Annotated in this window: 100 protein-coding genes, 2 pseudogenes and 1 riboswitch (1 of these 103 running past the window's edge); of the genes and pseudogenes, 65 read left to right on the top strand and 37 right to left on the bottom strand. The window is 72.0% G+C overall.

The window, feature by feature from the left end; translation table 11 throughout:
• The first annotated feature begins 163 nt into the window (after nt 1-163).
• The 3 genes from Saso_RS24080 to Saso_RS24070 are packed head-to-tail and all read left to right on the top strand — an operon-like array spanning nt 164 to nt 2,589.
• Nucleotides 164-385, top strand: a complete 222-nt coding sequence (locus Saso_RS24080) for an ABC transporter permease (RefSeq protein WP_229901262.1) — start codon at nt 164-166, stop codon at nt 383-385.
• Nucleotides 386-417: 32 nt separating this feature from the next.
• Nucleotides 418-1,185: a hypothetical protein gene (locus Saso_RS24075; protein ID WP_189921787.1), complete on the top strand. Its 768-nt coding sequence runs from the start codon at nt 418-420 to the stop codon at nt 1,183-1,185.
• A gap of 6 nt (nt 1,186-1,191) precedes the next feature.
• Nucleotides 1,192-2,589 (top strand): hypothetical protein, encoded by a 1,398-nt coding sequence (locus Saso_RS24070; protein ID WP_189921789.1) that lies wholly within the window; start codon nt 1,192-1,194, stop codon nt 2,587-2,589.
• Between the two features lie 67 nt (nt 2,590-2,656).
• Here the strand turns inward: Saso_RS24070 and Saso_RS24065 are convergent, their stop codons facing one another.
• The 4 genes from Saso_RS24065 to Saso_RS38390 all read right to left on the bottom strand — a co-directional run bounded on the left by Saso_RS24065 (nt 2,657) and on the right by Saso_RS38390 (nt 4,968).
• Nucleotides 2,657-3,727 (bottom strand): M14 family metallopeptidase, encoded by a 1,071-nt coding sequence (locus Saso_RS24065; protein ID WP_189921791.1) that lies wholly within the window; start codon nt 3,725-3,727, stop codon nt 2,657-2,659.
• Between the two features lie 10 nt (nt 3,728-3,737).
• Entirely contained in the window at nt 3,738-4,052 is a 315-nt protein-coding gene (locus tag Saso_RS24060; RefSeq protein ID WP_189921793.1) for a hypothetical protein, read from the bottom strand.
• Between the two features lie 118 nt (nt 4,053-4,170).
• Nucleotides 4,171-4,656: a TetR/AcrR family transcriptional regulator C-terminal domain-containing protein gene (locus Saso_RS24055; RefSeq protein WP_189921795.1), complete on the bottom strand. Its 486-nt coding sequence runs from the start codon at nt 4,654-4,656 to the stop codon at nt 4,171-4,173.
• A 108-nt stretch (nt 4,657-4,764) separates the two neighbouring features.
• A complete protein-coding gene (locus Saso_RS38390) occupies nt 4,765-4,968 on the bottom strand; it encodes a hypothetical protein (protein ID WP_229901263.1) in 204 nt (67 codons plus the stop codon).
• Nucleotides 4,969-5,484: 516 nt separating this feature from the next.
• Here Saso_RS38390 and Saso_RS24045 point away from each other — a divergent pair.
• From Saso_RS24045 to Saso_RS24035, 3 genes are all read left to right on the top strand, one after another.
• A complete protein-coding gene (locus tag Saso_RS24045) occupies nt 5,485-5,805 on the top strand; it encodes a hypothetical protein (protein ID WP_189921799.1) in 321 nt (106 codons plus the stop codon).
• A 156-nt stretch (nt 5,806-5,961) separates the two neighbouring features.
• Nucleotides 5,962-6,690, top strand: coding sequence for a hypothetical protein (locus Saso_RS24040; protein ID WP_189921801.1), 729 nt, complete (start codon nt 5,962-5,964; stop codon nt 6,688-6,690).
• A gap of 10 nt (nt 6,691-6,700) precedes the next feature.
• Entirely contained in the window at nt 6,701-7,030 is a 330-nt protein-coding gene (locus tag Saso_RS24035; RefSeq protein ID WP_229901264.1) for an MmyB family transcriptional regulator, read from the top strand.
• Between the two features lie 6 nt (nt 7,031-7,036).
• On the opposite strand, the gene Saso_RS24030 is transcribed toward Saso_RS24035, so the two are convergent.
• Both Saso_RS24030 and Saso_RS24025 read right to left on the bottom strand, forming a co-directional pair.
• Nucleotides 7,037-8,080 carry an SMP-30/gluconolactonase/LRE family protein gene (locus Saso_RS24030; RefSeq protein WP_189921803.1) on the bottom strand — a complete coding sequence of 348 codons (1,044 nt, stop codon included), beginning with the start codon at nt 8,078-8,080 and terminating at the stop codon, nt 7,037-7,039.
• A 145-nt stretch (nt 8,081-8,225) separates the two neighbouring features.
• A complete protein-coding gene (locus tag Saso_RS24025; protein ID WP_189921805.1) occupies nt 8,226-9,182 on the bottom strand; it encodes a helix-turn-helix domain-containing protein in 957 nt (318 codons plus the stop codon).
• 139 nt (nt 9,183-9,321) lie between these two features.
• Here Saso_RS24025 and Saso_RS24020 point away from each other — a divergent pair, with 139 nt between their 5' ends.
• Together Saso_RS24020 and Saso_RS24015 are read left to right on the top strand one after the other, a co-directional pair.
• Nucleotides 9,322-9,858 (top strand): SRPBCC family protein, encoded by a 537-nt coding sequence (locus tag Saso_RS24020; RefSeq protein ID WP_189921807.1) that lies wholly within the window; start codon nt 9,322-9,324, stop codon nt 9,856-9,858.
• An 87-nt stretch (nt 9,859-9,945) separates the two neighbouring features.
• Nucleotides 9,946-10,713 (top strand): class I SAM-dependent methyltransferase, encoded by a 768-nt coding sequence (locus Saso_RS24015; protein ID WP_189922191.1) that lies wholly within the window; start codon nt 9,946-9,948, stop codon nt 10,711-10,713.
• Nucleotides 10,714-10,786: 73 nt separating this feature from the next.
• Here the strand turns inward: Saso_RS24015 and Saso_RS24010 are convergent, their stop codons facing one another.
• Complete coding sequence (locus Saso_RS24010) at nt 10,787-11,389, bottom strand: DUF4328 domain-containing protein (RefSeq protein ID WP_189921809.1); 603 nt, start codon at nt 11,387-11,389, stop codon at nt 10,787-10,789.
• 152 nt (nt 11,390-11,541) lie between these two features.
• Entirely contained in the window at nt 11,542-12,735 is a 1,194-nt protein-coding gene (locus tag Saso_RS24005; RefSeq protein ID WP_189921811.1) for a serpin family protein, read from the bottom strand.
• Between the two features lie 211 nt (nt 12,736-12,946).
• On the opposite strand from Saso_RS24005, the gene Saso_RS24000 reads away from it, so the two are divergent.
• Nucleotides 12,947-13,594, top strand: coding sequence for a tetratricopeptide repeat protein (locus Saso_RS24000; protein WP_189921813.1), 648 nt, complete (start codon nt 12,947-12,949; stop codon nt 13,592-13,594).
• A gap of 119 nt (nt 13,595-13,713) precedes the next feature.
• On the opposite strand, the gene Saso_RS23995 is transcribed toward Saso_RS24000, so the two are convergent.
• Nucleotides 13,714-14,304, bottom strand: a complete 591-nt coding sequence (locus tag Saso_RS23995) for a TetR/AcrR family transcriptional regulator (RefSeq protein WP_189921815.1) — start codon at nt 14,302-14,304, stop codon at nt 13,714-13,716.
• 119 nt (nt 14,305-14,423) lie between these two features.
• Here Saso_RS23995 and Saso_RS23990 point away from each other — a divergent pair, with 119 nt between their 5' ends.
• The 3 genes from Saso_RS23990 (at nt 14,424) to Saso_RS23980 (ending at nt 19,039) form a co-directional block, all read left to right on the top strand.
• Nucleotides 14,424-15,332 (top strand): SDR family oxidoreductase, encoded by a 909-nt coding sequence (locus tag Saso_RS23990; RefSeq protein WP_189921816.1) that lies wholly within the window; start codon nt 14,424-14,426, stop codon nt 15,330-15,332.
• A 351-nt stretch (nt 15,333-15,683) separates the two neighbouring features.
• The gene (locus tag Saso_RS23985; RefSeq protein WP_229901265.1) at nt 15,684-18,326 is read left to right on the top strand and encodes a LuxR C-terminal-related transcriptional regulator; all 2,643 of its coding nucleotides are present in this window, start codon (nt 15,684-15,686) and stop codon (nt 18,324-18,326) included.
• A 98-nt stretch (nt 18,327-18,424) separates the two neighbouring features.
• Nucleotides 18,425-19,039 (top strand): RICIN domain-containing protein, encoded by a 615-nt coding sequence (locus Saso_RS23980; RefSeq protein ID WP_189921820.1) that lies wholly within the window; start codon nt 18,425-18,427, stop codon nt 19,037-19,039.
• Nucleotides 19,040-19,164: 125 nt separating this feature from the next.
• On the opposite strand, the gene Saso_RS23975 is transcribed toward Saso_RS23980, so the two are convergent.
• Nucleotides 19,165-20,073, bottom strand: coding sequence for a LysR family transcriptional regulator (locus Saso_RS23975; protein ID WP_189921822.1), 909 nt, complete (start codon nt 20,071-20,073; stop codon nt 19,165-19,167).
• 70 nt (nt 20,074-20,143) lie between these two features.
• Between Saso_RS23975 and Saso_RS23970 the strand changes: the two genes are divergently transcribed.
• Nucleotides 20,144-21,085: an NAD-dependent epimerase/dehydratase family protein gene (locus Saso_RS23970; RefSeq protein WP_189921824.1), complete on the top strand. Its 942-nt coding sequence runs from the start codon at nt 20,144-20,146 to the stop codon at nt 21,083-21,085.
• Nucleotides 21,086-21,151: 66 nt separating this feature from the next.
• Nucleotides 21,152-21,307, top strand: a pseudogene (locus tag Saso_RS23965) (aldo/keto reductase); the annotation flags it as partial.
• A gap of 278 nt (nt 21,308-21,585) precedes the next feature.
• Here Saso_RS23965 and Saso_RS23960 read toward each other — a convergent pair.
• The gene (locus Saso_RS23960) at nt 21,586-22,431 is read right to left on the bottom strand and encodes a GntR family transcriptional regulator (RefSeq protein ID WP_189922193.1); all 846 of its coding nucleotides are present in this window, start codon (nt 22,429-22,431) and stop codon (nt 21,586-21,588) included.
• Nucleotides 22,432-22,704: 273 nt separating this feature from the next.
• Between Saso_RS23960 and Saso_RS23955 the strand changes: the two genes are divergently transcribed.
• The 5 genes from Saso_RS23955 (at nt 22,705) to Saso_RS23935 (ending at nt 29,200) form a co-directional block, all read left to right on the top strand.
• Nucleotides 22,705-23,973, top strand: coding sequence for an extracellular solute-binding protein (locus Saso_RS23955; RefSeq protein ID WP_189921826.1), 1,269 nt, complete (start codon nt 22,705-22,707; stop codon nt 23,971-23,973).
• Between the two features lie 201 nt (nt 23,974-24,174).
• Entirely contained in the window at nt 24,175-25,167 is a 993-nt protein-coding gene (locus Saso_RS23950; RefSeq protein WP_189921828.1) for a carbohydrate ABC transporter permease, read from the top strand.
• 65 nt (nt 25,168-25,232) lie between these two features.
• Entirely contained in the window at nt 25,233-26,051 is an 819-nt protein-coding gene (locus Saso_RS23945; protein WP_229901288.1) for a carbohydrate ABC transporter permease, read from the top strand.
• Between the two features lie 52 nt (nt 26,052-26,103).
• Nucleotides 26,104-27,690, top strand: coding sequence for a beta-N-acetylhexosaminidase (locus tag Saso_RS23940; protein WP_189921831.1), 1,587 nt, complete (start codon nt 26,104-26,106; stop codon nt 27,688-27,690).
• 79 nt (nt 27,691-27,769) lie between these two features.
• Nucleotides 27,770-29,200, top strand: coding sequence for a cellulose binding domain-containing protein (locus tag Saso_RS23935; protein WP_189921833.1), 1,431 nt, complete (start codon nt 27,770-27,772; stop codon nt 29,198-29,200).
• Nucleotides 29,201-29,282: 82 nt separating this feature from the next.
• Here Saso_RS23935 and Saso_RS23930 read toward each other — a convergent pair whose 3' ends face one another.
• Both Saso_RS23930 and Saso_RS23925 read right to left on the bottom strand, forming a co-directional pair.
• Entirely contained in the window at nt 29,283-29,957 is a 675-nt protein-coding gene (locus Saso_RS23930) for a hypothetical protein (protein WP_189921835.1), read from the bottom strand.
• Nucleotides 29,958-30,132: 175 nt separating this feature from the next.
• Complete coding sequence (locus Saso_RS23925; RefSeq protein ID WP_189921837.1) at nt 30,133-30,762, bottom strand: hypothetical protein; 630 nt, start codon at nt 30,760-30,762, stop codon at nt 30,133-30,135.
• 393 nt (nt 30,763-31,155) lie between these two features.
• Here Saso_RS23925 and Saso_RS23920 point away from each other — a divergent pair, with 393 nt between their 5' ends.
• From Saso_RS23920 to Saso_RS23865, 12 genes are all read left to right on the top strand, one after another.
• Nucleotides 31,156-32,310 (top strand): DNA topoisomerase subunit B, encoded by a 1,155-nt coding sequence (locus Saso_RS23920; protein WP_189921839.1) that lies wholly within the window; start codon nt 31,156-31,158, stop codon nt 32,308-32,310.
• Between the two features lie 127 nt (nt 32,311-32,437).
• Nucleotides 32,438-32,613, top strand: a riboswitch (cobalamin riboswitch).
• A gap of 54 nt (nt 32,614-32,667) precedes the next feature.
• Nucleotides 32,668-33,750 carry an ABC transporter substrate-binding protein gene (locus Saso_RS23915; protein ID WP_189921841.1) on the top strand — a complete coding sequence of 361 codons (1,083 nt, stop codon included), beginning with the start codon at nt 32,668-32,670 and terminating at the stop codon, nt 33,748-33,750.
• Nucleotides 33,747-34,760 (top strand): FecCD family ABC transporter permease, encoded by a 1,014-nt coding sequence (locus Saso_RS23910; RefSeq protein WP_189921843.1) that lies wholly within the window; start codon nt 33,747-33,749, stop codon nt 34,758-34,760. Before Saso_RS23915 ends, Saso_RS23910 begins: the two co-directional genes overlap by 4 nt.
• Nucleotides 34,757-35,578, top strand: a complete 822-nt coding sequence (locus Saso_RS23905; RefSeq protein WP_189921846.1) for an ABC transporter ATP-binding protein — start codon at nt 34,757-34,759, stop codon at nt 35,576-35,578. Before Saso_RS23910 ends, Saso_RS23905 begins: the two co-directional genes overlap by 4 nt.
• Nucleotides 35,559-35,948, top strand: a complete 390-nt coding sequence (locus tag Saso_RS23900; protein WP_189921847.1) for a (2Fe-2S) ferredoxin domain-containing protein — start codon at nt 35,559-35,561, stop codon at nt 35,946-35,948. Before Saso_RS23905 ends, Saso_RS23900 begins: the two co-directional genes overlap by 20 nt.
• A gap of 87 nt (nt 35,949-36,035) precedes the next feature.
• Nucleotides 36,036-36,503: a respiratory nitrate reductase subunit gamma gene (locus Saso_RS39090; protein ID WP_372442481.1), complete on the top strand. Its 468-nt coding sequence runs from the start codon at nt 36,036-36,038 to the stop codon at nt 36,501-36,503.
• A gap of 135 nt (nt 36,504-36,638) precedes the next feature.
• Nucleotides 36,639-37,268: a DoxX family membrane protein gene (locus Saso_RS23890; protein WP_189921848.1), complete on the top strand. Its 630-nt coding sequence runs from the start codon at nt 36,639-36,641 to the stop codon at nt 37,266-37,268.
• A gap of 103 nt (nt 37,269-37,371) precedes the next feature.
• On the top strand, nt 37,372-39,756 hold the full coding sequence (locus Saso_RS23885) for a phosphoketolase family protein (RefSeq protein ID WP_189921849.1): 2,385 nt from the start codon (nt 37,372-37,374) through the stop codon (nt 39,754-39,756).
• A gap of 141 nt (nt 39,757-39,897) precedes the next feature.
• Nucleotides 39,898-40,395, top strand: coding sequence for a flavodoxin domain-containing protein (locus tag Saso_RS23880; RefSeq protein WP_189921850.1), 498 nt, complete (start codon nt 39,898-39,900; stop codon nt 40,393-40,395).
• A 208-nt stretch (nt 40,396-40,603) separates the two neighbouring features.
• The gene (locus tag Saso_RS23875; protein WP_189921851.1) at nt 40,604-41,674 is read left to right on the top strand and encodes a zinc-dependent alcohol dehydrogenase family protein; all 1,071 of its coding nucleotides are present in this window, start codon (nt 40,604-40,606) and stop codon (nt 41,672-41,674) included.
• An 18-nt stretch (nt 41,675-41,692) separates the two neighbouring features.
• Nucleotides 41,693-42,367 (top strand): helix-turn-helix domain-containing protein, encoded by a 675-nt coding sequence (locus tag Saso_RS23870; RefSeq protein WP_189921853.1) that lies wholly within the window; start codon nt 41,693-41,695, stop codon nt 42,365-42,367.
• Between the two features lie 241 nt (nt 42,368-42,608).
• The gene (locus Saso_RS23865; RefSeq protein ID WP_189921855.1) at nt 42,609-43,442 is read left to right on the top strand and encodes a universal stress protein; all 834 of its coding nucleotides are present in this window, start codon (nt 42,609-42,611) and stop codon (nt 43,440-43,442) included.
• Between the two features lie 23 nt (nt 43,443-43,465).
• On the opposite strand, the gene Saso_RS23860 is transcribed toward Saso_RS23865, so the two are convergent.
• Together Saso_RS23860 and Saso_RS23855 are read right to left on the bottom strand one after the other, a co-directional pair.
• Nucleotides 43,466-45,112 carry an oleate hydratase gene (locus tag Saso_RS23860; protein WP_189922195.1) on the bottom strand — a complete coding sequence of 549 codons (1,647 nt, stop codon included), beginning with the start codon at nt 45,110-45,112 and terminating at the stop codon, nt 43,466-43,468.
• Between the two features lie 126 nt (nt 45,113-45,238).
• On the bottom strand, nt 45,239-46,450 hold the full coding sequence (locus Saso_RS23855) for a globin domain-containing protein (protein WP_189921857.1): 1,212 nt from the start codon (nt 46,448-46,450) through the stop codon (nt 45,239-45,241).
• A 490-nt stretch (nt 46,451-46,940) separates the two neighbouring features.
• On the opposite strand from Saso_RS23855, the gene Saso_RS23850 reads away from it, so the two are divergent.
• The 3 genes from Saso_RS23850 to Saso_RS23840 all read left to right on the top strand — a co-directional run bounded on the left by Saso_RS23850 (nt 46,941) and on the right by Saso_RS23840 (nt 50,564).
• The gene (locus Saso_RS23850) at nt 46,941-47,744 is read left to right on the top strand and encodes a universal stress protein (protein WP_189921858.1); all 804 of its coding nucleotides are present in this window, start codon (nt 46,941-46,943) and stop codon (nt 47,742-47,744) included.
• Nucleotides 47,745-48,353: 609 nt separating this feature from the next.
• Complete coding sequence (locus Saso_RS39085) at nt 48,354-48,920, top strand: SCO6745 family protein (RefSeq protein ID WP_372442480.1); 567 nt, start codon at nt 48,354-48,356, stop codon at nt 48,918-48,920.
• A gap of 246 nt (nt 48,921-49,166) precedes the next feature.
• Nucleotides 49,167-50,564, top strand: coding sequence for a M1 family metallopeptidase (locus Saso_RS23840; RefSeq protein WP_189921860.1), 1,398 nt, complete (start codon nt 49,167-49,169; stop codon nt 50,562-50,564).
• Between the two features lie 18 nt (nt 50,565-50,582).
• Here the strand turns inward: Saso_RS23840 and Saso_RS23835 are convergent, their stop codons facing one another.
• Complete coding sequence (locus Saso_RS23835; protein WP_189921862.1) at nt 50,583-51,068, bottom strand: hypothetical protein; 486 nt, start codon at nt 51,066-51,068, stop codon at nt 50,583-50,585.
• Between Saso_RS23835 and Saso_RS23830 the strand changes: the two genes are divergently transcribed.
• Entirely contained in the window at nt 51,055-52,212 is a 1,158-nt protein-coding gene (locus Saso_RS23830; protein ID WP_189921864.1) for a hypothetical protein, read from the top strand. The two genes, Saso_RS23835 and Saso_RS23830, sit on opposite strands and share 14 nt — an antisense overlap.
• 49 nt (nt 52,213-52,261) lie before the next feature.
• On the opposite strand, the gene xynC is transcribed toward Saso_RS23830, so the two are convergent.
• On the bottom strand, nt 52,262-53,617 hold the full coding sequence (xynC, locus tag Saso_RS23825) for a glucuronoarabinoxylan endo-1,4-beta-xylanase XynC (RefSeq protein WP_229901268.1): 1,356 nt from the start codon (nt 53,615-53,617) through the stop codon (nt 52,262-52,264).
• Between the two features lie 598 nt (nt 53,618-54,215).
• On the opposite strand from xynC, the pseudogene Saso_RS23820 reads away from it, so the two are divergent.
• Nucleotides 54,216-55,280, top strand: a pseudogene (locus Saso_RS23820) (arabinofuranosidase catalytic domain-containing protein); the annotation flags it as partial.
• A gap of 167 nt (nt 55,281-55,447) precedes the next feature.
• On the opposite strand, the gene Saso_RS23815 reads toward Saso_RS23820, so the two are convergent.
• Together Saso_RS23815 and Saso_RS23810 are read right to left on the bottom strand one after the other, a co-directional pair.
• A complete protein-coding gene (locus tag Saso_RS23815; protein ID WP_189921866.1) occupies nt 55,448-55,618 on the bottom strand; it encodes a hypothetical protein in 171 nt (56 codons plus the stop codon).
• Between the two features lie 117 nt (nt 55,619-55,735).
• Nucleotides 55,736-56,083: a DUF1330 domain-containing protein gene (locus tag Saso_RS23810; protein ID WP_189921868.1), complete on the bottom strand. Its 348-nt coding sequence runs from the start codon at nt 56,081-56,083 to the stop codon at nt 55,736-55,738.
• 442 nt (nt 56,084-56,525) lie between these two features.
• On the opposite strand from Saso_RS23810, the gene Saso_RS23805 reads away from it, so the two are divergent.
• From Saso_RS23805 to Saso_RS23760, 10 genes are all read left to right on the top strand, one after another.
• The gene (locus Saso_RS23805) at nt 56,526-60,227 is read left to right on the top strand and encodes a laminin G domain-containing protein (protein WP_189921870.1); all 3,702 of its coding nucleotides are present in this window, start codon (nt 56,526-56,528) and stop codon (nt 60,225-60,227) included.
• 102 nt (nt 60,228-60,329) lie between these two features.
• Complete coding sequence (locus tag Saso_RS23800; protein WP_229901269.1) at nt 60,330-66,818, top strand: RHS repeat-associated core domain-containing protein; 6,489 nt, start codon at nt 60,330-60,332, stop codon at nt 66,816-66,818.
• 98 nt (nt 66,819-66,916) lie between these two features.
• A complete protein-coding gene (locus Saso_RS23795) occupies nt 66,917-67,357 on the top strand; it encodes a hypothetical protein (protein WP_189921874.1) in 441 nt (146 codons plus the stop codon).
• 250 nt (nt 67,358-67,607) lie between these two features.
• Nucleotides 67,608-68,822 carry an MFS transporter gene (locus Saso_RS23790; RefSeq protein ID WP_189921876.1) on the top strand — a complete coding sequence of 405 codons (1,215 nt, stop codon included), beginning with the start codon at nt 67,608-67,610 and terminating at the stop codon, nt 68,820-68,822.
• 182 nt (nt 68,823-69,004) lie between these two features.
• On the top strand, nt 69,005-69,811 hold the full coding sequence (locus Saso_RS23785) for an MEDS domain-containing protein (protein ID WP_189921878.1): 807 nt from the start codon (nt 69,005-69,007) through the stop codon (nt 69,809-69,811).
• Nucleotides 69,808-70,782, top strand: coding sequence for a sensor histidine kinase (locus Saso_RS23780; RefSeq protein WP_189921880.1), 975 nt, complete (start codon nt 69,808-69,810; stop codon nt 70,780-70,782). Before Saso_RS23785 ends, Saso_RS23780 begins: the two co-directional genes overlap by 4 nt.
• A gap of 481 nt (nt 70,783-71,263) precedes the next feature.
• The gene (locus tag Saso_RS23775; protein ID WP_189921882.1) at nt 71,264-72,349 is read left to right on the top strand and encodes a hypothetical protein; all 1,086 of its coding nucleotides are present in this window, start codon (nt 71,264-71,266) and stop codon (nt 72,347-72,349) included.
• A gap of 202 nt (nt 72,350-72,551) precedes the next feature.
• The gene (locus tag Saso_RS23770) at nt 72,552-73,100 is read left to right on the top strand and encodes a putative immunity protein (protein WP_189921883.1); all 549 of its coding nucleotides are present in this window, start codon (nt 72,552-72,554) and stop codon (nt 73,098-73,100) included.
• Between the two features lie 78 nt (nt 73,101-73,178).
• Nucleotides 73,179-73,418, top strand: coding sequence for a hypothetical protein (locus Saso_RS23765; protein WP_189921884.1), 240 nt, complete (start codon nt 73,179-73,181; stop codon nt 73,416-73,418).
• Nucleotides 73,418-73,795, top strand: a complete 378-nt coding sequence (locus Saso_RS23760; protein ID WP_189921885.1) for a fic family toxin-antitoxin system, toxin component — start codon at nt 73,418-73,420, stop codon at nt 73,793-73,795. Before Saso_RS23765 ends, Saso_RS23760 begins: the two co-directional genes overlap by 1 nt.
• A gap of 17 nt (nt 73,796-73,812) precedes the next feature.
• Here the strand turns inward: Saso_RS23760 and Saso_RS23755 are convergent, their stop codons facing one another.
• On the bottom strand, nt 73,813-76,149 hold the full coding sequence (locus Saso_RS23755; RefSeq protein ID WP_189921886.1) for an ATP-binding protein: 2,337 nt from the start codon (nt 76,147-76,149) through the stop codon (nt 73,813-73,815).
• A gap of 285 nt (nt 76,150-76,434) precedes the next feature.
• Between Saso_RS23755 and Saso_RS23750 the strand changes: the two genes are divergently transcribed.
• Together Saso_RS23750 and Saso_RS23745 are read left to right on the top strand one after the other, a co-directional pair.
• Entirely contained in the window at nt 76,435-77,334 is a 900-nt protein-coding gene (locus tag Saso_RS23750) for a PIG-L deacetylase family protein (RefSeq protein ID WP_189921887.1), read from the top strand.
• 128 nt (nt 77,335-77,462) lie between these two features.
• The gene (locus Saso_RS23745) at nt 77,463-78,185 is read left to right on the top strand and encodes a DUF4232 domain-containing protein (RefSeq protein WP_189921888.1); all 723 of its coding nucleotides are present in this window, start codon (nt 77,463-77,465) and stop codon (nt 78,183-78,185) included.
• A gap of 124 nt (nt 78,186-78,309) precedes the next feature.
• Here the strand turns inward: Saso_RS23745 and Saso_RS23740 are convergent, their stop codons facing one another.
• Nucleotides 78,310-79,872: a hypothetical protein gene (locus Saso_RS23740; RefSeq protein ID WP_189921890.1), complete on the bottom strand. Its 1,563-nt coding sequence runs from the start codon at nt 79,870-79,872 to the stop codon at nt 78,310-78,312.
• Between the two features lie 687 nt (nt 79,873-80,559).
• Between Saso_RS23740 and tkt the strand changes: the two genes are divergently transcribed.
• The 4 genes from tkt (at nt 80,560) to Saso_RS23720 (ending at nt 85,613) form a co-directional block, all read left to right on the top strand.
• A complete protein-coding gene (gene tkt, locus Saso_RS23735) occupies nt 80,560-82,797 on the top strand; it encodes a transketolase (RefSeq protein WP_189921892.1) in 2,238 nt (745 codons plus the stop codon).
• 331 nt (nt 82,798-83,128) lie between these two features.
• On the top strand, nt 83,129-83,365 hold the full coding sequence (locus tag Saso_RS23730) for a hypothetical protein (RefSeq protein WP_189921894.1): 237 nt from the start codon (nt 83,129-83,131) through the stop codon (nt 83,363-83,365).
• Nucleotides 83,362-84,108, top strand: coding sequence for an RNA polymerase sigma factor (locus tag Saso_RS23725; protein ID WP_189921896.1), 747 nt, complete (start codon nt 83,362-83,364; stop codon nt 84,106-84,108). Before Saso_RS23730 ends, Saso_RS23725 begins: the two co-directional genes overlap by 4 nt.
• A 44-nt stretch (nt 84,109-84,152) precedes the next feature.
• Entirely contained in the window at nt 84,153-85,613 is a 1,461-nt protein-coding gene (locus tag Saso_RS23720) for a M48 family metallopeptidase (RefSeq protein ID WP_189921898.1), read from the top strand.
• 71 nt (nt 85,614-85,684) lie between these two features.
• Here the strand turns inward: Saso_RS23720 and Saso_RS23715 are convergent, their stop codons facing one another.
• Together Saso_RS23715 and Saso_RS23710 are read right to left on the bottom strand one after the other, a co-directional pair.
• The gene (locus tag Saso_RS23715; RefSeq protein ID WP_189921900.1) at nt 85,685-86,365 is read right to left on the bottom strand and encodes a class I SAM-dependent methyltransferase; all 681 of its coding nucleotides are present in this window, start codon (nt 86,363-86,365) and stop codon (nt 85,685-85,687) included.
• Between the two features lie 78 nt (nt 86,366-86,443).
• Nucleotides 86,444-87,211 carry a TetR/AcrR family transcriptional regulator gene (locus Saso_RS23710; RefSeq protein WP_189921902.1) on the bottom strand — a complete coding sequence of 256 codons (768 nt, stop codon included), beginning with the start codon at nt 87,209-87,211 and terminating at the stop codon, nt 86,444-86,446.
• Nucleotides 87,212-87,270: 59 nt separating this feature from the next.
• Between Saso_RS23710 and Saso_RS23705 the strand changes: the two genes are divergently transcribed.
• The gene (locus tag Saso_RS23705) at nt 87,271-88,131 is read left to right on the top strand and encodes an SDR family oxidoreductase (protein WP_189921904.1); all 861 of its coding nucleotides are present in this window, start codon (nt 87,271-87,273) and stop codon (nt 88,129-88,131) included.
• Between the two features lie 20 nt (nt 88,132-88,151).
• Here Saso_RS23705 and Saso_RS23700 read toward each other — a convergent pair whose 3' ends face one another.
• Together Saso_RS23700 and Saso_RS23695 are read right to left on the bottom strand one after the other, a co-directional pair.
• The gene (locus tag Saso_RS23700) at nt 88,152-89,372 is read right to left on the bottom strand and encodes a metallophosphoesterase (protein WP_189921906.1); all 1,221 of its coding nucleotides are present in this window, start codon (nt 89,370-89,372) and stop codon (nt 88,152-88,154) included.
• 262 nt (nt 89,373-89,634) lie between these two features.
• Complete coding sequence (locus Saso_RS23695; protein WP_189921908.1) at nt 89,635-89,844, bottom strand: tautomerase family protein; 210 nt, start codon at nt 89,842-89,844, stop codon at nt 89,635-89,637.
• A 210-nt stretch (nt 89,845-90,054) separates the two neighbouring features.
• Between Saso_RS23695 and Saso_RS23690 the strand changes: the two genes are divergently transcribed.
• On the top strand, nt 90,055-90,915 hold the full coding sequence (locus Saso_RS23690) for a helix-turn-helix transcriptional regulator (protein ID WP_203833550.1): 861 nt from the start codon (nt 90,055-90,057) through the stop codon (nt 90,913-90,915).
• Nucleotides 90,916-90,922: 7 nt separating this feature from the next.
• Here Saso_RS23690 and Saso_RS23685 read toward each other — a convergent pair whose 3' ends face one another.
• Nucleotides 90,923-91,324 carry a cupin domain-containing protein gene (locus Saso_RS23685; protein ID WP_189921912.1) on the bottom strand — a complete coding sequence of 134 codons (402 nt, stop codon included), beginning with the start codon at nt 91,322-91,324 and terminating at the stop codon, nt 90,923-90,925.
• A gap of 52 nt (nt 91,325-91,376) precedes the next feature.
• On the opposite strand from Saso_RS23685, the gene Saso_RS23680 reads away from it, so the two are divergent.
• A complete protein-coding gene (locus tag Saso_RS23680; protein WP_189921914.1) occupies nt 91,377-92,369 on the top strand; it encodes a GlxA family transcriptional regulator in 993 nt (330 codons plus the stop codon).
• Nucleotides 92,370-92,384: 15 nt separating this feature from the next.
• On the opposite strand, the gene Saso_RS23675 is transcribed toward Saso_RS23680, so the two are convergent.
• Complete coding sequence (locus tag Saso_RS23675; protein ID WP_189921916.1) at nt 92,385-93,743, bottom strand: peptidase inhibitor family I36 protein; 1,359 nt, start codon at nt 93,741-93,743, stop codon at nt 92,385-92,387.
• A gap of 96 nt (nt 93,744-93,839) precedes the next feature.
• Nucleotides 93,840-94,208 (bottom strand): VOC family protein, encoded by a 369-nt coding sequence (locus Saso_RS23670; RefSeq protein ID WP_189921917.1) that lies wholly within the window; start codon nt 94,206-94,208, stop codon nt 93,840-93,842.
• 63 nt (nt 94,209-94,271) lie between these two features.
• Between Saso_RS23670 and Saso_RS23665 the strand changes: the two genes are divergently transcribed.
• Nucleotides 94,272-94,730, top strand: a complete 459-nt coding sequence (locus tag Saso_RS23665) for a MarR family winged helix-turn-helix transcriptional regulator (RefSeq protein ID WP_189921918.1) — start codon at nt 94,272-94,274, stop codon at nt 94,728-94,730.
• 9 nt (nt 94,731-94,739) lie between these two features.
• On the opposite strand, the gene Saso_RS23660 is transcribed toward Saso_RS23665, so the two are convergent.
• The 5 genes from Saso_RS23660 to Saso_RS23640 form a co-directional block, all read right to left on the bottom strand.
• The gene (locus Saso_RS23660; protein WP_189921919.1) at nt 94,740-95,852 is read right to left on the bottom strand and encodes a PP2C family protein-serine/threonine phosphatase; all 1,113 of its coding nucleotides are present in this window, start codon (nt 95,850-95,852) and stop codon (nt 94,740-94,742) included.
• Nucleotides 95,853-96,070: 218 nt separating this feature from the next.
• Complete coding sequence (locus tag Saso_RS23655) at nt 96,071-96,490, bottom strand: FKBP-type peptidyl-prolyl cis-trans isomerase (protein ID WP_189921920.1); 420 nt, start codon at nt 96,488-96,490, stop codon at nt 96,071-96,073.
• A gap of 80 nt (nt 96,491-96,570) precedes the next feature.
• Complete coding sequence (locus Saso_RS23650; RefSeq protein ID WP_189921921.1) at nt 96,571-99,930, bottom strand: alpha-L-rhamnosidase-related protein; 3,360 nt, start codon at nt 99,928-99,930, stop codon at nt 96,571-96,573.
• A gap of 314 nt (nt 99,931-100,244) precedes the next feature.
• Entirely contained in the window at nt 100,245-100,769 is a 525-nt protein-coding gene (locus Saso_RS23645; protein ID WP_189921922.1) for a hypothetical protein, read from the bottom strand.
• A 141-nt stretch (nt 100,770-100,910) separates the two neighbouring features.
• Nucleotides 100,911-101,165, bottom strand: a complete 255-nt coding sequence (locus Saso_RS23640; RefSeq protein ID WP_189921924.1) for an acyl carrier protein — start codon at nt 101,163-101,165, stop codon at nt 100,911-100,913.
• A gap of 158 nt (nt 101,166-101,323) precedes the next feature.
• On the opposite strand from Saso_RS23640, the gene Saso_RS23635 reads away from it, so the two are divergent.
• Entirely contained in the window at nt 101,324-101,599 is a 276-nt protein-coding gene (locus Saso_RS23635; RefSeq protein WP_189921926.1) for an acyl carrier protein, read from the top strand.
• On the top strand, nt 101,596-102,765 hold the full coding sequence (locus Saso_RS23630; RefSeq protein ID WP_189921928.1) for a bis-aminopropyl spermidine synthase family protein: 1,170 nt from the start codon (nt 101,596-101,598) through the stop codon (nt 102,763-102,765). The genes Saso_RS23635 and Saso_RS23630 overlap by 4 nt, the downstream gene beginning before the upstream one ends.
• A 37-nt stretch (nt 102,766-102,802) precedes the next feature.
• Here the strand turns inward: Saso_RS23630 and Saso_RS23625 are convergent, their stop codons facing one another.
• Complete coding sequence (locus tag Saso_RS23625; protein ID WP_189921930.1) at nt 102,803-103,888, bottom strand: cysteine peptidase family C39 domain-containing protein; 1,086 nt, start codon at nt 103,886-103,888, stop codon at nt 102,803-102,805.
• Between the two features lie 213 nt (nt 103,889-104,101).
• Between Saso_RS23625 and Saso_RS23620 the strand changes: the two genes are divergently transcribed.
• Nucleotides 104,102-104,482 (top strand): S-adenosylmethionine decarboxylase family protein, encoded by a 381-nt coding sequence (locus Saso_RS23620; RefSeq protein WP_189921932.1) that lies wholly within the window; start codon nt 104,102-104,104, stop codon nt 104,480-104,482.
• A gap of 10 nt (nt 104,483-104,492) precedes the next feature.
• Here the strand turns inward: Saso_RS23620 and Saso_RS23615 are convergent, their stop codons facing one another.
• Together Saso_RS23615 and Saso_RS23610 are read right to left on the bottom strand one after the other, a co-directional pair.
• Nucleotides 104,493-105,188 carry an alpha/beta fold hydrolase gene (locus Saso_RS23615; RefSeq protein ID WP_189921934.1) on the bottom strand — a complete coding sequence of 232 codons (696 nt, stop codon included), beginning with the start codon at nt 105,186-105,188 and terminating at the stop codon, nt 104,493-104,495.
• A 13-nt stretch (nt 105,189-105,201) separates the two neighbouring features.
• On the bottom strand, nt 105,202-106,275 hold the full coding sequence (locus Saso_RS23610) for a PIG-L family deacetylase (protein ID WP_189921936.1): 1,074 nt from the start codon (nt 106,273-106,275) through the stop codon (nt 105,202-105,204).
• Nucleotides 106,276-106,394: 119 nt separating this feature from the next.
• Here Saso_RS23610 and Saso_RS23605 point away from each other — a divergent pair, with 119 nt between their 5' ends.
• The 4 genes from Saso_RS23605 to Saso_RS23590 are packed head-to-tail and all read left to right on the top strand — an operon-like array spanning nt 106,395 to nt 110,525.
• On the top strand, nt 106,395-107,039 hold the full coding sequence (locus tag Saso_RS23605) for a hypothetical protein (protein ID WP_189921938.1): 645 nt from the start codon (nt 106,395-106,397) through the stop codon (nt 107,037-107,039).
• Between the two features lie 26 nt (nt 107,040-107,065).
• Nucleotides 107,066-107,782 carry a 4'-phosphopantetheinyl transferase family protein gene (locus tag Saso_RS23600; RefSeq protein ID WP_229901271.1) on the top strand — a complete coding sequence of 239 codons (717 nt, stop codon included), beginning with the start codon at nt 107,066-107,068 and terminating at the stop codon, nt 107,780-107,782.
• 56 nt (nt 107,783-107,838) lie between these two features.
• Entirely contained in the window at nt 107,839-109,581 is a 1,743-nt protein-coding gene (locus Saso_RS23595; protein ID WP_189921942.1) for a B12-binding domain-containing radical SAM protein, read from the top strand.
• Nucleotides 109,578-110,525: a Gfo/Idh/MocA family protein gene (locus tag Saso_RS23590; protein ID WP_189921944.1), complete on the top strand. Its 948-nt coding sequence runs from the start codon at nt 109,578-109,580 to the stop codon at nt 110,523-110,525. The genes Saso_RS23595 and Saso_RS23590 overlap by 4 nt, the downstream gene beginning before the upstream one ends.
• Here Saso_RS23590 and Saso_RS23585 read toward each other — a convergent pair.
• The gene (locus Saso_RS23585) at nt 110,507-111,604 is read right to left on the bottom strand and encodes a radical SAM protein (protein ID WP_230426624.1); all 1,098 of its coding nucleotides are present in this window, start codon (nt 111,602-111,604) and stop codon (nt 110,507-110,509) included. The two genes, Saso_RS23590 and Saso_RS23585, sit on opposite strands and share 19 nt — an antisense overlap.
• A 301-nt stretch (nt 111,605-111,905) precedes the next feature.
• On the opposite strand from Saso_RS23585, the gene Saso_RS23580 reads away from it, so the two are divergent.
• The gene (locus tag Saso_RS23580; protein WP_189921946.1) at nt 111,906-112,952 is read left to right on the top strand and encodes a 3-dehydroquinate synthase family protein; all 1,047 of its coding nucleotides are present in this window, start codon (nt 111,906-111,908) and stop codon (nt 112,950-112,952) included.
• An 8-nt stretch (nt 112,953-112,960) separates the two neighbouring features.
• A protein-coding gene (locus Saso_RS23575; protein ID WP_189921948.1) for a shikimate dehydrogenase family protein crosses the window boundary here: on the top strand, nt 112,961-113,650 show its 5' portion. Its footprint extends 162 nt past the window's final position; 690 of the gene's 852 nt are visible here — the first part of the coding sequence; the start codon lies at nt 112,961-112,963; the stop codon falls past the right edge of the window.

Here is a 113,650-nt window from a genome sequence, read left to right as displayed (position 1 = left end):
TCCTCGGCGGCAGCCGCGCCCCCGGCGGGCGGACGGCTGTCCCGAGAAGTCGTCGATCCGCCCGGCGGCGGTCCGACGGGACTGCCGGGCGGGAAAGAAGGGAGGCTCCGAGATGGGCTTCCACGCCTTGCAGAAGACAAGGCCGGTCCGGTCACGTTTCTGGGTGGAGACCGCCCTGGGCACGGTTTCCGGGCTGCTGTTCGTCGTCACGCTCGTCCGGCGCGACTGGATCGAACTGGTCTTCGGCGTCGAGCCCGACGCCGGAAGCGGAGCCGTCGAGTGGCTCATCGTGGCCGTCACGGCCCTGGTCACCGTCCTGTGCGCCCTCGCCGCCCGGACGGAGTGGCGCCGGACGCACCCCGCCACGGCGCACGCCTCGCGGTAGGGCGACCGGACTGAGGTGAGAGGAGGACCGTCATGCCCGAAGGTCCCGAGAACGTGCTGGACCTCGTCCGGCGCACCCCGCTGAGCTTCCTCGGTACGGTCACCCGGCTCGGTGCGACGCGGCTCGCGACCGTGCCGGCCGACGAGCGGACGGCGGTGGTCCAGGTGGACACGGTGCTGCATGCACCCGACGCGTTCAGGAAACTCGCCGGCAGCGAGGTCACCGTACAGCTGTCCGCCGAACTCGACCCGCCGGCCGTCGGGGACGCGGCCGCGTTCTTCACCGAGGGAGCGGCCTACGGCGAGACCCTCGCCGTCACGGAGGTCGGCAGGCTGCCCGCCGACGCCGTGGCCCCGAACGTCTCCGCGGTGGCCAGGTCGGCCGATCCGATGCCGTTCACCGCGCTCCAGCGCGACATCGCCGACGAGGGGATGGTCGCGCACGCCGACGAGGTGGACGCCGTCGTCGTCGCGGTGGTCGTCGGCCTGGAACAGGTGGACGCCGGGGCGGTGCCCGAGGGCATGTTCTCCGAGCACGCCCCCGACTGGTGGCGCGCACGGCTCGACGTCTCCCACGTGGAACAGGGCCGTCCGGCTCCCGGGCCGCTCATGGTGCTCTACCCCAACAGCCGGGACTTCCAGTGGCACGACGTGCCGAAGCCGCGGGCCTCGCAGGAGGGGATGTGGCTGCTGCACAGCACCGAGGGCACCCTGGCCGAGTCGGCCCCGTTCCAGATCCTTCATCCCGATGACTACCAGCCGGTGCAGAAGCTCGAGACGCTTCAGGCGGCACGGAGGTGAGCGGGCATGCCCACGCTCAAAGTCGTCGACATCACCCCCGCCGCGCTGAGCGGCAATGCCAGTCAGGACGCCGAGCCCAACCTCGCGGTGAACCCCGAACACCCCGAGGAGGTGGTCGCCACCGCGTTCACCCCCGACCCCATGGGAGGCCCCTTCGCCCCGATCTACGTCTCCACGGACGGCGGGAGCACCTGGTCCCTGCGGAGCATCGTCCCCGGCGCGGACATCGACACCGGTACCGGGGACATCACGGTCGGTTTCGCCCCCCGGGGCGGCACCCTCTACACCGGCATCCTGAGCGGCCGGCACCCGCACGGCGTGACCCGTATGCAGATCCTGCGCTCGCCCGGGATCTCCTCCACGGAACCCATGGAGGTCCTGGTCACCCGGGACCGGCCCGACCAGCCGTGGGTCGTGGTGGGAGGCGTCCGGCTGCACGACACCACCCGTGACCGCGTCTACGTCGCCAACAACGATCTGGGGAAGCAGCCGCGGACCGCCTCCGTGGAGGTCTCCGACGACGCCCGGACGGCGGCGGCGCCCGCCGGGTTCAGGCCCCACGTCATCGACCGCCGCGCCCCGTCCGGGCAGGACGGACCCCCGGTACGGATCGCGCTGCACCCCGACGGCACGGTGTACGCGCTCTTCCAGAGCTGGCAGGACATCACGCAGGCGGGCGGCAACGCCCTGGACGTCACGTTCGACGTCGTGGTCACCCGCGACGACGACGGGGGCGTCGGACCGGACCCGTTCCAGGACCTCAAGGACGCCGAGGACTCGGCCATCGGCCAGCGGGTGGTGACCGAGCGGACCGAGAGGTTCAACGCGCTGATGGGGCAGGAACGCCTGGGCGGCGACCTGGCGATCGCCGTGGACCCCACGGACGCCGCCGGCGTCTGGGCGGCCTGGTGCGACCGGGCCGGCGGGGCGGCCGGAGTGGGCTGCGTCCTGCACGTGCGCCGTTCCTCCGACCACGGGCAGACCTGGTCGGCGGACGTCCGCACGGTCACCAACGCGAAGAACCCGGCCCTGGCCGTCACCGCGGACTCCCTGGTGGGACTGGCGTACCAGCAGTTCAAGCAGGAGCAGTGGGTGACGGTCCTGGAGGTGACGGCCGACGGCTGGACGACTCCGGCGGAGCGCCATGTGCTGCACCAGGCGCCGGCCGACGTGCCGCCGGCGGGGTTCCTGCCGTATCTGGGCGACTACATCCGTCTGCTGGCGGTCGACCGGGACCTCTACGGGGTCTTCTCCGGCAACAACACTCCCGACCCCGCCAACTTCCCCGAGGGCGTGACCTACCAGCGCCGCGCCGACTTCGTCAGCCACCAGCTGTTCGACCTCGACAACGTCACACGGGTGGCGCCGTCGATCGACCCCTTCTTCTTCCACCGCGCGGCATGAGGCCCGTTCGGTCTCCATGCCGTCCCGCCCGCTCCCCGGTTCCGGGATACGGGCGGGACGGCGCACGTCAGGCGGCGGCGGTCAGACAGAACTGCACCAGACCGGCGTCGATGTCCAGGATGATCTTCTCCATCTCCGGCCACGGCGGGTGGAAGCTGTTCTTTCCCCACTCGACGGTGAATCCGAGGATCTTGCCGTTGTGGGCCGTCGTCAGGTGGCGCGCGTAGGCGTAGTCGTCGCTGGTCCCGCAGGTCGGGTAGAGGTCGAAGGCGGGCATCGGCGTGTAGTCCGTGCCGCGCACGCCCTTCACCCCCCGGCAGAACTGCTCGGCGAGCCCGGCGGCGTCGGCGGTGTCGGCGTCGGGGACGAACTCCCCGTACAGCAGGTCGTCGGCCAGCCCGCGCTTGCCGTCGAAGGCGGGGTTGCGGAAGTTCCGGTCCGGGTCGAGGGACTGGTTGTCGTCGTCGCCCCAGACGAAGAGCATGTCCTGCGAGTAGCTGTGCACGTCGACGAACCAGCGGGTGCGGGGGAACAGGTCGAGCAGCCCGCGGACGTTGCGGGTCTCGGGCTCGGAGAAGGGACTCGGGCCCTGATACACCTGCTGCGGGTCGGCGGGGTCGGCCGATACCCGGACCGGGGCGGCCGGATGGAAAGCGGTCCCGAAGTCGAAGAGGAAGTCGAAGTTGCGGTTGATGTCGACGCCGATGCCGGCCGGATCCCCGCCGGAGCGGGCCGGGTTGCGGTTCTTGCGCCACATCGGGTCCACGGTCTGGCTGTAGTGGCGACCGTCCGGGTTGACGAGCGGGAAGACGACGACGTCGAGGCCGTCGACGACGGCGCGGACCTGGGCGGCCGTGAAGCCGGTACCGCCGTAGGCGAGCCCGGTGCCGTCACGGTGGGCCTCCAGCAGATCGGCCGCGAGGTCCACGAGGATCTCGCAGCTGCCCCATTCGCGGGCGTGGACGCCGCCGGTCAGCACGACGGCGTCGTGGGCGCCGGGGGCACCCGTGCCGATCCGCAGGGCGTGGCAGGCCCGGCCCTCGATGGAGGGTTCGGGAAGTTCGATGAGTTCGGCGGCCGGGAACGCGGCGGCCAGACTGGTCACGGCCGACTCGACTTCGTCGACGTTCAGATACATGGCGTCCCTCCTAGGCTTCCGGGACCTTGCGGGCGAGCCCGTGCGGGACCGCGTCCTCGGGAGCGAACCGGTCGCCCCGTGCGACCTCGGCCTGGCGTGCCCGTCCGCCCGCGGTCGCGTCCTCGTGGACCGTGACCGTCACCCCCTCCCGGTCCAGGGCCTCGGCCTGCTCGGCGGACACGAACGCGTCGACGCCGAAGCGGCCGTCCTCGTCGCGGCGGACCCGGCCGCCGACGTCGGGGCGGGTCTCGCGCAGGAGGGTGCGCAGGGTGTCGGCGTCCCGGGCCGTGACCCGGACGCGCAGAGTGCTGTGCTCGCTGGACATGGCGGCCTCTTCCCGGGCGCCGCCGGGATCACGTCAGCGGTGTCGGCGACGCGCCGACGTAGGGATATGCCCGATGTGTACCTCGTATTCTCAGGGTGCGCTCCGGCCGTAGAACGCGTCAAGCGGCGCCCCGGCCGAGGAGGCTGTCGAGACCCGCGGTCATTTCCTGTTCGCCGTCGTACTCGGCCATACGCGGCACGAGGGCGCGCAGACGCGGGTAGGCGGCGGCGGGCAGCCGGTGCAGCCCCAACCGCAGTGCGGGGTCCGGCTCTTCCGGGTCGTCGACGACCTGCCGCCCGTCCATGAGCCGGCAGCCGAGGATCCAGGCCACGAACGCGCGGTGGATCGTCAGTGTGGTCGCTTCGTCGAAGCCGGCCCGGAAGAGCACGGCGAGGATGTGCTCGGTGAGCTGGAGCAGGGGAGCCGGGCGCCGGGCCACCGGAACGGCGAGCGCGCGGGTGGCGACCACGGGAAGGAGGCGTGGGTGGTCCTGCGCCACCGCGGAGAAGGCGTACGCGATCCTGTGCAGTTCGGTGTGCCAGGGCGGCTCGGGGGTCCCGGTGTCCGAAGCGGCCGGGAGTTCCCCGGCCGTCGTGCGGGCCATCGGCTCGATGCCGGCTTGCCGTACCGGTCGCCGGTGTCGGTCACCGTGACGACGGCCGTGGCGGTGTCCGGACCGGCGGCGGTGACGCCGGGCCCGTCGGCGCCGCGGTCAGTGGCCGCCGCTCGGGGGCTCGCAGTCGGAGCCGTCGGGGTAACCGCCGAAGGCGTCCGCCCGGGTGGAGTCCGCGCTCATCGTGCCTTCCACGCACCAGGGGGAGACGCCGATGTCGATGAGGAAGCCGACCCCGGACCCGTTCTGGTACGCCCGCACCCGCTCGGCGGAGTAGCCGAGGCCGATCAGGGTGCTGCGCACGCTGTCCGGGGCGAAATCACCGCGTCGGCGCAGCGGTTCGAGGGCCCCCTCGACGCGAGCGACGGCGGTGAGCCCGTCACAGCGGCTCCGGCCGTGGAGCGGAAGGGGAACTCTGAAACCGTGATTCTCGGCGTAGTGGTCGGCCGGCGGCCCGCTCCGGTCCTGTGTCGGGGGCGCCGTGGAAGCACTCGGCGCGATCGGCGCGGAGCTCTCACCAGGGCAGCGGACATCCACGGGTGTGCTCGGCGTCGACACCCCGGTCGGCGTCGGATACGCACTCCGGTACGCGTCGCCCGCGTCCCCCGCCCGCTGCGTTCCGCACCCCGCCGTCAGCAGGACCACCGCCGCCAACGGCAGCATGCTCGGCAGGACTCTCGTCTTCCTCCACGTCGTCACCCCCCGATCCTTTCCCGCGGCCCCGGTGGGCGTCATGAGTACTCCTACTCAGCGGGTCACGCCGGCCCCGGCGGCCGCGGGGACCGGCCGATCCTGCCCTGAGCAGGCAGAATCGTCGCCATGGCCGAACACCAGTCACCGGAGACGACCCCCGACGGGCACTTCGTCGTCATCAAGGGGCGCCGATGGCGGGCCACGGATCCGTCCCTCCCCGAGGAGACGGCCGCCCGGCTGCGACGGCATCTCATGTCGGCCCGTCGGGCGGTGCGCTCCGCGACGACCGCGGGCGACGCGGAGGCCGAACGGGCGGCACGCTCACGTGTGCACCGGGCGAAGACCGCGTTGGGTGAGCGAGGCACCCCCTGGTGGGACCAGACCGAGGAGGAGCGCCGCCGCCGCTGGGAACAAGGACTCGCGAGCCTCGACGAAGAGACGCCCTGACGTCGTGACAGCCCCCGCGGGCCCACGCGCTCGCGCGGTCGGTGCACGGGACCCGATCCGCGTGCCCGTCAAGGGAGTTGGGGCCGGGGCAGCCACCGGCAGGGTGGGTCGGTAGGGTGCAGAACCTTCCCGAGGTCTTCACGGAGGTCCCCACCCATGTCCCTGTACCGGGCGATGCTGACGTTCGGCACCTTCGCCCTGTTCGCCGGCATCGCCATGCTCTACGACCACAACCACCTCGTCGGCGCCCTGCTGTTGGTGGCCGGAGTGGTCCTGGGCGTGATCCCGATCGCGAGGGGCGTCGCACGCGCCCTGGCCGGGTGGCGGCACCCCGGCGACGACATGGGCTCCCTCGCCGACCCGGTGCTGCGCGGGCGGCTGAAGATCCTCGGCGGCGTGCTGAGCGCACTGGGCCTGCTCGTCTTCGTCGCCGGGGTGGTGGTCGAGTCGCTGATCTGGGCCGCCAACCACGACGACCCGCCGATCCCGATGCCGGTGCTGATGCTCGCCGGGCTGATCCCGGCCGGCCTGCTCTGCTTCCTGGGATACGGCCTCGTGAACGCCGGCCGGCTGACCTTCGCGGGCGACGCCGAGGGGGTGGATTCCGGGTACCGGCTCGGCTGGATCCTGCTCGGGTTCTGTGTCCTCTTCGGCGGCTCGGTGACCGACCCCCGGCTGTTCTGGCAGGTCGCGGGCGGTATCGCGATCCCGACCGGAGTCGTCACGCTGACGACCTGCCTGATGCTGAGGGCGTTGCGCGAGCCGATGGCCGAGATCAGGTCGCGGTACTGGGACGCCCGCAGAGCCGCGGCGCGGGAGGAGGCGATCCGCGCCGGCCGGATCAGCCCCGACGGGCAGCGCCTGCCGCAGCCTCCCCAGCAGTGACCAGGCCCCCGTGACGGGCGGGTGGCTCAGGCGTCGCCGGGGCGGCCGGCACCCATGCGCGGGACGGCCGCCGCCCAACCTGGCCCGCTTCGTCTTCCTCGACCCGCGGGCACGCCGCTTCTACCGCGACTGGGACCGTATCGCCCACGATGCCGTCGGGAGCCTGCGCGCCGAAACCGCCCGTACCCCCGGCAACACCGACCTTGCCGATCTCGTCGGCGAACTCGCCGCCCGCAGCGACGAGTTCGCCGAGCGCTGGGACGCGCACGACGTCGAGTGCCACCGCAGCGGGCAGCAGCGCTTCCACCACCCCGCGGTCGGGGACCTCGACCTCGACTGAGGAGCCTTACCGCTGACCGTCGGCCCGCTCGTTCCGGTGCGCGAGGATCAGGTTGGGGTCCTCGCCGGTGAGCCAGCCCGCGCTGAGTACGTAGACGGTACGGTCGCGCACGGCGAGCGACGTCGGATTCTGGAGGCCGTCGGCCGACGTCAGCACGGTGGAGTGGCTCCCGTCCGGCCGTACGAGCGCGACCTCGTTGGACCCGTCGAGGGCGGCGAGCAGCCGGCTGCCGTGGCCGGTGAAGGCGATGTCGTCGATCCCGGGCATTCCGACGGCCCGGGTCTGGATGTGCCCGGCCGAGCCGTTCCGCAGGACGGGTATGCGCAGGACGGTGCCCTTGTCGAAGTTCGTGACCCACACCGCCCCCTCGTGGACCTTGAGGCCGTTGGCGCCGAGGAATCCCGTGGGCGCCAGCTCCGGAGCCGTCGACCAGGCGGTGGGCGAGCCGCCGCGCACGGGCACGCTCCAGACGGTGCCCCGCACGGAGTCGGCGACGTAGAGGGTCCCGGTGCGCGCGTCCAGCGCCAGCCCGTTGGGCAGACCGTCGGCGGGCAGCTCCGCGATCCGCTGCGGCTCGCCGCCCGGGCGCAGGCGCCATACGCCGGTGAGGTCGGACGTGCCGGTGGCGTAGAGGAAGTACAGGGTGCCGTCGTCGGCGCGGACGATGCCGACCGTGAGCGGGAATCCAAGGGCCGGGGTGCTGACCCCGCCGTCGGCGGGCTCGGGCAGGGTGGCCAGGATCCGGACCCCGCCCTTCGGGGAGACCCCGGCGATCTGGCGGGCCTTGGCGAAGGTGACGTAGGCGCTGCCGTCCGGTGCCAGCGCGATGTTCTCCGGTGTCCGGCCCTGGGCCAGGTCGAAGTGCGCGGCGATCCGGGCGTTGCTCAACGGGGCGGCCGCGGCTGCGGATGCGGATGCGGATGCGGATGTGGGGGACGGGGAGGGGACGGAGGCGGGGGAGGCCGAGGCCGCAACGGGACCGAGTCCTGCGGCGACGGCCGCGACCAGGGCACCTGCCGCCACAGCGGACACAGAGAGCTTCTTGAGCATGACGTCTTCCTGTCTTGTCGAATTGCTTGGTCGAACCGATTCGGGGCATGCGGCAGCGGCACGCCGACGCATGGGCCGGTGAGGTGCGAAGGGGCGGTGTGGCCTCGGGTGGTGTGTGGTGGTGTGTCGTGTGCGCGGTGGTGGATCAGCTGTCGCCGGCTCGCGGCCCCGGCTCGGGCCACGCCCGTTCCGGGGCGGTGAGGCGACCGCCGTACGGAGTGGTCCGCCCGGTGAGGGGACCGTCCTGCGGAGCGGTCGGACCGACGGCTTGGGCGAGCAGGGCGAGAGCCGCCCGTGAGGGCGAGCCCGCCGCTGTGGTGGCGACCACCACCACGGGCCCGGGCCCACTGCTCAGGGTCTGCTGGACGACGCTCAGCGGACCGACCAGCGGGTGCCGCATCTCGTAGGCGGCGACGGTGCACGCCTTGATCCGGTGGTCGGCCCACAGCGCGCCGAACTCCGTACTCTTGGCCGACAGTTCGCCCAACAGCGTGTGCAGCGCCGCGTCCTCGGGATGCCGGGCCGCGACGAGGCGGAGATTGCCGACCACCGCTCTGGCCTTGTCCGGCCAGTCCGCGTAGAGGTCACGGACGTGGGAGTCGAGGAACACGAGCCTGGCCATGTTGGGGCGCTGCTCCGGAACGCCCGGGGCGTCGGGGTCGAGATGCCCGGCGAACAGCGCGTGTCCCAGCCGGTTCCAGGCCAGCACGTCGGTACGCCGGCCCAGCACGATCGCGGGTACGTCCCCCATGACGTCCAGCAGTTGACGGGTCGCCGGCGCCACCCGCTCCGGCGCGGGCCGCCGGCCCCGGGTGCGCTGCCTGTCCACCTGGGCCAGCCCGTGCAGATACCGCCGCTCGGACTCGTCCAGCCGCAGCGCCCCGGCGAGCGCGTCCAGCACCTCCGGGGAGGCGCCCTGCGCATGCCCCTGCTCCAGCCTGGTGTAGTACGAGGCGCTCACGCCCGCCAGCAGCGCCAGTTCCTCGCGCCGAAGACCCGGCACGCGCCGGCGCTCCCCGTAGCCGGGCACTCCGACGTCCTCCGGGCTCAGCTGCGAACGCCGCGCCTGAAGGAAGTCACCGAGCTGTGTTCTGCCTGTCATGTCTTCGAGTATGGGCAGCCGCCGGGTTCTCAGCCTGCCCCGGCTGTGGATAGGCAGCAGCGGGACTGGCACACGGCGGCGCACACGACTGAAGTGGGATCAGCCGATCCGGCATCCCGCACGCAGCCTGGAGGACCACATGACCACGAGCACGAACACGAGCACGGCCGCGACCGGCGGTGAGCCCGCCGAGGGCTTCGCGGGACTGGAGGCGGCGGACTTCGCCTTCACCCGGCGCGCCTGGGTGGATGCCGCTCCCGCCCGCGTCTACGACCTGATCAGTGACGTAGCGGGGATCGGCCGGTGGAGTCCGAACGCGGACGACGTCGCCTTCGACCCGCAGGACGGGCCCCGGGTCGGGTCCTGGTTCAGCGGCCGCAACCGCAAGGACGGCAGGGAGTGGACCAGCCGCTCCCAGATCGTGCGGGCGGACCCCGGGACCGCGTTCGGCTTCGTCGTGGGCGGCGCCGAGAACGGGATCGTGCACTGGGAATGGACGCTCACCCCGCGAGGGCGCGGAACCGTCGTCCAGCAGTCATGGCGCCTGCTGCGGCTCGACCCGGTGCTCGGCACCACGCGCACCGACTTGGACGCGCTCGGCCGCTACATGGCGGACAGCGTCGAGACCACCCTGACCGCCCTCGCCCAGTGGCTGGCGCAGGACCGCACCGCGTGACCTGCGTCGGTCCGCCGCCACCGCCCTGGCGGGGATAGTGTCTGTCGGGTGAGCACAGACGACGCGAACCGGCGATGGACGCGGTCCATGCCCGAGGCCTACGAACGTCACCTCGTGCCGGTCCTCTTCCGCCCCTTCGCCGCCGACCTGGCGGCGCGGGCGGTAGCGCTGCGGCCCCGCGAGGTCCTCGAACTCGCCGCAGGTACGGGGGCGTTGACCTCTGCACTGCTCGCCGCCGCCCCGACGGCCTCGGTGGTGGCGACCGACCTCAACGACACGATGGTCTCCGCCGGATCGGTGCGCGAACCGCGCGCACGGTGGTGGCGGGCGGACGCCCAGCGGCTGCCCTTCGAGGACGCCGGTTTCGACCTCGTCGTCTGCCAGTTCGGGGTGATGTTCTTCCCCGACAGGCCCGCCGCCTACACCGAGGTGCGCCGGGTCCTGGCCCCCGCGGGACGGTTCCTTTTCAGCAGCTGGGGCCCGCTGGACTCGCACGGTTTCGACGCCGCCTTCCAGACCGCCCTGGAAGAGACCGTGCCCGACGGGGCGCCCCCGTTCCTGCGGGAGGTGCCGCACGGCTACACCGACCCCGAGCGCGTCGCCGCGGATCTCGAGGCCGCCGGTCTGGCCCTGGCCGCCGCGGAACAGGTCACCTTGGAAGGCGTCGCGGAGTCGGCCGCCTCGGTCGCCGCCGGATTTCTCACCGGCACACCGGCCGGCGCCGCCGTGGCGGCGCGCGAGGACGCGGCGGCCGTCCGTGCCTCCGTCACCCGGAGGATGACGGAGAGCCTCGGCACGGGCCCCGTGACGGCGTCGATGACCGCGACCGTCTACACCGCACAGCACCGGGCGTGACGGCGCGACACCGGGCTCCGTGACGGCGCTGCTTGCGGCCGTCGCGGCCGGCCGTCCCGGCTCGGGGACGGCCTCACGTCCGGGGCTGAGGCGCGAGGGGAACGGCGGCACCGAACGCGGCGCTCTGGAGCGCGGTGACGCGTTCGACGACGAGCACCAGCAGCACGGCCGCAGCGATCATCAGGGTCTCCGCCACCACGAGGAAGGCCATGGATCCCGGGCTCACCCGGTCCGCTACGAGCAGCGACACGGCGTGCGCGACCCAGGCGGCCCACCACAGATTCACCAGCGTCGTGTCCCGCTTCTCCGCCCACGACGCGGAACTCGCGCGCCCGATGGCGAGGACGCACAGGCGAGGAGCGACGAGGTTGACCACCGGGACGAACCACGCCCCGATCGTCCAGCCCCGGCTCGGTACGGACGCCTCGGGGGACAGCTCCTGCGCGTTGCGCCGGGAACGGGAGAGCCAGACGAGGAACAGCACGACCGTCGGCGTCATCAAGTAGAGGAAGACGCTGGAGGCGAAGCCCGACCGGCCCAGGGAGTCGTCCGTCCGGTGCAGATGGTGATCCCGCACCGACACCGCGCGGAACACGTCCGCGACGGCGGCCGCCGCCGTCGCCGCCTGCGCGGAGCGGGCAAGGAGCAGGTGCGTTCTGGGTGCGGTGCTCGTCATCTTCTTGCCTGTCCCGGAGGGGTGAGTCGCCGCAGCGGAGCCTGGGGCGGAGTGATCATAGGGTCGAGAAAAGGCGCGTGCGCACGACTGCCGGACGCTCGGCTGAGGTCGGCAGACCGCTCGGGTGAGAGTTGGTCCCACCGAGCGGGCGCTCACCACTCCGCGGAGGGTTCCTCGACGGGATCGGGGTCGGTGACCCAGCCGGCGTTGAGGACGAGGCGGGAGGCGCGGTGCAGGGCCAGGAATCCGAAGGGCCGGTCGAAGCGGGCCCTGATCTCGCGGACCCGGAAGGGGTAGCGAGGGATGCCGCCCGCGCACATGCCCATGGCGGTGACGGCCGCGGAGCGGAAGCCCTGCGCGCCGAACGTCGCCGTCATCGACTGTGCGGCTGCCTGGACGGCCAGTGGTTCGGCACTGATGCCGGGGAAGTGGCCTCGCGAGGCGTCCGCCGCCGTGCCCAGGCCGAACAGCTCGCGACGGGCGAGCAGGTCGTGGTGGGACTGGAGCGTGAACGGCACGGTGGACACGTGGAGCCGCGGTTCGCGGTCGGTGCTGGGGACGCGAGCCACGGTCAGTCCGGGCCCCGGTGTGCCGGTAGGAAGGTGATCGCCGGGGATCACCCGGCGGCGGTCCTGGAGGACGTCCACGGCGGCGGTCAGCACCTGACGTGCCGTCGCTTGCGGAGTTCCGAGGTACAGGTGGACGTCGATGCCCCGGGTGCCGATGACCTGAAGCTCGGTGAGAGGCCCCGCCGCCGTTTCCGCGACACCGACCCGGTTCAGGAGGGCGGTGGTCCGGAAGAGACAGGAGAGGTCTCCGCCGCGCCAGGGCCCGGTGGCGACTTCCGTCACGCCCGTCTCGAAGGGCCGTATCCAGTCGGTACGGAGGGTCAGGGCGTCGGCCAGCACCAGCAGAGTCCCGTCGTCCACGGCGACCGGCATGGCCTCGATCTGCCCCTGGGTGCACGTGGCCGTCCATGCGTCCAGGGCCGACTGGTCTGTGACGGGATCGCCGGTGAGCTGTCCGTGCACGTCGGCGGGCAGCCGGTCCAGCCAGGCCGGTTCGAGGGGCAGGGAGGCGCGGGTCCACAGTCCCAGCGCGGCAGTCAGGCCTGGCGTCGTCCCCAGGGTGGAGAGCAGCTCGCGTGCGGCCGTCGCGGCGGCGTCCGCCGTTATGCCGAGCGCGTCCGAGAGTTCCTCCCGGGCGGGGCCCGCGGCACCGTCGGCGAGGAGCCCGAGCAACGGCCACACCCCGGCCGCGGCGAACACCGTGCCGTCGTCGGGCAGACCCGCGGCCCAACGCCTGGTCAGCCCGTTGACGGCCCTGACCGTCCCCCGACTCGCCATGTCCGCCCTTCCCTCACCACCCGGTCCTCGCGCGAGAGTAGATCCCACAAGCACCAGGGGGCGACCGAATTGATCACCGAGCCGGATGCCGGTTGCCCAGGTGTCCGCGCGCGGTCTCCGCGAATGCGCGCCCCTCTGAAATCCCGTCTCCCGAAAGGAAGTTCGTCGATAGCCTCGGTGGGGTCGGCGGTCAACGGGGAGAGGGTGCTGTATGCAGGGGCAGGACTGGGTCGGGCGGGCGGGAGAGCTGTTCGAGGCGGCGATGTTCGGCGGGGACGCGTCCGCGCCGGAGCGGTCCGACGACGTGCTGGACGCGGTCGAGGCGCCGCTTTCCCTGGCGCGGGGCAAGGTGATGCACGTCCGCTTCCTCGAGGACCGTGAGGAGAACAGCCAGGAACTGGTGCTGTTCGAGCGCGCGGTCGAGCTGTACGAGCGGCTGGGGGATGCGTCGGGTCAGGCGGACGCGTTGTTCTGGGTCGGCTGCTGGCATCAGGTGGTCAAGGGGGACGGAGCCGCGGGCAGGCCGTACTTCGAGCGGTCGTACGCGCTGGCGCAATCCGTCGACGACCGCAGGACGATGTCCTACGCGATCCGCCATCTCGGCTTCGCGGACAAGGACGCGGGCCTTTTCGACCGGGCCCGCGAGCGGTTGACCGAGTCGGTGACCCTGCGCCGGGAGATCGGCTTCCGGGCCGGCGAGGCGGCCGGGCTGGTGGCGCTCGCGTACTTCGCGGCCGAGACCGGCGACCCGTCGGCGGCGTCCCGTCACCTCGACGAGGCCGAGACGGTCGCCGAGAGCTGCGGCGCCAAGGCCGTGTCGGGGTGGATCGAGCAGGCCCGTACACACATCCGCCCCTAGCCCAGCCATCGATCGACCGGGGAATGCTGGTCACCGCCACTTGTGGAGGCCTGCGACCGGCACATGGCGCCCGCACCCCCCGCACCCCGCCGCGCCGGCGTCCGCTGCTGCGCGTCGGTTCAGGACCCGCTCTTCGCGACGGGCTCTTCCGCCCCCGCCGTCACGGCCTTGAGTTGGGTCAGCGACTCGCGGAGCAGGTCGGCGAGTTCGCGCTGCTCCGTCGGAGCGATCCAGCGTTCGTAGCCGACCTTGAGCACGGCGACACCGGCCTCGGCGGCGAGCCCGGCGGTGGGGTCCGGGACGCCCCGGGCGCGCAGGGCCTCGGCCACGGCGGCGGACAGCGTCGCGAGTTTGATCAGCTCACGTTCCTGGAGCTCCGGGTGCGCGCCGACGACGGACTGCCGCCGCCGGGAGTCCTCGCGCGCCGGGAACACCTGCGCGATCGCCTCCAGCCCAGCGGCGACGACGTCGATCGGCGCGGCGGAGGCCGGCGCCTCGGCGACCGCCCCGGTGAACCTGTCCCGCAGCACCTGCGAGCCGCCGAACAGCACCTCCCGCTTGTCGGCGTAGTGCCGGAAGTAGGTGCGCTCGGTCAGTCCGGCCCGCCGGGCGATCTCCGCCACCGTGGTCTGTTCGTAGCCGCGCTCGCCGAACAGTTCCAGCGCCGCTCGCGCCAGACGATCCCGTGTGTTCGGCTCCCATCTGCCCATGGCGCGATCCTACGCGATGACAGTCCCTGACATCAGTGCTAGCGTCGATGACGACAGTCACTGACATCACTCGATGCCGTCCGACGGCATTCGACTCACCCGTGGTCTGAGGTACTCCCATGCGCATCTTCGTCACCGGCGCTTCCGGCTGGCTCGGCTCCGCCCTCGTCCCCGATCTCCTCGACGCGGGGCACGAGGTCACCGGCCTCGCCCGCTCCGACGCCGCCGCCACCGCGCTCTCCGGCGCCGGAGCCGAGGTGGTCCGGGGCACGATCGACGACCTCGACGTCCTCGGCACGGCGGCCGCCGCGTCCGACGGCGTGGTCCACCTCGCCTTCAAGCACGACATCGCCTTCACCGGCGACTTCGCGGGCGCCGCGCAGGCCGACCGCCGTGCCGTCGACACCCTCACCGACGCCCTGGCGGGCAGTGGGCGCCCCTTGGTCGTCGCCGGCGGCTTCATGGGCTTCCCGCCCGGCCGTACGACGACCGAGCGGGACAGGCCGTCGACCGACGCGTCGGCGTTGTCCGTGCGGGCCCTCACCGCCGCGGCGGTGCTGGACGCCGCCGAGCTGGGCGTGCGCTCGTCGGTGGTCCGGCTGTCACCGACCTGCCACGGAGAGGGGGACGCGGGCTTCATGGCGTCCCTCGTCGCCGTCGCCCGTGACAAGGGCGTCGCCGGCCACCTCGGTGACGGCACCAACCGCTGGCCCGCGGTCCACCGCCTCGACGCGGCCCGGCTGTTCCGGCTCGCGGTGGAGCGGGCACCGGCCGGCACCGTGCTGCACGGTGTCGCCGACGAAGGCGTCGAGATCCGCGCCGTGGCCGAGGTGATAGGCCGTCACCTCGGCGTCCCGGTGGCGCAGATCGCTCCCGGGGACGCCCCGGCCCACTTCTCTTGGCTGGCCGGCTTCATCGGCCAGGACCTCCCCGCCTCCAGCGCCCTCACCCGCGAACTCCTCGACTGGCGCCCCCTGCGACCGGGCCTCCTGGAGGACCTGGAGAAGGGCCACTACTTCGGCGCGTGAGCAAGTGGGCACGTCAACCCGTGAGCACGTCAACCCGTGAGCACGGCACGGCGTGCGCGGCGATGCGTCCGGCCGAAGGGGGCCGCGGGCGCCCGGTCCTACCGAGATTCGAGTACGCGGCTCTGCTGGCCGCCGTGGACCTGGCGGGCATGCGGGCGTCGGGTGCGTCGAGCGACGACTCCTCGGCGCCGGGGATCGAGTCGCGGAAGGCATGCGACTGAACACCTTTGTCCGGCAAGCCGGTTGGCCGTGCGGGCGGTGGATTTCTACGCTGGTCGGACGGGGAGTTTCGCGTGTCATGTCGTTCCGGGGGGAGCTGCGGTGCGGTATCGGTACGGACGTTGGCCGTTGGTGGGACGCGAGCGTGAACTCAAGGAGTTCGTCGCGGTGTCGCAGGACCGAAGGTGCCGGGGTTTCCTCGTCTGCGGGGCCGCCGGGGTCGGCAAGTCGCGGCTGGCCGAGGAGTGTGTGGAGTGGGCCGCGGCGAGCGGCTTCCGGGTGGGCCGGGCCACCGCGTCCGCTGCGGCCGCCGCCGTCCCGCTGGGCGCGATAGCGCATCTGCTGCCCGCGGGTGTGGACCTGGCCGACCCGGTCGCGGGGTTCGCCGCGGTCGCCGAACGACTGGCCGCAGGCCAGGAAGACCGGCTTCGGGTGCTGTTCGTCGACGACCTGCACTGGCTGGACTCGTCCTCCGCGGTGCTGCTGCGGCAGCTGATGGACGCCGGCGCCGTCCAGCTGCTCGGCACGGTCCGCACCGGCGAGCCGTACGGCGAGGCCGTCGCGGCACTCACCGGCGGGGACTCGGTGCGCCGGGTCGACCTGGGGGTGCTGAACTCCGCGCGGATCGGAGAGCTGCTGGCGGCCGCGCTCGGCCGACCCGTCGCCCGGCACACGGTGCACGAACTGACGGCCGCCAGCGGCGGCAATGTGCTGTACCTGCGCGAGCTGGTCCTCGGCGCGCTGGCCGCCGGAGACCTCACCGAGGACGGGGAGATCTGGCAGCTGCGCGAGGGCCGGCTGTCCGGCACTGCCCGACTGGCCGAGGTGATCGGCGCGCGGCTGACAGGCGTCGGCCTCGCCGGACGGACCGTCCTGGAGCTGCTGGCGCTGTGCGAGCCGTTGCCGCTCGCCGACGCCGAGTCCGTCGCCGCGCCGCACACGGTGGCGGCCTTGGAGGGGGCCGGGCTGATCCGTGTCGCCCAGGACCGCAGACGCACCACCGTGTCCTTGGCCCACCCTCTGTACGGAGAGGTCCTGCGGGCGGGAGTGCCCGTGCTGCGCCGCCGGGCCCTGCTGCTGGACCAGGCGGCGCGCACCGAGGCCCGTGGTGCCCGTCGGCGCGGCGACCCGCTGCGGATCGCCACCTGGCGGCTGGCGGCCACCGGCACCGCCGACCCGGCGCTGCTCACCCGGGCCGCGGTGCTCGCCCGACACTCCCACGACTATGCCCAGGCCGTGGCGCTCCTCCAGGCCGTGCCCGAGGACCACCACACCACCGCCACCCGCTCGATGCTCGGCGACGCCTTCTTCGAGATGGGCCGATGGGCGGATGCCGAGAAGGTGCTCGCCCGCGCCGACCGGCTCGCCGACGGCGAACGCGAGACGCTGGCGGTCGCCCTGGTCCGTACGACGAACCTGCTGTGGAGCAACGCCCCCGTCGCCGAGGCGCTCGCCGCCAACGACGCGGCTCTGGCCAGGATCACCAACCCGGTGGACCGCCGCAAACTCAAGATCAACGAGGGTTTCATGCGGATCGTGGCCGGGTTGCCCGCCCAGGGGCTGACCCTGCTGGAGGACCTGGAGACGGATGTCGACGATGCTTCCGACATCGACGCCTGGCTGCGCGGCGCCTGGATGAAGCCCGCCGGCCTGGCTCTCGTCGGCCGTACCCACGAGGCGGTCGTCTGGGCGGAGCGTGCCCACGCCGTGCACCGCCGGGTCGACGAGAAGGCCTTGGCCTCTCATCCCGCCTTCCAGCGCATCCCGCTCGTCCTCGCGCTCACCGAGGCCGGCCGGCCTGCCGAAGCCCGCCGGACCGGTGAAGCGGCCTACGCCGAACTCGTCGTCGCCGACTCGGTGGTGCGCGTGTGGGTCGCGGTCCTCCTCGGCCGCACGGAATGGCTGTCGGGTCGGCCGGTGACCGCACGCCGCTGGTGGGCCGAGGCCGCGGCGCTGGCTCGAACCTTCGACCACGCCATGGCCCTGCGCCCGGTCCTCGCCGGGCTCGCAGCCTGCGCGGCCGTACAGGGCGAACTCGAGGCGGCCGAGGTGGCGTTGGCGGAACTGGGGGAGTTACCCCTTCCCGAGCCGGGCCTGCTGTCCGCCGGCGAGGAACGCCTCGGCCAGGCCTGGCTGCTGGCCGCCAGAGGAGAGCTGGGCGAGGCCCGCACGGTGCTCATGGCCGCCGCCCGCACCGCCCGGGTCACCGGCCACGCAACCGGAGAGGCGCTGCTGCTGACCGATGTGGCCCGGCTCGGCGGAGCCCGCCGGGTCGCGGGCCGGCTCACCGAGCTGGCACGCGCCTGCGACGGCGAACTCCTCCCGGCCCGCGCACAACTGGCCCGGGCGCTCGCCGCCGACCACCCTGAACGGCTGCTGCGGGCCGCCGACGCGTGCGAGGCCGTCGGCGCCGACCTGCTCACCGCCGAGGCGGCGACCGCCGCCGCTGCCGCCTGGCACCGGGACCGCGAACCCCGCCGGGCCGCGGCCGCCGCGCGCAGAGCCGCCACCGCGGAGGCCCGCTGCGAGGGCGCGCGCACCCCCCTGCTGATGACCGCCCGCGCCGTCGCGGCACTCACCGCCCGCGAGCGCGAGATCGCCCTGCTCGCGGCGGTCGGCAACGCCAGCCTCGACATCGCCCGCGCCCTCACTCTTTCGGTCCGCACGGTCGACAACCACCTCCACCGTGCCTACGCCAAGCTCGGCGTCACCACCCGCCGCGAGCTCGCCCGAACCCTGGGACAGCACCCGCCTCCCGCCCGTCCGCAGGGCTGAGTAACGGCTACTCACGCCGTGCGCGGACACGAGCGGCACTCTCGTTCGTGGACACAACGACCACGAGCTACGGAGACACGGGGATGGAAGAGCCGAGGATGGAAGAGACAGCGGCGACGCGGGCGAAGACGGCGGCCGGCAGGACGGGACCGAAGGAGGCGCCGCGGGCGGACCGCAGCCGTCGCGGACGAAGAGCCCGGGGAGGCGCCGCACTGACCGCGGCGCTGGCCGCCGCCGCACTGCTGGCCCCGGCCGGCGTCGCCCAGGCCGCGCCCGCTGCCGCGCCGACGATCGTGGCCCAGCGGGTCGTCACCATCACCCAGGCGGACACGAACCGCTTCCTGGACGCGCACGAGATCGACAGTCTCGACTACCGGGTGGTGACCCGCCCGTTCCAGAACAACAGCACACAGCACTGGCTGCTGACCGATCTGAGCAACGGCCTCTCGACGATCCAGCAGATGAGCAACGGCCGCTACCTCGATGCCTACCAGGGTTCCGGCGACGACTTCCGGGTCGTCACCCGCACCGCCGAGAACGACCCGACCCAGGCCTGGGTCATCCTGCCGTCCACCAACGGCACCTACACGATCCAGGAGGCCAGCAACAGCCGCTACCTCGACGCCTACGAACTGCCCTCCCAGGACTACCAGGTCGTCACCCGGCCGTGGAAGAACGCGGACGAAGAACGCTGGCGGATCGTCAACGTCTGACACCTGACACCTGACACCTGACACCTGACGTCGGAGGTCGTGATCGATGACCTCCGGCGTCCAGGTCCAGTGGACGAATGTCAGGGGAACACCGCCCGCTCGGCGTTCGGCGGACCCGTGGCGGATCAATGTCCGTGGTGCCGCATCGCCTGCTCGCGAAGGGCGTGAACGAGCGTCGTGACGTGGGGCCGGTCGCGGCCGCCGATCGTGGCGACGCCGATGTGCCGGACCGGGCCCGGCGACTTGATCGGGACGGTGCTGAGGCCCGGGATCTCGGGAGCGAGTGCGATGGAGGGGATCAGGGAGATGCCCATGCCTGCCGCGACGAGGGAGCGGGCGAAGAAGTAGTCGGTGGTGGTCCCGCGGATCTCCGGATCGAAGCGGGCGTGCTCGGCGAAGCGGCGCAGGTATGCCTCGGTCTTCAGGCAGCCGAGCACCCAGGGGTCGGTCGCCAGATCGGTGAGGTCGAGCGCGTCGTGGTCGGCGAGCCGGTGCCCCTGAGGCAGGACCACGTGCAGGGGGTCTTCCATGAGTGGTGTCCACTCCAGGCTGGAGCCGGCGCCCGGTCCGACGGGGAGCGGGCCGTCGAAGTGGTAGGCGAGGGCGAGGTCCACGGCGCCTTGGCGGACGAGTGGGAGGGTGTCCTCGGGTTCGCCCTCCCTGACGTGGAGCACGGTGCGGGGACGGGCTTCCATGAGCTGGGTGAGAGCGGCGGGCAGCAGGAGTCTGCCGCCGCTGGTGAAAGTCGCGACGGTGAGCTGGGTGCGGCCGGTGCTGAGCGCGGCGACCTGCTGTTGTGCATGTTCGAGCGCCGCTGCGACGGATTCGGCGGCGCCGACCATGATCCGGCCCGCCTGTGTGAGGGTGACGCCTCGTGTGCTGCGGGCGACAACCTGGGTACCGAGGCTTCGCTCCAGAGCAGCCACCTGCTGGGAGACGGCCGAGGGGGTGAGGCGGAGAGCCGCGGCCGCCTGGTTGAAACTGCCGTGCTCCGCCACCGCCCGGAGCACGCGCAGCCGCTGCACGTCGATCAACAGTCTTCCTTAATACCTATCCAGTAAGTCGGTACTTCTGCTGATGACGATAGGTCTCCAAGCTGGAGACATGCAAAGGATCTGCGTCATCGGCGGAAGCCGGTACTTCGGCAAGAGCCTGGTAGAGCGCCTTCGGGCCGCAGGTCACCAGGTCACCGTGATCAACCGCGGCTCCACCCTGCCGCCTGTCGGCGTCGAGCACCTGGTCGTCGACCGCGACGACGAGGCCGCCCTGACGGCCGCGCTCGGCACCCGCACCTTCGACGTCGTGGTGGACCAGGTCTGCTACACCCCGGTGCAGGCCGCCATCGCCGCCCGCGTCTTCGCCGGCCGCACCCGGCGCTACGTCATGACCTCCACGATCGAGGTCTACGACCCCGCGACCGCCGTTCTGCCGACTGTGCCCCCGGGGACACCCGTGCCGGAGGAGAGCGTGGACCCGACCGGCTGGCAGGTGGCCATGGACCTGCCCTGGCACGACGACGCCTACCTGGAGGCGCATTACGCCGAGGGCAAGCGGCAGGCCGAGGCCGTCTTCGTCCACGCGGGCGGTTTCGCCTTCGCCGCTGTGCGCAGCGCCCATGTACTCGGCGGCGGCGCGCAGGAATTCACCGGCCGGCTGGCGCACTACGCAGGGCTCATCGCCCGGAGCGAAGAGATCACCGTGCACGAGACGGCGCTGCCCACCGTCTTCATCCACTACGAGGAGCTGGCGGACCTGCTGGTATGGGCGACCGCGGCCGACTTCACCGGCCCGGTCAACGCCTGCTCCGACGGCCTGCTCGATGTGTACGACCTTGCCGAGATCGTCGCCACGCCGATCGGCAGGGAGGCCGTCTACCGGACCGTCCCGGCGGGCGAGAAGGCTTCGCCGTTCTCCTTCGACCGCCACTACGCCATGAGCAACACCCGCGCGAAGGCGCTGGGCTTCTCCTTCTCCCGCACCACCGACTGGCTGCCCGGCGCCGTCGCCGAAGCCCTCGCCGCGCTGTCCGCCGCTCCCACCGACTGAGGAACAGCCACCGTGCAGTACCGCACCCTCGCCCGCACCACGGTCAGCGCCATCGGCCTGGGCGCCATGCCGCTGCCCATCGAGCACCGACCGGACGAGACGCAGGCCATCGCCACGGTCCACGCCGCCCTCGACGCCGGAGTCGCCCTTGTCGACACCGCCGACAGCTACCACTGGCACGCCGACGAGGCGGGCCACAACGAGCTGCTGCTCGCCCGCTCCCCGGCAGTGATCCCGGTACCGGGAGCCGGCCGCCCGGCCTCCATCACCGACTCCGCCAGGGCCGTCGACCTCACGCGCAACACGCGGGAGCTGGAGGAACACGAGGACGTCCTGCTGGGCCGAGCTGAGTCGCTCGTCCGACGCCGGACCCGTGATCCTGCTGGACGGGGTCGAGGCCACCGTCCGCCGCAACGGCCTGCCTGCCGCGCCCGTGCCGAACGGCGTGCAGCGGGGTTGCACCCCATCGCGATGAGTTCGAGCGTGGGCGAGTGTGGGTGTCACTGGGCGTCCTGCACCACTCCCCGCGTGGTGAAGGTGACCGGCTCTCCGGTGGTGAAGTCGCCCGGCGGGATCCCGGGGTGGTGGCCGCCGGTGGAGGGCGCCGCCTGGTCGCGCGGGCCGAGGCTGAGCCGGGAGACGATGCGGTAGCGGTCCCCCCGGTAGAGAGAGTGCACGTACTCCACGGCGCGGCCGCGCACATCGGTGGTGAGCCGTTCGAAGAGCAGCGCCGGGGACAGCTCCGGCACGTCGAGCAGATCGGCCTCGGCGCGGGTCACCACGGTCGGCTCGATCGACTGGACGGCCTCGCTGACGTCGACCGCGTGCCGGGCCCGCAGGTGCTCGTACAGGTCGCCCTGTTCCAGTTCCTCGCTGGTCAGCTCGGGCACCAGGTTCGCGGGGACGTGCAGGTACTCGATGGCCGTGGGGGAGCCGTCGACCAGGCGCAGCCGGACCACGTAGTGGATCTCCGCCGCAGGTGAGATCCGCAGTTTGCGGCCGACCCGCGCCCCGGCCGGGTGGGTGCTCATCTCCAGCAGTCGGCTGCTCCAGGCGCCGGCCGCCTGCGGAAGGCTGAACGACTGCCGGTCGGAGACCAGTTCCTGGGTGATCTTCTCGGCCGCGACGAACATGCCCCGCCCGTGCTCGCGCACCAGCACCCCGCCGACCACGAGTTCGTCCACGGCGGCGCGCAGTGTGGGCCGGGAGACGCCGAGCCGGGCGCACAGGGCGCGTTCGGAGGGAATCGCGTCACCGGGGCCGCGCTCCTCGACGAGTTCGAGGATGGCGTCACGCACACGTTCACGCTTGAGCACCGCACCTGAGGCGGCGGGATCGATCTCCATACGGCACTCGGTCTCTTTCTCGTCTTCGGCCACGCGGCACTGGTATGTCCTCTGACGATAACTGGTCTGCTGGTCAAGCGCGTAGGGGTGCGTGGATTGGGTCGAGAGGGGCTCGCTCGCGCCGCCATGACGTCAACGCGGCTTTCTTCGTGAGGGGTTGACGCACCTATTGGTCTATGCCACCTTCATGACGCGCCAACTGGTAAGCCGACTGGTCCGCTTACTGGTCAAGTCCGCGCGCATGTTCCTTCCCAGGTCTCCCAGAGGTGATCCGTGAAGTACCGCTCGCTCGCCCTGCTCGGCGCTCTGGTGCTGAGCGCCGGCGCCACCGGCTGCTCCTCCTCCGACGACGGTTCCGACAGCGCCGGCGGCGGCCGGACCGCCCTCGACGTGTGGCTCATGCGGGACAGTGTCTCGGCCGCGTTCCAGAAGGAGTTCGAGGCCGGTTTCGAGAAGGACCACCCCGGCATCGACGTGAAGATCCAGATCCAGGAGTGGGACGGCATCGGGGAGAAGGTCACCGCCGCGCTGGCCAGCAACGACGCCCCGGACGTCATCGAGGTCGGCAACACCCAGGTCGCCCAGTACGCGCAGAGCGGCGGGCTGACCGACTTCTCGGACAAGGTCGGCGAACTCGGCGGGGCGGACTGGCTCGAGGGCCTCGCCGAGCCGGGCGCCTACGAGGGCAAGCAGTACGGCATCCCCTACTACGCGGCGAACCGGGTCGTCGTCTACCGCACCGACCTGTTCGCGAAGGCCGGGGTGGACGCCTCGAAGATCAGGACGCGGGAGGACTGGACCGCCGCCACCCGCAAGCTCGACAAGGGCGGCACGCAGGGCATCTACCTGCCCGGCCAGAACTGGTACGTCCTCTCCGGCTTCGTCTGGGACGAGGGCGGCGACCTCGCCACGCAGTCCGGCGGCAAGTGGAAGGGCGGCCTCGACAGCCCGGAGGCGCTGCGCGCGATGGACTTCTACCGCGGCCTCCAGGCCCTGGGGAAGGGCCCCAAGGACTCCGACGAGTCCCAGCCGCCGCAGGCCGAGGTGATGGCCAAGGGGGACATCGCGCAGATCATCGCCGTGCCCGGCGGTGCCAAGGTCGTCGAGGAGAAGAACCCCGCGCTCAAGGGCAAGCTCGGCTTCTTCCCCGTACCCGGCAAGACCGAGGGCACCCCGGGCAGCGTCTTCACCGGCGGCTCCGACCTGGTCGTCCCGGCCGTGGCCAGGCACCAGGACGAGGCGTACACCTTCATCAAGGAACTCAGCGGTGACGCCTGGCAGAAGAAGCTCGCCCCGGCGATGAGCTACGTGCCGAACAAGACGACCCTCGCGGGCGCGGTCGCCGCCGATCCCGGCACCGCCGCGATGGCCGTCGGCGCCGCCCGGGGCCACGCCACGCCCAACACGCCCCAGTGGGCGGCGGTCGAGGCGAAGAACCCGATCAAGGAGTACATGACGGCCGTCCTCACCGGCGCGAACCCCGCGTCGGCGGCGGCCACGGCCTCCGCGACGATCACCTCCACGCTCAACAGCGGCTCCTGACCAGGCCCTCGAGCGCGGCTCCTGGCCTCGCGCATCCCGACCCGGCTCCGGCTCCGGCCTCGGCGCCCACCGTCCGGCCCGGGCCCGGCCGGGACACCGAGGTCCCTCCCCGTCCCGATCGTCCGAGCCCCGATCGTCCGAATCGTCCGAGCCCCGATCATCCGAATCGTCCGACGAAACCCCGAAAGAACAGGAGGCGCCGTGTCGACCGTCCGTGAGCGGAGCCTGCCGGGCTCCGCCGGCCGCAGTCCGGCCCGGCGCATGGTCCAAGCCCCCTCCCGCCGGCCCCCGCGGCGCGACCCCGGTCGCGCCGGACCCTGGCCCTACCTGCTGATCGCCCCGGCCGTCCTGGGCATGCTGTACCTCCTGGTCTATCCGCTGGTGCGGGCCGTCCTGATCTCCTTCCAGGACTTCCGGCTGCGGCAACTGATCGTCGGGGACGCCGAGTTCGTCGGCCTGCGCAACTACCGCACCCTGCTGTCCGACCCGCAGTTCTGGGAAGTGGTGCGCCGCACCTTCCTGTTCATGGCGGTCGACGTCGTCGTCATCATGGCGCTGTCCACCCTGGTCTCCCTCATGGTGGAGCGGCTCGGCCGGATCGTGCGCACCCTCGTGCTCAGCTCACTGGTGCTGGTCTGGGCGGTGCCGGTGGTGGCCGCGACCACCGTCTTCCAGTGGCTGTTCCACTCCGAGTTCGGGATCGTCAACGAGACGCTCACCGGCCTCGGGCTCTCCTCCTTCGAGAGCTACCCCTGGTTCGCCCACGGCGGCACCGCGTTCACCATCGTGGTCGTCCTGATCGTCTGGCAGTCCGTGCCGTTCGCCGCCGTCACCCTCTACTCGGCCCTGGTCACCGTCCCCGCCGAACTGTACGAGTCGGCCCGTATGGACGGCGCGGGACCCGTACGGATCTTCCGCTCGGTGACGTTCCCGCTGATCCGGCCGATCTTCATGCTGGTCCTCTCGCTCGAAGTGATCTGGACCTTCAAGGCGTTCGTGCAGATCTGGGTGATGACCCGCGGCGGACCGGGCGGCGCCACCACCATCCTCCCCGTGTACGCCGTGCAGACCGCGCTCGCCGGCCAGCGCTACGACCTGGGATCCGCCGCCTCCATGATCACCGTCCTGCTGATGAGCGGCGTCCTCGTCCTCTACTTCCGCCAGCTGTTCCGTCAGGAGGGCGAGCACCTGTGACCGCCACGCACCCGGCCGGCCCCGCCACCGTCCACCCGACGGAACACCACCCGGCCCGCCGCACCCTGCGCCGGCTGCCCCTGCACCTGGCCGCCACCCTCACCGTGGCCATCTGCCTCTTCCCCGTGTACTGGATGGTGTCGACCGCGTTCAAGCCGTCACCGGACATCCAGACCTACCACCCCCGACTCGTGCCGCGACGCTGGACGCTGGAGCACTTCCGCACCGCCGTGGACGCGGACGGCTTCGGCCTCTTCTGGCGCAACAGCGTCCTCGTCACCCTCGGTGCCGTGCTGCTCGCCCTGGTGGTGGCGCTCGGCGCCGCCTACGCCGTGGCCCGGATGCGGTGGCGCGGGCGACGCCAGTTCATGCTCGCGGTGTTCATCGCGCAGATGGCGCCCTGGGAGTCGCTGATCATCCCGGTCTACATCATCTCCCGCGACACCGGCATGCTGGACCGGCTGCCGACGCTGACCCTCGTCTACTTCATGATCACCCTGCCGTTCACCGTGGTCGTGCTGCGCGGCTTCATCGCGGGCATCCCGCCCGAACTGGAAGAGGCCGCGCAGGTCGACGGCTGCACCCGCGCCGCGGCCTTCCGCAAGGTCGCCCTGCCCCTGCTGGCGCCCGGCCTGATGGCCACCTCGCTGTTCGGCTTCATCACGGCCTGGAACGAGTTCACCTACGCCAACTTCCTCATCATCAAGCAGCAGGACAGCCGCACGCTGCCGGTCTGGCTCTCCTCGTTCCAGTCGACGTTCGGCACCGACTGGGGAGCCACCATGGCCGCCTCCACGCTCTTCGCCCTGCCCGCGCTGATCATCTTCCTGGCGCTCCAGCGCCATGTGACCGCCGGCCTGGCCTCAGGAGGAGTCAAGGGCTGAACCGCGCACGTCCCTTCCTCCCGCCGAGCCCTCCGACCGACGGAGTCGTCCCGTGGACCTGCCGCCCCCCGAACTCGCCCTCGTTCCCCACCCCCGCCGACTCGTCGTACGCTCCGGCCGTTTCCGGCTCGACGCAGGCACCGCGCTGCGCGTCGCGCCCGGGGCCGAACCGGCGGCCCACCTGCTGCGCGCCCTCCTCGCCCCCGCCACCGGACTGCCCCTGCCCGCCGCCGCCGACGGCACGGTCGTCCTGGCCGTGGACAGCGCGCTGAGCGGACTCGGCGACGAGGGCTACGGCCTGACCGTCAGCCCGCAGGGTGTCCTGCTGCGGGCCGCCCGCCCGGCCGGCCTGCTCAACGCCGTGCAGACGGTGCGCCAACTCCTGCCGTACGAAGCGCTGTCCGCGCTGCCGGTGCGCGGCAGGGTGTGGGAACTGCCCGCCGTGGAGATCACCGATGTGCCCCGGCACCGCTGGCGGGGCAGCATGCTCGACGTCGCCCGGCACTTCCAGCCGCTGTCCTACCTCCTGCGGTACGTCGACCTGATGGCGCTGCACAAACTCAACGTGCTCCATCTGCACCTGACGGACGATCAGGGCTGGCGGATGCCGGTCGCCGCCTACCCGCGGCTCACCGAGGTCGGCGGACGGCGGACGCAGTCCCAGATCGGACCGGCGGGCGGCGACCGCTTCGACGGGCGCCCGCACGGCGGCTGGTACACCCGGGCCGAGCTGACCCGGCTGGTCGGGTACGCGGCCGAACGCGGCATCACGGTGGTGCCGGAGACCGAGGCGCCGGGCCATGTCCGCGCCGCGCTCGCCGCCCACCCCGAACTCGGCACGGACCCGGACCGCCGCCTGGACGTGTGGACGCGCTGGGGCGTCTGCGAGAACGTGCTCGGCGTCGAGGACCACGTCCTGGACTTCTTCCGCACGGTCCTCGACGAAGTGATGGACGTCTTCCCCTCGCCGTACGTCCACCTCGGCGGCGACGAGTGCCCCGTCACCGAGTGGGAACACTCCCCGGCGGCCCGCGCCCGGGCCGTCCGCGAGGGCCTGCCCGGGCCCCATGCCCTGCACGGCTGGTTCCTCACCCGTTTGACCGAGCACGTCGTCCGGGCGGGCCGCCGTCCCGTGGCCTGGGCCGAGAACGGCGTGTTGCTGCCCCGCGAGTGCGTCGTGACGATCTGGCGCGACCCGGCCCACGCCTGGGCCGCCGCCCGCCGCGGCCACGAGGTGGTGCACGCCGATCACCGCACCACCTACTTCGACTACCCCCAGCGCCACGGCCCCCTCGAACCCCCCGGCCAGCCCGGACTCGTCGTGGATCTGCGGACGGTGTACGGCCTCGACCTCGCGCCACCCGAGGAGGACGCGTCCGCCGCACGGATCCTCGGCGCGCAGGGCCAGCTGTGGACCGAGTTCGTCGACACCGCCGAGCACATCGAGTACCTCACCTACCCGCGGCTGTGCGCGCTCGCCGAACGGGTCTGGGACGGCACCGCCGACTGGGAGGCCTTCAGCCGCCGTCTGGCCGGACACCGCGAACGCCTGGACGCCCTCGGCGTGCCCCACGCCCCGCACACCACCCGCCCCGGCACCCCCGCAGGCCCCCGGACGATGCACCCGCGCAGCGCCTGAACGCCGCGGGCCCCCTCCTTTCCCCACCCGCACACTCCCCACCTCCCGCGCCCGCGGGAGCCCGCCGGAAGGAATCACCATGACGATCCGCCTCACACCCGGCCGCGGCCGGCCGGCCCTGGCGTTCTCCGCCCTGCTGGGCAGCGCCGTCCTGACCGCCCTGCCCGCCCTGCCCGCCCAGGCGTCCGCCGCCGCGGGCTCCGTCGCCGTCCAGTACCGCACCAGCGCCACCGGGGCCACCGCCGACCAGTCCGAGCCGTGGCTCAAGGTGCGTAACACCGGCTCCTCGACCGTCCAGCTGAACCAGGTCAAGGTGCGCTACTACTTCAAGGCGGACTCGGCGTCCGCCGGCTACCGCTTCGCCTGTTCCTGGGCGGTGCGCGGCTGTGCCGGGATCACCGGCACCTTCGGCACGCTCGCCCACCCCACCGCCACCGCCGACCGCTATCTGGAGATCGGCTTCACCCCGGCCGCGGGCACCCTGACGCCGGGCACCGACACCGGGGACATGCAACTGCGCTTCTACCAGGCGAACTGGCAGACGCTGCGGCAGAGCGACGACTACTCCTTCAACGGCGGCCAGACCTCCTACGCCGACTGGAACAAGGTCACCGCCCAGCTGTCCGGCGCCACGGTCTGGGGCACGGCCCCCGCGGGCGACGACCCCACGGACCCGACCGACCCGACGGATCCGCCCGGCGGGGGACAGACCCTGTTCGACGACTTCTCGTACACCTCCCACACCGACCCGGCGATCGCCGCGCACGGCTGGAACATCCGCTCCGACTCCGGCGGCCCGGGCGTGCCCGGCGCCACCTGGGACCCCTCGAAGGTGACCTTCACCGCCTCGGGCGGCAACTCGGTGATGAACCTCGAGACCTCCACCGCGGGCACCTCCGACTCCACCCGGCAGACCGAGATCCTCACGCAGGCCACGAAGTTCAGGAACGGGACCTACGCGGCGCGGGTCAAGTTCTCCGACGCCCCGAGGTCGGGCCCCGACGGGGACCACCTGGTGCAGACGTTCTTCACCATCAACGACCTCAAGGCGCCCATGGCCGACGACTACGCCGAGTACGACTTCGAGTACCTCCCCAACGGCGGCTGGGGCGAGCCGTCGAACATCCTCTACACGACGTCCTGGGAGACCTACGACCCCGATCCCTGGCAGGCCGTCAACCAGCACACCGAGGCGCGGCAGAGCTACGCGGGCTGGCACGACCTGGTGGTGACGATCGACAACAGCGCCATCACCTACTACATCGACGGGCAGCTCTTCGGCACCCACGACGCCCGGTACCTGCCCGAGCGCCCGATGTCGATCAACTTCAACCAGTGGCTGATCGACCTCGCGGGCCGGACGTCCACCACCGCGCGCGCCTACGACCAGCAGGTCGACTACGTCCTGCACGTCAAGGACCAGGTGCTCACCCCGGCCCAGGTCACCGCGAGGGTCGCCGCGTACCGGGGCGCGGGCACGGCCTTCGTGGACGAGGTCCCGGCCTCCTGACCCGCCCGCCGCACGGGGGCCGGCTCAGGAGCCCGGGCCGCAACTCATGCTCACCGGCGCCGCCTTGCGCCGAGGGCGGTCGTCAGCAGGACTCCACGTCCACGGGCGACACGTAGATCGCCGACAGGACCCCGTCCCCGTCCACGTCGACGGGGACGGGAGCTGTCGTCCCGTTGAGCTCCAGGTTGCTCGGCAGGGCGCTCAGCGGAACGTCCTCGCCGAGGTAGGCCACCGAGATCGTGCCCTGGCAGCCGTTGCCGCTCGGCGGCGCGCTGTCGGGAACCCGGCCGTCCTGCGGGCCGGCCTTGTACGAGGTGAAGCCGATCAGCGAGTAGTCGTACTCGTAGCGATCGGGGGTGACCGCGGTGCCCTCCCTCGTCTTCTTGATGTCGACCCAGTAGCGGGCGAGCTTCACCGTGACGGCCTCGCACGGTCTGCGGATCGCCTCCGGGGTGAAGTTGAGGCCGGAGGAGTCCAGGGTCAGGCCCTTGGACTTGTACTCGCCGCTGCCGCTGCGCAGTTCCTTGAGGTAGTCGGTGAGCTGCGCGACGCTCATGCCACGGGTCTTCACGCACGGCGCGGGCGAGGTCTTCGTCGGACTCGGCGTCGCAGCGGCCGTGCCCGGGGCAGCCGTGTAGTGGGCGAGTCCGGACGGGGAGGCCTGCTGCGCCGCGGGTTCGTCCTTCGAGCACCCCGACACCGTGAGGAGCACCGCCGCGGCGACGGCCGGTACGGAGAACTTGCCTGCACTTCGCATGAGTTGCCCTGCCTGCTTCGGTACCGGTTCCGTTGACGAGCGGATACACAGTACGAGTTGGGCGATCGGGTACACCAGCGAGTCTTCGATCACGCGTCAGCGGGCCTTCTCCGTCCCCGGTCGCCGGGACCGGGGACGCCAGGACCGGCGGGGCCGGTTCCGTCGATGCGGGTCCTCAGTAGCGTTGGGCCTTGGCCAGGACCGGAGTGAGCCGGGGCTGCGGGGGCTGCCTGCTGACCACGATGGGCTGTACGCGTTGTCCCGGCGCGAGGTCCTCCTTCCCGATGTACCGGGTCTCCACGACCTTCCCGTCGGGGTCCTTGAAGTCGACCTGCACGGCGTACGAGGCCTTCGCGTCCGTGTTGTTGGTGATGGTGACCACCACGGCACGCAGTCCGCCGGTCTCCGCGGTGGGCAGACCCGTCATACCGACATCGGCCGTCGCGTTGCCGCTGCCCTTCACGCCCTTCAGTTCCTTCTGGGCGGTCGCGGCGGCGCGGACCGTGTCGGCGGAGACCGACGCGGCGAACTCGGAGGCCCGCGCGGAGACGGAGGCCGCCGCCGAGGACGCCCGGGACTTCGCCGATCCGATGATCGACGACGCGGCCGAGGCCACGGCGGAGGGCGGTGACCCGGTGAAGTCCGACACCGCGGGCGGGGTCGGTCTCGGCGTGACCGACGCGGAGCCGCTGCCGTCGCCGCCGCCCGAGTCGCACGCGACCAGCACGCAGCCGCACACGATGGTGGCCAGCAGGGCGGCGGCCTGCCGTGGTCCGCTGCGGCCCGGGGACACGCGGCTGCTCATGAGGGGCTCGCTTCCTCCTCCGGTACGAGGCGCGGGACTGTCGGTCTGCGTCGGGTTCGTTCGCACTCCCTCATGCTCGGTGCCTCGTGACGGGACGGCGAACCGCAGACGCCCAATGGGGTGGCGCGCGGCGGATCGGGACGGGCCTCCCGGGTTCGTGGAATCAGTGGCCCGGGGAGTGCTCGCAGTGCGGTCGCACGGGGCCTGCACGGGGCCCCGGACGCCCTGCGGAGCGGGTCCCGGCTCCCCGGCCCGACGGCCGCCGCGCAGGCCGCGACCCGCCCGTCTGAGCCCGAGCCAAAAGAGCCCTGACCTGGTGTTTTCCTGAATTTCTCCTAGGGTGTGGAGCACTGCCGGACACGTGAGGGAGGGGCTTTCGTGAGGGGAGAAGGCATGCTGTACGACGCTGCCGACATCGAAGTGCTGGAGGGCCTGGCGGCCGTTCGCAGGCGTCCTGGGATGTGGGTGGGTTCGACCGGTGAACGCGGCCTGCACCAGCTGGTTCTCGACGTCACCGGCCGGGCGGTGAACGAGGTCCTGGCCGGGGGCGGCGGCCGGGTCGACGTCACGCTCACCGCCGACGGCGGGGTACGCGTCACGGACGACGCGGCGGGGGTCCCCTTCGAGGACACCGGGGACGGCGCGGCTCCCGGTCTCGAAGCGCAGTTGACGAGCCTGCGCGCCGGAACCGGACCGGAGCGCGGCCCGCACATCGCGTTCCTGGGGCACTTCGACTCGGGGCTTTTCGTCGCCAACGCCCTGTCCGGCCGGCTGACGGCCGAGGCACGGTACGGGGGAGTCCGCCACGTACAGGAGTACGTCCGCGGCGTCGCTGCGGACCCGCCGGCCGCCGCGGGCCCCGCGACCGGGAGCGGGACCACGGTCTCCTTCTGGCCGGACACCGGGATCTTCGAGACGACGCGGTACTCCTTCGTCGTGCTCGCGGAGCGGTTCCGGCAGGTCGCCTTCCTCAACCGGGGGCTGGAGATGTCGCTGACGGACGAACGCCCGGCGGGCGGGCCGCGCAAGGTGCGGTTCCGGTTCCCGGGCGGGGTGAGCGACTTCGTGGCCGCCCTCGCCGCCGAGACGGGGGCGGGCGTCGATCCGGAGGTGATCGCCTTCGAGCGGGAGATCCCGCGGATGGCGGGCACCCTGGAAGCCGCCCTCACGTGGCACGGTCCGGCCGGGGAGCGGCTGCGCGGCTTCGCCAACAGCCTGTTCACCCGCGAGGGCGGGACACACCTCGACGGCTTCCGCGACGGGGTGGCGGGCGCGGTCACCGACTGGGCGCGCGGCCGCGGCCTGCTGACGGCGCGGGAGGCCGGCCCCGGCGCCGAGCGGATCGGCGAGGGACTCACCGCGATCGTGTCGGTGAAGCTGGAGCAGCCCGAATTCCTCGGTGCCGTGCGGGGGCTGCTCGGCGGCGCCGAGGTGCGCGTCTGCGTGGCCGAGGCCGTCCGGGAGCAGCTCGGCGGCTGGTTCGAGGAGCACCCGGACCGGGCCGCGGCCATCGTCGACCGCATCGTCCGGCACCCCCACACGCCCTGACCGGCGGCGGATGCCGCACGAGGCCGTGACCTGACCCGGTGACACGGCGCGGACACACCGACGACGCGCGGGCCGGTCGCGCCGGCGTCCGGTGACGGCCGGTCACGCGTCGCCCGTACGGCGGACTTGATAGCCTGACCGGGCCAGTCGAGCCACATCCGAGGCCAGGGAATCCGGTGCGAATCCGGAACTGACGCGCAGCGGTGAGGGGGACGGGCGGGGCACGACGCCACTGGGAGACCGGGAAGGCGTCCCGTCCGGACGAACCCGAGTCCGAAGACCTGCTGGCACCTCCGCGCCCCGGCGCGGGGGACGTCCGTAGGCCAGGCTCCGCGTACGAGCCCCGACCCCGAAGGCATGCCCGTGCTCCGCACCCCCGCCCCTGCCCGCACCCCCGTCCCGCGTAAGGCGGCCCTGCGCACTGAAGCGCTCCTCCTCGCCTCCGCTCTGCTGCTCACCGCCTGCGGCTCCTCCGCGGGCGACGACGCGAAGGCGGCGGAGGGCGCCGCCGCCGGATACCCGGTCACCCTCGACAACTGCGGCCACCGGATCACCTTGAAGTCGGCCCCGGAGCGGGCCGTCTCCCTCAACCAGGGATCCACGGAGATCCTGCTCTCCCTCGGCCTCGCCGACCGCGTGGCGGGTACGGCGACCTGGACCGACCCGGTGATGAAGGGCCTGGAGAAGGCCAACGCCTCCGTCCCTCGTCTCGCGGACGACAACCCCTCCTTCGAGAAGGTCCTGGACGCCGAACCCGACTTCGTCACCGCCTCGTTCGTCTCCACGCTCGGCAAGGGCGGGGTCGCCACCCGCGAGCAGTTCGAGAAGCTGGGTGTCCCCACCTATGTCTCGCCCTCCGACTGCTCCGAGGGCAAGGACAACGACAGCGGCGGCGACGGATCGCGCAGCAAGCTGCTCACCCTCGACGCCGTCTACGGCGAGATACGCGACCTGGCCCGGGTGTTCGGCGTGCGGGAGCGGGGCGAGAAGCTCGTAGCCGCGCTGAAGGAGCGCGTGCACAGGGCGACCGACGGGCTGGACGCCTCCGGGGTCTCCGTCATGTACTGGTTCGCCAACTCCCAGGCCCCCTACCTCGCCGGCTGCTGCGGTGCGCCGGGCGCCATCACCCGAGCGGTCGGCGGACGGAACGCCTTCGCCGACACCCATGACGAATGGCCCCAGATCAACTGGGAGACCGTCGCCGACCGCGACCCCGACGTCCTCGTGATCGGCGACCTGACCCGCAGGCAGCAGACCGCGGAGACCGCCGCGGCCAAGATCCGCTTCCTGGAGACCAACCCCGCCACGCGCAACCTGACCGCGGTGAAGAAGAAGCGCTACGTCCTGCTGAGCGGCCAGGCGATGAACCCGTCCATCCGTACGATCGAGGGGATCGAGAAGGTCGCGGCCGGTCTGCGCGCGTCCGGACTCGTCAAGTGAGCGTCCGCACCCTGCTGTTGACGGGCGGGGGACTGGCCGCGCTGCTCGCCTCCATCGCCCTGGCCGTGACGATCGGGCCCGCCGCCATCTCCACGGCGGACGTCTGGGCGTCCGTCGGCGCCCATCTCGGCCTCGGGGAAGGCACGTTGGCGCCCCTGCGGGACGGCATCGTGTGGAACCTGCGCATGCCACGCACCCTCCTCGCCGCCGTCTGCGGCGCCGGACTCGCCGTCTGCGGGGCCGTCATGCAGTCGCTGCTGCGCAACCCGCTGGCCGATCCCTTCGTGCTCGGGGTCTCCTCCGGCGCGTCCACGGGAGCGGTCGCCGTGGTCGTGCTGGGCGTGGGCGGGGGAGCGGTGTCCCTGTCGGCGGGGGCCTTCCTCGGCGCGCTGCTCTCCTTCGCCCTGGTGCTGCTGCTCAGCCACAGCCTCGGCGGCAGCACGGACCGGGTCGTCCTGTCCGGGGTCGCGGCCATGCAGCTGTTCTCGGCACTGACCTCCTTCATCGTCCTCACCTCGGCGGACGCCGAGACCACCAGGGGCGTGCTGTTCTGGCTGCTCGGCTCGCTCACCGGGGCCGACTGGGGGCAGGTGCTGCTGTGCGCCGTCGTCCTCGCCGTCGTCCTCGTCGTCTGTCTCGGCCACGCCCGCACGCTCGACGCGTTCGCCTTCGGCGACGAGGCCGCGGCCGGGCTCGGGGTCCGCGTCGCCCGCACCCGCCTGGTCCTGCTGTGCGCGACCGCGCTGCTCACGGCCGCCCTGGTCAGCTGTGCCGGTGCGATCGGCTTCGTCGGCCTGGTCCTCCCGCACGCCACCCGCGCCCTCACCGGCTCCGGCCACGCCCGGCTGCTGCCGGTGAGCGCGCTGACCGGCGCCGTGTTCCTGGTGTGGGTCGACACCCTCGCCCGCACCGTCCTCGACCCCCAGGAGGTACCGGTCGGCGTGGTGACGTCCCTCATCGGCGTACCGGCGTTCGTGGCCGTGCTCCATCGCGGACGGGGCAGGTCATGAGCAGCCTGCACGCGGACCGCGTCGTACGGCGTGTCGGCGGCCGGACCGTCGTCGACGGCGTCACCCTCGCCCTGCGCCCCGGCGAGACGATCGGTCTGCTCGGCCCCAACGGCTCCGGCAAGTCCACTCTGCTGAGGCTGCTGGCCGGGGTCCTCGCGCCCGCCGCCGGAGTCGTGACCCTGGACGGGCGGCCGCTCGTGGAGGTCGGCCGCCGGGCCACGGCGCGCCGTGTCGCCACCGTCGAACAGCACGCCGACACGCAGACCGAGCTGACCGTCCGGGACGTCGTCGCCCTCGGCCGCATCCCGCACCGGCGCGCCTGGAGCCCCCCGACGGCGGCCGACACGGCCGCCGTCACCGAGGCACTCGCCCGCACCGGTCTGACCGGACGGGCGGGCCAGTCCTGGCACACCCTCTCCGGCGGAGAACGCCAGCGCGCCCAGATCGCCCGCGCCCTCGCCCAGGAACCCCTGGAACTGCTCCTCGACGAGCCCACCAACCACCTCGACATCCAGCACCAGCTCGACCTGCTGGAGCTCGTGGCGAGCCTGCCCGTCACCACCGTAATCGCCCTGCACGACCTCAACCTCGCCGCCATGTACTGCGACCGCCTGCTCGTCCTCAGCGAGGGCCGGGCCGTCGCCGAAGGCACCCCGGCCGAGGTGCTGACACCCGGGTTCATCGAGCAGGTCTACGGCGTCCGCGCCGAGGTCACCCATGACGTCGGCCACCCCGTGATCCGCTTCCTGCGCCCGGCGGCGCCGGACGGATCTCCCCCGAACAGGAGCGTGACAAGCGATGCCCCGACAGGACACTGAAGCGGCCACCGCGAAGCGCGGTCCCGCCGGGGCGGCACCGTGCCGCGTCGTCGTCTGCCGGGACTGCTGCTGCGGAACGGCGAAGGTCGCCGGCGTGGACCACGACCGGCAGCTCGCCCGCCTGGCCGAGGCGGTCCCGGTGCGGGTCTCCGACTGCCTCGACGTGTGCGAACACGCCAACGTGATCGTCGTCCAGCCCTCCGCCGCGGCACGGGCCGCCGGAGCCCGCCCGGTCTGGCTGGGCCTCGTCAACGACCCCGAGGCCACCGACGACATCGCCGCCTGGATACAGGCGGGCGGCCCCGGCGTCGCCCCCTGCCCCGACATCCTCGACCTCTACACCTTCACCCCGCCCCGCAGGGTGCGATGAGCGCTCCCCCCGGCCGCTGAGGCCGGGCGGCGCGTTCCACCGGCGTACCCGCGGGGCCGTCCGCCCGGCGGCCGGGAGCCATGGCCCATGCCGCCGGGCGTGCGCGGACACGGACGGTGGTCACCGGATGCGCCGAGCGGGCAAGGGGCCCGCCGCGCGCCGTGCGCTCACGGCGGGCCGGTACCACCGTGCATGACCGGCGCCCCCGTGCTGTTCCGGCTCCACGTGATCAGCGCCCTGCCGCTCTTCGCGGCCTGGCCGTTCACCCGGCTCGTCCACATGCTCACCGCGCCGCTGGGCTACCTGACACGCCCTTACATCGTCTACCGCAGCCGCGACGGCCGCCTCGGCACCCGCCCGCCGCGCCGCGGCCGGGAACGAACGGGCCATGAGGCCCCGCCGCACCGTGCGCCGCCGTACGGCCTGCGGCGTGGCCGGGGTCTCTCCGTCGCCGCAGGCCGCCTGCGCGCGGTGACGTACGCCCGACGGCATCGCCGTGGGCCCGGTGGACCGAGCACGAGGCCTTCGTCCCTTCCTTCCCGCCGCGCGCGATGAGCTCAACGGCTGTGCCATGCGGGGCCGTTCGGCCCCATCGGCACAGACCTTCGGCATCCGGCGCCGGCCCGCGCGCGGGACCAGAGTGAGTCCCGTCAGGCACCGACCCGACCGCTGTCGAAGGGAACCACGACCATGTCCGTTCACGAGCACCCGCACCGCGGCTCCGGCCTCCACGTCCCCTCGTTCCGCAGGAACCGGACCGCCCCCGCCGCCGCGCCGGGTGTGTCGGCCGCCACCGGCACCCGCACCGCGCAGGCCTACGCCATCGCGTCCCTGCGGCTGCTCACCGGCTTCGTCTTCCTGTGGGCGTTCCTCGACAAGACCTTCGGCCTCGGCTACGCCACCCCGTCCGGCAAGGGCTGGCTCGACGGCGGCTCCCCGACGAAGGGGTTCCTCGGTTCCGTCGCCGTCGGGCCGATGGAGTCCACCTTCCACGCGTGGGCCGGCGACCCCTGGGCGGACTGGCTGTTCATGCTCGGCCTGCTCGGCATCGGCGTCGCCCTCGTGGCCGGGGTCGCCCTGCGGATCGCTGCCGTCGCCGGGACCGCGATGATGGCGCTGATGTGGGTCGCCGAATGGCCGCCGGCCAGGCACCTCGCGGACGGCTCGGCGAGCATGTCGCCCAACCCGTTCGTCGACTACCACCTGATCTACGCTGTCGCCCTGGTCGTCCTGGCCGCTGCCGCCGCGGGCGACACGCTGGGCGCCGGACGGCTCTGGGCCCGGCTGCCCTTCGTCCGCGACCACAGCTGGCTGCGTTGACCCCCGCCGACGCGGTGGGCCCGTCATCCGGCCCGCCGCGCCGCGTTCCCGCCGCCCGCACAGCCCGACGCCCATGACGCCGACGACCCCCAGGAGCGACACCATGTCCCAGGCCGGACACCAGGACGCCACCGCACCGACGGACGACGAACTGCGCACCCTGGACGCGCACTGGCGGGCCGCCAACTACCTGGCCGGCGGACAGATCTACCTGAAGGGCAACCCGCTGCTCACCGAGCCCCTCAGGCCCGAGCACATCAAGCCGCGCCTGCTGGGCCACTGGGGCACCTCACCCGGCCTCAACCTCGTCTACACGCACCTCAACCGGGTGATCCGGGCCCGCGGCACCGACGCGCTGTGCGTCTGGGGCCCCGGGCACGGAGGGCCGTCGATCCTGGCCAACGCCTGGCTGGAGGGCAGCTACAGCGACACCTACCCGAACGTGCCGAGGGACGCGGAGGGCATGGCCCGGCTCTTCCGGCAGTTCTCCTTCCCGGGCGGGGTGCCCAGTCACGTCGCCCCGGAGACGCCCGGCTCGATCCACGAGGGCGGCGAACTCGGCTACTCGCTCGCCCACGCCTACGGTGCCGCCTTCGACAACCCGGACCTCCTCGTCGCCTGCGTGATCGGCGACGGCGAGGCCGAGACCGGGCCCCTGGCCGCCGCCTGGCACTCCGACAAGTTCCTCGACCCCGTCCACGACGGCGCCGTCCTGCCGATCCTCCACCTGAACGGCTACAAGATCGCCAACCCGACGGTGCTCTCCCGCCTCCCCGAGTCCGAGCTCGACGACCTCCTGCGCGGCTACGGCCACGAGCCGATCCATGTGAGCGGCGACGATCCGCTCCAGGTGCACCGGGCCATGGCGGTGGCCATGGACGACGCCCTCGACCGCATCACCGTGATGCAGCGGACCGCCCGCGAGGACGGTGTCACCGAGCGCGTGCACTGGCCCGTGATCGTGCTGCGCACCCCCAAGGGCTGGACGGGTCCCGCCGAGGTGGACGGCAAGCCGGTCGAGGGCACCTGGCGGGCCCACCAGGTGCCGCTGGCCGGCGTCAGGGAGAACCCGGAGCACCTGCGGCAGCTGGAGAGCTGGCTGCGCTCGTACCGGCCCGAGGAACTCTTCGACGCCGACGGGCGACCCGTAGCCGACGTCCTGGCCTGCGTCCCCGAGGGCGCCAAACGGCTCGGCGCCACCCCGCACGCCAACGGCGGCCTCCTGGTACGGGACCTGCCCCTGCCCGCCCTCGACGCGTTCGCCGTACCCGTCGACAAGCCGGGCACCACCCTGCACGAACCCACCCGCGTGCTCGGCGACCTCCTGGCCAGGGTGATGAAGGACACCGGACGACGCCGGGACTTCCGCCTGGTCGGCCCGGACGAGACCGCCTCCAACCGGCTCCAGGCCGTCTTCGACGTCAGCGGAAAGGCGTGGCAGGCCGCACACCTGCCCGTCGACGAGCACCTCGAGCACCACGGCCGGGTCATGGAGATCCTGTCCGAACACACCTGCCAGGGCTGGCTGGAGGGCTATCTCCTGACAGGCCGTCACGGCCTGTTCTCCTGCTACGAGGCGTTCGTCCACATCGTCGACTCCATGGTCAACCAGCACATCAAATGGCTGAAGACCTCGCGCGAGCTGCCCTGGCGCGCCCCCATCGCCTCCCTCAACTACCTGCTGACCTCGCACGTCTGGCGCCAGGACCACAACGGCTTCTCCCACCAGGACCCCGGCTTCGTCGACCACGTCCTCAACAAGAGCCCGGACGTCGTACGGGTGTATCTGCCGCCGGACGCCAACACGCTGCTGTCGGTCGCGGACCACGTCCTGCGCAGCCGCGACCAGGTCAACGTGATCGTGGCCGGGAAGCAGCCCTGCTTCGACTGGCTGTCCCTGGACGAGGCCCGCGCCCACTGCGCCCGCGGCGCCGGCATCTGGGAATGGGCGGGGACGGAGAACGGCAGCGGTGAACCGGACGTGGTGCTGGCCTGCGCGGGGGACGTGCCCACCCAGGAGGTGCTGGCCGCGGCCCAGTTGCTGCGCCGTCACCTGCCCGACGTCGCCGTCCGCGTGGTCAACGTGGTCGACATGACCAGGTTGCTGCCCCGCGAGGAACACCCGCACGGGATGGGTGACTTCGAGTACGACGGACTCTTCACCACCGACCGGCCGGTCGTGTTCGCGTACCACGGCTACCCGTGGCTGATCCACCGGCTCGCCTACCGCCGGACCGGCCACAGGAACCTGCACGTGCGCGGCTACAAGGAGTCCGGCACCACGACCACGCCGTTCGACATGGTCGTCCGCAACGACCTCGACCGCTACCGCCTCGTCATGGACGTCATCGACCGCGTCCCCGGCCTGGCGGTCCGCGCGGCCCCGGTACGCCGGCTGATGGCCGACGTGCGCACCCGCCACCAGGCCTGGATCCGCGAACACGGCACCGACCTGCCCGAGGTCGCCGACTGGACCTGGGACGCCTGAGCCGGGGAGGGCGGGGCCGGCCGGGGCTCACGCCGGGGGCCGAACGGCCCCGGGGCGACCCGTACAGCCCCTGGGCCCGGTCCCCGCTCCGCCGCACGATCGAAGTACCGCAGCGCCGGCTGTGAGAGGAGGCGGACCGCCATGACCGGCACCGTGTTGGTCACCTACGGAACGACGAACGGATCGACGGCCCGGATAGCGCAGACCGTCGCCGACGTCCTGCGCAAGGCCGGGCCGACGGTCGACGTGCTCCCGGCGGGTGAGGTCACCCGCGTGACGGCGTACGACGCGGTCGTCGTGGGCGGCGCCCTGTACGCCGGGCGCTGGCACAAGGACGCGCGGCGCTTCGTGCGTCGCCACCGTCACGCGCTGGAGGAGCGGCCGGTGTGGTTCTTCAGCAGCGGACCCCTCGACGCCTCGGCCGCCGAACGGGACATCCCGCCCGTGCGCGGTGTGCGGCGGGCCATGACCCGGCTGGGCGTCCGCGACCACGTCACGTTCGGCGGCTGCCTGGAAGAAGGCGCCAAGGGCCGGGTGGCGGGGATGATCCTCCGCTCCGGCAAGGGCGGCGACTTCCGGGACTTCGGCGCGATCGAGACCTGGACCGAAGGCGTCGCCGACGCCCTGACCCACCCGTAGGCCGCGCCCGGCCCTTCCCGCCGGCCCGCCGGGGCCCGCTCCCGCGGGCTCCGCACCCCCGCGCCGCCGGTCCCGCACGGCGTGCGCCGGGCGGGACCGTCCGGCACACGAGCTGGGCCGGACGGCCCAAGCGGCGCGGACGGTGGCCGCACAAGCTGGAGATACCGGGCAGTCCGGCACGCGAAACCAAGAGATGGTGAGGAACGAGATGAAAGGCTACGTCTTCCACGGCCCCGGGCAGTCCGCCTGGGAAGATGTCCCCGACCCCGCCCTCAAGGAACCCACCGACGCGATCGTGCGGATCGGCGCCGTCACGATCTGCGGCACCGACCTGCACATCCTCAAGGGTGACGTGCCCGAGGTGCGCCCGGGCACGGTCCTGGGGCACGAGGCCGTCGGCGAGATCGTCGAGGTCGGCAGCGACGTCCGGACCGTACGGCCCGGCGACCGTGTGCTGGTCTCCTGCATCAGCGCCTGCGGACGCTGCCGCTTCTGCCGCGAGGCCGCCTACGGCCAGTGCCGGGGCGGCGGGGGATGGATCCTCGGCCACCTGATCGACGGCACCCAGGCCGAGTACGTCCGCGTCCCCTACGCCGACCTGTCCGTGCACGCGCTGCCCGGCGCCGTCGCGAGCAAGGACGCCGTCCTGCTCGCGGACATCTTCCCGACCTCCTACGAGGTGGGCGTCCTCAAGGGCCGGGTACGCCCGGGCGACACCGTCGCCGTCGTGGGAGCCGGTCCCATCGGGCTCGCGGCCATCGCCACGGCCCGTCTGTTCACCCCCGAGCGGATCGTCGCCGTCGATCCGGCCGCGTCCCGGCTCGACGCCGCCAAACGGCTCGGCGCCGATGCCGTGGCGGACGCCCACGAGGACCCCGGGCAGCTGATCGCCGATCTCACCGACGGCCTCGGCGCGGACGTGGTGATCGAGGCGGTCGGCGTACCGGAGAGCTTCGAGCTGTGCACCCGCATCGTGCGGCCCGGCGGCCACGTCGCCAACATCGGGGTGCACGGCAAACCCGCCACGCTGCACCTGGAAGACCTGTGGATCAAGAACGTGACGATCACCACCGGTCTCGTGGACACCCACTCCACGCCCACCCTGCTGCGCATGGCCGCCGCCGGCCGGCTGCCCACCACGCAGCTCGTCACCCACACCTTCCCGCTGGACCGCATGGAGGAGGCGTACGACGTCTTCGCCCGGGCCGCCGACACCGGCGCCCTCAAGGTGGTGCTCGGCGGGCCGTCGCACGAGGAGATCGCCGTCCCGGCGGCCTGACGAGAGGACGTGAGGGCCATGACCGAACCGAAGCGGACCGAGGCGACGAAAGAGCGGTCCCCGGGTGACCTGGGGCGTCGACTCGCCTCCCGCCGCGCCGAGTTGGGGCTGACACGCGAGCAGACGGCGGTCCGTGCGGGCGTGGACCCCGGCTATCTCCAGCACTTGGAGGAGCATGCGGTCGCCGCGCCCGGCCAGGGCACACTGCTCCGGCTGGCGGGGGCCCTGGAGACGACGCTCGCCGCGCTCACCGGAGGGGACACCGACCGGCCACCGGGCCCCGGACAGGCCGGGCCCACGTCCGAGTTCACCCAGTTGAGCAGAACCGAGTGCGGTGACCTGCTCTCGACGCACGGCGTCGGAAGGCTCGCCGTGTGCACCGCCCAGGGGCCGCAGATCGTCCCCGTCAACTACAGCGTCGTCGACGGGACGATCGTCTTCAGGACGGCACGCGGCGCGACCCCGTCACTGGGGATCGGCTCCAAGGTCGCCTTCGAGATCGACCGCATCGACGACGCGTTCAGCCAGGGCTGGAGCGTCTTGGTGCGGGGCCACGCGCGCATGGTGACGGATCCCGTCGAGGCGGGACGGCTCGCGCGGCAGGCCCACAGCACGCCGTGGGCCGGGGGCCGGCGCGATGTGTGGGTGCGCGTCGAACCGTACGCCGTCACGGGGCGCCGCATCACGGTCTGAACCCGCCTTCCTCCACGTTCGGCCGGGGACCGCCGGTCCCCGGCCGTCGACCGCCGTGGTCCGTACGCCCTTCCGGACGGCCCTTGCCACGAGGGCCGTCCGGCGCGTTCCCGGGGACCGCTCGGCGTCTGCCCACGGCTCGCGAGCGCGGGCAGCATCGTGCGAGGAGGCCGGTGCCCGCGGCACGCGGAGCCCGCACCGGACGGACATCACAGAGATCCGCGACTGGGGAGGGACGGCCATGACCATGCGTCACATAGCCGTAGGAGTGGACGGCTCCGTGCACTCGGTGCGGGCGGCCGACCGTGCCGCGGCGGAGGCCGAACGGCACGGCGTCGCCCTGCGCGTGCTGTACGCGGTCCCCGACCGTGACGAGGCCGCACCGGTGCTCCGCTCCGCGGCGTCGCGGATCCGGCGGCGGCACCCGGATCTGCCGGTGGAGACCGTGGCCGTGGAGGGCGGGGCGGTGCACGCGCTGGCGCGGGAGAGCGAGGTCGCGGACCTGACGGTCGTGGGGACACGCGGCCTGGGCGCGCTGACCGGCACTGCGTTCGGGTCGGTGGGGACACGGCTGGCCGCGCTCACCCGGGGGCCGCTCCTGGTCGTACGTGGCGACGACCCGCACGACGACGGGCGGGACGTGCTGCTCGGCCTGGAGGACGACACGGACGCGGAGGCGGCGGCCTACGCCTTCCAGGAGGCGGAGCGGCGCGGTGCGCGGCTGCGGGTCGTGCGCTGCGGGAGCCGTCGGCGCGTCATGTCCGAACCGCCCTCCGCCGCGCCGGCGCTGGGCCGGGGCCGGGAACGGCCGGCCGCACCCGAGGTCCGGACGGAGGAGGCCGTGCCGCGCTACGCCCTGACCCGTCTGCGGGACGTGCACCCGGACGTCCCGGTCGACACCCGCACCGTCCGGACCACGCCTGCGGACGCCCTGCCGGAGGCCACCCGGGGCGCCGCCGTGGCCGTCGTCGGCGCCCACCGCCGTACGAGCGTGTTCGGCCCGCGGCTGGGACCCGTCGCCCACACCCTTCTGCACCGGTCGCACTGCCCGGTCATCCTCGTACCGCACGACTGAGGGTGCGAGCGGTGCCCGGCGGGTCACCGTCGGTGCATGGTCTCCAGCGCGGCGGCGAGAACCCGCGGATCGTGGTGGCCCTTGTAGACCTCCGGTGGACGCCGGTCCAGGCCGAGCAACTGCGCCACCGCGGTCCAGGCGGTGCGCACCGAGTACTCGACGGTGAAGACGACGTCGTCCGGCACCTCCGCGAACTGACCGACGAAGGCGAGGTTCACGGACCCCTCCGGGACCACCCTGGGCCGGTCGTCCCGCCGACGGGCGAGGAACTGGCTGGTGATGTACGGCATCACGCGGGGCACGACGGTGGAGGTCTCCCGGACCCGGGCCGCGGTCCGCTCGTCGAACGGGAGGTGGTGCAGGACCTCGTCGAGGATCTCCCGGCCGGAGCACATCGTCATCGGCTTGGGCGTGTGGTGGCCCGCACGGTCGGGGAACAGGCCGTAGCCCCACCAGACGCCGACGTCCCCGGGCCGGTCCCGGAGGACGGGCCGGCGGTCGGCGACGAGGGTCAGCAGCCAGCGGGAGCCGGTGAGGGTCGTCAGGGCGCCCCGGCCGGGCGGACGGCCCCCGAACTCCTCCCACGCCCGCAGGAAGACGGGGTCCTTCGAGGTGACCGTGAACGACGTCCCGTGGGACTCCTTGCGGTGCTTGTCGAAGACGGCCGGGTTGCCGAAGTCCTCGCGGCCGCGCGCGAGCCGGTGCCACAGCAGCCAGGCGTCCGTACGGTGCGGGGCCGGCGGGGGCGCGGCGGTGTGCGAGCCGACGCCGGTGGCGTCCGTCGCGCAGCCGAGGGTGACGATGACCAGGTCCTCGGGCCCGACGGCGATCTTCTCGTCGCGGCCATGGCGGCTCAGGTGCACGGCGTCGACCGTGCCGCTGCGGACACCGGGGGTGAAGCCCAGGTCGGTGACCCGGCAGCCGGTGTGCAGGGTGACGCCGCGCTCGCGGAGCCAGGAGGCCAGGGGCCGCACGAGGGAGTCGTACGGGTGGTGGCGGGTGCGGTGGACGCCCGACAGGGCGGAGAGGCCCGGGAGCAGATGGACGAAGCGCCTCAGACAGCGGCGGAACTCGATCGCGCTGTGCCGGGGCCGGAAGCCGAACGTGGTGGACCACAGAAGCCAGAACGTGGTGGTGAAGAAGTGCTCGCCGAAGCAGTCGGTGACGCGGCGGCCGTCCAGGTGTCCCTCGGGGGTGGCCAGACAGCGCAGCAGCTCCAGCCGGTCGCGTTCGGAGAACCCCATCGAGGTCGTGTCCACGACGGCGCCGTTCGCGTCGACGAGCCGGGCGACGTCGGCCCCGGCGGACTCCTCGTGTCCGGCCAGGATCTCCTCGGTGACGGAGACGGCGGGGTCGTCGAGCGTGGGGATGCCGGAGAACAGGTCGTAGGTGCAGCGGAACCCGGCCTCGAACATCCGCCCGCCGTGCATGCCGTGGCCGGTGTGCGGGGTGCCGCCCGCGTCCAGGCCGCCGCCGAGGGTCCGGCTCTCCTCGAACAGGTGGATGTCGGATCCCTCGAAACCGCCGTCGCGGATCAGGAACGCGGCGGCGGCCAGCCCCGCGATGCCGCCGCCCACCAGATATGCCTTCGCCACCACGCAACTCCTGGTCCGGGCCGGTCGATCGGGAACCGTGGGATCCGGGGACCTCCGAGGTCCCGGGGGTCCCAGGAGCTCGCCGGGGGCTCACGTTTCCCGATCGGCGGGGCCCTCGTCAGTGGGCCGTTGGTCACCCGGCGGGGCCGGACGGCCCTCGCGCTTCGGCCGGCCCTCGCGGCGGGCGGCCCGGCATGCGGCTCAGGCCGTGGTGGGAAGCCAGAGGTCGGGGCCAAAGACCTCGTAGCGGATGCGCTGCGCGGGGATCCCGGCGCGCAGCAGGGGACCGCGCACCTCCCGCATGAAGGGTACGGGTCCGCACAGGAACACCGTCGCGCCGTCGGGGAGTTCGACCCCGCCCAGGTCCATCAGGCCTCTGCGGGAACCGGGTTCCTCCGCTGCGCGGTCCTCGTACCAGAAGAGGGCTCGGGCGCCCGGCAGTTGTGCTGCGAGGCGGAGGGTCTCGGCGCGCAGCGCGTGGTCGGCGGGGGAGCGGTCGGCGTGCAGGACCAGTACGGTGCGCGTCGAGCCGAGGGCCGCGAGGTGGGCCAGGATCGAGGTCATGGGGGTGCAGCCGATACCGGCCGACACCAGCACGAGCGGGGTCGTGTCGTCGGCGGGATCGTCGAGGAAGACATCGCCGAACGGGGCGGACAGCAGCAGTTCGTCGCCCTCGCGGACGGTGTCGTGCAGCAGGGTCGAGACCTCGCCGTCCGGGCCGCCGGCGTCGCCCGTGACCCGCTTCACGGTGATCCGCCGCAGGTCCCCGCCCGGGTCCGAGGACAGGCTGTACTGGCGCAGTTGGCGCACGCCGTCGGCCATGCGCACCTCGACGCTCACGTACTGGCCCGCCCGGGCGTGCGGCGCCGGTCCGCCGTCGGCGGGACGGATCAGGAAGGAGACCACGTCAGGGGTCTCGGTGCGCCGTTCGACGACCGTCCACGGCCGCCGGTCCCCGCCGGGCCGGACTCCCGCGTCCCGGTAGAGGAGGGCCTCCCGGCCGATCAGGGCGCCCGCCATCAGCCAGTAGACCTCGTCCCAGGCGGCCGCCACCTCGGGGGTCACCGCGTCGCCGAGGACCTCGGCGATCGCCCCGAACAGGTACTTGTGGACGATCGTGTACTGGTCGTCGGTGACGCCGACGGCGGCGTGCTTGTGGGCGATCCGGGAGAGCAGCGCGTCCGGCCGGACGCCGGGGTTGTCCAGCAGCGCACCGGCGAATCCCGCGATCGACCCGGCCAGGGCCCGGCGTTGGGCACCGCTGGCCTGGTTGCCACGGTTGAACATCCCGTCGAGCAGCTCCGGCCGCTCGCGGAACATCGTGGCGTAGAAGCGGGTGGTGATCTCGTCGAGCGCTCCGCCCACGGCGGGCAGGGTGGCCCGGACGAGGGCGGCGGATTCCGCGGACGGCATGGGATCTCCCGGAAGGGGTGGATGAAGGGCAGGGACGCCGCGTCGCCTCGGGCGGTGGCGTTCCCTGTCTAGCAGCCACGGCACCGCTGCCGGCCCCGATGAGCCGGATCAGGGCCGAAGGGCCCCGGCACCCGGGCACATCGGCCCCAGTGAAGTCGCACACATGACGGACCGGGGCGCCGGTCTCCTCCGTCGACCTGGGGGCTGGGCACGCCTCCAGCGTCCGGCCGTGGCGACGGCACGGGCAGAGGCTGTCGGTCCTTTCCCCGGGGCCGGTGGGCCCGCCCGGGGAGGCCGGCAGGGCCGGACGGGGTGTGCCGGGGACCGTACGGCCCCTGTCGGCGGGCGCCCGGCGAGGACACCGTGCCGGGAGGAAGCGGGAGCGGGACGGACCGCCGGACGCGCAGGACCGACAGCGAGGCTGTCCGGCACCGCGCCGGGAAGCGGTACGGCCGTGGTCCCGGGCGGCGAACGGAGAGGGGGAGCCGGCATGAGCGGCCCCGTACTGGTGGGAGTGGACGGCTCGGCCACGGCCATGGCCGCGGTCGAGACCGGCGCTCGGGAAGCCGCACGCAGGGGCGTGGACTTACGGCTCGTGCACGTCTGCGCCTGGCCGGCCGCCACGGTGGCGCCGGGCGTGCCGCCGTGGGATCCGGGTGGCGCCCGGACGTACGCCTCGGGTGACCGTGTGCTGGCCGAGGCGGCCCGTCGGGCCCGTCGCGTGGCGCCCGGAGTGCGTGTCACGGGCGCGGTCCTGCTGGGGGACCCCGCGGCGGTGCTGGAGACGGAGTCCCGCGATGCCTCGCTCACCGTCGTCGGCAGCCGGTCCGTGACCTGGTCCGGCAGAGGACGGCGCGGCTCGATCGCCGCCCGGCTGGCCGTGCGCGGCGCCTCACCGGTGCTGATGGTGCGGGGCGCTCCGGATGCGGACGGCCCCGTCGTGCTCGCCTGCGACGACGGGCACGTCGGCCGGAGAGCGGCCGAGTTCGCCTTCACCCAGGCGTCCGCCCGGGGGACGGAGGTGGTGGTGCTCGACGGACGGCCCCGCGAGGGTGTCCGCGACCCCCTGGCCGCGCTGCGGGAGCACTACCCGGACGTCGCCGTGCACCGGGCCCGCACCCGGGCCCGAGGCGGCACGGGCCGAGCGGTCGCCGGAGCGGGCGGACCGGCCCAGCTGATCGTCGTCGGAACGCGGCCCCGGACCGCGTGGACCGCCGCTCTGCCGACGTGGGCCGGCCGGGCCGTGCTGCGACGGGCCGACTGCCCCGTGGCGGTCGTCCGTGAAGAGCGATGACCCGCGCGTCGGACGGCGCTCCCGGCGGCAGAGCGGCAGAGGCTCAGAGCGAAGCACCCCCGGGAGGGCGGTGTGGTCCGCCGTCCGGGGGTGCGTCCCGAAGGCTCTGTCCGGTGAGGACTTCGGGGATCAGGTGGTCTTGGTCCGGTCCCAGGTCCACGACCCGGTGTCCGAGTCCCACACCCTGACAGGGGCGTTGAAGCCGGTGCCGGTCGAGGTGAACGTCCACAGCGCCGAGTGAGCACGGCCGGCGACCGCTGCCCTCGCCCTCGCCGCACTGGCGCTCTGCGGCTGCGGAGACGGAGGACCGGGCACCGACGGCTCGCGCGGCGGCTCCCGCGGGAACGCCGCCGCCGAGGTGGGCGCCGGATCCTCGCCGCCCGCGCAGGCGGCGTTCGCGGCGATGCTCGCCGAGGTCGCACGGCCGTGTTCCCCGGCCGGTGCGGCCGCGTCGCAACCTGCTGACCAGGGAACTTCGGGACCGACCGACCGCAAGCCCACCGGCCCGGCCGCGGCGCGGACTCCGGCCCCCGGCCAGTCCCCGCCGGACGGTCCCATCGAACCGGGTGCCCCGACAGGGCCCGAAGCGGAGTTGACCGAGCGGGACCGGTGCGCGAGCGTCCAGCACGAGCAGCGCATCGTCGAGGCGCTCCAGACGGTCTCGCGGCCCACCCCCGCCGAGGTCCGCAAGACCCTGAACGGGCTCGGCTACATCGACGAACGCATCCACGGCCTCGAACAGGACGGCGGGACCACCCGCCCTTCCCGGTGCCGGGCGACCCGGTCGCGCGACTGTGGCACTCCGCGACCATGCTGCGTGAGCACCGCGGCGACGGGCACGTGGCCGCACTCGTCTGCGCGCGCATCGGCGGCACGGAGGCCCATGTGCTCTCTGCGCTCGGGCACGGCATCCATCCGGCGGAGACCTTCGGCCGCAACCACCACCTGCCCGAGGAGCCGCTGGCCGCGGTCATGGCCGGTCTGCGCGAGCGCGGGCTGATCGACGCGGACGGCCGGTTCACCGAGGCCGGCCGCGCGACCCGGCAGCGCATCGAGGACGTCACCGACGAACTCGCCGCCCCGCCGTACGAAGCCCTGTCTCCCGCCGAACTCGACGAGTTGGTGACCGAGCTCGAACCCCTCACCGCGAGGCTGGTGGCCGCGGGATCGCAGTGACGCCCCAAACCTGACGGAGCGGGTCTCCGTCGTCCGGCACAGCGGAGACCCGCCCCCTGCCCGCCAGAATGCTCGAAGGGCGGCTCCCCGCAGCCCCTTCCCTCGTGATGGGCTTCGTCGACGTCCGCGCGCTCGCGGATCCGCACCTGCGCGCGATGACCGACCCGGCAGCCGCCGGTGAGCGCGGTGGTCCGCGTCGGCTCAAGTCAACGCCTCCGTAAGCGAGTTGTGGCAGTATCGGCTGGCATGTCGCTGCCAGCCGCATGGTCGCCCGGGTCCCGCCGTCGTCTGTTCGTCGTCCTGCTCGTCCTCCTCGTCGCGTTCGCCGCCGGTGTGAGCGACGCCGACGCACAGCACGCGTCGACGGCGTCGAAGTCCGCGGCCACCCCCGATCGCGCCCGCTACGACGTGACCCTGCGCGCGGACGCCGACGGCGGGCACTGGACCGGACGGCAGCGGGTGTCGTTCCGCAACGCCTCCGCCCGCCCGCTGCGCGAGGTGTACCTGCGGCTCTGGGGCAACGGCGAGGACGGGTGCGGCACGCCCGGTGCCCCCCTTCCCCCCGTCACCGTGACGCACGTCGAAGGCGGCACACCGGGGCCGCTCAGCGTGGACTGCACCGCCCTGCGCATCTCGCTGCCCAGGCCGCTCGCGCGCGGAGCACGGACGTCCGTCGCCTTCGACGTCTCCCTCACCGTGCCCGGCCGCAATGCCCGCTTCGGCCGCGAGGGCGCGTTCCGCTTCCTCGGCAACGCGCTGCCGGTGCTCGCGGTGCACGACGCCGGGGGGTGGCACCTCGACCCCTACGTGGCGCTCGGCGAGAGCTTCTACTCCCTGACGAGCGACTTCCGGGTCCGGCTGGACCACCCGTCGGCCCTGAAGGTGCCCGCGACCGGGCTGACCCGTACCCGGCCCGGCCGCCCCGGCCGCACCGTCACCCTCAGCGTCGCCGACCGGGTGCGCGACTTCGCCTGGGCGGCGGGCCCGTTCCGTACGGCCGCGCAGACCACCCCGGGCGGAGTCCGCGTCAGGTCGTACTGGGCGCCGGGCACCTCAGCCGAGGGCGTGCGGCTGAACCGGACGGACGCCGTCGCCGCCGTCGACCGGTTCGGCCGGGAGTTCGGCCGCTACCCGTACGGCGAGCTCGACCTCGTGATGACCCCCGGGTTCGGCGGCGGCATGGAATACCCCGGTCTCGTGCTCCTCGGCACGACCGAGGAAGGCAGCGCCGTCGTCCACGAGGTGGCACACCAGTGGTGGTACGGGATCGTCGGCAACGACGAGTACGCCGCACCGTGGCTGGACGAGAGCTTCGCCCAGTACGCCAACGCCCGCTTCTACGGCTGGGAGACCCGCGAGTGCTGGTCGGACGTCTCCTGGCCCGACGACGACGCAGCGCTGACCGCGTCGATGGCGTACTGGTCCCGGCACCGCGGTGAGTACCACCTCGTCTACACGGCCGGCCCCTGCGCCCTCGCCGACCTGGAACGCACCCTCGGCGCCGCCACCATGGCCCGCCTCCTTGAGTGGTACGCCCACGAGCACCGGTACGGAGTCTCCACCACCGCCGACTTCAAGAAGGCCGCCCAGGCCATGACGGACGTCGACCTCACCCCCTTCTGGAAGGCCCACCGCATCCGGTGACGGCGGCGCTGGCCCGGGTCAGTGCCGTGGGCCCCGCTCCTCGGGCGCCGCTGCCGGTAGTCGCGCTCCGGGCCGGGCCGCTCCGGGCGTCGTCCCGGGAACCGTGGCGTGGCTGCCGTGGTCGAGCGGCGTGGTGCCGGCGAACCCGCTGCGGGTCATCTCGCCCCACACGGGGGTGCCGTTGCGCAGCGACGCCCACCACCCCTGGAGCCGCCACCAAGCGGTGAGCTGGCGGTAGCCGAGGTTCTCGACGACGGCCGCCGCGGCCACCGCCGCCAGGTCGCCGAGCCGGCGGTAGCGGTGCAGACCCAGCTCGTCCAGGAGCAGGGCGAGCAGCGAGAGCAGGATCGCGTAGCCGAAGGAGGCCAGCAGGAACAGCACGGCCAGCGAGGGGGAGATGAAGCCGAAGTGGCTCCGCTCCTCGAAGTGGCGGGCCTGATCACGGTCGCCCTCGGTCCGGCGACTGGCCGACGGCGTCGCCCCGGACCGGGTGCTCGACGTCACCGACCCGGAATCCTGGATCGACCTCGACCTGCGCGTCCGCGAACTCGCCTCGCAGCGACCGGAGTTGTTCCATTCACGCGCCTCGCGGTCCGGGCGGCGGATGTACTGGCACACGGACGCGTCGCTGCCCACCGTCACCTGGGACCGGGAGCCCGACGACGCCGAACTCGCCCTCGCCCTCTGCCACCCCGACGGCCGGATCCGCGAGGCCGCGCTGGACCGTGCGCGGGGTCGACCCGTGCTGCTCGCGCTGGTCGTCGTCCGGTGCGCGGACTGGGTGGAGCCGGTGCGCGCGAGGGCTCGCGCGATGCTGGCCGAGGCGCCCCGGCACCAACTGGTGGCACATGCCCCGCTCGTCCTGCGGGTCGGTCACCGCTTCCGGGGCGCCCTCGCCGAGAGGCTGCTCATCGGCGCGCTGCGGACGGGCACGGCGGCACAGCTCGAGGGGCTGCTCGACAGCGGTGACCGGGCCACGGCCCGCCTCGCGCACCGCGTCGCCGTCGAGCGGCGCCTGCTTCCCGCGGCGCGGCTCGCTCTGATCGCGGCCCGTCACCACGACGCCGTGGTGCAGGACGTGTGCGCCGACGGGGCGTCGGCCGCTCTCGGCGACGGGGAGCCGGGCCGGTTCACCGAGGTGGTCCCGCCGCTGCTGGGGTCGCGCCGCCCCCGGGTGAGGTCGGCCGGGGTGACGGCGCTGCGCCGGGCAGGGCGGTACGGCGACGCCGAGCCGTACCTCACCGACCGGTCGGCGGTGGTGCGGGCGTGCGCCCGGTATGTGGTGCGGCAGGGCGGCACGGACCCGGCACCGCTGTACCGGGCCCTGTGCGCCGACCCCGCGGCCCGGCCCGCCGCGGTGGGCCTCTCGGTGAGTGCGGGGTGCGCGACGACGCGGACGTACTCCGTGCGCTGCTCGCGCACCCCGCTCCCCGCGTGCGGGCTTGCGCCGTGGCGGGACTGCGCGCACTGGACGCCGTCCGCGTCGACGATGTACGTCCGCTCCTGGCCGACGCGTCGGCGGCCGTGGTCCGGCAGGTCACCACGGCCCTGCTGCCCTCGGCCGATCAGGTGCCCCTGGGTCTGCTGCGCGAGCTCATGGCCGAGAACCGTCCACACCACCAGCGGATCGCCGCGACCCGGCTGCTGAGGTCGGCAGGGGGAAGAGCGGCATCGTGTGAAGACCCACCCTGACGGGCTCAGCGAATCACGAACGTCGTCACGCTCCGGGCGGGAAGGGCGACGGTGAAGGAGCCGTTCGACACACCGGTCGCGCCCTGGGACGCCACGTTCCGGCTCGCGTCGGTGAGCCAGGACGAGACACTGGACCCGGTGCCGTTCACCAGCGTGAACTGCTGGCTCGTCGCAGCGGTGCCCTTGTTGAGGGCGACGACGACCGTGGAGCCGCCGCCACGGTACGCCGAGACGAAGACGCCCGTCGCCGGCTGCGCCGTCGCATCCACCCGTACGTATCCGGGCCGGACGAATCGCGCGAAGTGCGCCATGGCCGCGCCGCGCTTGCTGATCCGGCCGTCCTCGCGCAGGGGGCCGTAGCTTCGCCGGATGTACCACCAGATGTACGCCTGGAACTCGGCCTCCACCATCGCGCGGTGGAGGTGTTCCCCGACGTCGAGCGCCTGGGGCCAAAGGTCCGCCGAATCCGTGCTGTTGGGGTAGTAGACCTCCGTCATCCACAGCTCCTTGCCCGCACCCTTCTGCTTGAAGAGGGGGTAGGGGAAGTTCGCGAACGGGGTGCCGTAGAGGTGGGCGCCGATCACGTCGACGTTGGCGAGTGCCACCGGGTCGTTGAGGATCGGGTCGGACATGTTCTTCAGGTACTGGAAGGACTCCGGTGCGATGACCCGGGTGCCGATCGAGCCCGCGTTCTCCCGCAGGAACCGCACCATTTCGGCCGGGGTCCACCAGGTCCAGTCCTGCGCGTAGTCGGGTTCGTTCTGCACCGAAATGCCGTACACGGGGACGCCGTTGTTCCTCAGGTACGTGGTGAAGTCGTTCAGGTGCTGGGCGTAGGCGGCGTACATGTCGTACCGCAGGCGTCGCGCGTTCGTCTGGCTGCCGTGGACGAAGGTCTCGACCATGGACGCGGGCGGATTCCACGGTGAGGCGATGACGCTCGCCCCGAGTTCCACCGCGCGTTTCGCCGTGGCGAGGTCACGGCTCCAGGCCGCCCTGTCCTCGGGGACGGGGATCCTCAGCAGGGAGAACCCCAGCCGTTCGTCACCGGTCCCGAACGCCGTGTCCCGCTGGGCGGCCGTGAGGTCACCGGCCCAGGCGGCGTGGCTCATGCCCCCGAAGCCCCGGATCGTCTGCCGCGTGGCGGACACGTTGATGACCGCCGCGGCCGCGGCCGCGGCGGGCACCGGTGTCGTCGCGCCGCCTGCGTCGGCGGCGGCACCGGCGGCGGCATCGGCGGCGCCCGTGCCCGCCGTCGTCGCCGCCGTGAGCACGGGCAGGACCCCCAAGGTAGCCAGGACGGTCCTCCGGCTCGGTGGGGTTCGCTTCTCGCTCGGGCCGTCGTGCGGATTCGCTGTCATGCGCTCTCCTTCGGTTTTAGGGGGGTGGCGTGCCATGGGACGAAGCTGTGTCGGCCTGAGCGTGGGAGCGCTCCCACTCTCAAAGAAGTGCAGTGCCCTGTGTGTGCCGTTGGGGTGAGGCAGGCGCTGCCCTAAGGGGCGCTGTTCGATATCGTGAACGGTGTCCAAGCGGTGGACCTCTGGCAAGTTAACGACGCCGCCCATCATGGTCAAGGCTCTCGTCGGATGCATGGCCGGACGATCGCAGTCGCCGGGATCCTCCGTAGCGGCCTCGGAAGCCTGAACCGGGAGGCTCCGGAGGGCGGTTCCCGAACATTGCCGTGGCATGGGTTGACGGTCCCCTCGGGGCTCCTATCATCCTGAGAGTCCGAAGTACCGAGCGGTGTTCGAGATATCGAAGATGTGGCGGAGCCGGTGGTCCGGCTCCGCGTCCACCGTCCCGCCCTGCACGGTGGCACGAGTCCGATGCCTCGACACGGACGGCGACCCCGGCGCCGTTCGCGGAGCGGACACCCGTGCGACCAGTTCCTCACCCGGCTCCGGCCGCCGACCGTCCACGCCGGCGGCCGTGACCCCCCACCAGCAGAGGAGTTCCCCCATGTCCGTTCCCCAGTGGTTACGCCCCACCCGGCGCGTCCTCATGGCAGCGGGAGTGTCCGTCGCGCTCGGAGTGGGCGCCCTCGCCGGGACGGCCCCGGCTTCGCTGGCCGCCGGCTCGTCGCCCTGCGACCTGTACGCCGCCGGTGGCACCCCCTGCGTCGCGGCGCACAGCACGACCCGCGCCCTGTACTCCTCCTACAACGGACCGCTCTACCAGGTGCGCCGTGCCTCGGACAACGCCACCCGGGACATCGGCGTCCTCAGTCAGGGCGGGGTCGCCAACGCGGCCGCGCAGGACTCGTTCTGCGCCGGCACGACCTGCCTCATCACCGTGATCTACGACCAGTCGGGACGCAACAACCGCCTCACCCAGGCACCCCCCGGCGGGTTCTCCGGACCGGCGGCGGGCGGGTACGACAACCTCGCGAACGCGACCGCTGCGCCCATCACGGTCGGCGGCCACAAGGCGTACGGCGTCTATGTCGCCCCCGGCACCGGATACCGCAACAACGGCACCAACGGCGTCGCCAAGGGGGACCAGCCCGAGGGCATGTACGCCGTCCTCGACGGCACGCACTACAACGGCGGCTGCTGCTTCGACTACGGCAACGCCGAGACCAACAGCCGCGACAACGGCAACGGCACCATGGAAGCCATCTACTTCGGCAACATCAAGGTCTGGGGCTACGGCAGCGGCAACGGCCCCTGGATCATGGCCGACCTGGAGAACGGCCTGTTCTCCGGCGTCAACCAGCGCTACAACGCGGGCGATCCGTCGATCAGCCACCGCTACCTCACCGCTGTCGTCAAGGGCGGGCCCAACCGGTGGGCCATCCGCGGCGGGAACGCCCAGACGGGCGCCCTGTCCACCTTCTACAACGGGGTGCGTCCCAACGTCGCCGGCTACAACCCGATGAAGAAGGAAGGTGCCATCATCCTCGGCATCGGCGGCGACAACAGCCACGGCGCCGCCGGCACCTTCTACGAAGGCGTCATGACCTCCGGCTATCCCTCCGACGCCACCGAGAACGCCGTTCAGGCCAACATCACCGCGACCGGATACGGGAGGTAACGGCTCCGCGCGGGCGGCCGTCCGGGCTGCCGGACGGTGGTTGCGCGGCCGCCACGTGGTCGCCGCGTCAGACATGCCGAAGGGCCACGGACGCAGTGTCCGTGGCCCCTGCGGGCTGCCCGTCCCGTGCCGGCCGGCCCTTCGGCGTCCTGTCGCCGTCAGCGTCTGCGGGCGGACCAGCCGCTGCCGACGCCGGCGAGGTGGAGAGCCACCAGGGTGAGTCCGATGAGCATGATGTTCGTCGAGGTGAACACGTCGTTGGTGGAGATCTCCGCCGCGTTGATCAGGAACGAGATGAAGAACAGGACCGCCGCGATGATGGCGAGCACAGGTGACTCCTCTTGTCGGGGTGGCGATGTCTCGCCGTGTGGTGGAGTCCGTGTGCCCCCAAGTGGCCGAAGGACACGGCCTCGTGAGCGAAAGGTGAAAGTCGTGTGCGGCGGGGGTCACCGGTCCGTCATCGCCCGCCGCATCTCCCGTGCGGTGGCGGCCGGGTCGTAGTCCTCGGCGACGCCCGGCGCCAGGACGATGTCGCCCTCGATGTGCCGAGCGCGCAGCGGGGCGATCTCCTGGTAGGCGGGCGAGTCCCACCAGGCCCGCGCCCGGTCCAGCGAGGGGAAGCCGATCACCACGACGTGTCCGGGCCAGCTGCCCTCCTTCACCTCGTGCCGGGCGCCGTGCACGAGGAAGCGGCCTCCGTACGGGGCGAGGGTCTCGGTGATGCGCTCCATGTACAGGGCGGTCTCCGGGTGCGGGGCGGCCTCTTGCAGATGCGCAATGGCATAGGCGGACATGGTTTCCTCCTGGCTCGTCGTCTCCTCGATGCCGTCGATCCTCACAGCCCGCAGGCCCGCGGTCGATGACCTCCGGGGTAAGGGTCAAATCCGCGCATCCCCCACCGGATGAGGACGGATATGTGGCCGTACCGCCGCCGGGCTTTGCGATACGACACGGTTAAGGGGTAGGAGGAGGGTAAGAATTCGGCGGCCCCGAAGGCTGACTGTGGCGCGCTGCGGAGGGCGTCCGCATCCGCTCGCGGGATGCGGTGGGAAGAGGGCGCCGGTCAGGCGGCACTTGGCGATCCGACCGCGTCGGGCGGTGTATGACGGCAAGTCAGGCCAGTCGAAGAGTGCTGGTGGGAGGGTTGCGAGGGCGGATCAAATCCGCTTGACCGTCAGTCAGCGACCGGTTTTACTCTCCCCCGCCAAGATGAGAATTCAATAAACATGGGTGGGCATGGTGCGAAGACCGCACGGCTTGATATCCGGGATCACCTCCATCGCGCTGCTGGCGACGCTGCCGACCCTGGCGCTCGGTGCGCAGGTTGCCGAGGCACAGGTCACCGCAGAGAGATCCGAACAGTCCGCCGTGGCGCAGGCGATGGCATCGGGCAAGCCCGTCGAGGTGACCTCGGACCTCACCGAGTATTCGAGAACCACCGCGAATCCTGACGGGTCGCTCACGCTCGTCCAGTCCACGACCCCGCAGCGGGTGAAGCGCGCCGACGGTACGTGGGACGCGGTGGACCCGACGCTGGAGCGGCGCTCCGACGGCACCGTGGGGCCGAAGGCCTCCGTGGTCGGGCTGTCGTTCTCGGACGGCGGGAGCGGCGCGGACCTGATCCGGCTGAGCAGCGAGAAGGGGGCCATGCGCCTCAGCTGGCCGGGCAAGCTGCCCGAGCCCGTGCTGGACGGCGCCACCGCCACCTACCCCGAGGTGCTCGACGGTGTCGACCTCCAGCTGACCGCCACGGGCGAAGGCTACCGCGAGGTCCTGGTCGTCAAGTCCGCCCAGGCCGCGGCCGATCCGGCACTGGAGCAGGTCAGCCTCGGCGTCTCCGGTGAGGGTCTTCAGATCCTGCCGAGCGCCGGAGGGGGGCTGCGCGCCCTCGACGAGGACGGCAACGCCGTCTTCCGGGGCCCCGCAGGCATGATGTGGGACTCGACCGGCAACAAGCCCGCGGCGAAGGCCCGTTCGTTGAGCGCCGCCGCCACGGCCCGGACCCCCGACGCCCCCGGCCCCGAGGCGGAGAAGGCGCAGCCGGGTCCCCGGGACAAGCGGGCCGCCCTGCCCGTGCAGATCGGCGGGGGAGCGATCACCGTCAAGCCCGACCTCGCCCTGCTGCACGGCAAGTCGACGGTCTTCCCGCTCTTCATCGACCCGCCGGTGGGCCTCGGTGTCTCGGAGCGCACCGTGCTGTCCTCGGACGGCGACCACTTCTGGCAGTTCGACGGCGACTACGGCGTGGGCAAGTGCTCCACCGTGGGCCCGTACTACTGCGGCAGCAACTACACCAACCGCATGTACTTCGAGTTCTCCCCCTCGAAGCTCTCGGGCAAGTACGTGCTGGACGCCACCTTCCGCGCGAAGGAGACCTGGTCCTTCGACTGTAGTCCGCACTGGGTCGACCTGGAGCGCACCAACAACATCTCCGACGCCACCCGCTGGCCGGGCCCCACGGACCTGGACCAGATGGGCGACCGCTATGTGTCGGCGGGCCGCGGTGACCAGTGCAGCCCCGATCAGCCGGACGCCTGGGTCGAGTTCAACGACAATCCGGACGAGGCGGACGAGAACCTCACGAGCACGGTGCGGTCCTTCGCGGACGGCAAGATCTCGCGCCTGACGATGATGCTGCGCGCCAAGGACGAGGGCGACGCGAGCGCCTGGAAGCGCTTCGACGACAACGCCGAGCTCCAGGTCACCTACGTCCCCAAGCCCGGTGTCCCGGCCTCCGTCGGCGTGATCCCCGGCGACGGCACCACCGCGTACTGCAAGACCTCTTCGTCGGACCCGCTGGTCGTGACGCGGGTCGACCCCATGGTGCAGTCCCGGGTGGAGACCCAGGTGCAGCCCGGATCGACCGAGGAGAAGGGCTCCCTCCAGTCGGAGTTCGTCGTGGAGCGCGGTGACGACGCCGCCTGGCACCAGGTGTGGACCGGCTACCGGCCGGACAGCGGCTGGGACCCGGACGGCACGCTGGAGAAGCTGCGCACCTCCAACCGCGCGGACGGCGGTCTCTACCGGCTCAAGTCCCGCACGCAGTCGCACTGGTCGTACGGCTCCAAGTCCGGTGACCTGTTCTCCTCGTACTCCTCCTGGTGCTACTTCAAGATCGACTCGACGGCGCCCAAGGCCCCGGTGATCACCGCGGGCGCGCCGTACAGCGAGTGCACCGCCAACCTGTGCGCTCCCCAGGGCGGCCCCGGCGTCCCGGGCGCCTTCACCTTCAAGCCGAACGCCGCGGACACCGACATCACCGGCTACCGCTGGCGCCTGCTGACGACGTCGGCGGCGAACACGAAGACGGTCACCGGCAGCACCGTGACCGTCAAGGACGTCACCCCGTCCCTGGCCGGCACGCAGGTGCTGTCGGTGGAGGCGAAGGACGTACGCAACCGCTGGGGCACGCCGCAGGAGTTCTCGTTCAAGGTGGCTCCGGCCGCCACCGCGGTGGGCCGCTGGCACTTCGACGACGCCGCCCCGAACTCCGGGGTGCTGGTCGCCAAGGACACCGCCACCGAGGGCACGCGGCACGACGCGACGCTCCAGGCCAGCCCCCACACCGGCTGGTCGACGCTCGGCAGGCGCGGTGACGCCGACTACTCGCTCTACCTGAACGACAGCGCCACGGACAACACCCGCGACGGGTACGCGGCCACGGCGACGCCCGCGGTGAACACCAAGGACTCCTTCACGGTGTCCACCTGGGCGTACCTGACCGACGGCGCGACCACCCATGTGGCGCTCGCGGCGCCGGGCACCTACGGGTCGGCGTTCACGCTGTACTACTCGGCGTCCTACAAGAAGTGGGTGTTCAACAGGACCGCCACGGACGTCAAGGACAACGCGGTCTACCTCCGCTCGATCGCCGACGCCCCCGCCCAGCTCAACGTGTGGACGCAGCTGACCGCCGTGTTCGACACCAAGCAGGACACGGACAAGACGAACGACACCATCCAGCTGTACGTCAACGGCCGCCCGCAGGGCTCGCCGGTGGTCCTCAACACCCTGTCGACCGCGTACACGCCCTGGATCTCCAGCGGCGGCATGCAGATCGGCCGCTCCCTCGTCGCCGGTGTGTACGGGGAGAACTTCCGCGGCCGCCTGGACGAGACGGCCGTATGGCAGCGGGTGCTGACCCCGGACGAGATCGTCGAGGAGGGCAAGCTCCTCCAGAACAGCGTTCCGGCCAACGAACTGGCGGCGTTCTGGGACGCCACCTCCTCCACGGGCACCACGCTGAAGGAACTGTCCTCGTACCCGGTGCCCTCGATGGCACTGTCGGCGACCGGCGCCACCCTCGACGCCGAGAACAACGCCCTCGTGCTGAACGGCACTTCGGGCTACGCGGCCTCCACCGGACCGGTGGTCGACGAGAGCGGCGCCTTCACCGTGTCGGCCCGGGTACAGGTCGACTCCCAGTTGCTGGCGGCCAAACCGGTCGGCTACGCCGCACAGGTCGCCGGACAGAAGGCCGGCGGGGAGTCCTCCTGGGCACTGTGGATCACCAAGCCCGCCGACGGTGTGTACCAGTGGAAGTTCACCCGCACCGCCGTCGGCGCGGACGGCAAGGTCACCCAGAGCGCCGCGGTGCCCGGCGGCGACGTCGCCGAGACGGACACCTGGGTCCAGGTCACCGGCGTCTTCGACGCGCAGGAGGGCTGGACGTGGACCGACCCGGCCGACGCGAACAAGACGGAGACCCGCTACGGCAAACTCCACCTGTTCGTCGGAGAGTTCGACCAGCCCTCGGAGGACAACTCCGGCTTCGCCTCGGTCCAGACGGGCAGCGGTGAACTGTCCCTCGGCCGGGGGACCAAGGGCGGAACCACCGCGAACTACCTGCCCGGAAGCCTGGAGAACCTGCGGATCTGGACCGGCGCGATGACCGCCGACCAGGTGCGCTCCCAGATCCTGACGGACGGTACCGCCTGACCCCGTGACCCGGGGGCCCGGACGGCGCGTCCGTCCGGGCCCCCGGGCACGTCACCGCATCCTCCGATGCGCCCATGCAGATCCACATCTACCGAGGGATCAATGACCCGAAGATCAACAGGCCGCGGGCTGCGCAGAGTGGCAGCGGTCGTCGGCTTCACGATGGTGCCGGCGTTGCTGACACCCGTGGCCTTCGCGGCCGGTACCGACCCGCTGGGCAGACCGCACCTGAAGGCCGCCCACCCCGACGACGTCTCGCCCTTCGAGGCGAAGACCGACGCGAAGACCAAGGCCGTGATGGACAAGGCCGCGGCGGACGACCACAGCGCGGCACTGCGCGCGCGGCACGACCTGAAGCAGGGTGTCACCTGGCCCGCGAGCGGCTCCGCCACCGTGCGGTCCGAGCAGCGGGCGGCGCCCGGCGGACTGCCGGTGACGCTGGCCGCCCCGAAGACCGCCAAGGGCCACAAGGCCGTCAAAGCGGCCGGCTCGGTCGTGGTCAAGGTGCTCGACCAGACGGCCGCCAAGCGGCTCGGCGTCAAGGGCGTGGCCCTCGCCGTGACCGGCCCCAAGAACGGCGGCACGGCGGAACTCGGCGTGGACTACGCCAAGTTCGCTTCCGCCTACGGTGGCGACTGGGCCGGACGGCTCCAGCTCGTCAGGCTCTCGGACTGCGCGCTGACCTCCCCGGCAGCCGCCAAGTGCCACCGGGCGACGCCGCTAGACTTCGTCAACGACCGCGCCGGGCACACCCTGACGGCGAAGGTCGCCTTCGGCGCCACCTCGTCCGCCGTGTCCGGCCGGACCATGATGCTGGCCGTGGCGGCCGGCACCCAGTCGGGCGGCGGCGACTACAAGGCCACCCCGCTGACCGCCTCCTCCACCTGGGAAGCCGGCAGCGCCTCCGGCACCTTCACCTGGTCGTACCCGCTGAAGGCACCGGCGCCCGCCGCCGGGCCCAAGCCCGACCTCAGCATCTCCTACGACTCGGGCAGCGTGGACGGCCGCACGGCCACCACCAACAACCAGGGCTCCCTCATCGGCGAGGGCTTCGACCTCACCGAGTCCTACATCGAGCGCAAGTACGGATCCTGCGACGACGACGGCCAGGACGGCAAGTACGACCTGTGCTGGAAGTACGACAACGCCTCCCTCGTCCTCAACGGCAAGGCCACCGAGCTGGTCAAGGACGACACCTCCGGCGTCTGGCGCCTGAAGAACGACGACGCCTCCACGGTCACCCACTCCACCGGCGCCGAGAACGGCGACGACGACGGCGAGTACTGGACCGTCGTCACCGGTGACGGCACCAAGTACGTCTTCGGACTCGACAAGCTGACCGGTGCGGCCGCCGCCGACCGCACCGACTCGGTGTGGACGGTCCCGGTCTTCGGCGACGACCCGGGCGAGCCCGGCTACGCCGACGGAACCTCCTTCTCCGGCCGCGACAAGAAGCAGGCCTGGCGATGGAACCTCGACTACGTCGAGGACACCCACCAGAACGCCATGTCGTACTGGTACGCGGCCGAGACCAACAACTACGACAAGCTCGGCGACGACACCACCGGCACCGGGTACACCCGCGGCGGCCACCTCAAGGAGATCCGCTACGGCCAGCGCGCCGGCGCCCTGTTCTCCGCGACGCCCGCGGCCTCCGACAAGCTGGTCTTCTCCTACACCGAGCGCTGTGTGGCCGGCGGCACCGGCTGCGACTCGCTCACCGACTCCACCCGCGACAACTGGCCCGACGTGCCCTTCGACGCCCTCTGCAAGGACGGCGACAAGTGCACGTACAACGTCAGTCCGTCCTTCTTCACCCGCAAGCGCCTGACGTCGATCACCTCGTACGCCTGGGACGCCTCCGCGGCCACACCCGGGTTCGCGACGGTCGACGGCTGGGCCCTGAAGCAGGCGTACCTCGACCCCGGCGACACCGGTGACGCCACCGACCAGTCGCTGTGGCTCGACGAGATCAGGCACACCGGCAAGCGGGGCGCCGATCTCTCCCTGGACCCGGTGAAGTTCGCGCACGAGTTCCGCCCCAACCGGGTGGACGGCGGAGCCGACGACATCCTGCCCTTCAACCGCCCGCGGCTGAAGACCATCACCTCCGAGACCGGCGCGCAGACCATCGTCGACTACCTGCCGGCCGACTGCACGGCCGGACAGACGATGCCCGCCGTCGACAAGAACACCACCCGCTGCTACCCGGTGTACTGGGCGCCCAACGGCGAAAAGACCCCGATCCTCGACTGGTTCCAGAAGTACCCGGTCAGCGCGGTCAGGACCACCGACCCGCGCGGTGGTTCGGAGGCGGTGCAGCACACCTACACCTACTCGGGCGGCGGCGCCTGGCACTACAACGACGACCCGATGACGCCCACCAAGGAGCGCACCTGGTCGATCTGGCGCGGCTACGAGCGCGTCACGCACCTCACCGGCACCTCCGACCACACCCAGTCCAAGACGGTCAGCGTCTTCCTGCGCGGCATGAACGGCGACCGGGTCCTCGGCTCCGACGGCAGGACGCCGGACGCCGATGCCCGCAGGTCGGTCTCGGTGACCGGCATCGACGCCGCCGCGGTCACCGACTCCGACCAGTACGCCGGCTTCACCCGCGAAGTGGTCACCTACGACGGCGCCGCCGAAGTGTCCAGCACCGTGAACGACCCCTGGTCAAAGCGGACGGCCACCCAGCACAAGTCGTACGCGGACACCGAGGCGTACTTCACGCGCACCGCGGCCTCGCACGCCCACACCGTGATCAGCAGTTCCGGCACCGCCACGGACCGCGTGCGCACCACCGCCACCACCTTCGACGCGTACGGCATGCCCGATACCGTCGAGGACAAGGGCGACGACGCGGTCGGCGGCGACGAGAAGTGCACCCGCACCTGGTACGCCCGCAACGACGCGCTCGGTATCAACTCCCTGGTCTCGCGCACCCGGCTCGTCGCCAGGCCTTGCTCGGTGACGGACGCCAACCTTGACCTGCCGGCCGACTCCACCCGCCCCGGCGACGTGATCTCCGACAAGGCGACCGCCTTCGACACCACCACCTGGACGGCCGCGCAGAAGCCCACCAAGGGCGAGGCGCAGTGGACCGGCCGCGCCAAGGGATACGCCTCCGACGACAGCCCCGTCTGGCAGAAGCTCGGCACGACCGGGTTCGACACGCTGGGCCGGCCGAACTCACTGACCGACACCAACGGGCTGACCACCTCCACCACGGTCTACGTGCCGGCGGCTGCCGGTCCGCTGACCTCGACGACCGTCACCAACGCCAAGGGCTTCAAGACGGTCACCGCGAAGGACTTCGCCCTCGGCGCCGATCTGAAGGTCACGGACGCCAACGGCAAGGTCACCGAGACCGCGTACGACAGCCTCGGGCGGATCACCGACGTATGGCTGCCCAACCGCTCCAGGGCGCTGGGCAAGACGCCGAACTACGTCTACGCGTACAGCATGACGGCCACCGCGCTGCCCTGGACGTCCAGCGCCACCCTCAAAGGCGACGGTTCCGGCTACAACACCACCTTCGAGATCTTCGACTCGCTGCTGCGGACCCGTCAGATCCAGGCGCCGTCGGCGGCGGGCGGGCGGATCATCGCCCAGACCCTGTACGACTCCCGGGGCCTCGCGGTCACCGCGCAGTCGGACATCTGGGACGACACCACGGCGCCGAACGGCACTCTGGTGCAGATCGACGGCGGCCAGGCGCCCATGCAGACGGACACCACGTTCGACGGCGCCGGGCGATCGGTGAAGTCGGTCACGAAGAACTACGGGGTGACCCGCTGGGCCGTCGACACCGCCTACCTGGGCGACATGACCACCACGAGCGCCCCGGCCGGCGGCCAGGCCACCGCGGAGATCATCGACGCGTTCGGCAAGACCGTCCGGCGCCGTGACTATGACGGGCCCCGCCCGACGGGCAGCTACACCACCACGTCGTTCACCTACACGCCGAGCGAGAAGCAGAAGACGGTCACCGGCCCGGACAACGCCGTCTGGACCTACGACTACGACCTGTTCGGCCGGCAGGTCAAGGTGACCGACCCCGACCGGGGCGCCACCACGACCGGCTTCGACGACCTGGACCAGGCGATCACCTCCACCGACAGCCGCGGCCAGGTGGTGCTGTACGCCTACGACGAGCTGTCCCGGATGACGGGCTCCTGGCAGACGTCCAAGACGGACGCCAACAAGCTCGCCGCCTGGACGTTCGACTCGCTGGCCAAGGGCCAGCAGGACACCGCGGTCCGCTATGTCGGCGGAGTGACCGGCAAGGCCTACACCCAGAAGGTCACCGCCTACGACCCGTTGTACAAGGTCACCAACAACCAGCTCATCCTGCCCACGGACGACCCGCTGGTCACCGCGGGCGTCCCCAGCACCCTGTCGTACTCCACGGGCTACAACCTGGACGGCACGGTCAAGCAGGCGGCCGCCCCTGCCGTGGCCGGTCTCGCGGCCGAGACGGTCTCGTACACCTACGACGACCTGGGCCAGGTCCTGACCTCCAAGGGCGCCACCGGCTACCTCCAGGCGGCGGCCTACTCGCCGCTCGGCGACGCGCGCCAGCTGACGCTGGCCACCGACCCGACGGCGGCCAAGAAGGTCTACATCAACCACGACTACGAGGCAGGCAGCCGCCGTCTCACCCGGTCGTACGTCACCGACGACGTCCACGGCTACATGCTCCAGGAACTGAAGTTCACGCAGGACGACGCCGGCAACGTCACGTCGATCTTCGACGGCACCACCCTGGGCGGGACCGGCCAGACCGACAACCAGTGCTTCGCGTACGACGGCCAGCGCCGCCTCAGCGAGGCCTGGACGCCCAAGACCGCCGACTGCGCCGTCTCCGGACGGACCACGGCCAACCTGGGCGGAGCCGCACCGTACTGGACCAGCTACCAGTACAACGACGGCGGCCTGCGCACCCAGCAGACCGAGCACGGCAGCACCGGTGACACCGTCACCGACTACAAGTACGGCACTCCCAAGGGCCAGCCGCACGCGCTGTCCTCGACCGTCAAGGCCGGTACCAGCACCGCCTACGGCTACGACGACACTGGCAACACCACGACCAGGCCCGGCACCCAGGCCGCCCAGACGCTGACCTGGGACGCCGAGGGCAAGCTCGCCACCGCGAGCGAGCCCGCCGCCGGCACCAAGGCGGCCACCGGCACCGGCTACGTCTACGACGCCGGCGGCGACCTGCTGATCCGCCGCAACACCACGGCGAACGGTGAGACGGTGCTCTACCTCGGAGCCACCGAGGTGCACCTGAGGACCGCCGGCACGGTCAAGACCCTTTCGGGCACCCGCTACTACAAGGCGGGCGAGCAGACCGTCGCGGTACGCACCGCGACCGTGGGGATCACGGGCACGAAGCTGGCCTTCCTCGCGGGCGACAACCACGGCACCTCCAGCCTGGTCTTCGACGCCACGACGCTGGCCTGCACCAAGCGCTACACCTCGCCGTTCGGCTCCTCGCGCGGCACCAAGCCGACCAGCTGGCCCGACGACAAGGCGTTCCTCGGCAAGCCGTCCGACGACACCACCGGCCTGACGCAGCTGGGGGCCCGCCAGTACGACCCGGTCACGGCACGGTTCCTCAGCACGGACCCCGTCCTCGAAGCGAAGAAGCCCCAGTCGCTGAACGGGTACGCGTACGCCGGAAACAACCCGGCGACGTTCACCGACCCGACCGGTCTGTCCTACGACGACATCCTCGGGGCGATCGGCGCGATCATCGGGGGAGTGGTCGGAGCGGTGCTCGGCGTCGTCGGCGTCGTGCTCGGCGCCATCGGCAACACCGGCGGCACCGCGTCCACGAACAGCACCGGTTTCACCGGCGGCTCCACCAACCACTGGACGCCGGGAGCGACGTACAACTTCATCACGAAGTCGTGGGACACCCCGTTCATGAACCGGGGCGGCATGACGCTCCAGGAGATGATCGCCGCCCAGCCGGACTGGGGCATCGTCCACGACAAGAAGGCCGACAACGGCTGGGAGAACCGCTCGATGTTCATCGGGTGGCTCTGGGGCGGTGGTTACCCGCTCGGACCGCACCAGCAGTTCCGCGGCGGCGACGCGTTCCTGTCGGCCCTGGCCGTCGACGACACGATCACCACGATGCGCTCGAAGCTGCTCGGACAGGCCATGGAACAGGGCATGAAGGCGCCCGCGGCCAAGGAAGCGCTCAAGATGCACTACCAGGACACCGGGCCGGACCCGGGTTCCCCCTGGTGGCACATGAACACCGCGCGCGGCGTCCTCAACGACCTCGGGAGCATCTTCACCAACGGGTCCGTGGGCACCGAGAACCGGGCCGACGCGTTCCTGGGCACCTGGTCGGGCGAGGCGAGCATCAAGTCGATCAACCGGAAGACCGGCACGGTGACGCTCAAGTTCCACGCCTACAACACCTCTGACTGGCAGTCCGCCACACACGCGGTGCCACGCTCCTGGAACCCGCGATTCGCGGACACCTTCGGCGCGGCGGTGAAGGAGGACTTCAACTGGGAGGAGAAGTGGCCGGTCAATCAGTGCGTCAATACCTCGGACTGGCTGAACTAGCCGGAATTTCCTCCAGGTAGAGCGCAACAGGCAGAGCGCAAAAAGGGCGGTACGGAGCCGGGCCCGGCTCCGTACCGCCCCGTTGTTATAGTGACCGCGTGCACCGAACAGCTCAGCGAGCACTCGCCGTCATAGCACCGTTCCTGCTGCTCACGGCATGTGCCGGCAGCCAGCCGACGACCAAGGTCTCGGCCGGTCGCATCACCGGCGAATGGGAGGGCCCGCACGGCGAGAAGTTCACCTTCGCCGCCGACCGGACATTCACCGCCGTCGGTCTCGATTCGAAGAACCTCGCCTCGACCATGTGCCCCGGAAAAGCCTCCGAAGGCGGTTGGGCCTTCTATGTGTCCGAGGGCAAGGGAACCGAGATCTCGGACAAGGCCGCGAAGTCGGGTTCCTGGATCGGTCTTTCCTTCCACGGCTCCGCGGAGAACTGCGAGCTCGACCTCGCGGTGGTCGACGACGGAAAGGCGCTGTGCGCGACCGACGACCGGGACGCGCCGTGCGGCCTGGACGTGAAGTTCACCAGGAAGTCATAGGGCGGGACAGTGCGGCCCGGCCTGCCGGCACGCCATCGGGCGCTGTGATGCAGGACACGGCTTTTTTCGGCCGGATCCGGAATGCGTGACGCCGCCTCGCGCGCTGCACCGGTTGTGGGCCTCCCCTGCCTCGGGGGGCGCACCGGGCAATGGTGGCCGGTCGCGACGGACCACAGGAGCAGGACGAACCACGTCCCCGCCTGCTCCGCCGCATCCGGAAACCGCCGCCCGTGAAAGGTACTCCCGCTCCATGCCACTGGCCCTGCTGGCCCTCGCCCTCGTCGCGTTCGGCATCGGCACCACCGAGTTCGCCACGATGGGGCTGCTGCCCCAGATCGCCGACGGGGTCGGTGTGTCCGTCCCGCACGCCGGCAACATCGTCTCCGCCTACGCGCTCGGCGTGGTCGTCGGCGCCCCGCTGCTCACGGGCATCGGCGCGCGCATCGCCCACAAGCAGCTCCTGCTCTTGCTGTCCGCGCTGTTCGTGATCGGCAACATCGCCTCCGCCCTCGCTCCCGGCTTCGGCTGGCTGTTCGCCGCGCGCTTCCTGGCGGGCCTGCCGCACGGAGCGCTGTTCGGCGTGGGCGCCGTCGTGGCCTCCCGGCTCGTGGCCCCCGACCGCGCCGGACGGGCCGTGTCGAGGATGTTCCTCGGACTCACCATCGCCAACATCGTCGGCGTCCCGGCCGGCACCGCCCTCGGGCAGCAGCTGGGCTGGCGCTGGGCCTACTGCGCCGTCGCCGTCATCGGACTGATCGCCCTCGCCGCACTGGCCGCCTTCGTCCCCCACCAGCCCCGCGGCAATGTGGCCGGCATCCGTCACGAGCTGCGCGCGATGGGCAACCGGCAGGTCGCCCTGGGCCTCGCCGTCGCCGTCGTCGGATTCGGCGGCTTCTTCGCCGTCTACAGCTACCTGGTGCCGATCCTGACGCACCTCACGGGCCTGGCCGACTCCTCGACCACCTGGGTCCTGGCGCTCTACGGCGTCGGCATGACGCTGGGCACGCTGATCGCGGGCCCGCTGACCGACCGCGCCCTGCGCCCCACGCTGTACGGCGGGCTCGCCCTGCTCGGCGCGACGCTCGTGACGTTCTACTTCACGGTCCACAGCATCGTCCCCGCGCTGCTGACGCTCGTCGTCATGGGCGCGATGGGCGCTCTGGTCACCACTCCCGTGCAGATGCTGCTCATGGCCAAGGCGAAGGACGCGCCGACGATGGCGGCGGCCTCCAACCACTCCGCCTTCAACCTGGCCAACGCCGGCGGTGCCTGGCTGGGCGGCCTGGCCATCTCGGCCGGCTGGGGCTGGGCCTCGCCCGCCCTGGTCGGCGCGGCGCTGGCCGCGGGCGGCCTCGGCCTGGCCTTCCTCTCGGGCCGCACGGACCGGCCCGGCGGGACCTCCGACGTGATCACCTCGTCGCAGACCGGATCCGCCCAAGAGACCCGGCAGGTCCCGGCACCCTGACGCCGGCCGCGGCCGGCCCGCGACGCCTCGGGCGCTCCCCGCGACGGCCGGACGACAGCGCGTGAGGAGCCGATCGCGTGGTGTACGGCAACCTCCGGCACTGTGTCGCGCTCTACGATCACCCGGCCGGACTAGTACTGTCTGAGATGAGAGACGTGTCGGACGGCCGAAAAGGGGATCACGTGAGAGCGGCGCGGACGTTGGCCACGTTCGACGACGTCGAGCTCGGCGACCACGTCTGCTGGCACACCGGCCCGGCTGTCACCTCTCCCGTCGACGTCCTGGCCTTCGTCGCGGACGGTGCCCTGTACGGCGACAAGATCGTCGTGGTCGGTTCTGCCGGGGCAGCCTCCGGACTTCCGCGCGCGGCGGTGCCGTCCGCCTCGGTGATCCTCGACCTGCCGCGGGCCGCGGACACCGACTCCGTCCTGGCCGCGGTGCGCCGCGAGGCCCGCACCGCCGTCCGTGAGGGCTACCGGTCGGTGCGCGTGCTCACCGAGCGGGTGCCCGATCACGCTCCCGGCGGTGCCGAGGAGCTGGTGGCCCAGGAACTGGGCCTCGACGAGTTCGCCTCGGAGAGCAACGCCATCGTGGTGTGCGCTTTCAGACCGTCCCAGTGGGACGCGCCTACGCTGGAACACGTGGCATGTGTGCATCCGCACGAGATGGGCAGACGCGCTGAACGTCCGGCTTTCCGGATGTACAGCACGGGGGCCGACAGCTGGAGCGTTGACGGAGTGATCGATTCGGAGTGCGCGAACGCGTTCAACGCCGCGGTACGGGCGGCCCTGCGATGCGCGCCGAGAGTGAGCCTGCGTTTCGACACCCTGGACATGATCGACGCCGCCGGGATGCACGCCCTCGTCGACGCCGCCCGCCACATGCCCGAACGCCGCGTCGTCGTCGAGGGCGCCAACGAGACCGTACGCTTGTGCTGGGAGCTCGCCGGTTACGCGGGCGCCGGCCTGCCGGTGGTGATGGCCGCATGAGCGCGCCGTCGCCTGCGCAGCAGTCCGGCCCGACGAAGCCCGGATTCCGCCACGAGCTCTACCCGTACCGCGGAGACGCGCAGTTCCTGTCGGGGACCCTGGACTACATCCACGAGGCCCTGGAAGGCGGCGAGGCCGTGGTCGTCGCCGTCCCCGAGGACAAGGTCTCGCTCCTGCGCGGCGAACTCGCCGACGAGCCCGCCGTCACCTTCGTCGACACCACCACACCCGGACCGAACCCGGGGCGTCTGGTGGGGGCCTGGGTGGCCTGGATGAAGGAGCACGGCGAGGGCGACAGGCCGGTCCGCGGCATCGGCGAGACGGCCTGGCGCGAGGCCCGCAGCGTCGCACACCTGTCCGAATTGCGCTATCACGAGTGGCTGCTGAACCGGGCCTTCGCGCGCAGCTCCGCCCGGTCCATGCTGTGCCCCTACGACGCGGCGGACGAGGACGAAGAGGCCCTGCGGTACCTGTCGCGCTGCCACCCGCTGATCCGTCAGGACGGCCACTACGTGCGCAACGAGGGCTACCTGAGCGCCCCGGACTACCCCTTCGACGTCCTGCTCGCCCCGTGCGATCCCTTCCAGGAGCTCACCTACACGCACGGTGACCTGGCCGCGATCCGTTCCAAGGTGGCCCAGTGCGCCTCGGACGCGGGCGTCACCGAGGAGCAGCAGCGCAAGCTCGCCGTCGCCGTCACGGAGATCGCCACCAACAGCATCCGCCACGGCGGGGGCAGCGGGACCCTGCGCACCTGGACCCAGGAGCAGGAGTCGGCGTTCGTGTGCGAGTTCCGCGACGCCGGCTACATCCCCGACCCGATGGCCGGGCGCACCCGCCCCACCGCCGACCAGATCGGCGGCCGCGGCCTGTGGCTCGCCCACCAGCTGTGCGACCTGGTCGAGATCCGCTCCAGCCAGGACAAGGGAACCGTGATCCGCCTGCACACCGACGTCCCCCGGCAGGGCTGACGGCGGCTACGGGCGGAGACCGTCCGCGGAAGCGGTGTGCGACGGGCGGTCGCACGTCCGCGCGCTCCCGGTGTGCGCCGTCGAACCACCGCCCCCTCATTGCCGGTTACAGGTTCGAAGGGGGACAATGAGGGTGAATGGCCACGTCGAGCAGGAAAGCGGCATTACCGCGCGAGGGGACTGATTCACCGGGGGAGTTCGCCGCGTGCGCCGCGGACTCGCACTGGTGTGATGCCCTTTCGCGTGCCGGGGGAGGCCCGCGGACACGGTCCGCGACCTGACGAGGGGGACGACGACGTGCCGGGGGGGCCGGATGCCGTGCGCGCCCAGGCGGGTGGACCGGGACGAACGTCTCGCGACTGCCGGGGGCGGGACGGCCGCCGTCGGCACCGCGCGCTCACGCCTTCGTGGACGGCCGCCCGTGACTGCTCGGTGCGGGCCGAAGCAACCGCCGACGGCGTGTTCACCCGAAGGGAAGACGATGAGCGTCCACACCTCCGCTCCGCCCTACCCGCATCTCCTGGCCTGGTTCACCGCAGGGACCCCCGACACCGCCGCGATCACCCGGGAACTCACGGCCATGGCCGAGCACGGGCACCTGACCCGTCTTCTGACCGCCTTACGCCTGCACGGTGAGATCGCCGCCTTCCGCTCAGCGTTGCAGGTGGCCTTCCCGCAACTCGATCTCGCGGCACCGAAGTTCCAGGACCCCCGGCAGAACCTCCAGGTCCTGAACGGCGACGGGCTGAAGACCGTCGGCGCGGCCTGTCTTGCCGCGATCGGGAACGGCACCCCCGAACCGGCCTTCGACACCAAGCTCCTCACATCGGACGACAACGGCCTCTTCTATGCCGGCGTGCCCGTCTTCGCGACGGTCGACGGCGTCCGCCGGCGCGTGTTCGTGTCCGGCGGCAAGATCCACATCACGAGCGCGGACCACGTGCTCAAGGGCTGGCTGCAACGGCAGGACGCCGACGTGACGGTCCAGCAGATCCACGGCGTCGAGCCCGACGCGCAGGAGAGCGGCTACAACGCCCTCGAGGCGGCCGGCAACCTCGTGTGGACGTGCTCGTTCGGGAAGCTCGACACGCCGGTGGACATCATCCGCGCGATCGCCAGGAGCGATGCGTTCGGGGAGATCAACTGGGGCGTCTCGTACTGCACGGCCGCCTGGGTGTCCTCGCTGATGCCGACCCTCAGCACCAAAGGCACCGTCCGCCTTCCTGGCGGCACGGTGACGATCGGTCAGAACGTGCACTCGGGAGTCGTGATGGGCAGCGCCTGGGTCCAGGGCATGGACAAACTCGACTGCAAGCAGGCTCAGTTCCCGCAAGCCTGGTCGCTCGGCGTCACGGGCGTCCTCTGCGCCCGTGCCGCCCAGAACGCGGAACTGAAGACCATCACGACGTTCTGCGGCTACCTCAAAGCCAAGTTCGCGAGCCAGGACCAGGCGCCCAAGGCGGAACTGGAGAGGCGGATCGAGTATCTCGTCACCGCCTACCCCCAGCAGAAGGAGGCTCTGCGCAGACTCCCCAAGATCCAGGAGTACTACTCGCGGTTCTTCTGATCCCGCGCCCTCGTCACGACCGTGGGCCGGCTCCGGCGCCGGCCCACGGCCACGGTCCGTCTCGCGAGGCCGGTGCGGGGCTCACCTCAGAGGCCGGGCCGGTCCGGGCCAGGTCAGGGCGACGGATGCCGGTGTCGTCGATTCCGGATGTGATCGCCCGCCGGATTCGCGTTCCGTGAGGGGACTGATCGATGATGTCGCCGTGGCAGGGGACGAGCGGGCGATCGAGCTGAGCAAGCAGGACCTTCGCGCGGTCACCGCGTTCGCCGCCGCCTGCGCGGAAACGGTGCTCGCGGTGTTCGAGGCCGATCAGCCCGGCGACTCCCGGCCCAGGGCGGCCGTCGAAGCCGCCTGGGAGTTCGCCCGCGGCGGTGAGCGGGGCAAGGCCCTTCGCGACACGGCGTGGGCGGCGCTCAAGGCGGCCGGCGGCGCGCAGACGCTCGCGGCGGGCGAGGCGGCGCGGGCGGCCATGTCCGCCGCGGCCGCCGCCTACCTGCATCCCCTGGCCGAGGCCACCCAGGTCAAACACATCCTCGGAGCCGCCGCTCACGCCGCCGCAGCGGCCGAGACCGTGGCCGGCCGAGGTCCGCAAGCGGGCGCCGAACACGTCGGGCGAGCCGCGCGCCGCGCGTCACCGGCCGTCGTGCACGTACTGAAGCGCTTCCCGGCGGCACCGGGCGGCGGAGGCCGGGTCGGTGAGCTGATGCGCATACTGGACGACGACCTTCGATCGCCCGCCCGCGCCGAATGACATGCGGCGCGCTGAGCGCCGCACGGCCGCCGCATGGCCGCCGTTCCCTTCGGTGGTAACAGTTGTTACCATGCGGGTATGGCGAAGACACAACTAGGGGCGCGCGTGGACGAGGACGTGGCGGAGCTCGCCAAGAAGCGCGCCGCCGACCTCGGACTGAGCATCGGCGACTACCTCGCCCGGCTCGTGCAGGACGACACCAGCGGCCTGCGGGCCCGTGCCGTGGACGCGGCCGCCCGCTTCCTGGCCGAACACCAGACGGTCTTCGACGAGGCCGAGCAGGCCCAGCGGACCACCCGGGGAGCGCACGCAGCCTGATGGACCTGCACATCGACGTCCCCTGGATCCTCCAGGTCGCCGAGGCCGCCGGAGCCGACGACCCGGCCCCCGACGACTACGGCGTTCCTGTCTCGGCGGTCGCCCGCCACCGGGCCGAGCTGTTCGAGCAGCCCGTCTACGACGGCCCCTACGCCAAAGCCGCCGCCCTCATGCACACGCTGGGCCGCTGCCGCTGGCTGGAGCGCTCGAACCTGGCGGTCGCCGCCGCGTCGGGCGTCATGTACCTGGAAGCCGCCGGGATCACCGTGAAACCGGCCCGCGAGGACGTCGTCGCCCTCAGGGACCTGCTGCTCGACCCGGCCTGCACCGCAGGGCGGATCGCCGCCCTGCTGCGGGGCTGGCCCACCGCGAGCTGATCCGTCCGGCCGCCGCGCTACGGGCGGCGGCCGACCCGGTCGGCGGTGTCGGCACCCGCACCGGCCTCGCCCAGTGCGGCGAGAGCCTCGGCGGCCTCGGTCCGGCGCGGGCTTCTCAGCTCGGCGAGGGCGTCGCGTGCGGTGAGCAGTGTGGCACGCGCCTCGGGATGCCCCATGGCGCCCAGCACCTGCCCCAGGTCGAGCCGGGCCTGCTCCGACCACACCGGCATCTGTGCCTCGTCGAAGGCGGCGAGAGCCTGCCGCAGCGGTGTCTCGGCCTCGTCCCATCGTTCGAGGGCGGCGAGGTCGTTGCCGATCTGCTGCCGGACGACGGCGAGGTAGAGGGCGATGAGCTCGTCCGTGCGCCCCGGCACTCCCGCACGGCAGATCCGCTCACTGCGGCGGTGGACGTCGAGCGCCTCGGCCGCCCGGCCCGTGTGGCGCAGGAGCGTGCCGAGCGTGTTCAAGGTGGTCAGCTCGGCCAGCCGGCCCTGTGGAGACTCCTGCGAGCCAAGGCAGCGCACCGCCTCGCGCAGGCGCTCCATGGCCTCCTCCGGGCGGCCCAACCGGTACAGGGCGCCCGCGGCGTAGCCGAGCGCCCAGCCCTGTTCGAGCTCGTCCGCGCACTCGCGGGCCGCCGTCAGCGCGCCGTCGGCGGCGGTCAGCGCGGCGTGCGGGTCGTGCACGCAGAGGTTGTAGGCCCAGGCGAGGTAGTTGAGGTGGACGGCCTCCTCCTGCCTGCTGCCCAGAGCGCGGGCGGCGTCGGAAGAGTGCCGGAAGACCTCCACCCACTGTTCCCAGTGCTGGTTGAGGTCGGAGAACCAGTGCATCGCCCGCGCCGCGTCCAGCACCTGCCGGTAGTGGCCCGCGTCGTACGCCTGGCGCAGGGCGGCGAGCCACTGGGCCCGCTCGGCCTCCAGCCAGGCCCGTGCCTCGTCCCGGCCGGTGGGCGCCTGGCCGGGGCCGGGATCCAGGTGAGAGGCGTTCTGCTCGTGGTCGACGTCGAAGTGGAGCGCGGCGGCGGTGGCCCGGCGCAGGATCCGGTCCGCGGTCCGTGCGAGGGCGGCGGCACGGACCTCGGGACCGTCCTCGGTGTCGACCAGCTCGGCCGCGTAGAGCCGGAGCAGATCGTGGAAGCGGTACCGCTCGGCGTCCGGCGCGCTCTGGAGGAGCCCCGCGTCGGTCAGTTCCTCCGCGCGGGCGACCGCCTCGTCGTAGGTCGAGCCGGCCAGGAGCGCGGCGGTCCCGGGACTGAAGTCCGCTCCCGCGGCCAGTGCGGCCCGGCGCAGCAAGGTCCGTGATCCGTCCGGAAGTTGCCGGTAGGACAGCGCGAAGGCGGCACGCACCTGGAGGTTCCCGGCCTGGAGGCCGTCCAGTCGGCGGCCCTCGGCGGTGAGACGGTCGACGAGCTTGGAGAGGCGTTCGTGGGGCCGGCTCAGCAGCCGCTGGCCGGCGATCCGTACGGCAAGGGGAAGGTGTCCGCACAGGTCGGCGAGGTCGCGTGCGGCCTGCGCCTCGGCCCGGACCCGGGCGGGGCCGATGATGCGGGTGAGGAGCTCCACGGCCTCCTCGCGCCGCAGCAGGGCGAGATCGATGCGGTGGACGGACTCCAGACCCGCCAGGGCGTGGCGGCTGGTGACGATCGTCAGCGACGGGCCGGTGGCCGGCAGAAGCGGACCGACCTGGTCCTCTCCGGCGGCGTTGTCCAGCAGCAGGAGCATGCGCCGCTCACCGGCCAGGGCACGCCACAGTCCGGCGCGGTCGTCGGTGCCGGACGGGATCGCCGCGTCGGCCACCCCCACCGCACCCAGCAGCCGTGCCAGCGCGTCCCGCGGGGTGGCCGGCTCCGGATCCATGCCGTGCAGGTCCAGGGCGAACTGCCCGTCCGGGAACTGCGGGGCGAGCCGATGTGCGGCGTGCACCGCGAACGCTGTCTTGCCCAGGCCGGGTTGACCGGCGACCACGGTGACCGCCGGACCGTCCGTCCCGGCGTCGTCCGCCAGTTCCAGCAGCCGGTCCAGGGCCGGGCCACGCGCGGTGAAGTCGCGGATGTCGCGCGGCAGGCCCAGGACGCCGGAGCCGGAGGGTGCCGTGGCGGCCTTGGGACGCGGGCGCCCCGCGGCGGCGGACTGTTCCAGGCCCGCCGCCTCGGCGTCGTCCAGCCCCAGTGCCTCGGCCAGCGCCTGCACGGTGCGGCGCTGCGGCCCCCGGGTGCGCCCGCGCTCCATGTCGGCTAGGGCCCTGACACTCACCCCGGCCGCGTGCGACAGCGCCTCCTGGCTCAGTGCGGCCCGGACCCTCAGATTCCGCAGCTGCTGCCCGAAGTCCCTGGTGGAAGGCGTGCCGTCGCGCACCGTCGGTGTCCCCGATCATCCGGCTCGTCCGGATGCGAGCTCCCCGGCAGAAGTATGGCCGACGGTACTTCTGCCGGGAGAACCGCCTGGGCCGAGGCGACCGGAAATGGTCGACTGAAGGAAGACGCGGGGCGTCGCCGAGGCGCGTTCTCCGCTCGCACTGTTCGCCCGCCCGCCGACCGGCGGCGGGAGACGCGTGCGGTGCGGGCGCCGGAGCGGCACCGACCACCCGCCGTCCGCGGAGCGGCACCTTGCCGTCCTTCACGAAAACGGGGATCCCAGATCATGCACAGCAGCAACCGGCACAGCACAGGGCTGTCCAGGCGCGGCCTCCTGGCCGCCGGAGCGGCCACCGCCGCCACCGTGGCCTACCAGACGGGCCGGGCCTCCTCGGCCTCGGCGGCCGCTCGACCGGCCGTCTTCTACGCCCCGCACCAGGACGACGACGCGATCGGCCTGGCCGGGTCGATCCTGGAGCACAAGGCGGCGGGCCGTCCCGTCTACCTCGTCCTGGTCAGCAACGGCCGCAACCCCGACCTGGCCGTGCGTATGAACGGCGACCCGTGCCCCCTGACCCAGTGGTCGAGCCCCCACCCGTGCGCGGCGGGCGGCCGGCACGGGCTGTCCTGGCCGACCGACGGCACCACCAAGATCGTCGCCGCGCGCACCGCCGAGTTCATGGCGTCCGCCAAGGCCCTGGGCGTCGACAAGGTCATCAACTTCAAGGTGGTGGACGACGGGTTCTCCAGCACCTCCGCCTACAACAAGCTCGTCGACCGGATCGACGCGAAGGTCAGGGCCCTCGCCGCGCAGTACCCCGGCGCCTCCCACAAGTTCACCGCGGGTTGGCTGGAGCACACCGAGACGCACAAGGCGTGCAGCGACGTCGCCTACCGCCTGATGAACGACGGCACGATCTCCGACGTGCGCTTCAACCACGTCTACGCCTACGAACGCCCCCGGCAGGACCGCGCCGACGGCGCCGCCTACGTGCTGGACATCCCCGCCGCGCACATGAAGACCAAGCGCAAGGCGATGTACGCCTACAACACCTGGGACCCGAGCCGGAACCTGTACGCGCTCGGCTACCACAGCGTCCCGGAACTGCTTGAGGCCGCGCACGCCGACCCGCGCGAGTTCGTCCACACCCTGCCCTCCGGCTACCGGCCGGGCAAGGGCAACTGACCTCCGGGACGCCCGGCGTCACCGACGCCGTGTCACCAAGACCGCGTCACCAAGACCGCACCACCGACACCACATCACCGGCCGACGGCACCGTGCCGCGGCCCCGCACCACCGACGGGGAAGACTCCATGATCACCACCACGCACCGCACCACGCTGCTCGCCGCCGTGGGCACGGCCCTCGCGCTGTCCCTCACGGCCTGCCAGGGCGACTCGGACGCCACGTCGTCCTCCTCGGCGGCCCCCGCGGCCACGGTCGCGTCCACCCCGGCGGCCGCCGCCTCGACGGGCGGCAAGGGATCGGGTGCGTCGGACGCGGCGGGTTCCGCCGGCTCGGCGGACTCCACGGGATCGAGCGGCTCGCAGGGATCCGCCGACTCGACCGGCTCGGCGGGCTCGACCGGTTCGGCCGGCGAGCAGGTCGCCGCCTCCACGCCTGTGTGCACAGCGGGAGACGTCCGCGTCACCGCCGCCCGGCAGGACGGGCCGCCGTACACCCACATCGTCCTGACCGCGAAGAACACCGGCGGTCACTCCTGCCGGCTGAAGGGCTTCCCGCACATCCAGCTGCTGGAGAGCCACAAGCAGGACGTCCCGGCCGTGGCCAAGAGCAAGCCGGCCTCACCGGTCGTGCTGGCGGCGGGCGCACCGGCCTACGCGCTGGTGAAGCTGTCGGACGGCGGTGTCGACGAGGACAACGAGCCCGTGTCGGCCTTCTCCGTCATGCTGGAGGGCGACTCGACGGTCATCGCCGTCACCGCGCCCGGCAGCGAGGGCATCGCGGCCGACCCGGCCAAGGCCCTCACCGGCTACTGGACCCCTGAACTCCGAAACGGCGCCGACGACTTCTGATTCCCGCCGTCCCCGACGGCCGTCCCGGGGCGACCCGCCCGGACGCCGGACACGCGTGTGAGGTGTCCGGAGCCCGGCCGCGGGCGCGCCCCGGGCCCACGGCGTGTCCCGGTGTCCGGACGCGTCAGCGCTGGAGGTACCGGGTCATCTGCTCCAGAAGGCGCGCGGCGTCCTGAAGGCTCCGGGCGGTCTCCGAGAAATCTCCCCCGAGCAGCTCGCCGTCCGTACCAGCCTCGCCCCCGCTTCCCGGGACGGCGGCGGGAATGCGCGTCCCCCGGTATCCCACCGGTTCGGCGCCGCCGCGCTGCCGATAGCCGATGAAGTCGCAGACACCGGGGCCCGGCGCCTGCCGGCCTCCGTCGAAGAAGCGCACCGCGTTCAACTGGGTCTCCTCCGCGCCGGAGTTGGCGGTGATCCGCAGCCGGTAGACCCGGTAGGTGCCCGGTTGGGTGAGCACGTACTTCTTCGTCTCGTACCGCCGGTCGAAGCTCTCGCCTTCCCGGGAGTCCAGGACCCGCCAGTTCCGCTCGTCGAGGGAGCCCTCCAGGACCCAGTTCGCCGGGTCGCGTCCAGGTGCGTCGTTCGCGGACGTCAGCCGGTACTCGGTGACGCTCGTCGGAGCGGCGAAGGTGAAGCGCACTTCGGGATCGTCCTCGTGGGCGAGCCACTTGCCGGACTTCTCGACCAGGTTGGCCACGCCCTCGTCCCACTCCGTGAACTCGTCGCTGGCCCAGGTCCGTGACACCTGGTCGGTGACGTCGCGCGTCTCCCCGTCGCCGGGAGCGGGAGTGCCGACGGCGGTGGGCAGGGCGAGCGAGGCCGTGTCGCCACGCAGGTTGCTCCACGTCAGGCGCTCCACCGGGGCTCCGCCGTCGTCGAGGAGCAGGCGCAGGCGTCCGGCCGAACCCCAGACGCCGTCGTGCTCCTCCTCGGTGGTGAAGTGCCGCACGTCGTCATCGTCACGGCAGGGGAGACGTTCCTGGAGGGTGCCGCGCAGTTCGCCCGACGAACCGTCGGCGTCCCGGAAGTGCCCCTGGAAACCGGACATGTCCGAACGGAACGCGAGGGAGGACTCCGCTCCGTCGGTCCCGCGCCACGCCAGCCGGGTCGGCCGTTCTCCGTCGTGCGCGTCGTGACGGCTCTCGCTGCCGTCGAGGTGGAAGAGCAGGCCCGGTCCGGGGTGCCAGGCGGACGATCCGAGGGGGCGGCGCTCGGTGGCGAACTGCCACACCACCCGGCTGCCCGTTCCGTCCGCCGCGACCTGCCGTCGCCGTCCGGCCTGTGCGGCGGCGTCCAGCGAGACGGTCCGCAGCCGGAGCACCCCGTCGTCGTCCGGGTCGGTGTTCCTGATCAGCAGCTCGTTGACACCCGGCCGCAGAGCGGTGCCGGGGACGGTCAGCGTGTACTCCGCGACGCCGCCCGTCACCTCGGTGCGGGGCAGTTCGAAGCCCTTGGCCACCGGCGTGTCGTTCACCTCGGCGTCCATCGGGGCGGCGGCACCGAGTACCGACATCCTCAGCACCGCCTCGCCGGCCTCCTCGCCGTCCGGGACCACGAAGTCGAGCTTCAGATGGCCGCCGGCCGTCACCACCAGGCAGGTGGTGGCGAGAACGCAGCGGTGCTGACGCACGACGGCGTTCGACAGCACGGCGGGCCGGGTGGCGAAATCTACTGATACGCGGTCCATCACAGTTCCTCGCGATCGTCCACGACGCTGCGCACGGTCAGTCGACCCGGCAGTCGCCCATGAGCCTCGAATACTAGAGACCACCACTGACAGCGGGCCGACCCGGACGGCCATGACCCGCGGGACAGCGGGATGCTCAATCCGCGGTGCAGCCAGGCGAGTTGAGCGTTCCTGCCGGACGGGACCGTGTGCGCCGGGGGAGTCGTCGGGGGCGGGCGGCGTGGCCGCGGTGTGAGCGCAGTGCGGGGAAGCATGGGGGAGTCCCGTACGCCCAGGCCGCCCGGGTGACGGCGACGCGTGACCCCGGACCGTGCCGACGTGACGGCTCCCAGCCGTGTTCCCGCCGGGCTCCGGCCGTGCTGCCGCCGGGCTGCGATCGTGCCGCCGCCCTGCTCCCGCCGGGTTCCGAGCGGGCTCCGGTTGGGCTGCGGGCAGGCGGGCACTCGGTGAGCGTGACCGACTCCGCCATCGCCGTCCCGCACGCCCGTCCCTGTCCGGCCGGGCGCTTCCGTGGACGGCGTGCCGCAGGGCCGACACCGTCGCCACCTGCGAAGATCCCGGCGGAATCGTCACGACACCCCAGTCGTCCGACGCCCCGGCCGTAGCCGGACGTGGCCGGACCCTGCGTCCCGCCCGACCGCACGGCCCGAGCGCCCACCGCCCCGGCCCGAGGGAGCACCGCAACCTATGACCGCCCACGAGACAGACACCACCACGGGGACGGAGAGCACCCGTCCCGAGGCGCCCGCCGAAGCCGCGAGCGACGCGCCCACCGGCAGCGCCTCCTCGCCGCGCCCCACCCTTCCCGAGGGGATGGGCGACCTCGACCGCCGCGCGATCGACACCGTGCGGGTGCTGGCCATGGACGCCGTGCAGAAAGCCGGCAACGGCCACCCCGGCACCGCGATGAGCATGGCGCCCACGGCCTACCTGCTGTTCCAGAAGTGGCTGCGCCACGACCCGGAGGATCCGAACTGGGTCGGCCGCGACCGCTTCGTCCTGTCGATGGGCCACTCGAGCCTCACCCTGTACATCCAGCTCTTCCTCTCGGGCTACGGCCTGGAACTCGCCGACCTGGAGGCGCTGCGCACCTGGGGTTCCCTGACCCCGGGCCACCCCGAGGTGAACCACACCCCCGGTGTGGAGACGACGACCGGTCCGCTGGGCCAGGGCGTCGCCAACGCGGTCGGCATGGCGATGGCCGCCCGCCGTGAACGCGGCCTGCTGGACCCCGACGCCCCCGAGGGCGAGAGCGTCTTCGACCACACCGTCTGGGCCTTCGCCTCCGACGGCGACCTGGAGGAGGGCGTCAGCGGCGAGGCGTCGTCGCTCGCCGGCACCCAGGAGCTGGGGAACCTGGTCCTGGTCTACGACGCCAACCGGATCTCGATCGAGGACGACACCGACATCGCGTTCACCGAGGACGTCGGCAAGCGGTACGAGGCCTACGGCTGGCATGTGCAGCACGTCGACGACGGCGAGGACCTCGCCTCGGTCGACCGCGCGCTTGCCGCCGCCCGGGCCGAGACCGGACGCCCGTCGATGATCGTGCTGCGGACGATCATCGGCTGGCCCGCGCCGAACAAGCAGAACACCGGCGCGGCCCACGGCTCGGCGCTCGGCGAGGACGAGATCCGGGCGACCAAGGAGATCCTCGGTTTCGACCCGGACCGGACCTTCGAGGTCCCCCCGCAGGTGCTGGACCACGCGCGCGAGGTCGCGGAGCGGGGCAAGGAAGCCCACGCCCGGTGGCAGCAGCGCTTCGACACCTGGCGGGACCACAACCCCGAGGGCGCTGCGCTGCTGGAGCGGCTGTCCACCCGCAGTCTGCCGCAGGGCTGGGCCGACGGCCTGCCGACCTGGGAGGCCGACCCGAAGGGCGTGGCCACCCGGAAGGCCTCCGGCGAGGTCCTCGCCGCCCTCTACCCGGTCCTGCCGGAGCTGTGGGGCGGTTCGGCCGACCTGGCCGAGAGCAACAACACCGCGGTCAAGGGCGAGGCCTCGTTCCTGCCCGAGAACCGGCAGACCAAGATGTGGTCGGGCGGCCCGTACGGGCGGACCCTGCACTTCGGCGTCCGCGAGCACGCCATGGGCGCGATCATGAACGGCATCACGCTGCACGGCGGGACCCGCGTGTACGGCGGCACGTTCCTCACCTTCTCCGACTACATGCGCGGTGCGGTGCGGCTGGCCGCGCTCATGCAGCTGCCGGTCACCTACGTCTGGACGCACGACTCCATCGGACTGGGCGAGGACGGCCCCACCCACCAGCCGATCGAGCATTACGCGGCGCTGCGGGCCATCCCCGGCCTGGACTTCGTCCGCCCCGCCGACGCGAACGAGACCGCCGTGGCGTGGCGCACCATCCTCGAGCACAACGACCGCCCGGCCGGACTCGCGCTGTCCCGGCAGAACCTGCCGGTCTTCGACCGCACGGAGTTCGCCTCCGCCGAGGGAGTCGCCCGGGGCGGCTACGTGCTGGCCGAGGCCTCCGGCGGCACGCCCGAGATCATCCTCATGGGCACCGGCTCCGAGGTGCAGATCGCCGTCGCCGCGCGAGAGACCCTGGAGGCCGAGGGCATCCCGACCCGGGTCGTGTCACTGCCCTGCTGGGAGTGGTTCGCCGCCCAGGACCGGGCCTACCGCGAGGAGGTGCTGCCGCCCGCGGTCCGGGCCCGGGTGAGCGTCGAGGCCGGCGTGCCCCAGGGCTGGCGCGAGTTCGTCGGCGACGCGGGCCGGATCGTCGGGCTGGACCACTACGGTGCCAGCGCCGCCTACACCGTGCTGTACGAGCAGTTCGGGCTCACGGCCGAAGCGGTCGTCGCCGCGGCGCGGGACAGTCTCGCCGCAGCCAAGGCTCCGCCGGCCGCCCCGATCGGCCCGGACGGCGCCGGAGTCCTGCACGCTCCCACCGCGGACCGCTGACGGCCGCTGACCTGGGGCCTTTTCTCCCGTCGCCGGAGCGGTGAGGGCACGGCGACCGGCCGGCGGGGGTTCGGCCATGCCAGGTGGGTCCGGGCGGGTCCGGGTGCGCGGCGGTCGACATCCGCCGCGCACGCGGGAGCGGGGTTGACGCGGCACCCCCTAGGGGCGCTCGCTCTCGGCCGCACGCCCCCGGAGGGCGCCTGTGCGCTCGTCGACCGGAAGAAATCCTGCACGGCGGGTAAACGCGGTGCTCCGCCACGGGTGTCCGACAGCGTTGCAGTCGGTAGGGCATCTGCCGACGTTACGAGGTCGGCAGGGGACGTGGTCGGATATGTGGGAATCGGTGGTGTTCGCGGCACTGGCCGCTACGGTCAGGATCGCCCTTCAGGTGGTGGCCTGGCGGCGGGAGGCGGCCCGTGACCGTGAGCGGCGCCGGCTGCTGCTCGCGGCGCTGCGCCTGGCGGGGCGCGGTGTCCGGCTGGAGGAACGCCGTGCGGACGGGGGAGTCCTGACCGTGCGCGGCGACGGCCCGGCCGACTCGGGCGGCCAGGAAGGGGAAGCACGGTGAGCGGTGGGCCGGGCGGTGCGCCGACCGACGCGCGGGAGCCCGCACCCGAGGACGGCGACGACGCGACGCGCGACGAACACCTACCCGTCGACTTCGAGGTCTTCTTCACGGCCCACCGTGCGAGCCTGCTGACCCGGGCCGTGATGCTCTGCGGCAACCGCCAGGACGCGGAGGACGCCGTCCAGGACGCCTTCCTCGCGGCGCTCGAGCACTGGGGCCGGATCAGTGGCTACGAGCAGCCGGACGCGTGGGTGAGCCTGGTGATGCGGCGGAAGCTGTGGCGTGCGCTGCGCCTGCGCCTGCGGGCCAAGCGCGCGGCACTGGACGTCGCCCTGCCGAGCCAGGCGTCGCCGGACGAGACCGCGCAGGCCCGGCGGGTGCTGACCGCGATGGCCGCCCTGCCGCCGCGCCAGCGCATGGTGCTCGTCATGTACAGCCTCTACGCCATGACCCACCAGGAGATCGCCGACGAACTGAACATCGCGGCCTCCACCGCACGCGGCAACCTCCGCAAGGGGCGCGAGAACCTCCGGCGCATGCTCGGCCTCGGTCCGGACACCGACCCCCTGAACGAGGTCCCGCTCGTGGGCACCGTCGGCCCCCTTCCCGGAGACGGGCTCGCTGCCGCCCTGAGCGCCACCGAGTCCTGGCTCGGCGCCGCCCTCGCAGAGGACGGACAGGCACGGCGACAGGCCCGAGCGGACCTTGCCGGACTGCGACGCGAAGGCACCCACCGCACGTGACGCGAAGAAAGACGACCCGGGTGACGCGAGCGCACAGGACGCATATGACGGGAACCCGGCCCGCGACGACCACGGCGCGCGCCCTGCTCGGCTGTGCCCTTCTGGCCGGAGTCCACCTGCTCGCCCTGACCGTCCTGGCCGCCCAACTCACGCTGCTCGTAGCCGTCCTGACCACCAGGGCCTGGCCGGTCGCCCTGCTGGGCTCCCTCACCGTCGCCTCCGTCTCCACCCTCGCCCACGGGCTGCTCGCCGGCACGTCCGGCCGCACCGCCGAAGGGCCGCGCATCGTCCTGACCCCCCAGCAGCAGCCCGAACTGTGGAGTCTGACCCTGCAACTCGCCGAAGAGCTCGAGACCGCGCCGCCCACTACGCTGCGCCTGGCCGACGACGCCAACGCCTGCGCCGGCGAACGCAGCAGGCTCTTGGGCCTCGTAGGAGGACCCCGCACCCTGGACCTGGGCCTGCCCCTGTTCCTCGGGCTCACCCGGGACGAGCTGCACGGCGTCCTGTGCCACGAACTGGGGCACTACGCGGGCCGGCACACCCGGCTGGCCGCCGTCAGCCACCGCGGCAGCCTCGCCCTCGAACGCGCGGTCCGCCGCCTCGAGGTCATGGAGACCGACCAGGCCGGCGTCAAACCGCCGGTGCGGCTGCTGCTCAAGGTCGTCAAGGCGTACCGCGGTGTGTACCTGCGCCAGACCTTCGCCGTCCGGCGCCGTCAGGAACTCGAAGCCGACGCCGCGGCGGCCCGAACCGCCGGGGCGCGGACGTTCGCGCAGGCACTGCGCGCCGTGCACGGCCTGGCGGTGCTCTGGGACGAGTTCAGGGAGAACCGGGCCCGGCCGCGCGGCCCGTCCGCCTCGACGGCCGGGACGGCCCGTGTCGGGTCCTCGCCTGGACTGCCGCTGCCCGACGGCCTGTTCCGGGACTTCGCCGACCGGATCGCCGAGCCGCCGTCCGGCCCTCTGCCGGACAGCAGTGCGACGTCGGCCCTCGACGCTGATTCCGAAGACGCGCTGAGCAGTCACCCGCCGCTGGCGGTCCGGCTGGCGGCGCTGGGCGCCGGTCCCGCCGCGGACGACACCGGCCGACCGGCCCCGGGCGCGGACCGGCCCGCGCCCGCCGCGGGACTCCTCCGCGACCTCCCCGGGCTGACCGAGGCACTACAGGAGGTCATGCGCACCGATCGCGAAGCGACTGCCGGGTACCCCGGCGGCCGGGTCAGGATGGAACCCCCACGGTTCGACAAGGTCCTCCTGCGGACGCAAGTGAAGACCGCCCTGATCGGAACGTGCCTCATCCTGGGGGCGAGCGCGATCGTCCACGCCGTCGTCTTCCCGCCGCCCACCGATCCGCCCGCGTTCTCCCCACCACCCGGGCTGCCCGGCGGGCAGAACGTCCTGCCCGAGGTGTCGACCGCGCCGCGGACCCCGCCGACGTTCACCGTCCCGCCCCTCCCGCCGCCCGGCCGGCTCACCCCCTTGCCGCTCCTGCCGGTCGGGTAGCGGCCGGGGCGCCGGCTGCCGTGAGCGCCGACGGGCCCGTACGTGCGGTGGGGCTGGGGCGAGCGGGGAGTTCAGCGCAGTCGGCGTACGCGCAGCACCAGGTCGTCGGTGTGGTGCGCACCGGCGCCACCGTCGGGTGCCACGCGCGGCCGTTGCTCGTCGACCTCCACCTCCCAGTCGCCGTCGAGGAGTTGGGCGACCATCGAGGGCCAGACGTAGTCGGCCGGGTCGAAACCGCTGTCGTGCGCGTTCGCGCTGTCCATCCCCGCGTGATGGACCAGCAGAAGCAGCCCGCCGGGCGCGACGGCCGCGAGCAGCGCCCGCTCGGCCTCGGCGTCGGGAGTGCGCAGCAGGGCCGGATACTGCGCGGACACCAGGTCGAAAGAGGCCTGCGGGAGCGCGGCCGCGGTGAGTGAGGCGTGCACCCATCGAACGGTGAGCCCGGCGTCCCGGGCGTGTCCGGCCGCCCGCTCCAGCGCCACGCCCGAAACCTCGAGCGCCGTGACGTCCCAGCCGCGGCGGGCGAGCCACAGCGCGTCCGCGCCCTCGCCGCAGCCGACGTCGAGGACCCGTCCGGGAGTGAGCCCGGCGGCCTCGGCCACGAGGGCGCCGTTGGGCCGGCCGCTCCACAGTTGCTGCCGGTCGGCGTAGCGCTGGTCCCACTCGGCCCGCACGTCGGGGTCTCCGACGTAACGGTCGGCAGTCGAAGGGACCTCGGACGCGGGGAATCCCGCTGCGATGGCATCAGTCATGGCCCCACTGTCATCGCGGCCACCCCGGCTTTGCCAGTTCTGTTGCCGGTTCGGCAAACGCACCGCAACGACGGCCGCTCAGGCGTGCGGTGTGCCGCCGTCCGCCGCGAGGCGGGTGAGCCACTCGCGCAGCAGGCGCTGCTCGGCGTCGCTGAGAACCCCGGCGTCGTCGGGCAGGGCGGCGCGCAGCGCGCGGGCCGCCGGGGCGGGGCCGGACTCCGCGGCGGGGACCATCGGTTCGGCCCGGGTGACTGCGGCGATCATGGACTCCCGCAGGACGGTCAGCAGCGCCGGGTCACGGCGTTCCGCGGGGGTGGCGTGCCAGGTGGCGACCCCGCCCTGTCCGGTGGCCTGGATGATCTGGGCGGCCAGGTTCTCGTCGACCCGCAGCCACCCCGCGGCCGCCAGCCGGCGCACCCGGCCGTGCAGGATCTCCAGGCCCGCGCGATGTGCCGCGTCCGGCCCCGATCCGGTGGCCCTGTTCATCACCGTGAAGAGTTCGGGACGCGAGACCCCGAACTCCACCACCATGTCCCAGCCGCGGCGCAGCTCCTCCACCGGGTCCTCCGGCGAGGGGTCGAGCCGCGCGCGCTTGCTCTCCAGGAACTGGGCGTAGCCGTACTCCGCGACCGCCTCCAGCAGCCCGTCCTTGTCGCCGAAGTGGCGGTAGATGGCCGGTGGCTGCACCCCGGCCGCGGCGGCCACCGCACGGGTGCTGACCGCTTCGGGACCTCCGCTCTCCAGCAGTTCGACCGCCGCTTCGACGATACGGCGGCGGGCGCTGTCGGGAGTGTCACGGGGCGGCGAGATCGGCATGTATCGATGATATCCGGAGTTTGCTTCCATCGTTAGTTCCAGTGTTATCGTGAAATTGATTCCACTGGAACCATCGCTGGGAGATCCACATGATCATCGTGACCGGAGCCACCGGAAAGCTCGGGCGCCGCACCGTCGAGCGCCTCCTGGAGCGGCTGCCCGCCGACCGCCTCGGCGTCAGCGTCCGCGATCCGCGCAAGGCCCAGGACCTCGCCGACCGCGGCGTCCGGGTACGGCAGGGCAGCTTCGACGACCCCGCCTCGCTCGCCCACGCCTTCGAGGGCGCCGACCAGGTGCTGCTCGTCTCCCTCGACCGCACGGGCGAAGGATGCGTAGCCGGTCACCGGGCCGCGATCGACGCCGCCGTGAAGGCAGGCGCCGGCCGCCTGCTGTACACCAGCCAGATGGGTGCCTCCCACGAATCCCGCTTCGAGGCGTGCCGTGACCACGCCCGGACCGAGGACCTGCTGGACGCCACCGGCCTGCCGTGGACGGCGCTGCGCAACGGTTTCTACGCCGCCAGCGCCCTGCTGTTCATGGAGTCCGGCCGCCACACCGGCGACATCGCCCTGCCCGCCGACGGCCCCGTCACGTGGACCGGCCACGACGACCTCGCCGAGGCCGCCGCGGCGATCCTCACCGACGAGGGCAGCTTCGAGGGACCGACCCCGCCGCTCACCGGCCCGCGAGCGCTCGACTTCGACGCCCTCGCCGCGACAGCGGCCGAGGTCACCGGTCGGCCGTTCACCCGGACCACGGTCCCCGACGACGCATTCCGCGAACAGGCGCTGGCACACGGCGCCCCCGCCCCGATGGTCGACCTGATGATGAGCATCTTCGAAGCGGCCAGAAACGGCGAGTTCAGCGCCGTCGACCCGACCCTGGCCACCCTGATAGGCCGCGAGCCCACCGCCTTCCGCACGGTGCTGGAGCAGAGCTGGGCGGAATAAGGGCCGCCGGACCGGCGCGGCTATCGGGAACCGGGCCGGTCCGGGGAGCGGAGCACGAGCAGGGTGATCTCGCTGGGGGCGAAGACGCGGAACGGCGGGCCCCAGAAGCCGGTGCCACGGCTGGTGTACAGGAGCGTGCGCGGGCCGTGGTGGCTGAGACCGGCGAGGGCGGGCTGGTCGAGGCGGACCAGGTGGTGGAAGGGCCATATCTGGCCGCCGTGGGTGTGGCCGGAGAGCTGGAGGTCGATGCCGGCGGCCGCCGCCCGGTCGACGAACTTGGGCTGGTGCGCCAGGAGCAGGACGGGAAGGCCGGGATCGGCGCCGTCCAGCGCACCGGCGAGGTGGGCCCGGTGCCCCGCCAGACCGGAGGACTCGGCGGTGACGTCGTCCACGCCCGCGACCACGAGGGTGTCGCCTCCGCGTTCGAGCAGCACATGGCGGTTGCGCAGCGGCTCCCAGCCCAGCTCGTCCATCAGGTCGACCCAGCCCTGGGCCTCGCTGTAGTACTCGTGGTTGCCGGTGACGTACACCCGTGCGTGGGTCGCCCGCACGGTGCCGAGCGGCAGGGCCTGCTCGCGGCGGCGCTGCGCCGTGCCGTCCGCGATGTCGCCGGTGTGGCACACCAGGTCGGCGTCCAGGGAGTTCACCGTCTCGCACACCCGTGCCGACCAGCGGGCACGATCGAGCGGTCCGTAGTGGGTGTCGGTGATGAGGGCGACCCGCAGACCGTCCAAGCCGGCGCCCAGTCGCGGGAGTTGCACGTCGAGCCGGCGCACGCGCGGCACACGGCGGGCCTCGGCGTACCCCCAGCCCAGCAGTACGGCGGCCACGCCGAGGACCGCCCAGGTGACGATCCGGGCGCGGTCCTGGCTCTCTCCGACGCCGGCGAGGGCCAACGCGGCGCGCAGGAAGATGCCGAGCAGGACGGACCAGGTGAACAGCACCCAGCTCGAGCCCAGCAGGGTGTCACCGACGATCGCGGCCCGGTCCTGCTGGCGCCTGCCGTGGCCGCGCACCATCGCGAGCGGCATACCGACCAGACCGAGGGCGAACACGGCGGTGCCCGCCAGCGTGACGGGCAGCGGCCAGTGCTGTCCGGCGTGCAGGAGCACCCAGCAGGGCACGGCCCACAGCAGGACGGGGGCGATCAGGGGCAGGTAGCGCATCACGCGGAGCAGTCCGCTCTGCCGCGCCGCTCGCGCTTCGCCCTCGGCGGGCCGGGTGTCGCTGGTGTCGGTCACGCTCTGCCTCCTGACCGGGCTGCCTTCCCGCGCACTGTATCCCGTCGCTCCCGCCCCCTGACGCCCACCGTGATCACTTCCTCCCGCCGCTGTCCGGCCCCCCCCCGGCCCGGCCACCTGCTCCGCGCCGACGGGTACGTTCGCCCGTCGACGGCGACCGGCAGCAGATCACGCTCCCGCCTGCCAGGACCACCGGACGACCGGACTGCCGGACTGCCGGACCGCCGGACCGCCGGAGACCGCCGGACCGCCGGGCGGAACGTCAGGCGTCGCCGCTGAGCAGGGCGGCGGTGAGGACCGTGCCACCGAACCCCCACCCCCCGTCGACGACTTCGTCGATCAGCACCAGGGTGTTGGGGCGGGCACGCTCGCCGTAGATCTCGGCGTACAGGTCGGTGGTCCGCTCGACGATCTTCTTCTTGTCCTCGGCGGTGACGGTGCCGGCGGGAACCTTGAAGTGGGCGAAAGGCATGGGTGTTTCTCCTTGGTCGATGTCTGCCGTGATCCGCAGCCGTACGCGTGAAGGGCGGGCGGCACGGGACGCCGTGTCCGTGCCGGTCGCTCACCCGGTGTCCGGGGGGCGTCGGCAGGCACGTGCTTCACTCTGCGCGGCACCGGCCGCCGTAGCCAGGGGACGTCATCCCCTGGGTCGGCCGCCCGGGGCGGACACACAATGGCCGGTATGGGTTCTGCGAAACACACCGAGCTGGGCGCCTTCCTGCGCTCACGGCGCGCCCGCATCCGGCCGGCCGACGTGGGATTCGTCCACGGGCCGCGCCGCCGGGTGCCGGGGCTCCGCCGCGACGAGGTCGCCCAGCTCGCCGGAGCCTCGGTGGACTACTACAACGAACTCGAACGCGGTGCCGGGTCCCAGCCCTCCGAGCAGATGCTCGCCGCGCTGGCCAGGGCGCTGCGCCTGAGCGCGGACGAACGCGACTACCTCTACCGCCTGGCCGGCCGTCCGGTCCCCGCGCACGGCGGACCGGCCTCGCACGTCCACCCCGGCATGCTCGACCTGCTCAGCCGCCTGACTTCGACCCCCGCACAGGTCATCACCGACCTCCACGTCACCCTCGTACAGAACCCGCCCGCGGTGGCGCTCCTCGGGGACCACTCCGGTTTCCGGGGCGCGCGGGCCAGCTTCGTCCACCGGTGGTTCACCGACCCCGCGGCGCGGCAGCTGTATCCGGAGGCCGACCACGAGCAGCAGTCCCGGGCCTTCGTCGCCGACCTGCGGGCGGCGGCCGCCAGACGCGACGTCAAGGACACCGAGGCCGCCTCGATGATCGGCTCACTGCTCGACGCCTCCCCGCGGTTCGCCGCCCTGTGGGCCGAGCACGAGGTGGGCCTGCGCCGCGACGACCGCAAACGCCTCGTCCACCCCACGCTGGGCCTGATCGAGGTCAACTGCCTGAGCCTGTTCAGTGAGGACGGCCGGCAGCGGCTCCTGTGGTTCACCCCGGCGGTCGGCACGGACAGCGCCGGTCTCCTGGACCTGCTCGCCGTCCTGGGCACCCAGGACGTCACCGGCCCGGCCGGCTGACGGCCGATCAGGTGGCGGCGTCGAGGGCGTGTCCGGTCGTCGCGTCCACATGGGAGGGGATCTCGTCGTGGCGGTCGCCCACGGTCGGCGTACCGGTCGGCTCGAACATGAGGATGGCGGCCCCGGACGGTGCGTACGGCTTGTGCTCGGTGCCCGCGGGGACGGTGAAGACCGCGCCCCGCGGCAGCCGGACCGTGCGCTCACCCCCGGCCTCGCGCAGGGAGATGTGCAGTTCACCCTCCAGGACCAGGAAGAACTCGTCGGTGTCGTCGTGGGCGTGCCAGAGGTGTTCGCCCCCGACCTTGGCGACCCGGACGTCGTAGTCGTTGACCCGCGTGACGATGCGCGGACTCCACAGGGCTTCGAAGGAGGCCAGGGCCCGGCTGAGGGAGATCGGCTGATTGCTCATGGCCTCATCCTCGATCGCTCCGCCCGGGCGGGGTGAGTGCTAGGAATCGCACATGACGCAAGAATCCTCGCAGCGCGCTCGTGCGGCAGGCGTGCACCGGGTGGTCGTGATCGTCGACGAGAACTCGAACCCGTTCGAGCTCGGCTGTGCGACCGAGGTCTTCGGTCTGCGCAGGCCCGAGATCGGCCGGCAGCTCTACGACTTCCGCCTCTGCTCGCCGGAGCCCGCTCCGCGGATGCGGGACGGGTTCTTCACGCTCACCGGCGTCGCCGGCCTGGAGGCGGCCGACACGGCGGACACCCTGATCGTCCCCAACCGCCCCGACGTCGAGGTGCCCCGCCGCCCCGCCGTACTGGACGCGGTCCGACGGGCGCATGCCCGCGGTGCCCGGCTGATCGGCTTGTGCAGCGGTGCCTTCACCCTGGCGGAGGCAGGCGTCCTCGACGGTCGCCGGGCCACCGCCCACTGGCAGTGGGCGGATGCGTTCCGCGCCCGCTTCCCCGCCGTCCGTCTGGAAGCGGACGTGCTGTTCGTGGACGACGGCGACATCCTCACCGCCGCGGGGAGTGCGGCCGCGCTCGACCTCGGGCTCCACGTGGTCCGCCGGGACCACGGCGCGGAGGTCGCCAACTCCGTCAGCCGGCGACTGGTCTTCGCGGCCCACCGCGACGGCGGGCAACGGCAGTTCGTGGAGCGGCCCATGCCCGACGTCCCGGACGAGTCCCTGGCACCCGTCCTGTCGTGGGCGCAGGAACGACTGGACTCGCCCCTGACGATCGCGGATCTCGCGACGCGCGCGGCGGTCAGCCCTGCGACGCTGCACCGCCGCTTCCGCACGCAGCTGGGAACGACCCCGCTGGCCTGGCTCACCGCTGAACGGCTCGCCCTGGCCTGCCGGTTGATCGAGCGGGGCGAGTCACGCTTCGAGGTGGTCGCACGGCGCAGCGGGCTCGGCACCGCCACCAATCTGCGCGTGCTGATGCGCCGCGGGACGGGCATCACGCCGTCGGCGTACCGGCGCCGCTTCGGACCCGAGGTGAACTGACGGCGTCGGCCGCTGTCAGTAGGCGAAGGCCAACGCGTGCGTCTTGACGATGTTCTGCGAGGCCGGCCCCGTGTGCACCTGGAGACGATTGCCCTCGGTGTTCGAGACCTTCAGCGACACGCGGACTCTGTCGCATGACCCCAGGTCCGCCGTAGTGAGATACAGGGAGTTCGTGGCGGTCTGGTGGTGCTTGCGCTCAGAGATGTTCCACGAGGCCACCGCGCTCTTCAGCGGGCTGCCGCACCGGGTCCCGTCGCTCTTCTGGGGTTGGGCCTCGATCCATGTGGACGCCTTCGTGTGGTGCGCCGTCGGGTCCGCCGGATCCGAGCAGTCGTCGATGCCGTAGTTGGGGGAGACGCCGTCCTTGTCGTTGTTGCAACTGGTCACGTTGGCGTCCATGACGATCGCGATGTCGTCGGTTCCGCCGGGCGTGTAGACGTGGTCGAGGACGCTCGTCGTCGTCCCGGGGGCCAGTGCGGCCGGGTCGGTGCCGCCCAGCGACCACCGGTCCATTGCGCTGTATACGGCTCGCGCCAAGGTCGCGCCCGCCTCCACCCGCATCGTGGCGGTGTCGTCCGCGTCGATCCACGTCGCATAGGGAAGAACCGAGATCCTGCACCGGTACCGGTCCGCCGTCGGAGCGATGAAGGTCCACCGGACCGAGGGCAGCAGTGCCGTGTCGACGGTGGGTACGAAGTTCGCCGCCCAGTACGAGCCCGTTTCGTAGCCGCTGGGCAGCGCGCGTCCGTCCGCGTACATACAGCGCAAGGCGGCCGTCACGCCGACGTTGCGATGCTCGGCCAGCGAGGTGAGGTTGCGGACCGAGACGTCGCGGGACCACAGGTAGGACTTCGCGCCCGCCGCCGCGTCGAACTCCAGTTTCGTCCCGGGGACGTCCGCGTAGTTGGCCGGGTCGGCGGTCGAATGGGCGGACACATCGAAACCGGGGGACGTCATCGGGTCCGCGCCGCCCGTGCAGACCTTGTCCAGCGTGTGCCACGGCGAAGCGGGATTCACGGCGTCGGTGTCGCTGCTGGCACCGCCGGCCCGCACGCTGCCCCGCAGGGTGCGGGCCGCCGAGTCGGTTCCCGCGCCGGTGTCGAACTGGTACACCTGCGCCGTGACGGGCAGGTTGTTGACGTAGGAATTGATGCCGTTGGTGCCTTCGCCCAGCCCGTAACGTCCCAGCCAGAAGCAGGTGTTCGTACTGGCCGCGGAGAACTTGAGCCCTCTGAGCTGGGTACTGGAATAGAGGCACAGCCTGTCGGCCGGACACTCCTCGGCCGCGGCAGCGGGCGACGCCGAGCCGACGAGACCGGCGAACAGGAGCCCCGCGACGGCCAGGAGAGAGCTGACTTTTGCACGTATATGCATATGACGAACTACTGCCTTCTCGAAAGGGAACAAGAGCCAACTCACGTTATCCGCAGTTCTCTTGATGCCCCCGTTCTGCGCTCCTCTCCCTGCCGCTCAGGCGCGGTCGTGGAGGGTGACGTGGTAGCCGTCGGGGTCGGCGAAGGTGAAGGTCCGGCCGAAGGGCCCGTCGATCGGCGCCGAGACGATGGTGTGACCGTCGGCGACGAGAGCGTCGTGAATGGCCTGGACGTCGGTGGCGTGCAGCCAGATCGCGGCACCGATGCCGGGCTGGGGCACGGATGCGAGATCGGTGCCGGGAAGGACGTCCCGGAGTGCGAACGCGATCGGCTTCGTCTCGAAGACGACGGCGTGCGGAGGTCCTGCCGGTGAGCGGACGACGCCGAGGTACTGCTCGTAGAACGCCTGTGACGCGTCGAGGTCGCGCGCCTGGAGCGAGATGAAGTCGGGGCCGGTGACGGGCATGATGATGCTCCTTCTTTCCGTGTCAGATTCCTGACACGGACCACGGTATGTCAGAATCCTGACATGAGTCAACGTGATGGCGGCATCGACCTGGACAAATCGCTGGGCTACCTGCTGAAAGAGGCTTCGAGTGCCCTGCGCGTGGCCATGGAGGAGGTGCTGCGCCCCCTCGGCATGAACGTGACGCACTACTCCTGCCTCGAGCTGCTGGCCCAGCGGCCGGGCTTGTCGAACTCCGAGCTGGCCCGCGGGGCGTTCGTGACGCGGCAGACGATGAACGTGCTGCTCCAGGCCCTGGAACGGGACGGTCATGTGACCAGGCCCGCGGAGGCGCCCGTAGGGAAGGTGCTTCCCGCGCGACTCACGCCGCTCGGGCGTCGGAGCCTGGAGAAGGCGACCGTGGCGGTGCGGTCCGTCGAGCTCAGAATGCTGGCCGGGCTGGGCGAGGCCGAGCAGGCGGCCGCGTTCCGGATCCTGCACATCATGATCCACTCCCTGCGTGACGGCGGGGCCGGTGCGTAGCGCTTCGCGTCAGGGTCGCGGTGCCGGGGCGGGGCGGTAGTGCAGGGCGAGGGCGGCGATGTCGTCGTCGAGTGCGCCGCTGCTGTAGTGGAGGAGGTCCGTGTGCAGCCGGCCGAGCAGCTCACGGGGCGCTGTGGTGCGGTGCCGGCGCATCCAGTCGGGCAGCGGGAAGAAGGTGCCGTGGTGGTTGCGCGTCTCGGTGACGCCGTCGGTGTAGAGGAGCAGCTGGTCGCCGGGCGTGAAGGGGACGGTGTCGATGTAGTAGTGGTCGCCGAGGAGCCCGGCGAGGTTGAGGGGCGTGGAGGGCTGGGTGGGTTCGAGGAGGCGGACGTCGTCGCGGTGGACGAGGAGCGGCGGAGGGTGTCCGCAGTTGAGGATGCTGGCGTGGTTGCCGTGGTGGGGGATCTCGGTGATGAGGGCGGTCGCGAAGTGCTCCTGCTGGTCGTGGGCGGGGGTGGTGGTGCTGTAGCGGGTCATGGTGGTCTGGAGGCGGTGGATGAGGCTCGTCAGGTCGGGTTGGTCGTAGGCGTTCTCCCGGAAGCAGTTGGTCACCGCCGCGGCGGCTCCCACGGCGGCGAGGCCCTTGCCGCGGACGTCGCCGATCAGCAGGCGGAGGCCGTAGGGGGTGTCGGCCGCCTCGTAGAAGTCGCCTCCGATGCGGGCCTGCTCCTGCGCGGCGCGGTACAGGGAGTGGATCTCGATGTCGTGGATGCGGGGCGGCAGCGGGCGCAGCAGTACCTGCTGGGCCGCGTCGGCGACGAGCCGGACCTGGTAGAGGGTCTCCTCGCGTAGCAGTCGCAGGTGGCTCGCGTAGGCGGCCGCGAGGGTGACCGCGGCGATGGCGGCGACGGTGTACGGCGTCCCCAGGTCGGAGTAGACGAAGCTGATGCCGATCATGACCGCGAGGCAGAACGCTCCCAGCAGGACGGTGGGCAGTACGGGCCACAGGGCGGCGGCCAGCGCGGGGGCCGCGGGCAGCAGCCTGCTGAAGGCGATCTGCCTCGGTGTGGCGAAGGCCACGGCGGTGATCACGACGGTGACGAGCAGCGGTGACAGCAGTACGGCCTGCCGCTGACCGCCGTAGGGGCGGTGGCGGTGCCGGAGCCGCACTGATCTGATCATGATCGGGATCTTATCGGGACGAATCGGGCGACAGGTGAGTTCGCCACTCGCTGATGCCGCCCCGGGCACGGCCCGGGACGGCGCCCCGGGCACGGCCCGGGACGGCGCCCCGGGCACGGTCCGGGACGGTGCCCCGTGCGCGGTCCGGGACGGCGCGCCGGGCGGTCCGACGGAGCGGACGGCGACGGTCCGCGCCCGGCTCCTCGCAAGCCCCGGGCTCAGGCGGAGCCGGTCGCGCTCCTGCCGGCTCCGGCGGGCCCGCCCACGACCGACAGCAGGTCCACGACGAAGATCAGCGTGGAGCCCGCGGGGATCAGGGACGACGGTGACTGATTGCCGTAACCGAGACGCGGAGGAACGATGATCTCCCGTCGGCCGCCGACCTTCATCCCCCTCACCCCCCGGTCCCAGCCCTTGATGGCCCTGCCGCCGCCCACGGCGAACTTGAACGGCCTGTCCTGCTCCCAGGAGGAGTCGAACTCCCTCCCCGACGCGAAGGTGACCCCCACATAGTGGACCCGGACCACCCTGCCCGGCAGCGCTTCGGGACCGTCCCCGATCACGAGGTCACGGATCGTCAGCTCGGTGGGCGCGGCACCCTCCGGAACCTCGACCCTGGGCTTCGTCGGCTCGCTCATCACGGTCCCCTCGTTCACCACCGGAATCCCGTGCACGGGCCGGCCTGCCGCATGGACCTTCCTCACGGCAGGCGATCACGCTACTTGATACGGATCTCGGCGAGCTGAAGGCGGTATTTGGAGGTCTCGTCCGAGGCGGGTCTGCCGAGTTTTGTCGCCTTCAGGCGCAGGTAGCGGCCGGTGGCGGAGGCGAGAGTGTAGGTCCGAGCGGCTCCGCCGGGGTCGGGTTCGGCTGTCACGGTGCGGGCGGTGGTGCAGGCGCTGGATCCGTCGGGGCGGGTCTGGATCGTGAAGTCGACGGGGAAGCCCGCCGTGCCGCCACCGGCTCCTTCGGTGTCCGTGCGGGGATGGAGGGTGACGGAGCCGATCGGCCGGTCGGCCCCGAGGTCGATCTCGATCCACACGGGTGTGGCGCTGACGTCGGCGGAGGAGAAGTCGATGCTGGTGAAGCCCTTGGCGCCGGGCACGCCGGTGGTGACGCCGTCCAGGACCCGTGTCTTGCCCCAGTCGCCGTTCTCCAGCGTGCAGCCGGCGGTGACGGTGGTCGCTGCGGTGGGGACGGTCAGCTCCGCGAGCTGGAGGCGGTACTTGGTGGACTCGTCGGTCGCGGGTGCGCCGAGCCTGGTGACTTGCAGACGTACGTGGCGGGCGGTCGTGGTCCGGAAGCCGTACGTCTGCACGAGCCCGCCCGGGTCGGGCTCGGCGGTGACGGTGCGGGCGGTGGTGTAGGCGCTGGATCCGTCGGGGCGGGTCTGGATCGTGAAGTCGACGGGGAAGCCCGCCGTGCCGCCGCCGGTCGCCGGGGTGTCGGTGCGCGGGAAGAGCCGTACGGCGTCGAGGTCGGTGTCCGCGCCGAGGTCGATCTCCACCCAGACGGGGTTCGCGCCGACGTCGGGGGAGGAGAATTCGTTGCTCGTGTAGCCCTTGGCGCCGCCCACGCCGGTGAGCCTGCCGTCGGTGAGCCGGCTCCTGCCCCAGTCGCCGTTCTCCAGGCTGTTGTTGCTGGAGACGGGCCGGCCCAGCGCCAGGTCGTCCAGACGGCCGGCGCCCGTGACCGAGAACGTCCAGCCGCCCGGTTGCAGGGTGAAGTAGACGTACGAGGAGTCCTTGCCCGCGTACGTCAGGCCGCTGACGCCGCCGGTGGAGGAGCCGCCGCTGTAGACGGTGGTGCCGCCTGCCTTGATGACCGGTGAGGCGCCGCGATACGTCGGGACACCCACGCGTGCGGTGGTTCCGATCGGGGAGGTGAGGGTCAGGGTGACCTGGTCGCCGCCCCGCGTGATGCCGAAGCGGACGTCCCCCTTGACGGTGGGCACCACGGTGTCGATCTTCGTGAGGGTGCCGGTCTGCGGGACGACGTCGTACGTCGCCCAGCCCGGCTCGGTGGGACGGATGCCCGCGGCGTACGCGGACAGCGCGTACAGGGGACCGCCGTTCCAGGCGTGGTTGTCGGTGCCCGCGGCCTTCTCCCACACCTCCCACAGGGTGTGGCAGGCGCGGTCGGCGACCTGGGCGGCGAAGCGGTTGCGCATGCGCTCCTCGGCGACGGTGGCCGCGCCCATCAGGTACAGCGCCTCCAGGACGTAGAACTCCATGTACGGGCTGGCGTTGAGGTGGGTGCGGAGCACCTCGGTGATCGCCCGCTCGCGGGTGGCGGGGGCCAGTCCGGCGACGACGGCGAGGGCATTGCCGCGGTCGTCGGTGTCGCCGTCGTAGCCGGGGGAGCGGTATGCGTTCCCGGAGGAACTCCACAGCACCCGGTCGAAGTTGGACCTGATGCTGTCGCGCTTGGCCTGCCAGGCGGGGACGTCGCCGCTGTTGCCGCTGAGACCGGCGAGGGTGATGGCCGTGCCGAGAGCCAGGTGGTACCAGCAGTTGTCCAGGAGGCGGGCGTCGATGTTGCTGCCCCAGTCCTCCCAGTCCCAGTCCCCGGCCCGGTGGCCGACGAGTCCGTCGGCGTCCAGGCTCCACAGGTCGAGGTAGGCCGTCACCGCCGGATAGGCGCCGGTGACGGCGTCGGTGTTGCCGGTGTAGAGGTGGTAGGTGCCGAAGGACCACACCGAGGCGAGCATCTGGACCGGCAGCTCGGCCGTCCAGATCGTCGACGGGACCGGCGAGTACAGCGCGCCGCCGGGCTTCTGCCAGGAGGCCAGCTGGGAGATGGCCTTCGCGCCGAGGGCGTGGGAGCGGGTGTCGAAGGTGTAGAAGCCCTCCTTGAGCTGGTTGACGACGTCGCCCCACCACTGGGAGCGCTCGCGGGTGGGACAGTCCATGTAGTTGTCCCGCATGTTGACGTACATGGTGCGGGCGGCCTTGCCCCACAGGGTGTCCAGGAAGGCGTCACTGCTCGTGAACGAGCCGGCGAAGTCGGTGTCGTAGCCGGACTCCCGGTACTTCAGGTCGAGGATGCCCACACCCGCGGGGATCGTGTAGCGCACGGCGGTGCCGCTCATCCACGCCAGTGCCTCGAACTCCTGCACGCCGCCCTTGCAGACGTAGGTGGCCCGCACGTTGTACTGCGTGCCGGGCTCGATCCCGGTCAGCCCGGCGCCGTCGTCGTAGTGATCGGTCTGGACCCCGATCACCGCGCCGGCCGGGGCATCCACCTTCAGGTACGGCGTGACCTGGATGTTGGACGGCAGGACGGCCGACACCGCGGTGGCACCCTGGCCCGTGGACGGCAGCGAGGCCGCGTTGACATACGCCTTCAACCCCGAGTGGCGGAACTGCGGGATCGGCCGCTGCACCAGGCCGTTCCAGGGCGCGGCGCCCGCGGCACCGAGGTCGGTCGGCGCGCTCCAGCCGCTGTCGTCGTAACCGGGGGACTCCCAGCCCGTCATCGCGGTGGAGTTGCGGGCGTCGTAGTAGACGTTCGACTCCGGCAGGCGGAAGTTGACCTGCGTGCCGCCGGTGTTGTTGGCGTAGCCCGGGTGGACGGTGTGCTTCCAACTCGCGTCGCTCACCAGCCGGGTGGTCGGGCCCGCCTGGATGTCCGACTGGAACAGCAGACCGCCCTTGCCGCTGCTGTTGTGCGAGAAGCCCTGCTTGCCGAAGTACCAGACCAGCAGCGCGACCGTGTTGCCGCCGCTCTTCAGGTACGGGGCGAGGTCGATCTCGTCGTAGTAGGTGTCCGTGCGGTTCGGGCCGCGCTTGAGCCCGCCCTCGAAGACCACCATCGTCCCGTTCACCCACAGCCAGTACTTCGAGTCCGCCGCGATCTGCGTCACCGCCTTCGACGGCGCGGAGCCCAGCGTGAACGATCTGCGGAAGGCCACCCACTGGTTCGCCGAACTCGACGGAGCCCAGATCCACTTCGCGGTCCAGGAGACGGCGGCCGCCGCCACCGGAGCGAGCCCCGGCAGAAGCGCCGAACCGAGGGTGGGCGCGAGCGCCACGGCGATGGCCGAGCGCAGGACGGACCGGCGCGATACAGACGACATGCGGGCTCCTGCTGTCGGTGTGCGGTGCGGTGCGGTGTGCGGTGAGAGCGGCGGGCGTACGTGAAACCGGGCGCCAGGGGAGAGAGTGCCCCCAGGGAGCTGAATCGTTTCATTCATATGATTGCAGCGGTGATTTTTCGTCGCCGCACAAGACCCTGTCAAGGCTCGTGCGGCAGGTATTCGGTACGAGGTGCCTGCGGCCGCTGTGCCGCACCCTGGCCTGCCGCTGCGGGACGAACTGACGTCGCTCGACGAACATGGCAACCACCCACCTTGGTGGCCCGGCTTCATTCCGGCGTAACTGCGCCCGTCGGCTACCAGCCGAACTCGGGTGGGCCGACCACCTCGGTGCCGACCTGTGCCGCCAGCCATGTGGCGCGTGCGTCGTGGCCGGGGCGGGCGTGGACGAAGACGGTGTGCTCGGGGGCCCACTCCTCGCAGTGGATCGTGTGGGTGTTGCTCGCGACCTGCAACTCGGCGTACTTGTATTCCTCGTTCAGCCCGAGCTCCGGGACGGCCGGCCACTTCAGGTTGTGCCACAGGATGTAGCACCTGGTGATGCCCGCCCAGGTTCCGAGAGCCTCTCTCGCCTGTTCAAGGGTCGTGGCGGGCCGGCTCACACTGGCGGTCCTGCTGCCGGATTCCTCGTACCACGTGACGCTCGCGTCCGGTGCGGTCTCGGTCAGGTGGCGCACCTGATCGTCGTCGTGCGCCCAGGCGTCGAGGTAGCAACCGTCGGGGTCGTACCAGGACGCCACCGACAGCAGTCTTTCCGCGAGTGCCAACGCCTCGGTGAGATCCGTGGTCCGCAGCACGGGCCAAGCTCGTGTGTTCCCCATGGCGGCATCCTGCCAGCGTGATCGTTCTGCTCGCCAAGCGATTTGTGGGAGCCCGAGGGACACACGCCATGGGTCCTCCAGTCCACTGTCTGCCCACCCTGGCCACCCAGCCCCGGTGGGCAGCAGATCGCGGGGACCTGTTCAGGAGACGCGAGGCAGCTTCGACAGGCTGTTCCACAGGGTCGACGGTGTCTCGAAGGTCTCCATCACCAGCATCTCGTCGGGGAGTTCCACCGAGAACCTGTCCTCCAGCTCCGCCACCAGGCCCAGCAACGTCAGCGAGTCCAGGCCCAGTTCCGTGAGGCTCGCGTCGGCGTCCACGGGTGTCTCCTCGTCGAGGAACGGGAGGGACTGGCGGAGCGCGGACTCGAAGTCGCTGTAGGAGAGGTCGTTCACGGGCTGCTCCTCGATGCTGTGGGGCCTGTGGGCGACGACTGCGCCCCCGTACCGGCCAGGGTAGTCCGTACGCGATCAAGGAGGGGAGCCGATTCCTGAAACAATCTGTTCATGCTCGGCCAGTTTGGCCGATCATCTCCCCGAGCAGGTATTCCGGCGTGACAAGTCATCAGGAGAGAGAATTACTCGACGACGTATCCATCCTGCTGAAATCGGTCGACGGGACATTCGATCCACAACGGATCGCGCCCGACGCGCATTTACTTTCCCTCACCTTAGGGTCCTTGCAGCTGCTGGAATTCCTGAACCGGCTGGAGGAGCGGTTCTCGATCTCCATTCCCGATGAGGATCTCGTCGTCGACCGATTCTCCACCCTGGAGAAAATCGTCGCCTATGTCGCCGCTCGGCAGGCGGCGACCGGGGGCGGGAGGTGAGTGCCGAGCACTACGTTGCCTGGTCCGGAGTCCTGCGGAATGCGGGACCGGGCGAACCGGGCGAGGTGTGCGACCCGCGGGCCACGGTGCGCGCGGTGGCCCAGGTCGTCCGGCGTGCGCGGGGCGGCGGACGGCTCGACGACATCGTCCGTGGCCCGATGACGGTCAACTCCGGACTGTGGGTGCTGTCACGGCTGCACCGGGCCGGGACGGCGCCGATCGACCCCGCCGGCACGGTGCGGCGCCTCGCCGGGACTCCGTCCACCCGCGACGACGACGGGGCCCCGGGGCTGGTCGACCTGACGCTCGCCGACGGGCTCGCCGACTGGGACGTCCTGTCCGAGGTCCTCGCCCGGCGTACCTACGCACCGGACCCGGAACTGCACCAGAGCTTCGACACGTTCGCCTCGCTGCGGCGACGGCTCGCGGTCATGGACTACTACGACGACCTCCACGGCCGGACGGTGCTGCAACTCGGCGACGACGAGATGTTCGGCGTGGCGATCGGCCTTGCGGACGGCGTACGGCACGTGCACGTCGCGGACACCGACGAGCGGGTCCTCAGGTCGATCGGCGACGAAGCGGACCGCCTCGCTCTGCCGCTCACCACGCACGCCGTCGACGTACGCCACGCCCGCCCGGAACTGACCGACGTGGACACGTTCTTCGTGAGCGGGCTCAAGGACCCCGGTGGGCTCTTCCTGTTCGTGGCGACCGCCCTGTCGACCGTCCCGGGAGCGGGGGCGGTCGGCTACGTCAGTTTCGATCTCGACGTGTACCGGGCCGACGGCGCTCCCGGCCAGGACGAGGAGCCGGCCCAGCGCGAGATCCTGCGGATGTTCGACCGGCTCGACTGCACCGTCACCGCTCTCCTGTCCGGCGACGACGGGTTGCTCGACGACTCCGTCCTGGCGGACCTGGGCGCGGCCACCCGGGAGGCGGCACGACGTGCCGCCTCCCCGACGGAACTCGGGGCGCGGCTGCGGAGCCTGCTCGCCCGCCGGCCGGCCGGTGCCGACCTGCTGCGCTACCAACCCGGATTCCCGCACGCGCAACTACGGCCCATCTCGCTCGCCCGTATCGAGACCGGCCCCGCTAGCAGACGATTGGCGAGCCGTTACCTCCGCTTTCTCCAGAGCGCGGCGCCGACCGTGCGTGGTGGCTGACAAGCGGGTTGCCGATCGCGGCCACAGCTGAAGCCGGTCATCGGGTCGGCACGTCATCCCGCACTTTCGCATTCCACTCGCTTTCCAGGGTCACCGTCTCGGTGATGAGATCGGCGATACGCCGGACCGCCTCGGGGCCCTTGCGGAAGCGCAGGAAGAAATAGTTGCGGGTCATCTCCCAGCGCCGGGAGAGGGCTTCCGCGTCGGCGGCCCGGTCGAGCAGGGGTGGGAGGGCGCACGTCTCGGCGGCGGCCCGCAGAAAGCGCGCGTTCAGGGCGCGTTGACTGGCCAGTTCGCCGAACCAGGCGCTGACCTCGATCGTTCCCACGGGGCTGAGCGAGGCGAAGGCCTCCGGGTCGGCGCGCAGTTCGTCGGCACACGCGGTGGCCAGGTCCGTGCCGGCGGCGAAGTCCGCGGTTCCCGCGAGGGCGGTGAGGAAGCGATCCCGTCGCCCCTCCTCGTGTGTCTCCTCTGTCTCCTTCCGCGCTGCCTCCTGGGGGTCACCGGGGGCGAGCGGGCCGGGTTTCACGACCGCCGTGAGGTTCCGCCAGTCGGGGTCGCCCCTACGGGCTTCCCCCAGCGCGTCGGAGGACATCGCGGTGCGCAGTGCGGCGCTGTCCATGAAGCCGTCGAAGAGCGACCCCTGGTAGCGGTCGACGATCCTCAACGCACCGTCTTTCCCGTCGCCGCCCCCTTTCCCGTCCCCGCCCACGGGACGGATCACCACCCGGTGCGAATGGTGCTGCTGGCCGTGGAACGAGCTGTGGGGGACGTGGAAGGTGTCCACCCAGGCGATCACCGGATTCCCGACCGACAGTTGGTCCCGGATGTATTCCTCGGCGCGTCGGGAGTCGGGGTGACGAACGTGGTCGGTGGTGAGGCCGTACCACTCGCTCAGGATCTCCTCGGGCGTCCGGCGGTGGATACCGATCCGTTCGACGGGCCATTCGGATTCCACGGCGTCGAGCCTGCGGTGGTATCCCCAGTGCTCTCCCATAACGCTCGGATCGTGACCGAGCCAGGCCGCCGTGACGCCGAAGGTCGCCGAAATACAGTCAAGTGCCAGGAACTCCTTGCCCGATACGTCCTGCCGCTCCAAGAACCCCGCTCCTTCGTCGCTCATCGCCGTCCATGGTTTTCCGGCCAATCCGAACCGACCTCCCGCGACACCCTTGACGCAGGAGGTCCGCGCGCCTTAGGGAGCGCCGGATGGTACGCTGCGCGGCGCCGGGCCGTCGGTGAATCGGTCGAGCCGATTGTCGTCCTCGGCCGTCAGACCAGCACATTCCTATCCGAAAGGAGACGGAGGCGAGCGTTGAGCGGCCTCCGGTTCCCCATGACAGACTCCAGCAGTCCCGCCACCGAGGACATCAACGTCGACGATCTGTGCTCGTACGCCGTCGACGTGTGGGTGAGCGACCACAGCATCCTGACCGATGAGCAGCGCCTCCTCGAGGTCCTGCGCACGGCCGCGGAGAAGGGGAACGCCACGGTTCTCGGCGAGTCCTCGCACATCTTCCCCAACGGCGCCGTCACCGCGATCCTCCTGCTCTCCGCCTCGCACCTGAGCATCCACACCTGGCCGGAATTCAGCCTCGCCAACATCGACCTGCTCGCGTACGGCCGCCTGAACGGCGAGCGGATGATGCAGAGCGTCGAGGCGGGACTCTCGCCCACGAGGATCAACGTGACGCGCATGCTGCGCGCGGTGCACTGACCCACGCCGTTCACAGCCACCCCGACAGCGAGCCGAGGAACGCGTCGAAGCTGTCGCGGTGGATCGCGTGCGTGGCGTCGGGCACGGTCCGCACCTCGAACCCGCGCCGTGCCAGCTCCGCGCACATGTCCCCGCTCACCAGCGTGCTCGGCTCGGCGGCCTGGACGAGTGAGGGGACGAGCGGCTCTTCTGGGGTGTGGTCGGCGGCGCGGTACGCGGAGAGGGCCGAGGCGGACGTCTCGTCCCAGGCGTCCAGCGCCGCCAGCTCGGCCGCCACCTGACGCTCTCCCCAGTGCGGGCGCAGGCTCTTGATCAGCAGCCGGGGGGCGCGCTTGAAGAGGGTGAAGACCGCCGGGTCGAGGGTGCCGTCCGGGCCGCCGAGGCGCCAGGCGGGCTCCGAGTAGACGGCACGCCCCGGCCGAAGTTCCGGGACGGCGAGAGTCAGGGCCAGGGCGCCGAGCGAATGGCCCAGCGCCAGTTCGGGGCCGTGGGGCAGCGTGTCCAGCAGATCCTGTGCGAAGAGTCGCGGCGCGTACGCGCCCCGGCCGCTGGCGCCGTGACCTCGCAGATCCACGGCGAGGACCCGATAGCCCTTGCCGGTGAGGACCGGGACCAGCTCGTGCCAGGTGCGGTGGTCGGCCATGAGGCCGTGGACGAGGACGGCGACGCGATCGCCGGTGCCCCACTCCCGGGTGTGCAGTCGCATGCGGCGCCCGCCCTCACCCGGCCTGGGCGGCTTCCTCCGCCGCCGTGGCCGCCAACTCACCGTAGGCGTCGGCGGATTCCGGCAGCACCCACAGGCGCTCCGCCCACCCCGGCGCGCCGAGCTGCCGGCCGTGCCGGACGATCCGCTTCGAGACCGCCTCCAGCACCTGGAGCCGGTAGGGCCACAGTGCCTCCTGCTTGGTGCGTACCGCCGCCTCCGACGCCGGAATCAGCAGGGGGACCGGTGAGACCTGCTCGCGGCCGATCGCCAGCCGGCCGGCTTCCGCCGTGGCGTCGGCGAACAGGGAGTACGGCATGTCCTCGTAGAAGGCGACCCGTTCGGGCTCCAGCGTCTTGCGGGCGATCAGGTGCAGCGCGGCCTGCCGCGTGAGGATGTGGTCGACGTGCCCGCCCACGGCCAGCGGCACCAGCACCGGGCCACCCCCTGCCACCTCGGCGGCCAGGTCGGACGCGACGCGCTCGAACAGCTCCGGCTCCGCCGCGCGGGCCGTATCGACGGACTGCGGCCCGAGGAAGTAGCCCTCCTGCCATGCGGCGCGGTCGGCGGCGTCCGTGTGCCCGAGCACGGTCAGCCCGGCCCCCAGCACCCCGCACGCCACCCGCTCCTCCGCCAACAGCAGCCGTGAGGCGAGCGCGGGGCGGCTCCGGTAGTGAGCGCGGCGCGTCCACGTCTCGTGCGAGAACACGTCCACCACCCGGCCGCCGAACCGGGCGAGCAAGGCGCCCAGGGCGAGCTGCGCGTCGTCCGGGTGGGGAGAGAGCAGGGTCAGCGCGCTCGACGGTCGTGAGCGGGGCCGTGGAGCGGCGACCACCAGCCCGGCCGCGTGCCAGCCGGCGATCAACTCCCGCTCCGGGGAGAGCCAGGAGCGGTAGGGCCGGGTGCCGTCGCACGCGTGCCACAACTCCGTGGCCGACGAGGGGAAAAGGGCTGGATCGACGGGATCGCCGAGGAAGCGGACCCCGGCACCGTCGAACTCGGCGTGCGGCAGCCGGATCGGCCGGTCGTCCGCCAGCAGTGTGTGCGTCGTGCGCCGGACCGAGGGGGCGGGGGAGGGGCGCTCTGGCATGCGCAGGAGTGTAGACCACGGGTCGATCATGGAACTATGGGAAGGAAGAAGTCAGTTGGAGCACGCGACAGATCAGTGATCCACCCTGCGATCCGCACGCGACGAGAGGCTCGAACAGCATGTACGTACTCACCCAGGGACTTGCTGCGCCGGAAGCCACCAGTCTGCGAGAGGCCTGTGAGCGCACCGGACTGCCGCTGAAGGAGCCTGCGGCGCACGAGTGGCGGGACCTGGGCGCGCACGTCGCCGACGACCTCCTCGTCGCCTTCGTGGCCGCAGAGGCGGACGGCACGGCTCCGCCCGGACTGTCCGAGATCACCCGGGAAGGCGCCTACGCGGTCCTCGTCCAGTCGGCGCCGACCGCCAAGGGCACGCTGGCGGCGGTCCGTTCGGGCGCCGGGTTCGTGATGGCCGCGCCGCTCGGCGTCGAACGCCTCGTGTCCTTCCTGACCTACCTGCGCGACGTCGCCGCCCCCGCGTCCGCCCAGATCCTCGACCTGGACGAGACCGGCGAGCTCACCACCCCGTCGGCCTCCGTACGCCTCTCGGACGCCGAGGCCACGGCGCTGCGGGCGCTCGCCGACCGCCGGGCCGTCATCGTCCCGCGGCCCGACCTCCTGCGGTTGACCGGTGAGGACCCGCGGGACGTCATCGAGTCGCTGCGCGCCCGGTTCCGGGAGGTCGGCTCGGGCGCCCAGATCCTCAAAGTGCCCCACATGGGGTTCCGGCTGGTCGGGGAAGTGCGGCTGAAGGCCGGAGCGTGACAGCGGCTCTCCCGCCTCCACGCCCGGTGCAGCTGTGGTGGGCCCGTCTGGCCGACGCCCGCCCGGACCTCGTGGGTCTGCTCGATCCCGTGGAACGCGGCCGCTACGAGGCCACGGCCGACCCCGGCAACAGACGCCGGTTCCTCGCGGGCTGTGCGGTCAGCAGGGTGGTGCTCGGGGAACTGCTGGAGATGCGGCCCGAGGACGTCCCCCTGCGGCGCGTGTGCGCGCGCTGCGGCGGGCCGCACGGCAAGGTCACGCTCGGCGTACCGGCCGCAAGCGTCCACGCGGACGTGCGCTTCTCCGTCTCGCACAGCGGGGACGTGATCGGGCTCGCGGTCACCCGTGGCGCGGACGTCGGGCTCGACGTCGAGGACGGCGGCGGCACCGATGTGGAGAAGGTCGCCCCTCGCGTCCTCGCCGACGCGGAACTGACCGCGCTGCGCGCCCGTCCCGAGGACGAACGGCCGGCTGCCTTTCTGCGTTACTGGACGCGCAAGGAGTCCGTCCTGAAAGCGATCGGCGTCGGCTTGCGCGTTCCGCTGCGTGGACTCCAGGTGTCGGATCCCGCGTTGCCGCCGGCTGTTCTGAGTTGGCCCGAAGAGATGGATTCCCGTCACGAAGTGCGTATGGCAGATACGGTGGTTGACACGACGCATCCCGCGTCGGTGTCGGTGACGGGAACCACCCGAGTGACACTCGAACGGCACGACACGTCCGCGATGCTTCAGGCGTGGAAATAACTACATTTGTTTTACATCGAGTTCGTTTAAGGACCACGGGGAAGGGTTAGGGTCAGATGTCGGACGTCGTGCTGTTGACCCCGCGTGAGATAGCCACGGGGGCGCTCAGCCTGAACAACCAGAACGTGACCGTCACCGACGAGGAGTACGTCCGACTCGATCCGGCACTGAGAATCTTCTACGAGAAGGTCCGGGAAAACCTCGGACTGGCCTGCATCACCGGATATCTGCGCAACGCCGGACACTCCGTCACCTCGCTGAACCTGCACGGCCGTACGCCCAGCGACGAGGCCATCATCGAGCTCATCCGCCGTGAGCGCCCCCGCTTCGTCGGCATCAGCATCATGTACGACCTGCACATCATCGACGCCATCCGGCTCATCCGGTGCGCGCGGACCGCCGACCCCGACGTCTTCATCGCCATCGGCGGCGCCTTCTGCACCTACAACGCGAAACTCATCGCCGAGCAGGTACCGGAGGCCGACTGCGTCACGTTCGGCGAGGGCGAGCTGACCGTCGTCGGGATCATGGACCGGCTGACCGCCGGGACCGACTGGCGGGAGACACCCGGGCTGTTCTACCGCGACGGCGACCGGGTGCGCAGCAGTGGCATGCCCGTGCTGCCGGACCTCGGCAACCTCGTCTGGCCCGCCCGTGACGTGCTGGAGTACCACCGGGCCGCCGGCATCGCGACGCCCGTGGCCTCCACGTTCACCAGCCGGGGATGCCACGCCAAGTGCACCTTCTGCTACGCGCCCCGCCAGCCCGGAGTGGTGGACGGCTTCTGGCGGATGCGGCCGCCGGGCGATGTCGTCGACGAGATCGAGTACCTGCAAAGGGAGTTCGGGACCCGTTTCATCTGGTTCAACGACGACAACTTCGGAGGGGCGTTCGGCGACGGCTTCGCGCACGCCGTCGAGTTCGCCGAGACCGTCCTCAGCCGCGGTCTGAAGTTCCAGTTCCACTGCGAGTTCCGGGTCGACTCCGGGCTGATCGACCACGAGGCTCTCGACCTGCTGCACAGGGCGGGCCTGTCGTCCGCGCTGCTGGGCATCGAGTCCGGGTCTCCCGGCATGCTGCGGCGGTTCAAGAAGGGCACCACGGTCGCCTACAACCTGGACGCGGCCCGCATGTTCAAGCGCAAGGGCCTCGGCCTCGACCCGGGCTGGATCATGATCGAGCCGAAGACCACCATCGACGAACTCTGGGAGAACCTCGAGTTCATCGTGGCCGCCCGCATCCACGAGGCGGACAATCCGTTCTTCCTGATCAACCGGGCCATCGCACTGCGCGGCACCGAGATGTACGACAAGATCGAGGACCCGCTGCCGCTGGCCGACATCGAGGGCCTGGAGGGCGACGCCTACGAGATCCTGCGCACCGCCCGCCGCGACTACCGGGTGCCGGACCCCCGGGTCGAGGCGCTGTGGAGCGCGTGGAGCGAGGTCGGCGAGGAGATCAGCGACCGCAAGGAGAACGTCCTGCCGTTCATCGCCCAGAAGATCGCCCTGGGCGCCCGCCGGCTACGGGGCACGGAACACAATCCGCGCGCCTTCCTCAGCCGCCTGCGGGCCTGGCGCAACGGGCTGCCGGAGCTTTTCCTCGCCTTCATGAACTACGGACTCGTCCTCGCCGAGACCGACCCGCCCGACCTCGCCACCCGGCTCACCGCCGACCTGCGGGACCTCGTGGCCGACTACGACGCCGAGCACCTCGGCGAGTCCTTCGAGGCGTTCGGCGAGCGGGTGGAGCGCATCTGCGGCGCCGAGGCCCTCGTCGCGGCGGGAGCGGGCCGATGACCCTGCGCTACGGAGTGGTCGGGTGCGGTCGCGTCTTCCAGCGCTACCACCTGCCCGTCGTCACCAACCACGAGGACTACACCCTCGTCGCCGCTTGCGACACCGACGCCGACAGCGCCCGCTCCGTCCTCGGCGCGGCGGCGGAAGGCGTCCTGGTCACCACCAGCCTGGAGGAGTTCCTCGAGGTCGGCAGGCCCGACGTGGTGGCGGTGTGCACCCCCAACGACGCCCACACCGAGCCGGTGCTCGCGGCACTGGAGGCCGGGGCGCACGTCCTGTGCGAGAAGCCGCTGGCCGCCGATGTGGCCGAGGCGCGCCGGCTGGCCCGTGCGGCCGGCGCCGACCGGCTCGCGGTCAACCTGCCCTACCGTTTCCACGAGCTGGTGCCGGCCTTCCTCAAGGCGCTGCCCGAGGGCCCGTGCGAGATCACCCTGACCTTCACCACGGCCGGCCAGCGGCTGTGGCGGCCGGTGACGAACTGGTACGGCGACGCGGCCCGGGCCGGCGGCGGGGCACTGGTCGACCTCGGCGCCCACGCCCTGGACCTGCTGATCACCGCCTTCGGGCGGCCCCGCCCGGTCGCCTGCCGGGTCGATGCGGCAGGGGTGGAGGAGCGCGTCGTGGCCGATCTGGAGTTCCCGGCAGGTCACGGGACGCTGCGCATCGACCGCCGCAGCCGGGTCATGGGACTCACCCTGGAGGCCACCGCCGAGAACGGCGAGAGCACCGTCCTGGACCTGCGGCGCGGCGAGGTGCGCAGCGCCGCAGGCACGGTCACCGCCGAGGACCGCCGGCCCGAGCTGGCGGCGATCCGCGGATTCCTCGACACGGTGGCGGGGCGGGCCCAGGGCCGTACGGTGGCTCCGGCCCAGGCCCTGGAGGTGCAGGAACTCATCGTGGCGCTGTACGCCGACGCCGTCCGCGATCAGGAGCTGACGCTCTGAGCGACGCCTTCTCCGGTTGCGGGGGCGTCGGATATCACCGGCCGGAACGTCTCCTTCAGCTCCCGCAGCCGGGCGCGTGAGCGCTCTCCCGAGTACAGGTGCGTCGAGCCGATCTCCTCTTCCGCGATCCGGTCGAGGAAGAACAGGTTGATGACGTCGGACGGCGTGGCGCAGGTCTTGCAGAAGCTGAACCGCGGCCGGTCGTGCATGAACAGGTCGTAGTGCTGGTGCGAGCCGTACTGGTCCAGCAGCAGCGTGCGGTCCTGCGCGAGGTTGCCCATCGGCTTGACCCAGGCGTGCGGGCACGCGGAGACATCGCCCTGGCCGAAGAGCTGGGCCATGGTCGCCGTGACGAAGCAGCCCAGGGTGCGCACGTTCGTCTTGAGCTGCTCGGCCATGTGCTCGACGTAGGCGCGCGGCGGCAGGACGTCCGCGAACTCGTCGTAGTGCTCCACCAGCGGCACCAGGTGGTCGCCCGGCGGCGGCCCCATCCGCTCGGCGGTGTCGCCGCGTACGGGGAAGAAGTACAGCGTGGTGCTGCCGGCGACCTCGTCGCGCAGATACCGGGCGAACTCCAGCTGGCCCGCGTAGTTGGCGTCGGTGAGCACCGACTGGATGTCGATGCGCAGTCCGGCCTCGGCCGCCGCGTGGAGACTGCGCATGATCACGTCGTGCAGCTTCGCCTGCTTCGGGGGCAGACGGTGCCGGTTCAGCTCCAGCGTGTGGCCGTCCAGGGAGATGTTGAGCTGGACGTTGCCCATCGCGGCGAGGGCCTCGATGCGGCGTTCGTTGAGGAACACACCGTTGGTGATGACCTGAACGGTCTCGTAGCGGCGGCTGGCCTCCTGGACGAACTCGGTGGACCCCTTCAGCCAGAAGAACTCACCACCGGAGAGCCGCAGAATGGGCGCGTCCACGTGCTCGTGGTACATGTCCAGTATCTCGTGCCAGTCCTGACGGCGATCGGTGGTGAGCCGCAGCCGTGCGTCCGGCACGTTCATGAGGAGGTTGTACTCCTCGGTGAGGCAGTAGGAACACCGCATTTGGCAGAGTTGTTCCTCGATGACCATGTCGTTCATCAGGAAGGGGAGTCGACCGCCTTCGGCCGCCGAGGCGGTGAGTGCGGCACGAAACTTTTCCTTAAGGCGCATGAAAGTCCCCGTTTTGCGTCTGCTTGCGATTAACGGCCAGGTCGCTCGACAGGTCAACCCTAACTGTTCGTCAAGCAGGTAGCCATAGGGCCCAGTTGGACCTCCATGACAATGAAACACTTTGAACATGTCGTGACCGGCGGTTCTCCCGTCGGGGGTGGACCTTGATCGGCACCGTTGGTTAGCATGGCGTCGGTGAGGGCCGGACAGCCACGGGGGCACTGAAGGCATGAGCGCAATACGCCGTATCGACGTCACACTGAAAGACCACGACTACGCCGTCCATGTCGGATCCGGCGCGCGGCTGCTGTTGCCGGCCGTCCTGAGAGAACTGGGCGTCGGCCGCGTCGCCTTGGTGAGCGCCCTGCCGCAGCGGGAACTCCCCGACCCCGGCGTGCCGTTCACGGTCGTTCCGGTGACCGACGGCGAACAGCACAAGACACTCGCGTCGGTGGAGACGTACTGCCGCGCCTTCGTCGAGGCGGGGCTGACCCGCGCCGACGCCGTGGTCGCCTGCGGCGGCGGCACGACGACCGACACCGTCGGCCTGGCCGCCGCCCTCTACCACCGGGGCATCAAGGTCGTGCACCTGCCGACCACGCTGCTCGCCCAGGTCGACGCGAGCGTCGGCGGCAAGACCGCGGTCAACCTGCCCGAGGGCAAGAACCTGGTCGGCGCCTACTGGCAGCCGAGTGCGGTGCTGTGCGACACGGACTTCCTGGACACCCTGCCCCGACGCGAACTGCTGAGCGGATACGGTGAGATAGCCCGCTGCGCGTTCATCGGCGCCGGTGATCTGCGCGGGCTCGACCTGACCGACCAGATCGTGGCGAGCGTGACGCTGAAGGCGTCGGTCGTCGCCCGCGACGAGCGCGACCGGGGGCCACGCCACATCCTCAACTACGGCCACACCCTCGGGCACGCCATCGAGCGCGCCACCGACTACGCCTGGCGGCACGGGGAGGCGGTCGCGGTCGGCACCGTGTTCGCCGGGCTGCTCGCGGGCCGGCTGGGGCGCATCGACCGGAACCGGGTGGCGGAGCACCGGGAGATCGTGGAGAGCTTCGGACTGCCCACCTGGCTGCCGTCCGGCGTGCCCGCGGCGACCCTGGTGGAGCTGATGAGGCGCGACAAGAAGGGACAGGACACCGACGCCGGGCTGACGTTCGTCCTGGACGGCCCCCGCGGGGTCGAGCTGGTGCCCGGGGTCGACGAGCGCCTGGCGACCTCGGTCCTGGCGGACCTGCCCACGGGCGCCGCCCCCGCATCGGACTGAGGAGCGCCATGCCCGACGCCCCGCCCGGCACGAGCACCATCTCGGGCACGACCCGCCTCTACGTGGTGCTGGGGGACCCGGTGGCCCAGGTGCGCGCCCCCGGCCTGCTGAACGACCTGTTCGCCCGCACCGCACGGGACGCCGTGCTCGTACCCGTGCACGTCGGCCCCGACGGCCTCGCGGACGTGATGCGCGGGCTGCGCCGCATGCGCAACCTCGACGGCATCCTCGTCACCGTGCCCCACAAGATCGAGGTGTGCCGGTACGCCGACCTGCTGGGTCCGGCCGCCGAAGTGGCCGGCAGCGCCAACGCCCTGCGCAGGAACCCCGACGGGACCTGGCTCGCCGAGAACTTCGACGGCGCAGGCTTCGTGCACGGGCTGCGCCGGCACGGCCAGGACCCCACGGGCGCGACCGTGGCCCTCGCGGGAGCCGGCGGTGCCGGACGGGCCGTCGCCGCGGCCCTGCTCGACGCCGGCGTCGCCCGGTTGCGCCTGTACGACCCCGACCCCGACCGCAGGGCGGACGTACGGGCCCGGCTGGACGCACGCTGGCCGGGGCGCGTCACGGCCGCCGCCGAGGGCTACTTCGACGGCGACGGCGTCGACATCGCGGTGAACGCGACCCCGCTCGGCATGAGCCCCGGTGACCCGCTCCCCTTCGACCTCGGACGCCTGCCCCGCACCTGCCTGGTCGCC

The sequence above is a fragment of the Streptomyces asoensis genome (assembly GCF_016860545.1).
GTDB lineage: Bacteria > Actinomycetota > Actinomycetes > Streptomycetales > Streptomycetaceae > Streptomyces > Streptomyces asoensis.
This window is presented reverse-complemented; position numbering and strand designations above follow the sequence as displayed.

Coding starts and splice junctions, on each gene's coding strand:
- Saso_RS24075 (WP_189921787.1), top strand. CDS start 418: ATGCCCGAAGGTCCCGAGAACGTGCTGGACCTCGTCCGGCGCACCCCG.
- Saso_RS24070 (WP_189921789.1), top strand. CDS start 1,192: ATGCCCACGCTCAAAGTCGTCGACATCACCCCCGCCGCGCTGAGCGGC.
- Saso_RS24065 (WP_189921791.1), bottom strand. CDS start 3,727: ATGTATCTGAACGTCGACGAAGTCGAGTCGGCCGTGACCAGTCTGGCC.
- Saso_RS24060 (WP_189921793.1), bottom strand. CDS start 4,052: ATGTCCAGCGAGCACAGCACTCTGCGCGTCCGGGTCACGGCCCGGGAC.
- Saso_RS24055 (WP_189921795.1), bottom strand. CDS start 4,656: ATGGCCCGCACGACGGCCGGGGAACTCCCGGCCGCTTCGGACACCGGG.
- Saso_RS24045 (WP_189921799.1), top strand. CDS start 5,485: ATGGCCGAACACCAGTCACCGGAGACGACCCCCGACGGGCACTTCGTC.
- Saso_RS24040 (WP_189921801.1), top strand. CDS start 5,962: ATGTCCCTGTACCGGGCGATGCTGACGTTCGGCACCTTCGCCCTGTTC.
- Saso_RS24030 (WP_189921803.1), bottom strand. CDS start 8,080: ATGCTCAAGAAGCTCTCTGTGTCCGCTGTGGCGGCAGGTGCCCTGGTC.
- Saso_RS24025 (WP_189921805.1), bottom strand. CDS start 9,182: ATGACAGGCAGAACACAGCTCGGTGACTTCCTTCAGGCGCGGCGTTCG.
- Saso_RS24020 (WP_189921807.1), top strand. CDS start 9,322: ATGACCACGAGCACGAACACGAGCACGGCCGCGACCGGCGGTGAGCCC.
- Saso_RS24015 (WP_189922191.1), top strand. CDS start 9,946: ATGCCCGAGGCCTACGAACGTCACCTCGTGCCGGTCCTCTTCCGCCCC.
- Saso_RS24010 (WP_189921809.1), bottom strand. CDS start 11,389: ATGACGAGCACCGCACCCAGAACGCACCTGCTCCTTGCCCGCTCCGCG.
- Saso_RS24005 (WP_189921811.1), bottom strand. CDS start 12,735: ATGGCGAGTCGGGGGACGGTCAGGGCCGTCAACGGGCTGACCAGGCGT.
- Saso_RS24000 (WP_189921813.1), top strand. CDS start 12,947: ATGCAGGGGCAGGACTGGGTCGGGCGGGCGGGAGAGCTGTTCGAGGCG.
- Saso_RS23995 (WP_189921815.1), bottom strand. CDS start 14,304: ATGGGCAGATGGGAGCCGAACACACGGGATCGTCTGGCGCGAGCGGCG.
- Saso_RS23990 (WP_189921816.1), top strand. CDS start 14,424: ATGCGCATCTTCGTCACCGGCGCTTCCGGCTGGCTCGGCTCCGCCCTC.
- Saso_RS23980 (WP_189921820.1), top strand. CDS start 18,425: ATGGAAGAGACAGCGGCGACGCGGGCGAAGACGGCGGCCGGCAGGACG.
- Saso_RS23970 (WP_189921824.1), top strand. CDS start 20,144: ATGCAAAGGATCTGCGTCATCGGCGGAAGCCGGTACTTCGGCAAGAGC.
- Saso_RS23960 (WP_189922193.1), bottom strand. CDS start 22,431: ATGGAGATCGATCCCGCCGCCTCAGGTGCGGTGCTCAAGCGTGAACGT.
- Saso_RS23935 (WP_189921833.1), top strand. CDS start 27,770: ATGACGATCCGCCTCACACCCGGCCGCGGCCGGCCGGCCCTGGCGTTC.
- Saso_RS23930 (WP_189921835.1), bottom strand. CDS start 29,957: ATGCGAAGTGCAGGCAAGTTCTCCGTACCGGCCGTCGCCGCGGCGGTG.
- Saso_RS23925 (WP_189921837.1), bottom strand. CDS start 30,762: ATGAGCAGCCGCGTGTCCCCGGGCCGCAGCGGACCACGGCAGGCCGCC.
- Saso_RS23920 (WP_189921839.1), top strand. CDS start 31,156: ATGCTGTACGACGCTGCCGACATCGAAGTGCTGGAGGGCCTGGCGGCC.
- Saso_RS23915 (WP_189921841.1), top strand. CDS start 32,668: ATGCCCGTGCTCCGCACCCCCGCCCCTGCCCGCACCCCCGTCCCGCGT.
- Saso_RS23905 (WP_189921846.1), top strand. CDS start 34,757: ATGAGCAGCCTGCACGCGGACCGCGTCGTACGGCGTGTCGGCGGCCGG.
- Saso_RS23900 (WP_189921847.1), top strand. CDS start 35,559: ATGCCCCGACAGGACACTGAAGCGGCCACCGCGAAGCGCGGTCCCGCC.
- Saso_RS39090 (WP_372442481.1), top strand. CDS start 36,036: ATGCCGCCGGGCGTGCGCGGACACGGACGGTGGTCACCGGATGCGCCG.
- Saso_RS23890 (WP_189921848.1), top strand. CDS start 36,639: ATGTCCGTTCACGAGCACCCGCACCGCGGCTCCGGCCTCCACGTCCCC.
- Saso_RS23885 (WP_189921849.1), top strand. CDS start 37,372: ATGTCCCAGGCCGGACACCAGGACGCCACCGCACCGACGGACGACGAA.
- Saso_RS23880 (WP_189921850.1), top strand. CDS start 39,898: ATGACCGGCACCGTGTTGGTCACCTACGGAACGACGAACGGATCGACG.
- Saso_RS23875 (WP_189921851.1), top strand. CDS start 40,604: ATGAAAGGCTACGTCTTCCACGGCCCCGGGCAGTCCGCCTGGGAAGAT.
- Saso_RS23870 (WP_189921853.1), top strand. CDS start 41,693: ATGACCGAACCGAAGCGGACCGAGGCGACGAAAGAGCGGTCCCCGGGT.
- Saso_RS23865 (WP_189921855.1), top strand. CDS start 42,609: ATGACCATGCGTCACATAGCCGTAGGAGTGGACGGCTCCGTGCACTCG.
- Saso_RS23855 (WP_189921857.1), bottom strand. CDS start 46,450: ATGCCGTCCGCGGAATCCGCCGCCCTCGTCCGGGCCACCCTGCCCGCC.
- Saso_RS23850 (WP_189921858.1), top strand. CDS start 46,941: ATGAGCGGCCCCGTACTGGTGGGAGTGGACGGCTCGGCCACGGCCATG.
- Saso_RS23840 (WP_189921860.1), top strand. CDS start 49,167: ATGTCGCTGCCAGCCGCATGGTCGCCCGGGTCCCGCCGTCGTCTGTTC.
- xynC (WP_229901268.1), bottom strand. CDS start 53,617: ATGACAGCGAATCCGCACGACGGCCCGAGCGAGAAGCGAACCCCACCG.
- Saso_RS23810 (WP_189921868.1), bottom strand. CDS start 56,083: ATGTCCGCCTATGCCATTGCGCATCTGCAAGAGGCCGCCCCGCACCCG.
- Saso_RS23805 (WP_189921870.1), top strand. CDS start 56,526: ATGGTGCGAAGACCGCACGGCTTGATATCCGGGATCACCTCCATCGCG.
- Saso_RS23800 (WP_229901269.1), top strand. CDS start 60,330: ATGACCCGAAGATCAACAGGCCGCGGGCTGCGCAGAGTGGCAGCGGTC.
- Saso_RS23790 (WP_189921876.1), top strand. CDS start 67,608: ATGCCACTGGCCCTGCTGGCCCTCGCCCTCGTCGCGTTCGGCATCGGC.
- Saso_RS23780 (WP_189921880.1), top strand. CDS start 69,808: ATGAGCGCGCCGTCGCCTGCGCAGCAGTCCGGCCCGACGAAGCCCGGA.
- Saso_RS23775 (WP_189921882.1), top strand. CDS start 71,264: ATGAGCGTCCACACCTCCGCTCCGCCCTACCCGCATCTCCTGGCCTGG.
- Saso_RS23765 (WP_189921884.1), top strand. CDS start 73,179: ATGGCGAAGACACAACTAGGGGCGCGCGTGGACGAGGACGTGGCGGAG.
- Saso_RS23760 (WP_189921885.1), top strand. CDS start 73,418: ATGGACCTGCACATCGACGTCCCCTGGATCCTCCAGGTCGCCGAGGCC.
- Saso_RS23750 (WP_189921887.1), top strand. CDS start 76,435: ATGCACAGCAGCAACCGGCACAGCACAGGGCTGTCCAGGCGCGGCCTC.
- Saso_RS23745 (WP_189921888.1), top strand. CDS start 77,463: ATGATCACCACCACGCACCGCACCACGCTGCTCGCCGCCGTGGGCACG.
- Saso_RS23740 (WP_189921890.1), bottom strand. CDS start 79,872: ATGGACCGCGTATCAGTAGATTTCGCCACCCGGCCCGCCGTGCTGTCG.
- tkt (WP_189921892.1), top strand. CDS start 80,560: ATGACCGCCCACGAGACAGACACCACCACGGGGACGGAGAGCACCCGT.
- Saso_RS23730 (WP_189921894.1), top strand. CDS start 83,129: ATGTGGGAATCGGTGGTGTTCGCGGCACTGGCCGCTACGGTCAGGATC.
- Saso_RS23720 (WP_189921898.1), top strand. CDS start 84,153: ATGACGGGAACCCGGCCCGCGACGACCACGGCGCGCGCCCTGCTCGGC.
- Saso_RS23715 (WP_189921900.1), bottom strand. CDS start 86,365: ATGACTGATGCCATCGCAGCGGGATTCCCCGCGTCCGAGGTCCCTTCG.
- Saso_RS23710 (WP_189921902.1), bottom strand. CDS start 87,211: ATGGAAGCAAACTCCGGATATCATCGATACATGCCGATCTCGCCGCCC.
- Saso_RS23705 (WP_189921904.1), top strand. CDS start 87,271: ATGATCATCGTGACCGGAGCCACCGGAAAGCTCGGGCGCCGCACCGTC.
- Saso_RS23695 (WP_189921908.1), bottom strand. CDS start 89,844: ATGCCTTTCGCCCACTTCAAGGTTCCCGCCGGCACCGTCACCGCCGAG.
- Saso_RS23690 (WP_203833550.1), top strand. CDS start 90,055: ATGGGTTCTGCGAAACACACCGAGCTGGGCGCCTTCCTGCGCTCACGG.
- Saso_RS23685 (WP_189921912.1), bottom strand. CDS start 91,324: ATGAGCAATCAGCCGATCTCCCTCAGCCGGGCCCTGGCCTCCTTCGAA.
- Saso_RS23680 (WP_189921914.1), top strand. CDS start 91,377: ATGACGCAAGAATCCTCGCAGCGCGCTCGTGCGGCAGGCGTGCACCGG.
- Saso_RS23675 (WP_189921916.1), bottom strand. CDS start 93,743: ATGCATATACGTGCAAAAGTCAGCTCTCTCCTGGCCGTCGCGGGGCTC.
- Saso_RS23670 (WP_189921917.1), bottom strand. CDS start 94,208: ATGCCCGTCACCGGCCCCGACTTCATCTCGCTCCAGGCGCGCGACCTC.
- Saso_RS23665 (WP_189921918.1), top strand. CDS start 94,272: ATGAGTCAACGTGATGGCGGCATCGACCTGGACAAATCGCTGGGCTAC.
- Saso_RS23660 (WP_189921919.1), bottom strand. CDS start 95,852: ATGATCAGATCAGTGCGGCTCCGGCACCGCCACCGCCCCTACGGCGGT.
- Saso_RS23655 (WP_189921920.1), bottom strand. CDS start 96,490: ATGAGCGAGCCGACGAAGCCCAGGGTCGAGGTTCCGGAGGGTGCCGCG.
- Saso_RS23650 (WP_189921921.1), bottom strand. CDS start 99,930: ATGTCGTCTGTATCGCGCCGGTCCGTCCTGCGCTCGGCCATCGCCGTG.
- Saso_RS23645 (WP_189921922.1), bottom strand. CDS start 100,769: ATGGGGAACACACGAGCTTGGCCCGTGCTGCGGACCACGGATCTCACC.
- Saso_RS23625 (WP_189921930.1), bottom strand. CDS start 103,888: ATGAGCGACGAAGGAGCGGGGTTCTTGGAGCGGCAGGACGTATCGGGC.
- Saso_RS23620 (WP_189921932.1), top strand. CDS start 104,102: ATGACAGACTCCAGCAGTCCCGCCACCGAGGACATCAACGTCGACGAT.
- Saso_RS23615 (WP_189921934.1), bottom strand. CDS start 105,188: ATGCGACTGCACACCCGGGAGTGGGGCACCGGCGATCGCGTCGCCGTC.
- Saso_RS23610 (WP_189921936.1), bottom strand. CDS start 106,275: ATGCCAGAGCGCCCCTCCCCCGCCCCCTCGGTCCGGCGCACGACGCAC.
- Saso_RS23605 (WP_189921938.1), top strand. CDS start 106,395: ATGTACGTACTCACCCAGGGACTTGCTGCGCCGGAAGCCACCAGTCTG.
- Saso_RS23595 (WP_189921942.1), top strand. CDS start 107,839: ATGTCGGACGTCGTGCTGTTGACCCCGCGTGAGATAGCCACGGGGGCG.
- Saso_RS23590 (WP_189921944.1), top strand. CDS start 109,578: ATGACCCTGCGCTACGGAGTGGTCGGGTGCGGTCGCGTCTTCCAGCGC.
- Saso_RS23585 (WP_230426624.1), bottom strand. CDS start 111,604: ATGAACGACATGGTCATCGAGGAACAACTCTGCCAAATGCGGTGTTCC.
- Saso_RS23580 (WP_189921946.1), top strand. CDS start 111,906: ATGAGCGCAATACGCCGTATCGACGTCACACTGAAAGACCACGACTAC.